This window comes from Psychrobacter sp. Pi2-1 (assembly GCF_904846645.1).
Lineage (GTDB): Bacteria > Pseudomonadota > Gammaproteobacteria > Pseudomonadales > Moraxellaceae > Psychrobacter.
The window spans coordinates 115,343-212,238 of sequence record NZ_CAJHBO010000002.1; the positions used below are offsets into that span (position 1 = coordinate 115,343).

Consider the following 96,896-nt stretch of genomic DNA (forward strand, 5'->3'; position numbering starts at 1 on the left):
CGATGTAGCCAGCCACCATCATCACTCATGAGCAATGCGCCAGTAGTATCGACGTCGAGACGTCCGGCGATACGCAGACTGCCCAATTCTGGTACAGCAATCAGTTCGGTGACGATTGGATATTCTTTAACTTTTAGCGTGCATTCGAAGCCTTCAGGCTTATATAACAAGATATAGCGATTGCCCGCAGCAACCGACAACGGCTCGCCTGCCCACATCACATCATCATTGACGACATCAACATGTAGGCCAGGATCTTTAACCACTTGATCGTTTACGGTGATTTCGCCGGCGTGCATGATCTTCTTTGACTCTTTACGCGACAGCTCAGTGGCTTTACTAATGAATTTATCTAAACGCATACTATTTACTACCATCGGTTTTATTATACCAGCCCTAAATCAGAAACTAACGACGCCAACACTCAGCCGTGAGCGGCTCGTTATCTTCGATGGTTAGAAATGGTACTATAATGAAAAATTAAATGAACACTGTGCTCAATACAAAAGCCAGTGAAAGTCAGACCAGTTTAACATATCCAACCTAAGCCTGATGAAATATGAGCTATCAAACGCTAAAACGTGCCGTTACCACGCGACTCGAAATTAAAAAATCTGAGTTTATCGCTTACGCCTATCCGGTGACCTCTCGCGATCAAGCAATGTTTCACGTGGAACAACTGCGAGAGCAATACCCCGATGCACGGCACTTCTGCTGGGCATACATCATCGGTGATCCAGATAATACCACTAGTGCTGGTTTCGATGATGATGGCGAGCCAAGTGGTACAGCGGGTCGACCGATATTGAATGTGCTACAACATAAGTCAATCGGCAATGTGATTATCATCGTAGTACGTTACTTCGGTGGTATCAAATTGGGTGCTGGCGGTCTTACCCGTGCTTATGCAGGCTCTGCCCAAGCGGCCGTCGACGAGATGATACTAAACCCTTATGTACCAATGACTCAGATTCAGATACTGGCAGAGTTTGCGACTGAAGCACAATGCCGCTATATGATAGAGAGCCTTGGCGGTCATATCGATGATGTCGCCTATAGCAAGCAAGTAACCCTAACCGCCACACTTGCTGAAGCAGATGTCGAAAATTTAAAAGAGCGTTTAGCAATGGATGGTCGAGTATTGGACAAGCCAGAAGAATAAAAATCTGACTAGCTATTCTCGTCGCAAACTTTAGACAGTTCTCTTTTCAATACATTTATTAGCTTTTTACAGAAATTGTTTCTCGATAAATGATTTTTAGCAGCTACTTCTCAGTAGCTAATTTCCAGTAGCTGTTTTCAGTAATCATGCGTTCACTGAAAATTATTGGTTTTCACAGGTACTGACGTTATGATAAAAACCCCTTATCACACTACTCTATTTGTTTTTCCACGATTATTAAATAAGACCAATATATGCCAACTTCAACCAAACCTTTTTCTCCAGCACCTTTTAAGCCACCATTTTGGCTGACCAATCCCCATCTGCAAAGCATCCTGCCCAAGTTTTTTGCGCCAAAGTCACCGACCTACCGCCGCGTGGTCGAAAAAGACTCATTGGACGAGAGTGATATTGCTTATGACTTCTATGATGCGCACCCTGTAGAAGCATCAAAAGATGGCGAACTTGAGCAAACTCCATTGATTGTATTATTCCATGGGATGGAAGGCAGTAGTGACAGTCATTATGCTCGCGCACTAGCATACCAAATGCACGCGCAAGGCTGGCACTTTGTGGTGGCACATTTCCGTAGTTGCGGCGGTATTCCTGCTAGTGGCACAGTATTTTATAATGCAGGCGACACTGACGAGGTGCATCATGCGCTACAGAATTTGCGTGAGCAGTATGCCAATATCTATGCCGTTGGTGTCTCATTAGGAGGCAATGCACTGGCCAAATACATGGGCGAATATGAGGACAAAGTCCTATGTAAAGGTGCCGTTGTTATCTCCGCGCCAGTCGATATGTCTTCAGCTGCTATTACTATGCACAGCTTCTTGAGTCATCGTATTTATACGCCTTATCTGCTTAACCCAATTATCAAAAAAGCATTGGCAAACGACCTCACTCAAGATGAAATCAACTCTATCAAAGCTGCCAATCGTATCAGTGATTTCGATGATATTTTTACTGCGCCGCGTCACGGATATCGCTCCAAAAACGACTATTATCATACTGCATCCGCAATGCCGTACTTGCGCAACGTTACTCACCCTCTGCTATTAATCAGTGCAAAAGACGATCCTTTCATTGGCTTTACTGCTACCCCAAATGATGTTTCTGAGAGTGTCACTATCTTAGATACTGAGCACGGCGGGCACATCGGTTATTTGCGTTATCGCTCAGACAATGGTCATTCCAAAAGCAAATCGTCTGTCACCAATGATAAAGAATCCAAGACTTCAAAGTTCGATATCAACTGGATACCTGAGACGGTCAGCGCTTATTTTAATTGGATTGGTGTGGCTTCTACTAGCGAGTCTTCTCAGGATGTGGGCTCTGACAATAAATAATCACTGTCATCAATGACAAAATAATAACGCCAACGTTTATAACTTTTTGAGAGTGTTTTATGTACCCATTTATCCGTTATGCTAGCACCATTGCTCATGCTGCCCTAAAAGCAAAAAAGGGCGACACACTGACGTTTAAGGACACCAGTGAGATTCAATTTCGCTGCCGCTTATCCGATATAGATAATTTTTTGGAGATGAATAACGGCCGCGTATTTACGCTGTATGATTTGGGTCGTATGGACTTTGCAGTACGGACTGGGCTTGGCAAGCAGTTATTAAAACAACGCTGGGGCCTGGTCATCGCTGGCAGCACTATTCAATACCGTAAGCGTATTCGCGCCTTTCAAAAAGTCACGCTAAAGACCAAAATCGTCGGTATCGACGCGCGCTGGTTGTATATAGAGCAATCAATGTGGGTCAAGGGCCAGCCCTGTTCATCTGGACTACTGCGTACCGGTGTGACCAAAGGTGGTAGAGTGATAGATACGGCACAAGTACTGGCTGCACTAGGCCAATCTGACTGGGATCTACCGCCAACGGGTTACGTAGCTGAGTGGATTAAAAGTGATGCTGATCGTCCGTGGCCGCCTGTCGATACAGCTGACTAACTTAACTTTATAAGCTAGTAATTAATTACTTTTATCTTATTTAACAGATGGTATAAGCAAGCAACCTTATAGCTACTATTTCATAACAACTCATTATATAAATACATATAATAAATGTTAGGATAGTAGTGAGTACATACTCAGACAAAACAAGTATAGTCTTATAAGGAGAATAATATGGCTAATACAACAGATTATGTCGGCACGTTATTTGATAATAGCGAATCAAACCCAAGCAAAATTACTTTAGCATTTACCATGGCAGGCGTGGCACTGAAAAAAGGCCATTCTGCTACTGTGATATTAATGGTGGATGCCGTACATCTGGCAAAACCAAACGCGCTAGACAATGTAGATATCGGCGATCCGTTTGAGCCAGCTGGTGAGTTACTAGAAGCCTTTATTGAAAAAGGTGGCCAAGTGTTGGTCTGCGGCGCTTGTATGAAACACAATGGTGTAGAAGAATCAGATATCGACAAACGCTTTGAAGTGATTAGCGGTGATGATGTTGTTGAGCTGTTGATGAACGCGAAAGGGTCGTTGCAGTTGAATTAAACAGTAAGCAAAATCAGTTAATGAAGTTATAAGAATGGGTCAGTTTTCTTAGTCATCGTTGGGTGGCTTGAAAGCTGACCTATTTTTTACCTTATAGGTGAGCAAACTTTCTTAAAAAGATAAATTTTAATTACCTTTTCTCATTTTATGTGTTTCCAGAAAATATATTGCTAAAGTGGAAGCAGCTCCGACTGCCAGTTTAGCATGTCTAGGTTGCAAGCCTTTAAACTGGCTATCTTTACCATGACCACTACCATATTCATTTCTAACCTCTGCAATGCCTTGGACAACAGCGGACAAACTACCTAAAATCTGTCTTATTGACTTCGCTGCTTTTGCCTTGTTAGATATGTCACGTCGAGTAATTTGAGAGATATTATTCATGATTTGTTTCAACTTTCTTTGGCTAGATATTTAGTAATCTCAAGTATATGTATTAATAAGCTTTAACTACAGTTTTATAGCCAACTATCTTAACTACAACTTCGTAGCCAAAGCTCATCCTCTTATTCAGCAACTAAATAAACACTATCTCACGTACTGTTCGCCCAGCTCTGTTAAAGTAAGTCATGCAAACACCTTAATAAAAGGCTACCCGTCATGACCTTACTTGATACTCTAGACTTAACCTACCCTATCGTCCAAGCACCAATGGCAGGAGCAACCACGCCTGAGCTGGCAGCGACGGTGAGTAAATTTGGTGGACTGGGCTCATTAGGATCTGGCATGACTGCGCCAAATGTTTTGACCAGCCAAATTAATACTATTAAATCGCTCACCGACCGTCCGTTTATGGTCAATCTCATGGTATTGTCTGAGCAAGAATCTACGACCTTTGATACCGAAATTCCCGCTTGGCTAAGTCAATACTATCAAGACAATAATATTGAATTTACACTACCTGAACGCCCCGCGCAGAGCTTCGCAGAGCAGCTACAAGTGCTCTATGACAATCCCGTTCCCGTTGCCAGTTTTACCTTTGGCATTATCAGTGCTGAGCAAGTTCAGCGTCTGCAAAGTTTCGGCACACGCGTCATCGGTACCGCCAATCATCCACTAGAAGCGAAAGCATGGGCAGATATTGGTGCAGATGCGGTGTGCGCGCAAGGAGCAGAAGCTGGCGGTCATCGCGGTGGTTGGTTGCCGCAAAGTGAAAGCGATCCATTGGGATTGTTGACGTTGATTGGTCAGACGCGTGCCTGTACTAATATTCCGTTGATCGCAGCAGGTGGTATTATGACTGGACAAGCCATCAAAGCTATTCAGGCAGCTGGTGCCGAGCTGGCACAAATGGGGACGGCGTTTTTGACCACTGACCAATGCGGTATCAATGATACTTATAAACAAGCCTTACTCGATGCCAGTCACAGCAGGCGCAGCTCAGAAACGCGCTTAACTCGATTGTTTTCAGGTAAGCTCGCTCGTGGTTTATTAAACGATTATCTGCGTGATTTTGCTCAATTTGAAAGCGCTGATGAGCTACCGCCCTACCCACAATTAAATGCCATGTCCAAATCTATGCGAGCTCATGCCTCTAAAAATATGGATGCAGAACATCAATCTTTATGGGCAGGACAAGGGGTAACTTTGGTCAAACAAGAAAGCACGTTTGAACTGCTTGAGCGACTGATAAAAACGTTATAGGCTTAAATATTTTTGTCAGTCCGCACTACTCTAATAAAAAATCTACCGCCGCCGCGGCATGAATAGCTGTGGTATCAAATACAGGTATCGGGCTATCATCCTGTTTAATAAGTAGACCAATCTCTGTGCAGCCCAAGATCACACCCTCTGCCCCTTGCGCTGCCAAATCTTTAATCACTTGACGATAATACTCTCGTGAGCTGTCTTTAAACTCACCGACACACAGCTCTTTTTTGATAATGCGATGTACTTCTGCTCTCGCCTCATCTTCTGGTATCAATACTTGTAAACCCGCATCAATCAGACGCTGCTTATAGAAATCTTGAGTCATCGTAAACTGAGTACCAAGCAGGGCTATTTTGGTGAGATTTTGTTTTTTGATAGCATCAGTAGTCGCATCAGCGATATGAGTCAATGGCAAGTCTGTGGCGGAGCGCACGTCATCGACCAGTTTGTGCATCGTGTTAGAGGCAATCATGATTCCTTGTACGCCAGCTGCTTGTAGACGCTGAGCGCTGCTAGCCATTATCACGCCTAGCTCGTCCCATCTGCCTTGCTCCTGTAACGTATTGATCAATGCAAAATCCACACTATGAATCAACAAATCTGCTGAATGTAGTCCGCCAAGCTGATGCTTGACACCTTCGTTAATCAGACGATAATAGCTCTCGGTACTCTCCCAGCTCATACCACCGATGATTCCTAATGTTTTTTGTTGAGACCCTCGTTGTTCTTGAGCTGCCATACTATACTCCTATTTGTTTTTGGTCTTAGTTATAGTAAGTTATCGTAGCAAAACCGACTGTTGAGAACGCGCTATTTTTAGAGATATTCGTTTTAGAAATAATTTCTTCAAAAAGCTTTAAAATGCTGCCTTAAAGACAATAATCATATTAATAACATATCGCAAACCCTACCATTAATAATAACGATTTTACCTACTCATTTTCGAAGCGTATCATGTGCCCTCGTAGCCAACTATCTTGTCAGTTACGCTTATTTATTACCGCATAATTATATTTGTGCCATACGCCAGCATCATAGGCTGAGCGTCATTAATTGCTATCATCCTGTAGGACACCAAATACTATGACCAACTTCCCCACGATTAGAATACGCATTCGTCGCAAGCTCTATCGCCTTATCTTTACAGGTCTGATGGCGATGATGATGTCGCTTATTATCTCGTCAGCGCTATTATTGGTAAAAGTAGGCTACGTTGATGGCTTTTTTGCAGAATTGATGCACTCTTGGGGATTGGCCTTTATGTTTGCATGGCCAAGTGCGTACATCTGCGCCTATCTAATACAAGAGCATGTACTGAGCAGGATAGAGTTTTATTAAATATTCCTGCGCACTACAGCATATTTCCCAATAATATCGTTGTCTTGAATTTGCCATGATTGTGCAATGTCCTCATCAGTAAGCAACAACGTTACTTAACCAAAAAAGTACTGATAACAATCCGTCAAAGTTGCTACTGTTGTTAGCTGATCGCACGCTTTTTTCGAGTGTCCATCACTGACAGACAATCAAATAACTAGAATACGATTATTAAAAATAAACAAAGGAAATCATCATGCGTAGTGCTATTCATAACAGCTTTGGCAAACCCTCCAACGTATTGAGCGTTGGCGACAGTCCCATGCCGCAGCCTGCTGCCAACGAAGTCCGTATCAAAACCATTCTCTCCCCTATTCATAACCATGACTTGCTAACCGTAAGTGGTCAATACGGCTATAAGCCTGAGATGCCAGCCATCGGTGGTAGTGAAGCGCTAGGTATTATCGATGCCGTGGGCGATGATGTGACAGATCTAAGTGTTGGTCAACGTGTGGCTTGTGCCAGTGTGCACGAGACGTGGGCGGAGTATTTTGTCGCCCCTGCCAGCATGGTATTTAACATGCCTGATAGCATCGAAGACGAGTTGGCTGCTCAGCTAATCGCTATGCCGTTGTCTGCCTTGATGCTATTAGAATTCCTAGAAGTAGATAAAGGTCAATGGATTATTCATAACGCGGCAAACGGCGCGGTGGGTAAAACGCTTGCCATGCTCGCAGCAGCACGCGGCGTGAATACGATTAACCTCGTCCGTAGTAAAGACGCGATAGAAGAGCTGACCTCACTCGGTATCAAAAACAATGTCGTCACCGCTGATGATGACTGGAAAGACCAAGTTCGCGCTATCATTGGTGATGATAAGATCACAGCAGCCGTTGATTCAGTCGGTGGTGAGTCGAGCAACGAGCTACTATCATTACTTGGCAGCAAAGGCACGCTGGTCTCGTTTGGTATCATGTCAGGCAAGCCAATGGCACTAGACGCTGGCAGCTTAATCTTTAAGCAAGCCGTTGTAAAAGGGTTCTGGGGCAGTAAAACCAGTCAAGAAATGGATCTAGAAAACAAACAACGTCTAATCGATGAGCTACTAGAACGCGCTTCGAACGGCGATCTAAAGTTACCAATCGAAGCTATCTATAGTCTAGACGACATCACAACCGCCGTCTCTGGAAAAGTACAATCAAGCAAAAAAGGTAAAGTTATCCTAAAACCTTAAGTGATACTCTAACCTTGCATTGATTGTCATTGAAGGCATCATAAATATGAAAAGTCCATTTGTATTACTCGTTAGATAATACTATGGGCTTTTTTGTTTTAACCGTGCTGTTGCCATGATAATTCTGATGTAAACATATACATATGCAATTACCTATCAACCCCAATAATAATACTTAATAAGGATATAACCATGTCAAACGATACAACATTTAAAGCCTTAGTCGTCGAAGAAACCAGCGATGGCGAATTCAAAAAAAGCATCCAAGAGCGCAAAGTCAGTGACTTACCGGAGAATGACTTACTCATCGAAGTGCATTATTCATCGTTAAATTTTAAAGATGCGATGTCAGCCACGGGCAATAAACGAATCACCAAACAGTACCCGCATACCCCAGGTATCGACGCAGCTGGCGTGGTCGTCAGTGATAAGTCAGGCACGTTTAGCGCAGGACAAGAAGTATTGGTATTCGGCTATGATCTTGGTATGGATACGGATGGCGGTCTGGGTCAGATGATCTCTATACCAGCAGGTTGGGCGCTACCTTGCCCAGAAACGCTGACACTCAAAGAAGCAATGACCTACGGTACAGGCGGCCTAACCGCAGCACTGAGTGTCCAAAAGTTAGAAAAAATGGGTGCAAAACCAAGTGATGGCCCAGTTGCTGTGACTGGCGCAACAGGCGGCGTAGGTACGATCAGTATCGCTATCTTAAAGCAGCTCGGCTATGACGTGATTGCATTCTCAGGTAAGCCAGAACAAAGCGAGCATTTAAAAGAGCTTGGCGCAAGCGAAGTACGTCATCGCGATACCATCAATGAAATCGGTAACAAACCTGTCGGCCGTGAGCTATGGGCAAACGCTATCGATACCATCGGTGGCGATTACCTATCTAACTTACTCAAACAAACCAAAGCGGGCGGTGCGGTGACGAGCTGTGGTCTAGCGGGTGGCGCTGAGTTTTCAATGACGGTCATGCCATTCATCACTAGAGCAGTATCATTATTGGGTATCGATTCGGTCTATATCCCACTGGCTGACAAAGAAGCCATTTGGAATCGTGTCGCAACCGATATGAAACTGCCTAATCTAGAGAGTTATGGTGAAGAGATTACGTTAGAACAAACGCCAGAATACCTAGATCGCTTTATGTCGAGCAAAGTGGTTGGGCGTTATGTGGTGAATGTGAAGGGTTAGGTTTTGGTTTAAGATCGAATTTTATAAATAGTAGCGGTGTTCTTTACTTTGAAGAGCACCGCTATTTTTGGTATATAGACAACGGAAAATTCATTCATGTTGAAACTTAGGATAAAAAGTAGAAAAACACGAATTGACTTTAGCGAACTTAAGTTTACTATAGTATCTTCATAGAATATTAGTAATAAGGAAGTTAAATTGTTTGAGATAGGAGAAATTTATAATAGGCGTGCTGATATACACGGTAGATATAAGGGCCAACAATATGGTGGTATAGCTACTCCTGCCGATCATCCATATATATTTATATTTACAGGTGATTCTGGTAGCGAATATGGATATATTGACGATTTCGATCCTAATGGTACCTTTAAGTACACAGGTGAAGGACAAGAGGGTGACATGAAAATGTCTAAAGGTAATTTAGCTATTCGCGATCATCAAAAAAACAATAAAGAAATCCTACTCTTTGAATCTACATCACGAGGTTATGTACGGCTTTTAGGAACATGCAATTATGTTTTTCATCATATTGAAGAGCGGCCAGATAGAAATGGTAATCTTCGTGAGGCTATCGTTTTCCATCTAGATATAGTTAACAATCGAAATATTGATGCAGCTCACACTCTAACTTCCAAAATAGTTGAATCACCTAAAGCGATGTACATTACTAAGCCTAGCAAAGGCCAGTCATTACAAAAATTAAGAGAGATTGCTTTAAGTTCAACGCCAACCCAAGGAAGTACACAAGAAAAAATTCGGTCTATCCAAAACCGTAGTAGAGCAATTAAACTTTATGCTAAGAAAAGAGCTAATGGCATATGCGAAGGGTGTAACGAGTTAGCTCCATTTGAAACTAAATCTGGACCTTACCTTGAAGTCCATCACTTAACTAGGTTGGCAGACGGTGGGGCAGACTTACCTCAAAACGTTATCGCGTTGTGTCCTACCTGTCATCGAAAAGCTCACTACTCTCTAGATCATTTGGAGTTTAACAGTAAATTAATGGATGCAGTTATTGCTACCGAAGCTCGTCTAAACCAATAAGATACTGGTAACGACCAAAAAAAAGCACCCAACTAAGTTGAGTGCTTCTTTATTACTATCTTGAGCTAATCAGATTTTTAGTTTGATAGCTCTTATTAAAAACTATTCCCACTCAATCGTTGCAGGTGGCTTGCTCGAAACATCATAAGTCACGCGTGATACTTCAGCGATTTCATTCATAATGCGGTTCGATACCGTTTCGATCAAATCATACGGCAGATGCGCAAAGCGAGCCGTCATAAAGTCTACAGTCTCAACCGCACGTAGCGCGATGACCCACGCATAGCGGCGGCCATCGCCGACCACGCCGACAGATTTGATTGGTTGGAATACCGCAAATGCTTGTGCCGTCTTGTCATACCAGCCTGAGCGCTCAAGCTCTTGCATAAAGATTGCATCTGCCAAACGCAGGATATCAGCATATTCTTTTTTGACTTCACCAAGGATACGCACGCCCAGACCTGGACCTGGGAACGGATGACGATAGATCATTTTGGCTGGCAACCCTAGCGTAATACCAAGCTTGCGTACTTCATCTTTGAACAAATCACGTAACGGCTCAATCAGTTTAAATGCCAAGTCATCTGGCAAACCGCCTACGTTATGGTGGCTCTTAATCACGTGTGCTTTGCCTTGATGCGACTTGGCAGACTCGATCACGTCTGGATAAATCGTACCCTGTGCCAAAAACTCAACGACTTTACCATCGCTCTGCTCACTCACTTGACGCGCGCTATCAGCGAATACGTCGATGAAGGTTTTGCCGATGATTTTACGTTTTTTCTCTGGATCAGACTCGCCTGCTAGCGCATCCAAGAACAAATCCTCGGCATCAACACGGATGACTTTTACGCCCATGTTTTCTGCAAAGATTTGCATGACTTGGTCGCCTTCATGCAAACGCAATAGACCGTTATCAACGAACACACAAGTCAGCTGATCGCCGATTGCTTTGTGCAATAGCGCGGCAACGACTGAACTATCAACACCGCCCGATAGACCTAGCAATACTTGCTTGTCACCGATTTGCTCTTTTAACTGTGCGATACGCATATCAGCGATGTTGTCTGGCGTCCACTCACCAGCACACTCGCAGATTTGATGCACGAAACGACCAAGCAGCGCTTGACCTTGTAACGTATGCGTGACTTCTGGGTGGAACTGTAGGCCGTAGTATTGCTTGTCATCATTGGCCATAATCGCGATTGGACAGCTTGGCGTACTAGCGATGATGTCAAAGCCTTCAGGTACTTCGATGACCTTGTCACCATGACTCATCCAAACGTTTAGCTTGGCAGCCGCGCCGTCAGTCTTGCTGTCTTCGATACCTTCAGTCAGCTGTGAGTGACCATTTACTTCGATAGTCGCCGCACCAAACTCATGAATATCACTGGCATGAACTTGCCCGCCGAAACGATCTGCCATTGCTTGCATACCGTAGCAGATACCTAGTACTGGCACGCCTAGATCAAATACCGCATCGTTGATACGTGGGCTGTTTTCTGCGTGGACGCTCTCAGGGCCACCTGACAAAATGACGCCTTTTGCGCCAAAATCGATGATGCGCTGAGTGTCGATATCATAAGGGAACATCTCACAAAACACCCCAGAATCGCGTACACGGCGAGCGATTAACTGGCTATATTGCGAGCCAAAATCGAGGATTAAGATGCGATCTTCTTTGATTGCAGGAGTGGCAGCAGCAGTGGTCATAAATCGATATCCATCAATAGATAAATTGGTGCCCTATTTTAACAAGTTTACGCACTATAAGGGTTACTTCCTCCGCAAAATTTCGTTATTCAATAGATTTTTTATCAGAAACTGCTGAATCAAGCTTATGAATACTCTTAACTAGCCTGATAGGCGCTCATTTTTTACTAGCAACTTTCTACTAATTAAGTAAACAATCTATAAAATTTGCACTAGTCTTCAATTTCAATCGCTTAATTATAGTACAACTTTATCTAGGATAGTTATTAGTGAACAATCATCTAAAAATACTGCAGCTATAAGGCTTTACAGAATCACTTTAATTGTTCTAGTTCATGATATAACTACTTGAATTAACACTTACTCTTCAAGGTTCGTGAAGGACATCTGTTTAATACCATATCATATTGAAACAATAGAAAAATATTAATCGATTTTTATTACGGAGCAGTGTACATTATTAATTAGTTCTTACTAATGAAGATACAAAATACGCATTTAGATACAAAGTCGCATTGTTTTGACGATAGTTAAAAGTGACTTTACCAACTACTATTTGACAAAATTTTGTACGGTCAATTGTTAAGTTATCTGGCAGTAAAGTTATTTTAGACGGACGGATAGTGCAAACACCCCTTTTAATACTCGCTTAACCAACCTAGAGCCTTTAGGGCCTTAAAAAAGGATAAAAATTATGGAAATGGAGTTCTCGAAACGCTCAGCACTTAAGCTTAGCTCACTTGCTTTAGCCATTGTGGCTGCATCTTTAGGCACCTCCACTGTTATGGCAGCTGAATGTCAACTCAATAATGGAACAGGGGGCGCATCTAGCTTTGGAGTAGATGCTTTAGCTTGTGGTCCAAACACTAGTGCTTTTGCCGACAATGCTACTGCTATTGGTCAAAACACATTTGCATCAGCAGATAATGCTGTGGCCGTCGGTAATACCGCTTTTGCCTCTGATGAAAACGCTGTCTCTATTGGAGCTAACTCACAAGCTGATGGCGTAGATGCAGTAGCAGTTGGCGGCGGAGTCTCTGAAGATGGGTCACGTGCTGGTGCTCAGGCTCTAGGCAATTCAACAACAGCCGTTGGCGGCGAGTCATTAGCAAGTGGTCCTGGTGCTACTGCTATCGGCTGGCAAGCGATTACTGCAGGCAATCGATCAACCGCACTAGGTCATCAGACCTCTGCAATCGGTGTTCAGTCAGTTGCTGTCGGTGAAGATGCCACGGCTACAGGTAATGGTGCTATCGCCATTGGTGGTAATAATGACGTCAACAATGACGGTGATTTAGACGAAGATGGTGTTGGCTCAAATGCCAATGGTAATGACGCTGTGGCAATCGGTGCTGGTGCTAGTGCGCAAGGCAACTCTACTACGGCAGTTGGCGGCGAATCAGTAGCCACTGGTCCAGGCGCAACCGCTATTGGTTGGCAGTCAGGCGCAAATGCTGAACGTGCGCAAGCTTTCGGTCACTTGGCTCAAGCGAACGGCGAACGCTCTACGGCAGTGGGTGAGGCAGCAATAGCAGGCGGCAGCAATGATACCGTTGCCGTTGGTAACCAAGCAAATGCTGGTATGAACTCGGCCACCGCAGTCGGCGGTCAAGCAAATGCCGCAGGTTTAGGTTCTACTTCAGTAGGTTGGCAGTCAGCAGCTACTGGTGAACGTGCGCAAGCATTCGGTCACTTAGCTCAAGCGAACGGCGTACGCTCTACCGCCGTAGGTGAAGCTGCGCAAGCACAAGGCGAACGCTCGGTGGCACTAGGTAACGAATCGGTCGCTGGTGGCAGTAACGATACTGTCGCTATTGGTAATCTAGCTAATGCAGGTAATAACTCAGCCACTGCAGTCGGTGGTCAAGCCAACGCTACAGGTTTAGGTTCTACTTCAGTAGGTTGGCAGTCAGCAGCTACTGGCGAACGTGCGCAAGCATTCGGTCATTTGGCTCAAGCAAACGGTGTGCGTTCTACGGCAGTCGGTGAAGCAGCAATGGCAGGCGGTGGTAATGACACTGTAGCTATCGGTAACCAAGCAAATGCTGGTATGAACTCAGCCACTGCTGTCGGTGGTCAAGCAAATGCTGCAGGTTTAGGGTCTACTTCAGTAGGTTGGCAATCAGAAGCAACTGGTGAACGTGCGCAAGCATTTGGTCACTTAGCATCAGCGACTGGTCTACGCTCAACAGCAGTAGGCGAAGCAGCTAGCGCAGAATCAGATAATGCCGTCGCTATTGGTAATAACTCGGTAGCGTCAGGTTTAGATGGTGTAGCGATCGGTGGGGATAGAAGTGGTGTGCGTCAAACCACGGCTTCTGGCACCTCTTCAACTGCTGTTGGTGCTCAAGCTCAAGCAACGCAAGCGGGAGCTAGCGCAATAGGTTGGCAATCAACCGCTAGTGCTGAACGTGCGCAAGCTTTTGGTCATTTAGCTTCTGCAACAGGCGTACGTTCGACCGCTGTTGGTGAAGCCGCAATGGCACAAGGTGCAGGATCTATCGCGCTAGGCAACCAATCAACTGCTAGTGGTTCAAACGGTATTGCTATCGGTAACGGTGCTTCTGCTGCAAATGATGACCAAATTGTCTTGGGCAGTACAGGCCAATTACAGGCGAGCACTGCGTCACAATCTGGGACTACCAGTATCGTGACAGCTGATGCAAACGGTACATTAGGTACCAGTAGTGTAGACTCATTTGCAAGCGCCAGACAGTTCAACGATTTGCGTAGTCAGTACAATCGTCAGGAAGATCGTTTGGATGAAGCAGAAGACGGTATTGCCATGGCATTATCGATGGAGACACCAGTTATTCCTTCAGGTAAGAAATATGCGATGACTATCGGTACGGGCTACTATAACAGTAGTACCGCGATCAGCGCATCGTTTGCTGGACGAGTCAGTGACAGTGTTACCATTTCAACAGGTGCAGGTTTTGGTACTGATACTGGCAAAGTAGGCGCACGTGGCGGCGTTACTTTCGCTTGGTAAGTAACTTATAAGTACTTGCTTAAACCGTTGGTTTATACAGACAAAGTAAAGACCATTAAAACAAGCCAAATAAAAACCCCGCAATTGCGGGGTTTTTATTTGCTCAGATATAGTCAGGCCTATAAGTAGAAAACTAATCTAACTTTCAAACTAGTGCATAAGTGCAAATATCTAACTCACATTTTATATCTGTTTGATGCTCTATTTGAGGCTATCTCCAAAGGCTATACGCATACGATTCAACCCTTCTATCAATATTGCTTTAGGACAGGCCACATTTAGGCGCATCTTTAAATGTCCTTCCTCACCATATTTAATACCAGCGTTTAGCTCAACTTTGGCAGCTCTAAGCGCATCATACAGCGCCTGATCGTCTTGGCTATATGCTGAGCAATCTAGCCAAATTAGGTACGATGCTTCTGGGCGCATGATTTTAATATCAGGCAAATGCTCATTTAAAAATTGCACGGTCAATTCAATATTGGCCTCGATATAACTTAGCGCCTGCTCTAGCCACTCACCGCCGTGCTCATAAGCACTACGCATGGCTGTATACGCAAATAGGTTCAGCTCGTACTCATCATTTAATTGCTGCTGCTGACTGATTTTTTTGATTAGCGCTTTATCTTTAGCAAATATCATCGAGCCTTTGATACCTGCGATGTTGAAGGTTTTGGTCATCGAAGTCAGGCTGACGACATTGTGCTCATAGCCTTCTGCCAGCGTCAGAAATGGCGTAAACGTATGACCAGTCAGGGTTAAATCTTGATGAATTTCATCACTCACAATTGCCACATTATGCTTTCTGCAAATCGCAAGTAGCGCTTCCAGCTCGTCCTTCGTCCATACGCGCCCGCCAGGATTATGCGGATTGCACAGTAGATAAAGCTTAACCTCATGCTCGATGATTTTAGCTTCGATATCAACCAAGTTCAGATGATATTTACCTTCGACTTCCTTCAGTGTAGAAAGTACAAGCTTGCGACCATTTTGCTCAACCTTGCTCATAAAGGGTGTATAGATAGGATCGTTGACCAATACTGCTTCGCCTACCTTGGTAAAGACATTCATCATCAGCGCTAGGCTTGGCACGACACCAGGGGAAAACAAGATATTTTGCTTCTCTAACTGCAAGTCATAACGACTGCCATGCCAGTTAATAATTGAGTCATATAAAGCGTCAGTAGGTTTGGTATAACCCAAGATGCCATGCTGCATGACTTGTTCAACCGTGCTTAGTATCGGTGCGGCAGCCTTAAAATCCATATCTGCTACCCATAGCGCAATCGTGCCATCGCTATAGTGCCACTTGAGTGAGCCGGTATCGCGTCTGTCGATTATTTCATCAAAGTTATATTGCATTGGTACTCTTCTTATTTGGAATAATAATGGTTTGGAACGTAAAAAATACAGCGCAATATATGCATTGTATTATCAATATACGCTACGCTATCTGCTGTAGTAGATTAAGGCGCATTCAATTTTTCACAAAGAATTAAAGTGATTTTAGACCCTAAATATCCATTTATCGGCTTAAATAACCGTCAAAGATATAAAGTAAACTTTATTTCAATAATGACTAAAAATTAATGCTACATTAAGGTTTCGGACTCTATCTATGATAAAGTTATTTATGCCAAAGTGCGCTGATGTTGCCATGATTATAATCTATCAACATCTACCCAAACTATCTAATAAGCCATCAAGGCTAACAAAAAGGAATGAAGAATGAAAATGGACTTTTTACCGAAATCAGTACTAAAGATTAGTGCCCTTACCTTTGCCATTGCCACAACCGCTTCTTGCACTGCTATGGCAACAGGAACTGACCATCAAACTGCAAACGTAACTAGCAGCACTGCTATCACTCTCGGCAATGCTGCCACGACTAGCGGCACCAATGATACCGTTGCCATCGGTAGTCAGGCCAATGCAGGATTAAACTCAGCTACTGCCATTGGCGGTCAAGCTAACGCTGCTGGTCTAGGCTCAACCTCTATCGGTTGGCAATCAAAAGCCACTGCCGAACGTGCGCAAGCTTTTGGTCATCTAGCCAATGCAAGTGGTGTGCGCTCTACCGCTGTCGGTGAAGCAGCTATGGCAGGTGGAAATAACGATACGGTTGCTGTCGGTAATAAAGCCAATGCAGGTCTAAACTCAGCCACTGCCGTTGGCGGTGAAGCTAATGCCGCTGGTCTAGGCTCAACCTCTATCGGTTGGCAGTCAAAAGCTACCGCTGAACGCGCACAAGCATTTGGTCATCTAGCCAATGCAAGCGGTATGCGCTCTACCGCTGTCGGTGAAGCGGCTATGGCACAAGGCGCGACTTCGATCGCAGTCGGTAATAAATCTATGGCAGGCGGCATGAACAGTATCGCTATCGGTAACGAGGCAAAGGCGTCTAAAGACAACCAAGTCGTGTTAGGTAACGCTGGACAAGTGCAGTCGAGTACCGCAGCACAATCAGGTACGGTCAGAATCGTCACGATCGATGACAACGGCACTTTGGGTACTATGATGGTTGACTACTACCAAAAAGCTAAATAATTATAGTTGAGCGGTTAAAACTGACACTAGTATAGTTAGTCATACTAGATAAAACAAAAAACCTCGCGATTGCGAGGTTTTTTTGGGTGGTATGTTCGACTAAATAGGACTTTTACGGAGGTTTAAAAGATAACTCCACATATCGAACTTTTATCTTTTGCGTATGAGAAATCATTCTTAAACTTTATTAATATTAACGCCCCTTAAACTCAGCCTCACGTCTCTCAACCATCGCCATCACGCCTTCTTTGGCATCTTCTGAATGAAACAGCGGCGGGAGATAGCTATGGATATTGGCCAATGCCGTTGCTGCACCATTGCGGCTAGCATCTTGCGCTGAAGACAATGCACCTCTCACACCCAAAGGTGCGGCTTTACAGATCTCTTGGGCTAGCGTTAATGCACGCTCGTATTCAGACCCATTTGCTACCACTTCACTGACCAAATTTAGCCTATCAGCCGTTTGCGCATCGAATGCTTTACCAGTAAGCAGATATGGCATGGCTTTTTGCCAACCTGCTGCTGCGACAAAACGTACCGTCGCCCCGCCAAATGGCATAATGCCGCGCTGTACTTCCATTTGTGCAAAGTTGCAGTTATCACTAGCGATAACCACGTCACTGTTTAGCATCAGCTCGATAGCCACTGTGAAGCAAGTACCTTTGACCGCCACGACCACGGGTTTGGTACGCAGTTTTCCACCGATGCCCCACGGGTCGATTTGATCATCATTAAACTCAAACACGCCATCGCTTAGCTTGTCTTGCAGCTCTACCAAATCCAGCCCAGCGGTAAAATGATCACCATGCGCAAATATCAGCGCACAGCGTAAGTTATCGTCTGCCTCGTAACGGGTCATGGCGTCAGACAGTTGGGCAATCATATGACTATCAAAGGCGTTGTGTTTATTGGCACGATTTAGCCCGACAAGGCAAACATGGCCTTGCGTATTATAGGTGATGCGGTTTTCTGTGGCGTTACTATCCGTAGTCATGGTTCCATCCTTGTTAAAGTAATCATTGGCATGTAATGAGTGGTTATATGATCAAATCTCGATAATTTATCGGTAGAGATTGAGCGATAAGTCACCTTTAATATAGACACCCTCGTTCTATAACACAAGCAATAGAGATGACTCGCATAGTGCAAAAATCGATAAAAGTTGACCTCATTTACGATAAGTGCAACTATGTTGCAGGTCTAAATATAGTTCAGAGTATTTTATGGAATTTTGGCACGGTTTTTTGCTTATCACTAGCGTACATCTATTGGCTGCGGCCTCACCTGGCCCTGATTTTGTCTTAGTCTCGCAGCAGACGTTGGCAAAAGGTCGACGCACAGGTTTGATTTGTAGTCTCGGTATTACCTTGGGTCTTGCCGTCCATATTATCTATTCTGTCTTAGGACTGGCGACTGTCATTGCTCATTCGCAGCCGTTATTGACTACTATTAAATGGTTGGGCGGCGGCTATCTAATTTACTTAGGTTGGCAAGGTATCCAAGCTAAGCCTAAAAAACCAGCAGATTTAGAAACAGCTCATGTTTTAGAAAAAACACATCCTTTGGAAAAAGCAGATTCACAAGTAGGTTCAAGCGCTCACGTTTCGCAAGATTCGCTTGCTAGCCAGACCACACCTACAACCAAAGAAACCTCTATCAAAAAATCGCCTAGTAATGACGAATCGACCTTTGCCACGTTGCGTCGCGGATTCCTTTGTAATGTTTTTAATCCTAAAGCGCCTGTCTATTTTGTAGCCATTTTTACTCTTGTATTGTCGCCTGACATACCGCTTTGGCAATTGGCTATTTATGGTGTATGGATGATGGTGTTACAGATGGCATGGTTTAGTACGGTAGTCATGCTACTCTCTATCCCTGCGGTACATCGACGCTTCCAAAGATTTGAGCATTGGATCGACCGCGTATTGGGTACTGCGATGATCGTATTAGGGCTTAACTTGATATTGCGTCACCGATAAGCGACCGATAAAGCGCGGATAAACAATTAGCAACCTGCGAAATCTGCTACACTGGTTACTTATATCCATATATCGTAGCCTGACATTATGACAAGTAAGCCCATGACCCGTAACCCTGCAAATAGTAAACACAGAAACAGATCTCCTGCGACCGCGAAGAAACTCGGTCAGCTGCACCCACGTAACCCTCACCAAGGTCGTTACGACTTTGCGGTATTGACTCGCGCTTTACCTGAGCTTGCTGACCACACCATTACCAACCCTAAAGGTGAGTCGACGATTAACTTCTCGGATCATCAGGCTGTTCGTGTGCTGAATAAAGCACTGTTGGCAAACTATTACGGGGTTAAATTTTGGGACATTCCTGAAGGTTATCTATGTCCGCCTATTCCTGGACGTGCCGATTATATTCACTATATCGCGGACTTGTTGGCGCAAACCACTCACGTAAACGCCGATAATACACCGCCAACGGGTAAAGAAATTCATGCACTTGATATCGGTACTGGTGCCAGTGCTATCTACCCTATCGTTGGTAGTCAAAGCTATGGCTGGCGCTTTACAGCAAGTGACATTGACCCTATCTCGGTCAATACCGCAGCGCTAATTTGTGAAGCCAATCCAAAACTAAAGAGTGCGGTCAAAGTAAAGCTGCAGCCTGAGCCTAAATTTATCTTTAAAAACATCATTGGTCGTCAAGATTATTTTGATGTCGTGGTTTGCAATCCTCCATTTCATGCGTCATTAGAAGAAGCGATGGAAGCCAATAGCCGAAAGCAACATAACTTGCAGCGCCATCGTGGTAAGAATGAAAGCGAGCAAATCAGCCGTAGCTCAACCAAATCAGGCAACGCTGCGCAAAACCTAAACTTTGGCGGTCAGCACAAAGAGCTATGGAGTGAAGGTGGCGAAATTGCGTTCTTGACCAAAATGGCAAAAGAAAGCCAGAGCTTTGCAGAACATGTTGGTTGGTTCACAACCTTAGTATCAAAATCTGAAAACGTTAAACCATTACAGCTATTGTTAAAGCAACTTGATGTCGCTCAAATGCGTATTATCGAAATGAGCCAAGGTCAGAAAAGCACTCGCGTACTAGCTTGGCGTTTTGATACTGACGAAGAGTAATCACTAAGCAAAATTGTCAATTCGAGTTTCACGTGAAACAAAAAAGCACCGTTTTAATATTCAAAGTGGTGCTTTTGTATAAATACTCAGTAAAAATCTAAATATATTAGCTAAAAAACATCACTTTTAGACCAATCGCAATAAGCACGATACCGCCCAACGCTTCAGCTTTATCTTCTAGCCACGTGCCTGAGCGACGTCCCAAATAGATCCCAAGCCAGCCAAATATAGCGGTTACTATAGCGATAATAAGACAGGCTAACCACGCGTTCAGTGCCAATAAATTCAGCGTAAACCCTGCTGCCATTGCATCAATACTGGTTGCAACCGCTAACGTAAACATGGTGCGGTGATTGATATGTCCATGCTTACTCTTGGCTGTTACTGTGTCACTATCAGTGTTAATAGCATCATCATTGACATCCAGATCATCACTGTCAGTATCTGACTCATCAGCAGTAAACACTTCGTAAAGCATTTTGCCACCTAGAGCAATCAATATAGTACCGCCAATCCAGGGTGCAGCAGCGGCCAACCAACCCAACATTGCCGCACCCAATAAGTATCCGATAAGAGGCATGACACCCTGAGCGATACCAAAGTAAAGCGCAGCATAGATAGCCAAGCGCAGTACATATTGATGACTATATTTTTGAGCCTTAGCACCCAACCCTATTGACACTGCAAACGCATCCATTGCTAAAGCAATAGCGAGTAAAATTACTTCAACCATTTGATTTCCACAGATTATAATTATTAGGTAATAGTAACGCTAACAAATGAGTTTCACGTGAAACAAAAATACCGCCTTGAATATCAAAGCGGTATTTTTATAAATTGTCAGTAACCAATTTCAAATTTAGATATCTAAGTTCGATACTGTTAGCGCATTCTCTTCAATGAAGATACGACGCGGTTCAACATGATCACCCATCAAGCAAGTAAACATATGGTCAGCGGCGATAGCATCTTCGATAGTAACGCGTAGCATACGACGATTTTCAGGGTCCATCGTTGTATCCCATAGCTGGTCGGCGTTCATCTCGCCTAGACCTTTGTAACGCTGGATAGCTAGACCACGACGCGCATCCAGCATCATTTGTTGCCATAGATAATCGAAGTCGCGTACTGGGATATCTTTAGTCGTCCCTGCACTTGCTTCACGGCGGATAAAAGCATCGCTCTCAAGCAACGTATTCCACTCGCTTGATAGACGTAACAACTTGCCATACTCACTAGAGTTGATAAAGCTAGCATCTAACAGATAATGGTGTGCCAGTTGATGCACATATACCGTGACGCGTGGTAGCCACTGTGCCTTGGTAGATAAAGCCTCATTATCTGACGCTTCGCCTTCTACGGTACCTACTACCGGCGTCATACCCAATAGATCTGCTGCGGCTGCATCCATATTTTTTGGCTGCGGCGCATGGATATTAACCAATTCAATTTCAGGGCTTAGATCGCTACCGAAGTGATCAAGCTTAGTCTGCATTGCTGCTTTCCAATCCTGCATGGCAGACTCATCATAAGTCATGTCAGTGCTAAGTTTTGGCGTATGCGTCAACGCGTCCAAAATTACCGCTGGGAAACGAATCTGTAAACGTGCTTTGATCAACTGTGTTTGGTTGTAGTCATTAAGCAGTGTCTCAAGCGCTTGACCAGTAATCGCAGGCGCATCGGCACTGATATGCAGCTTGGTATTATCAATTGTTGAAGACAATAGATACGCTTTAAGCGCTTCATCATCTTTTAGATATAACTCTTGACGACCTTTTTTCACTTTGTATAGCGGCGGCTGAGCAATATATACATAACCACGCTCGATCAATTCAGGCGTTTGACGGAAGAAGAACGTCAATAACAAGGTACGAATATGCGATCCATCAACATCGGCATCGGTCATGATGATGATTTTGTGGTAGCGTACTTTATCAGGATTATACTCATCAGGACCGATACCACAACCTAATGCAGTAATCAGGTTACCCACTTCGGCAGACGATAGCATTTTGTCAAAACGTGCACGTTCGACGTTTAGAATCTTACCTTTTAATGGCAAGATTGCTTGCGTTTTACGGCTACGACCTTGCTTCGCTGAGCCACCTGCAGAGTCACCCTCCACAATGTATAGCTCTGAGAGTACTGGATCTTTTTCTTGGCAATCAGCCAACTTGCCAGGCAGACCTGCAATATCCAAAGTGGTCTTACGACGCGTCATTTCACGCGCTTTGCGAGCCGCATCACGTGCACGTGCTGCTTCCATAATTTTATTAGCAATGGCTTTACCAGCACTTGGATTCTCTAGCAGATAATCATTGAACTTATCATGCATCGCTGATTCGACAGCAGACTTCACTTCGCTCGATACCAGCTTATCTTTGGTCTGACTTGAAAATTTTGGATCTGGTACTTTTACAGAGACAATTGCGGTCAAACCTTCACGAGCGTCATCACCAGTTGCGGCGACTTTCTCTTTTTTGAACAAGTTTTCACGATCCATATAGCTATTTAAGCCACGTGTGAGTGCTGAGCGGAAACCTGATAGATGCGTACCACCGTCTTTTTGCGGAATGTTGTTAGTAAAGCACAATACTTTTTCGTTATACGTATCTGTCCACTGCAGTGCAACTTCCACACTGATACCGTCGTCTTGCTGACTGGTAAAATGGAATACTTCATTGATACCGTCTTTACCAGCATTGATGTAACTAACAAACTCTAGCAAGCCACCTTTGTGCTCAAACTCATGACGCTTATCAATGCGCTCATCAGTCAAAACTATACGCACGCCAGAGTTCAAAAACGACAGCTCACGTAAGCGTTTTGCTAAGATATCGTACTCAAAGATCGTACCAGTAAACACGTCACTGCTAGGATAAAAGCGGATTTGTGTGCCTGTTTGGTCGGTGGCTTCCATCTGTTGGATATCGCTATCAGGTACACCATCAGTATAAGTCTGATGATAATGATAGCCTTCACGCCAGATATTCATCTCAAGCTTTTTAGACAACGCATTAACGACCGATACCCCAACCCCGTGCAGGCCACCTGAAACTTTATAGCTATTGTCATCGAACTTACCGCCCGCATGCAATACAGTCATAATAACCTGAGCCGCTGATACACCCTCTTCTGGATGGATATCAACAGGCACACCGCGGCCATTGTCCATCACACTGACAGACTCATCTTCGTGAATAACGATATCAATCTGATCACAATGACCAGCCAGAGCCTCATCGATAGAGTTATCCACCACCTCAAAGACCATATGATGCAAACCTGTGCCATCATCGGTATCGCCGATATACATACCAGGGCGCACACGTACGGCCTCTAACCCACGCAATACGCGAATATCTTTAGAACTATAATCAGAAGGTAACACCTCTGAAACTACAGTAGACACAGCTGCTTCAGTAGCACTGTCATCTACCAATTGCTCGTAGTCAATAGGTAATGAATCACTCATGTACATTCCTTAATCTAGCCATAATCAGCCATTTATAGTTAGCGCACTTATAAAAAGTCCGCTTCATAATGGCATCTTAAAATCAACGTCTATTATTCATAATCTAGAGTGCATATGAGCAGCTAAACTATTAACTACTGCTAGCCTCAAAAAAGGCTGCACAGAGATAAAATTAGCAAATTATTTATTAGTAATAGTCTTTGTTTCTCTACCTATTGCTAAAACTATTGAAATAAATAAAATACATAATTATCAAATACTTATAGATGATTGAAAAATAGAAACCTTTTCTATGATGCTATCAATTAAACTGCTGAGTACAGAACAAAAATAAAGGGTTATTTTAACATTTTTTTGCTTCTAAGTCACTGTTTACTGAGAGTTTTACCGTCTGTGGAAGGTCGTCTTAACATAGTAACTGACAGAACAAATGGTAGTGGCTGTAATACCAAAGAGTGAAAGATAAAAGTAGATAGATAATAGTCACAATGTGAGTAAAAGATAAATATTAGTCAGTAAATGAAACTTCACCTTGTTTCACGTGAAACGTTTTTGGTTGTGACCACAGTTCATTAACTAAAGGTAAAATATCGTCTGTCAGACTGGTCATAAATACTTGGCAAGGGAGTTGAGCGAGTGTCGATAGCAGTATTTCTATAGCTCTATCATCTAGTTCTGCAGTGATATCATCTAGGAGCACAACAGGTGTCGCTCTCGATGATAAATCATCATTGAGTGAGTTACTACGCTCTTCATCGTTTAGCAACAGTGGTAATTGCGATAGGCGCAGTGCAGTAATAAGCAGTTTCTTTTCACCGCGAGACAACACATTCGCTGCCTGCTCTTTTAAGGTCGGTAATTTGGTTTGAACACTGTGTACTGAAGCTGCTGTTCTTGCATCTGTCGTTTGGTCGCTTATAGGCTCATTAGAACACCAATGCACATGAATATCAGCACGATGATTGCCTATACGAGTATATCCCAATTGCAAATCCTGCTCTAATCGCTCATTAAGCTGCACATCTAGCGCGACACTGGTGTCGTAACCAGCGTTATAGCTGAGGCTCAGTTGCTCAGCATAAGAAGGCAATAGCTGTACGATACTCTTGGCAAAATAAGGCTGCCATTCAGTAAATACCTGTTCACGATAATGATGAATCAAGGCAGCATGGTTACTCAACCCTTTATCCCAAGATTTCAGCTCAGCTAGCTGTACTTGGGTTAAATGACGAGTACTTTTTAGTAAACTATTACGCTGTTTTAAGAGGCGTTGATAAGCCATCCATTGTGGATGAAACCCTTGTTTCATGTGAAACACTAACCAATCTAGCAGCTGTCGACGGCTCGCACTTCCCTGCTCCAACATATCCATTGTCGATGGATCTATCAGTAACGTAGGCAGCTGCTCCGTTAAAATACTTTGGTTGTAAACAGTGTTTTGATTGAGACGTAAGATAGTCGTAGCATCTGCTTGCTTTTGAATAGCTAAAGTACGACTATCACTGAGCTTAGCATGAACAGTTGTATTATTCTGATGATGCTGGATATAACGTTTGGGCTGGTGATGGCGAAAGCTCTTACCTCTTGATAACAAGAATATAGCTTCGAGCAACGAAGTTTTACCGCTACCGTTGGCTCCGATAATGATGTTGCAAGCAGCAGGCTCTACACTAATTTGAGTAAGGTTTCTAAGATGGGATATTTGTAGACGTTCAATCATAGTATCGATAGCCGCCCATTAAAGCCTGCTAACAAAGCAGGCAAAAGTTTGTTAAAAATCAATATTTAGCACTGAGAATAAAACTTTCTGGAACGTATTATTTCTATTCAATTCTATTTGTTTTTAAAGAAAAACACGCTATATACGCATTGGCATAATGACATATTGATGGAACTCATCATTTAGTTGATTGACCAGTACAGAAGCATTTGATTGGCTCATATGCATCTGCAAATCGCCTTGGATGACACCTAATACATCTTGCAGATAAGCAGCATTAAACGACAACTCCATTGGCTCACCTTGATACTTAGCTTGTATCATCTCGACTGCTTCATCCTGCTCAGCATTATTAGCACGTACTTCGACCATGCCATCGCTAGCAAAATTAAAGACCACACCACGAGATTTTTCATTACTCAAGATGGCAACACGACGTAGTACGTCTGTCATTTTTTCCTGATTGAATAAAGCCAGCTTGTCAGTATTGCTCGGCATCACACGGCGATAATCAGGGAACTTACCATCAATCAAACGCGCGGTAAATGTCACCATTAGATCTTGGCTGACCTGTCCTGCACTATCGACATCGCCAAATGGCAAACTTACTTGTAAGAACTCTCGACCGAAGCTCAGAGTAACTACGTTATCCTGATCACCCAACATTTTACCAAGCTCAGAAGCTAAACGCTCAAGCTCAATCACTGCCTTACGTGGCAAGATAGCCTGCATATTGAGATCTGCGCTTACATTGATCACACTACGAGCTAATGCCAATCTATGGCCATCTGTTGCTACCGTTGTCAGTTGCTGCTGTGAAACGTCAAATAACATACCTGTTAAATAATAGCGTACATCTTGAATTGCCATCGCAAACTGTGTTTTATGAATCAAATCTGTTAGACGATTACGGCTAATAGTCAGAGGGGTGATATTTTCAGGGTTACCTAAGCTCGGATAGTCTTCGCTTGGCAATGTTCCCAATGTAAAACGACTCTTACCACTAGTTAATAAGCAACGCTCGTTTGCTTGAGTTGCTAGATTAACTTGCGCTTGGGCAGGTAGCGATTTACAAATATCTTTTAGCTTGGTTGCAGGAAGCGTCGTTGTACCTGCTTCAACACAAGCACCAGCAGGCAATTTCAATGTCGATGTCAGCTCTACCTCTAAATCTGACGCTGTTAAGATAAGCTCAGAATCTGATAGCTGTAGCTTGATATTACCCAATATAACCATATTGTGGCGTTTATCAGCGGCTTTGGCGATCAAGTTGATAGCTTTTAGTAACGATTCTCGATTGATCGATAATTGCATGCTTAATTACTCTTGTTTGAATGATTCTTTTATAAAAATTTATCGTAATGACTCAATAATACCTTGTCTGCTGACGATAATCTACAGAGCATCTGTGCACTTGTATTTTCGATATTATAAACCATCTGTATCTACTAGAATACAACGATATCTGTCGCTTCTATCCTGCCTGTAACATTAAAGCTAGGGTTTTATAATCCTTATCAAATGCAGGGTCTGCTGCTCTTAACTCATTTACTTTATCGCAAGCGTGCATCACCGTCGTATGGTCGCGTCCACCGAACGACTGACCAATTTCAGGGAAGCTATCGCCTGTTAATTCACGCGACAAAGCCATCGCTATTTGACGTGGTCTTGCAATACTACGCGTACGTTTACGCCCCATAATATCTTTGACCGTGACATCATAGTACTCAGCAACTATCTTACGGATGTTATCCATATTCACTGCTTGCACACGCATCGCAACAATATCTTTTAGCGCATATTGCACCATTTCAAGAGTAATCTGAGCCCCTGTCAAATTAGCATTGGCAAATACCTGATTTAAGGCACCTTCTAAACGTCTGACATTAGACACCACATTTTGTGCAATGAATAATGCACATTCCTTTGGCAATACCATACCGTAGGAGGCTGCTTTTTTCTGCAGAATTTGCACTCGAGTATCAATCTCAGGAGGATCAACAGCGACTGTTAACCCCCAAGAAAACCGTGATCTAAATCGTTCATCAAACTCTGTCATTTGGGAGGGATGTCGATCAGAGGCTAAAATAAGTTGTTTATCACCACTAGTAAAATCTGCAAATAATGTTAGAAACTCATTACTACTTTTAGTCTTTCCTGCCAATACATGAATATCATCTACAATTAATAAATCTACTTTTTTTATTTTCTTTTTAAAATCTTCTATTTTATTATTTCTTAATGAATAAACTAATTGATTTATAAATTTTTCAGAAGTGAAATAATAAAAACTTTGATTATTTTTTAAATAGCGATGAGCTACAGAATGCATTAAATGCGTTTTTCCTAATCCAGAAGGACCATATATAAATAAAGGATTGTGACGATTTTTTGATTGGCGCTTACCAAGCTCATAACAAGCCTTATAAGCCAAGTTATTGGACTTGCCTGTAACAAAGGTTTCAAAAGTAAATTCGGGGTTCAGATAGCTTAATGATTTTGTATCAGCAGACTCAACTGCCTCAGTATGACGCATGTTCGCTTCGATATCTGCTTTTGCGTTGTTGTGATGAATAGATTCAAATTTATGTTCGGTTGGGGTAGGGGAGACCTCGTCTTCTACAAACAAAGAACCTGATTGACTGTTATCTTCTGCATTGCGGCCAGCATTATCAACACGTACGACGACCTCTTCAATACTACCTTGACTGTGTTTGGTCACCAACTGCTGAATATCTTGAAGATGATTCTTCTTGATATACGTCACAAAATAATCATTGGGAGCAAGAATAATCAAAGTTTGTGCTTCTTGATGAGCTGACAGAGGTCTCAGCCACATAGTAAACACGTTGTCTTTGACGTTATAACGCAAATCGTTTAGACATTTATCCCAAATATTTGCTGTGTCTATCATGAAAAGTACTGACCTTGTAATCTGAAATAATAGTTATTTTTTAGCAATATAAACTGCTACCTAAGCCTCGATATTACACGAACAACTAACCAAAGAGTTCGTGCAATATCCTATACGAAGGTGTATATCAAGTAGCGCCTAATTTAACACAGATACCCTGTGGATAAAACCTTGTTTTTTGTGGATAAGACTGTGGACAGTTTTGTGCATAACTTTCATAAGCTAGTTATCCATATTTAACCCACAGTTTATCCACAGGCTTACCCATAGCCTAGTAAATTGATAATAAAAAGGAAAATAGACTTAACCACAGATAATCATGGCCCCAATAATAACAATACTATATTTATATTAATTAATTATTATTATAGTGTTTAAACTAACCTGTGGATAACTTTGTAAATTATAGAATATATAACTATAAAATTTGGTTAACTAGAAATAGGTTTTAAGGAAATATCTTTACTAGATTTGTATGAGGTATTTCATATTTGGGGACAAAGCAAATTAGTTTATTGACCAAAACTATACTGAATGGTATAATCCTCCGTTATTACGAATTTAGTCCATTATTTTGATAGGTGAGTTATGAAACGTACATTCCAACCAAGCGTGATCAAGCGTAAACGTACTCACGGTTTCCGTGCTCGTATGGCAACTAAAAAAGGCCGCCAGGTCTTAGCTCGTCGCCGCGCTAAAGGACGTCATCGCCTTACTGTATAATCAGTAGATTGCGATAAGCATGGCTAATAGTGCTTGTTGTGTTCTTATTGTTTATAGATTGCGATAGTCAATCATCACAACTGACACTTAGCCATATATTAAAAGCGCCCACATCGGCGCTTTTTTTGTCTCTATAATTTGTTATTATTTCTCCTATCGTTATTCTACTAGGTTGTACTATGTCCAATATTCTATCAGATACATCTGCAGCTAGTTTCACTAAACAGCAACGCCTGCTTACCCCTGCAGCCTTCCGTGAGGTATTTGACGCACCTGATCGCAAGATTCATCAGAGTCATTTAATGGCTTTTGTACGTGCTAACGAGCATGCACAGCCGCGAGTCGGTATGGCTATTACCAAGCGTAAAGTACCTACTGCTGTCGCTCGTAATCTAATCAAAAGGTATGTGCGTGAAGAGTTCCGTACCAAAGCTTTTAAAATGGAAAATAAAGATATTGTTTTTATTGTAAAAAAATCTATTAAAGATATAGATAATAAAGAACTGAAAAATCAAATAATAAATATATTTAAAAAAATAGAAAAAAAATAAAATGAATATTTTATTAAAAATAAAAAATATAAATAAAATTACTCATAATATATTTTTTAATTTAATTGTTTTTTATCAAAAAATAGTTAGTCCTGTAATACCTGCTCGTTGTCGCTATTATCCGACATGCTCAAATTATGGTAAACAAGCTTTAATATGGTATGGCGCTCGTAAGGGTATTTGGTTGTTGTTAAAACGTCTTAGCAGGTGTCACCCTTTAGGTGGGCATGGCATAGACTTTGTACCTTTACCATTAGCTTCTTATAGCTATCAATACATATCTTTTACTGATGTATCGAATACTGACAATCAGGGTTTGGGTGTCTATCGAGACAATACTAGCTATGTTTCACAGCTTAATTATTTGATGAAATCGACATAAAGTCGTTTTCTCTGGTTTCAAATAGATACTCTGTTTAGTTACCCACAAGTTATCCACACTCTTGGTATCATTTGAGACAGATTTTTAGTAAAATGATGCACATTTTATGTAAATGACTACCGATGCAGTTGCAATGTTACAGGACTGCTGTGTAGGTCAGTCATGACACATGCCCTAATTTTTCATTCCCTAATTTTTTAATCTAGGAAAGGTTTATGCAAAAGATATTTCGGGTGATGATCATCATTGCGATGCTAATTACCGCTTATCTGCTGATTTTGGCATGGCGAGATGATTATGCCGATGCTCCAGCTGTAGATGCGGTGCCAGAAACTACGAATTCGGTAGGTGCTGACATTCCTTCTACTACTGGTGCAGCAGGTGATATTCCGGTACAGACATTACCTGTGGATAACAGTGCTGTGACAGCGACTCCTGCGAAAAACGCTGGTCTAATCACGGTAACAACTGATCGCTATGATATAAAAATCAATCCAGAAGGTGGTGATATTGTTTATGCTGCGCTCAAGCAGTATGACGCAACGCTCGATAGCGATAAGCCTTTCGTATTGTTAGAAAACAACAGTAACCGTGTGTATGTGGCTCAATCTGGACTTATTGGTCAGAACGGTATTGATACAGCAGAAGGTAGAGCGACTTATAACCATACTGCTAACAATTATGTGATGGAAGATGGACAGCAAACGTTGTCAGTGCCGCTTACTTACAAAAAAGACGGTGTAACGATTACCAAGACTTTCACTTTCACTGAAAACAAATATCCAATCGATATTAGCTATCAGATTCAAAACGCGTCTACCAATGCTTGGCAAGGTCAGATGTTTGCGCAATTAAAGCGTGATGATAGTAAAGATCCTGGTATGTCTGATAAAGGCGCGCTGAGCATGGCGACTTATTTAGGCGGCGCTTGGGGTACCCCAGATGATCCTTATAATAAGCTGAAATTTGGTGACTTTAGTGATGGTGAGTTGACGACGACTAGCGATAAAGGCTGGGTTGGTATCGTACAGCATTACTTTGTATCTGCTTGGACGCCTGAAAACTTCACTGGTAAATTCTTTACCCGTGAAACAGGTAGTGATTACTTTATCGGCTTCAATAGCCAACCAGTGAACGTAGCACCAAATAAACAAGTTACCTTGAATGCGACATTATATGCAGGTCCAAAAGTTCAGTCTGAGCTAAAAGACGTTGCGGTAGGTCTTAACCAAACAGTTGATTATGGTCTGCTGTGGCCAATATCGAAGGTCTTGTTTGCTATTTTGGAAGGTGTGCATAAGGTTGTTGGTAACTGGGGTTGGTCAATTATTTTACTGACTATATTAGTAAAAATTGCCTTAATGTGGTTCTCTAATAAGAGCTACTACTCGATGGCTAAAATGCGTGCGATTGCACCAAGACTCAAAGTGCTCAAAGAAGAGCATGGCGATGATCGTATGAAGATGTCGCAAGAAATGATGGCGATATACAAAGAAGAAAAAGTTAATCCGATGGCAGGTTGTCTACCAATCTTGATGCAGATGCCTATTTTCTTAGCCTTGTATTGGGTATTAGTAGAAAGTGTTGAGCTGCGTCATGCACCATGGATTTTGTGGATTCAAGATCTATCAGCGATGGATCCATGGTTTATCTTGCCGTTGCTAATGGGTGCGTCGATGTTTGTACAGCAACAGTTGAACCCACAGCCAGCAGATCCGATGCAGGCAAAAGTCATGAAGTTCTTGCCGATTATCTTTACGGCATTCATGCTGTTCTTCCCAGCAGGTTTGGTTCTATATTGGACAGTCAACAACCTGTTTAGTATGACTCAGCAATATATCGTCAATAAAAAAGTCGATGAAGAGCAGAAGCGTCGTACGGTAAAAGTAGTCGATTAATTAGTTCTTTGTCAGAAACACAAAACCATCGCGCAAGCGGTGGTTTTTTTATAGCTGGTGGATAAGTGGTAAATGTTATCCACAGCTTATCAACATTATCCACAGTTTATCAATATTGAAGCGAATATATGTCTGATACATCTACCTTTCAAAGTTTGCTTTGTCAGTATGAGTCCAGACGTCTATAATGGAGCTTTTAAACATTGAGAGTCATTGTGGATTCCTTAGAGACAGCATTAGCCGTACCTAATTCTTCTGAACAGTCTAATACATCTGGATTGGGCACAATTGCTGCGATTGCAACGCCGCTTGGGCGAGGGGGCGTGGGTGTCATACGTCTATCAGGCAGTCGTGCTTACGATATGGCATGTGCTCTAACAGGTAAGTCTGCTTTTACGCCGCGAATGGCTAGCTTTTGTCGTTTTTATCAGGCTGATGGCACTGTCGTTGATGAGGGATTAGTCTTGTTTTTCAAAGGTCCTCATTCATTCACAGGTGAGGATGTGATTGAGCTGCAAGGGCATGGTGGTGTTATTTTACAAAACCAGTTACTTGCACGGGTTTTTGAGCTAGGTGCCAAGCAAGCGAGTGCAGGAGAGTTCTCTTACCGTGCCTTTGATAATGATAAATTGGATTTAGTGCAGGCAGAAGCGATAGCTGATGCGATTGATGCGACCAGTGCCGCCGCGGCCAGTAGTGCGATCCGCTCTCTAAGCGGTGAGTTTTCACAAAAAATTAACCAGTTGTTAGAACAGTTAATTCACCTTCGTTTACATGTCGAAGCTGCTATTGATTTCCCTGATGAAGAGGATGTGGACTTTTTGTCTGATGGCGTCATACAAAGCAAACTTGAGCAGACGCAAGATAAGATACAACAAGTTCTAGCAACGGCAAAGCAAGGTCAGCTTTTGCGCGACGGTATCCATGTCGTGCTAGCAGGTAGGCCAAACGCAGGTAAATCTAGCTTGCTCAACCGCCTTGCAGGGCAAGAGCGTGCTATCGTGACTGATGTTGCCGGTACTACACGTGATACGCTGCAAGAGACAGTCGTGCTAAATGGTTTGACGCTACATCTGACCGATACGGCAGGCCTACGCGAGACAGAAGACACTGTGGAGCGTATCGGAATTGAGCGTGCCCGTACTGCCATCACGCAAGCCGATATGCTACTGATGGTCTACGATGTGACTCGCGATGTTGAAGAAGAGAGTACACCTTTACAGCTTGCTGAACAGTTATTTGGTGAGTTGCCAGAAGCTAAACGCTTACTCATTATCGCTAATAAGAGCGATTTATTGAGCGATAATAATAGAGAAGAAAGTGCTGCTAAGACTCAAGCTGAAATCAAGAATAGAGGTTATCAGCAAGTTAATGTTTCATGTGAAACAGGTGTTGGTATTGATAATTTGGTTGAAGCACTATGTGAGAAAGTAGGCTTTCATCCACCAGAGAATAGCTTGATCGCTCGTACCAGACATTTAGACGCGCTTAGACGAACTGCTAATTTCTTGGCAGAAGCTCATGAACAATTAACCGTATTCGAAGCGGGTGAGTTAGTTGCTGATAGCTTACGTCAGGCACAGCAGAGTTTGGGTGAAATTACAGGTGAGTTCAGCGCCGATGACTTATTGGGTAAGATATTCGGCAGCTTTTGTATTGGTAAATAACGGGTAAATGGTGTTTTTTATTATTTATCAAAACTATCTGTCTTGAAAACACTGTTCTTATTCTCAATCGTAAAATAAGGAAATGCTATGCACTGTCCGTACTGTAATGCGTCAGAGACCAAGGTTATTGACTCACGTCTTGCTGCGGAAGGTGCACAAGTGCGTCGACGCCGTTCGTGTAACAGTTGCCAAGAACGTTTTACGACTTTTGAGATGGTAGAAGTTGTCATGCCAAGGATTATCAAATCAAGCAATAAGATTGAACCTTATGACAATGAAAAGCTGCGCCGTTCTATTTTATTGCCGTTGCAAAAGCGTCCTATCACTATTGATGAGCAAGAGGCGATGATTAGTCGTATCGAAAAACGTGTTAGGCAAATGGGTGAGCGAGAAATCAGTAGTAAAGTCTTGGGTGAAATTATCATGAGTGAACTCAAAATTTTGGATGATGTCGCCTACGTACGCTTTGCTAGTGTGTATCGCGACTTTCAAGATATCGATGCATTTCATCAAGAAATTGCCAATATTCGTCCAAATGAAAAGTAGGCGAAGTAAGTTTTTAAATAAGCCTTAGTTGATAAGTGATTCCTAATTACTAATCAGAATTATCAATCAGCTTTCAAACCTTACTTTCTTATATAGAACCCTCAATCATTTATTGAGCCTAGCCTTATGTCTATTCAAAGCCATGCCCAAGATGCACAAGACCGCTACTTTATGATGCTTGCTATCGAACAAGCGAAGCGCGGTTTGTATACTACTAGACCGAATCCTGCCGTAGGCTGCGTTATTGTTCAGGCAGAGCAGATTGTTGGTCAAGGGTTTCACCCTAAAGCTGGTGAGCCCCATGCAGAAATATTTGCGTTGAAAGAAGCGGGTACACGAGCAGCAGGAGCAACTGCTTACGTAACATTAGAGCCCTGTAGTCATACAGGACGTACGCCGCCATGTGCGTTGGCGCTGGTTGCTACTAAGGTAAAGCGCGTTGTAATTGCAGGTCTGGATCCAAATCCGCAGGTCGCAGGTCGCGGTGTGAAACTATTAGAACAAGCTGGCATTGAGGTAACAGTCGGTGTCCTGACAGAGCAGGCAGAGGCGCTAAACCGTGGGTTTCTAAAAGCCATGCGCACTAAAATGCCCTATGTACGATTGAAAATAGCGACCAGTTTAGATGGCCGTACAGCGATGGCATCTGGTGAATCAAAGTGGATTACCTCGACAGCTGCCCGCGAAGATGTACAAAAACTACGAGCACAAAGTGGTGCGATTATCACAGGTAGTGAAACCGTAATAACTGATAACCCGCAGCTCAATGTGCGCTCAGAACAATTGGACGTACCACCTGAAAAAATACCTAACCCTAAAATAGTCATACTTGATAGGCGTCAGCGTTTAAAGCACAGTCTACAGTCTGATTATCAGCTGTGTCAGCATCCAGATACTATTTATTGGCATGAAGATGATTTGCCGGCGTTGTTGGCTAAGTTAGTCAGTGAGCATCAATGCTATGACGTGTTAGTGGAGGCAGGTGCTAGCGTTGCAGGTAGTTTTTTGAGTCAACAGTTGGTAGATGAGCTAATCGTGTATCAAGCACCTTGTTTACTTGGTGAGCAAGCTCGTCCCATGGTTGATTTCAATCCTATGTCCCTTGCTCAGCAGTTACGGTTTGATATAGAAAGTCATCAACAGCTTGGTCCAGATCTTAAATTAACCTTATTACCTTTATAAATATTCTTCGTATAAGTAGGTTGTCCACAAATCATAAGAATAAGCTTAGAATGTGGATAAATTTATCATTGATTTACGTGTTTCACATGGAACTGTGTATAACTTTGTTTCACATGAAACGGAAAAGATATATTCATCTTGAGTTTTTTATCGAATGTTATTTAAAATCAATAACTTATTGGTTTTTTACTAGGTAGGTATACTTCATGTGAAATTTGCATTCGTTGTGGATAACTATGTATTTATAGCGGGTTATAGCTATACCTCTATTGATTTATCCCTACTTATCCACAATCTATCCTATTAAAGGTCAAATCTATTGATGTTTCACTGTCAGCTATTTGAACAAATTGTGATGAAGAATTGATAGTTGATTTGATAAACTAAAATATTCGCCTATAACGGCAATACTGTAATGAGATGAGGATAATATGTTTACTGGAATTATAGAAAGCGTTGGAAAAGTTAAATCGATGCAGGCGACAGGCGGTGACATACGTTTGACGGTAGAGTCTGATGACTTGGATTTCAGTGACGTGAAGCTAGGCGATTCTATTGCATCAAATGGTATTTGTTTAACCGTGGTAGAGCTCGGAAGTAACTACTACTCTGTTGATGTCTCACGTGAAACGATTGCTAGAACAGCATTAGAAGGGTTAAAAGCAGGACATACCGTCAATCTAGAAAAGGCTATGCTACCGACGACTCGTTTTGGTGGTCATATTGTCGCTGGTCATGTAGATGGAGTAGGGGTCGTTAGTAAATTACAACAAGATGCTCGTTCTATCTATATTGAGATTGAGATACCGCAAGAGCTAGCGCATTATACAGCGACCAAAGGCTCTATTACAGTAGATGGTATTAGTCTGACGACCAATTTAGTGCGTGACAATATTGTCTCTCTAAATATCATTCCGCATACTGCCCAAGTGACGAATATTGCTAAGCATTGGTTAGTAGGTAACAAAGTTAATATTGAAGTAGATATCGTTGCCCGTTATCTAGAGCGTCTATTAAACAAATCTCAATCTGGCGATATGAACGCATCAAACCCGCAAAGCCAAATCACAGAAGCATTTTTGGCCGATAATGGGTTTATGAAATAACAATTAAGCTTACCGAAATAGCATCCTCGCACCAAGTTTTCGACCCTATCGATATTACTTTGATTAAGTGATATCGATAGGGTGTTTTTTATTTGCACTAGAGATTTATTGTATAAAACTCTGCAAAACGGATTCTAAGTCTTTCTTACTAATGGGTTTGGATAAAAATTCGTCCATACCAACTTGCATACAAGCCTCGCGATCTTCTTCTGTATTATTTGCAGTTAGCGCCACAATCGGTATTTTATCGCCTTGTGAACGAATCACTTGTGTGGCTTGTAAGCCATCCATAACGGGCATCCGGCAGTCCATCAAAATCAGAGAGATCTCTTCACGTTGGCTTTTGAGTTTCTCGAGTGCTTGCTGTCCATCTTCTGCGACAATACTACGATAACCAAGCTTACTTAACATCTTACAGGCTATCTTTTGGTTAGTAGGACTGTCTTCTACGACCAAAATCAGTGGAGACAAGATTTCTTTCTTAGGTGTATCTTCTACAAAAGATAGACTGCTGTCGTATTGATGTTTGACCAGTATGTTTAGCGTTTTCCTTGCAAACAAGGTTAAGCGTAGTAGCTCAGACAGTAGTAAACTTGCGTCCAAGGGTTTGGTCAAAAATCCATCATACTGGCCTAGTAAAGTAGAAGGGATATGCCTTTCAAGTTTCATGCTAAGTAATATCTTCGGTAGTGAAGGCGTCGTGACTAGGTCATTTAATGCTTCTTGCTGCTCGTTATACTTGTTACTCGCATGAACTGATAAGGTGATAGATTCGCTGTATTCATAATCTAATAGCAAGACAGGAATGACGGTTTGCTCATCTTGTTTTAATTTATTTTTTAGCTGCTGTACAGTGGCTCTATCTAAAGTGCTGTAGATAGTTATGGATATCGTTAAGTACTCGCACAAACGTTGTAAATGTTCAGCAACTAGAGGCTGATTGATGACAGCGATAAGGTGAATATGGGGCAGCTGCGAACAACGATGATATACCGATTGATAAGTGGCATGAGGATAAGGAAGGTAGAGGCTAAATATCGTTTCTTTATCCACCGTATTATTTAGTTCGATAAAACCGCCGAGTAACTGAGCAAAGCTATTGGCATCCATTAAGCCAACATTACTGTCTTCAACTAAGTTATGATTGCTTTGATTCAAGATATTGACTAATTGATTTTTTCTCTCAGGAGTAATAGTTGCTCCAGTGTCTTTTACGCTAAACCGAATCCAATAAGATGTCTGCGCAGGCATTGTCGTGTCATTGTTAGGAGTTAAATGCTGATTACTTATTCGCGTTACTTTATCTCCAGGTACACGATCAACAGTGAGCGCGACATAGCCTGATGTTGTAAAACTAATAGCGTTTTTCAACAGGTTTAATAGGATATGGTGCAGTCGAATGTAATCAGTTTCGATGTAACGAGGACAGTCTGGCGCAAAGAAATAGATCAATTCTAACCCTTGTTGTCTTATTTCTTTTGTGACTAAATTGCTAACCTCTTTGCTTACTTTATAAATATCAACCGTTTCGATACTTAGACGTGTTTTTCGGACTTCAACTTCCTCTGTTGCTAGCGTCTCATTGAGCACAGTCAACATGCTTTGACTGGTTGTAATTAATGTATTTAGAGTTTTTTTGCCTTGAGCCGTCAATGTTGAAGGGTCGATGGGTTCCAATGAATCAATTATCTTCTCTAGTGGTAACCTTAACTTACGACCTATAAATGCTTGGGCTTCGTTTGATTCATCAATTTGTAATTGCAGTTGTTGGTTGTGCAGCTGTAGTTGTTCAGATTGATGGAAAATCTCATCAATATTATTAAAAATCACAGTAAAACCGTGAACTTGCCCATGTTCGCCGAACCATGGTGTCACGTGTAGTTGGTAGGCTTGTTTGTTTTCCAAGCCATAAACTATGAGTGTGCGAGTAACGCGTAAACTTGAAACAGTTTTTAACAGTATTTGAGTGGCTTCATCTTTCCCTTCAACGAAATCAGTCAGCTCATAGCTCTGTTCACTCTGGGTAGGAGGGGTAAATACTTGCTCAAAGCGTTGATTATAGAAGCTAATTTGACCATGTCGTATACTCATCAACATCGGTAAGGGTGCCTGATCAACCAAGCGCTCTAAACGATGAGTCAATGTTTTGATACGCCGATAGTCATTATGTAGTTGGTAGCTAACGCGACTTAGCGCATGACCTAACAGCATGAACTCGGTAGTAGATTTCTTTTGTAAAAACGGCGGCGGCGTATAAGATTCTTTTGCGCGGCTACTCAAATTATCCGTATAAACCAGTAACTGTTCCCAGTTAGTACGACGATTGAGCATATAGAGCAATGCCATGAAAAATAGTACGATGGCGACCATCAAAGGAAGCCAGTAACGGTAAGATATCCAGTCGACAACAAAAGGCTCATGGCGTAGTACAATATAAATCTGATGTCCGCTTTTTAGATTAATGATTCCTGTTAGTTCATTGCTATTGACGGTATAAGAGCTATGGTCGCTGCTGCTAGAAGCTGATGTACCGATGGTAGGGAAAGCAACGGTAGGAAAAGCAGATTCATTAGGACGAGTATTATGATGAATATAGGTCTGCCCAGAAGGCATCATCAAAATCAGCTGATAACTCAGTTGATCAAAAGTAGGCTGTTCTAAGATTGTTTTTATTTCACTATCTAGAGGCACTGCATGCTCAATAATGCTGTGCTGTAGGGAATAAAAAGTATCTATGCTATGTTGCTCACTATGTTTTTTCATCCCATCAAACAGTATGACATAGTACAGCAGTAACATAACCGTGAGAGACAAGGTATAAAAAATCAATAAGCGCTGTAAGGACTGGAACTGTTGCATGAAAGCGTGGCCCTATCTCGACACGAAAAATATAGTGAAATTATAATGAATTTTTTATGTACAGTAGCTGAACTACCTAAGGTTATTAATACTTAGCCTCTATTTATAGCAGAATAACGGCTTACTGTTTACAGAGAGTAGTTATTAACGCCAAATTGTTTTGTAAAAATTATAAACAGAGCGTTTGATGTCCTTAAGATTATAAAGGCAAATAATGTCATTGGTTATCACGAAGTGAGGTCATTACAATCATGGCACTGCGCCGTAAACTCACCTATAATGAACAAATAAACCTTATATAATGCATGACTATGACTACAACTGCTCCTACCTTTGATACATCTAACTCGCTTACTGACCATGATAACCCAACTACTAACCGATTAAGGGTAGTATTTGCGGGTACGCCTGAATTTGCTGCTATCAGCCTTGAGTCGTTAATTAATCAGCAAGAAGCGCTGAATATAGAAATAGTCGCTGTTTACACGCAGCCTGATCGTAAAGCAGGTCGTGGTCAAAAATTGTCAGCCTCTGCGGTAAAAGAAGTTGCATTGGCAAATGATATCGCTGTAGAGCAGCCAGTCACTTTTAAAAAGTCTAGCGCAGAAGGGCTAGCTGCTAGGCAAACTCTGCGCACCTATCAGCCTGATGTGATGATTGTCGCCGCTTACGGATTGATTCTACCTATTGGTGTATTAGAGACGCCTACTCATGGTTGTTTGAATATTCATGCTTCACTGTTACCACGCTGGCGCGGTGCTGCACCTATCCATCGTGCACTCTTGGCCGGAGACGATGAGACCGGCATTACCATTATGCAGATGGACAAAGGTCTGGATACGGGTGACATGCTTTATAAAGTTAGCGAAAGTATTGCCTCTGATGATACCGCTGCTAGCCTACATGATAAGATGGCTGCACTTGGTGCGACAGCCATTAGTACGGTATTAAAGGATTTGCCCACTTATCAAGCTCAAGCTATCGCTCAAGATGATAGTCAAGCCAACTACGCTGAAAAACTGGTCAAAACCGAAGGCGAAGTTGACTGGTCGCAGTCTGCTGCCATTATTGAACGCCAAATCCGAGGGCTGACCCCATGGCCGGGCGCTTATACTTTTTTGGCAGGGCAACGTGTCAAAGTGTTGGCTAGCTTACCTGTGAATACATCTCAGCAAACCAATGAGCCCGCAGGAACGGTTATCAGTGTTGGACGCAAAGCGATTTTAGTCGCTTGTGGTAAGGAGAATGATACCAAGTCGTCGGCCACTACTTTAGCCATTACTCATTTACAGTTTGCGGGTGGTAAGCCAATGACTGCTGAACAAGTTTGCCACGGCAACCAATTAAATGACGGCGATCAATTTACGACAGAATCAAAATAACGTTACTTATATTTAACCTACTTGCACAAGACGCTATCGACCATACGTCAAGGAAATGAAATTTAATGAGACAAAACAGTACTGCGCCTAGAAACAATAAGCTCAAACCATCAAGCAACCTTATTATGAATGGTAGCGTACGCGTGCGTGTGATTCGTACCTTACTGGCCATTCAAAATGGTCAGTCGCTCTCAAGCGTCCTTGACCCGTTACTAAATAGTCTACATGATGGTGACAAAGGCTTTGCTCATGCGTTATTGTTGACGACATTACGCCAATGGCACGCCCTTGCGCGATTGCTTGACACGTTAGCAGACAATCCTATTGATGAAGTTGAAGTTCGCACTACGATTCAAGTGGGCTTAGTGCAGTTGCTGTATTTAGAAGTGGCTGATCATGCGGCTATTCATGAGACGGTTGAAGCGGCAAAAGAGATTGAGTTTGCTCATTCGACTGGTTTAGTAAATGCTATTTTGCGTAAAGTTGCTAAGAACCCAAGCAAATTCCGTAAGAAGTGCGATAAAAAGCATAGCCTACCGAATTGGCTCGCTTATCAGCTTAAGCAAGACTGGAGCGAGCAGTATGATGAGCTGACACAAGGCTTGCGCCAACCAGCACCGATGTTTTTACGAGTAAACTCGGCCGTGACTTCGGTAGAGGACTATCAGCATGCGTTGGATGGGGCAGAAATTGATGCAGACATCGTTGAGCTAACGACTGGTTTTAACTTGGCGAATTCGTCAGAGTCTACCACTGCTACAATGCTATCAACCAAAGGTCTTAGACTACATCAAAGCACTGCCGTTAACGCTTTGCCTGATTTCGCCTTAGGAACTGCTAGCGTCCAAGACATGCATGCTCAGTTAGCTGCACCAATCATTAATAAAGCATTGATGGCTAAGCTCATTGCTGAAAATGCGAATACTGATAGCGACAGTGATGAAAGTAATAATGAGCTACACATTTTAGATGCATGTGCGGCACCTGGTGGCAAGCTTGCTCACTGGTTAGAGCTCATAAGCGCTAATGACGAATCATCGTTGTTTCACGTGAAACAAGACAATGCTGAAACGTCGCCTGTGACTGCTGATATCAAAGTAACGGCTATTGATAACGAAGCACCACGTATCGAGCGTATTCGTGAGAATTTACAGCGTCTAAATCTGAGTCAGCATGATTTGCAACAAGCAGATAACAGCATCGCATTGAACATTGTCTGTGCAGATGCGACCAGATGGCAGCATGGCAAGAATAAAAAAGCGGCGACAAATGAGCCGGTATTTGATGCGATATTATTGGATTCTCCTTGTACTGCGACTGGCGTGATTCGTCGTCATCCTGATATCAGTATCCTGCGTACAGAAGAAGACATCGAGCAAACGGCGCTGTTGCAAGCCGATATCTTGCATAACCTATGGCCGCAATTGAAAGCTGGTGGTTATCTGCTGTATGTGACATGTTCTATCTTAAAGCAAGAGAACGTCGAGCAAATGCAGGACTTTATCACTCATCATAATGATGCGGTAGCAATTGAATTTACCGAGGATTGCAACTGGGGTATCGCGCAAACTATCGGTCGCCAGTGCTTACCGATCGATAGTACCAGCGGTGATGGTTTTTATTATGCGTTATTGCACAAGACTGCTGAATAAACCGTTTTTAACTATTGAATAACATTATTGTAGACAGGACAATCTAATGAAATATATCAGTACTCGTGGTCAGACAGCGCCGATGGACTTTAGTGATGTGCTTTTAATGGGTCTTGCGCCAGACGGTGGTTTGATGCTGCCTGAGCATTATCCAAACATTCATAGCGCTGTACTCGACGAGTGGCGTACGCTCAGCTATCCACAGCTTGCGATGGCGATCATGCAACGTTTTGCCACTGATATTCCTGCGGCTGATTTGCAAGATATTATTGAGCGTACTTATACTGCTGATGTATTTGGCTCTGATGACATTGTCCCTGTCCGCAAGCTAGAAGATAACTTATACATTTTAGGATTGTCGAACGGCCCAACACTAGCGTTCAAAGACGTTGCCATGCAATTCTTGGGCAATGCGTTTGAATATGTGCTCAAAAGAAAAGATGCTCGTGTTACCATTATTGGTGCGACCAGTGGTGATACGGGTAGTGCAGCAGAATATGCACTGCGCGGCAAAGAAAATGTCGAAGTCTTTATGCTGTCACCGCATGGCAAAATGAGTGAGTTTCAACGCGCGCAAATGTATAGCTTGACCGATGACAATATCCATAATATCGCTATCGACGGTATGTTTGATGATTGTCAAGATATCGTAAAAGCGCTACAGCAAGATGCTGAATTCAAAGCAGCATATAACTTGGGTACGGTCAACTCTATCAACTGGGGTCGCATACTAGCGCAGATCGTTTATTACTTTAAAGCTTACTTTGCGGTCACGACGAGCAACGATGAAAAAGTCAGCTTTAGCGTACCATCAGGTAACTTTGGTAACATTTGTGCTGGTCACATCGCTCGCGAAATGGGACTGCCAATTGACCGTCTGATTGTCGCAACCAATGAAAACGACGTTTTAAATGACTTCTTCAATCAAGGCGCTTATCAGCCACGTCCGACTGAAAAAACTTATGTCACTTCAAGCCCGTCAATGGATATTTCAAAAGCGTCTAACTTTGAGCGTTTTGTTTATTTACTACTGGAAAAAGACAGCGCACGTGTTCATGAACTATTCGATGGCGTAAAATCAGGCCGAGGGTTTGACTTGTCTGAGTTGATGGAATCAGTTAATACGCGTTATGGCTTTGCTGCTGGTAAATCTACTCACAACGATCGCTTGCAGACTATCAAAGCGCTTTATGAACAGCATGGTGAATTGGTTGATCCACATACTGCAGACGGCATTAAAGTTGCCAAAGAGCGACAGTTAGATGGCGAAATCATCGTTTGTGCAGAAACGGCATTACCCGTTAAGTTCGCTGACACTATTGTTGAAGCAGTAGGTCAAATAGACATTGAGCGTCCAGCGCATACTAAAGGGTTAGAAGATTTACCACAGTACGTAGTGATACTGGATAATAAGGCCGAACTGGTTGCTGAACAAATCCGCCAACATGTCGCACCGAATCCTGCTTAGGTAATTACGGTCTTTAAGCTTATCATCAATAAGAAAAGTATCCGCGTGAAAGTTACACCATTGTAATAAAGTGTTTATGATTGTGTTATGGTAGATATAATTGTAATATTAGAAACGGCGTCAGCAAATCATCATCGTGCTAGGCGCTTTTTTAGGAATTATTCTAGCCAATTACACTGAACAGTTACCCTATAATCGCCATGAGAATTTTACTAATAAGTTACTGATAAATTTGATTTTTTATTAATCCAAGAGATTTTCACAGTAATAAATCAAGTACAGTTCTTTGCGTCGAACACAGTGGTACATATTGTGGATATAACGATGAAGATGAGCTTAAAAAAGATAGCAAAAGCACTGTTAATGACGACGTTTAGTAGTGCCATGTTGATGAGCACGGCTCAAGCTAACAATCCGCCGCCAACTATCAAAGCTGATGCGCCCAATCGTTATATCGTCAAAAAAGGCGATACCTTATGGGATATCTCAGGTCGCTATCTAGATAGCCCATGGCGCTGGAAAGAAATTTGGGCAACCAATAAGCAAATCAAAAATCCAAACCTTATTTACCCTAATGACGTTCTCATTCTTTGTGTAATTCAAGGAAAAACACTGATTGGCGTTGATACTGGTGAAGGTTGTGCTGGCGTTGAAAAGCAGCTTACTGGAAATGTAAGTACGAGCACGGTCGCGATTACTTCGACGGCCAATAGCATCCCTCCTATTCCGTGGTCGGCTATTCAGCATTGGCTTGATAAAACGCTTATCGTTAATCCCCAAGACTTTAATACCACGCCTTATATTTTAGCTTCTAAAAACCGTAACTTAATTACTGCGCGTGGTGATAAGGTCTATGCTAAAGGCGTACCGCTTATCGTAGGCCAACGTTACGGCGTCTACCGTGAGGGTGAGCTATATGTAGACCCCAAAACGCAAGAAGTGATAGGCTTAGAAGTTACGCAGGTAGCGACTGGTCTTGTTACTTCTACAGAAAGTAATGGTGTGACTAGCTTGCAGCTTATCGATAGCTATGGCAAAGAAGTGCGTGAAGGGGATCGCGTCTTTGTAGAGTTAGACAACGCTATTCCTCCTGTCTTTTATCCAACGCCTGCAAGTGTCAGTCGCGGTGGTATGATCGTACGTGTGATGGACTCTATCAGCTCGGCTGCGAAGGGTAGTGTGGTCGCCATTAATTTAGGTAGCTTACAAGGTGCTAAGCCGGGTGATGTGTTGACGGTATATCAAAAAGGGCCTTTGGTACGTGATACTAAAGATAATGATACACCAGTCCGTCTACCAAACGAGCCTAGCGGTATGGTGATGGTTTTCAATACCTTTGATCACATCAGCTATGCTTACGTACTAGACTCTGAGCTACCACTTAATATTGGCGATCAGTTGTTACCACCTCCTTATTTATAAATAGCTATAAGGCTTTATTAAGCAATATATTAAACCAAATACTAATCTAAGCTTGCCTATACGAGACAGATAATAATGACGGCAGTCACCTCTTCTTTATCCGACGATCAGCGCGCTATCTTAGCGCTGTGGTACGAGGTGAATGCGTCGTTATCTGCTTATCACAAATTGATCACTTCTTTTGGTTATCCGCAGCTTGCTTGGCAAGCCAAAGTAGAGGCATGGAAGCAGCTAGGTATTCACCACACCCATCTCAAACGTCATGAACAGCCAGAGCAAACACTCGCCAATATCGATAAGATTCAGCAAGCATTGATAGATGGGCGCTATGGTTTGTTATTTGCTGGTGACGCCGATTATCCTGCCCAACTTTCACAAATCTACGACCCACCGCCATTATTATTCTATCGTGGGAATAGCGTGCGCCTGCATCAAGCACAAATCGCTATAGTAGGTAGCCGCAAACCTACTGCGCATGCGCAAAAAATCACGTTTGATATGGCGCAGTACTTAGCGCAAGCAGGTTATATCGTTACTAGCGGTCTAGCTATGGGTGTAGATAAACGCGCACATTTAGGCGCGCTAGCACAGGCAGACCCTGACTATCAGGGACGGACGGTTGGCGTAATGGGTACAGGGATCGATGTGAACTATCCCAATCATCGAGATCAGTTATTTACTCAAATTATTGAGCAAGGTGGCTGCATTATCAGTGAGCTACTACCGCATACGCAGCCGCATAAACATACTTTTCCGCGTCGCAATCGTTTGGTAGCTGGACTGAGTCTCGCGACCATTGTAACGGAAGCGACCATCAAAAGTGGCTCACTTATAACAGCACGTCTAACGTCTGAACAAGGTAAACAGGTCTTTGCTATTCCCAGTCATATTGATAATAGTAATGCAGAGGGTTGCCATCATCTAATTCGTGAAGGTGCGACCTTGATTTATCATCCTCAGCAAGTACTAGAAGACGTCAATGGTCAGCTTGATTATGATAAAGGCGCTTATAGAACGGCGAACGCTACTACTTTCAATAGTAATCACTCTAATATTACTCAGACTTCCGATGCGTTTGAGATAGAGAAAAACTCAATCAAATCTACTAGCCAGCAATCATCCTCTGAGATAAAGCCTGCGTGCAGCACAGTCGTAGTGCCTGAGCATTTAACTGCAATTTATGAGCAGCTTGACTGGCATGGGCAAGATTTAGATGCGCTTATTAGTGCAACCAAGCTTGCACCGCCGCAGTTGATCGGACAGCTAATGGAGCTTGAGTTAATGGGTCTTATCAGCGAACAAGGTGGACGATATTTACGCGTTTAAAGTATCGTAAATATTCTTTATTAGACACTGGTATAGATAGTGCTTATTTATAGTCTCTCCTAGACAATATCCCTCTTGTGGTATTATTAGAATTTACTTTTACGAACCATTTAAGTCATGAGCCAACCTACACCTCTTATTACTAATTCTGCCATTCAAGCTGCTAAGTGGCTAAAAGAAGGGCAACTGCTCGCGTATCCTACAGAAAGCGTTTGGGGTATTGGTTGCGATCCTTATGACCAAGCAGCTGTTCAGCGTATTTTGGATATCAAACAACGTCCACAAGCCAAAGGCATGATAGTCGTTACTGATAGTGTCTCTCGCTTAGCACCTTTGCTAGCCTCTTTAGATGATGTTCAGCGCCAGCAGGTTATTGATAGTTGGCAGACAGACGATAGCGGAGATAAACAGCAAAATCGCCAAGCACATACTTGGTTATTACCGATTCCTCAGCCGCTTGCAAGCACTGTACCTACTTGGATTACAGGTCTGCATCAGACTATTGCTGTTCGAGTTATATCGCATCCTACAGTTCGTCAGCTTTGCCAACAGATGGTCAGTGAGCAGAACCCATTTGGTCTATTGGTTTCTACAAGCTGTAACCCATCAGGTCAAACGCCTGCTAGCACTTTTGATGCTGCCTATGCTTATTTCGATGAGCAAATTGGTTACTTGCAGGGCGATACGTTGGGTTATACCTTGCCTAGCCAAATTCGTGACGCAACGACAGGTTTCGTCGTTCGATAGCATTGTCTATTAAAACTCTTAAATTTCTCAGAAGCGATTGCTTGCAATGCAAAGTGATAAGTGTCGCTGTGCCTTATTTACGTGAGCGTTTATAGATTGACCATTTGCTAGCTTGCCTATTTTTCTACCTTTCTACCTTCCTTTACCAAAAGCATGTAAAAGTCGTTTTGATAAAAACTACAAAAAAGCAGACGATGGTTGTAACGGTCTGGTTTTCATTGAACGATAAGTAATTCAACGATAAGTCATAGTGGCGATATTTGAGGCATATAGGGAGTAGAGTATGAACGTTTTGATCAGTGGTGGTTCAGGGTTTTTGGGAAGTGCGTTTAGCCGAGATTTAATGGCACGGTCTCGCGCGCAAAATAAAGACGTGACGATTACTTGGCTAACTCGTAATAGCGGTCAACCACATCCCGACGATATCAATATGATGACTTATGACGAGCTTGCGATGTCTGATATGAGCTTTGATGTCATATTGAATTTGGCAGGTGCTGGGATTGCTGACTCTCGTTGGAGCGATGAGCGAAAAGAAGAGTTGATGGCGAGCCGTATCAAACCTACTCAGTCGATATTGGATTTTATCGCACGTGTTAGTACGAAACCAAAGTTACTGGTGAGCGGATCAGCAATCGGTTGGTATGGTACACAAGGCGATAAGCCACTGACTGAAAATAGCGATTATGAGACGGATTTTGCTCATAAATTATGTGATGAATGGGAACAACTAGCGCTTAAAGCGACCGATCATGATGTTCCTGTAGCTATTGTCAGGACAGGTGTGGTCATTCACCCTGAGGGCGGAATGGTGGCTAAATTATTACTACCATTTAAATTTGGTGTCGGTGGTCAGTTGGGTAATGGACAGCAAGTCATGAGCTGGATCAGCCGTGAAGATTGGGTCAATGCGGTCATCTTTATTATCGAGCAGCAGCTTAAATTTACTAACGAATCAGATGTCAATTACCCCAATAGCTTAGCCCAAGATAATACACCTATTAGTGACAGCACTATCAAGACTGCAAACAGTACCGCAAATAATACACATACAGTCGTATATAACCTTACCGCTCCAAATCCTGTGACCAATCATACTTTTACCAAAGCACTTGGTTCGTGGCTACATCGCCCAACATTTTTCACTTTACCAGAGTTTTTGCTTAAGCTGATGTTTGGTGAAATGTCCACGTTACTTATTGATGGTCAAAAGGTGCTGCCACAAGCGCTATTGGATGCAGGTTATTCATTCAAACACTCCACATTGCAGCAGGCGTTAGAAAATCAGAAATAGTTATATAGCAGTTGTTTCATGTGAAACATTACAAACCATCTTCTGATAATCAATTATTGAACCGTGTTATGTCTAAGGGCAGTCCATGCGTTACGCATTCTTCTTCACCATCTTTTTGCTATTACAGTTGTTTAGCTTAGGTACAGTATTGAGCATACAGTGGTGGCTCCAGCCTTGGATAACGCCAACATTACAGACAATGATATGGGCCAGTGTATTCATTATTACTAATGGCCTATTAGTATTGAGCGCAAAAAGAGCATTTGCCAACAGTTATCGTTGGATTAGTGGGTGGATGCTAATCATGCATTTTATGATATTGACGGCATTGGCAGTGAGCCTACTCTACGGAGGGTATCTGCTGGTCATTGCTTTATCAGGCACTACGTTGCACCAATCGAATGAGATGACTATAGGGCTAAGAGTACTAGCACTATTCCTATTTATAGGACTATTTATTTATTCGTTATATAGTGCCTATGCTCCTGTTATACGTAAGCTGTCTATTAAGATAGATAAACCTTTAACCAAGCCACTGCGCATTGCAGTCGCTAGTGACTTGCATATAGGTAGATTATTTGGTGTGAGAGCCATAGATAGATTGCAGCAACTTATGATTCGCTCTGGTGCAGATATGCTGCTGATGCCAGGGGATATTATGGATGATAATACAGAGGCCTTTAATGAATATCATATGGAGCAAAACCTAGCAGAATTGTGCAATAGTCTGCCAGGTGGTGTCTATGCGACATTGGGTAATCATGATTTGTATGGTCATGAACGACCTATTAGCGAAGCGCTGCAAAATGCAGGTATACAACTGTTGAACGATGAGGTGCTCTGTATCGAGCACGAGGGTCAACCAGTATGGTTAGTTGGACGTTTTGATAATCATAAACGTCAACGTGTAGCGACTACCGATCTGCTTGCGCAAGTAAATACGTCGCAGCCAGTGATATTGTTAGACCATAGACCGAGTGATATAGATAATCACAGTCAATTACCTATTGATTTACAAGTCTCGGGACATACCCACAACGGTCAAGTATTTCCCGCTAATTTCATCGTAAATGCTATTAATCGTTTGGGTTATGGCTATGAGCAGATTGGTAAAGGACACTTTATCGTATCCTCTGGCTATGGTTTTTGGGGCATTCCATTTCGATTGGGATCGCGCTCAGAGATTTGGTTGATTACGCTATCTGGCAATACAAATTAATTAGTTATACAAATCAATAATTAGCTAGCAAACGGTCTATGCAGCTAACCGCGATTGTGTACTGATGATCTCACGTACAAAGCTGCTAAACCCATGAATGATATTGTTTGTCTCTTGTCCAAGACCTTGATGAACACTCATAAAGTGAATAAAGCCATGCGGTGCACCAAGCACAGTATAGGTCTCTACAGCAACGCCGTAACCTCTCAGCTGCTTTGCATAAGCAAATGCCTCATCACGTAATACATCGAGCTCAGAAGCTACAATGTAAGTTGGGCAAACTTTACTATTATCACCCAACATAGGTGAGTTCAGTATGTGTAAGCGAGGCAGCGGACTGTTCTCCAAACAAGCAGCATCAAATACTGCTACATCAGCATGATCTAATAGTAGACCCTCACCATATAGCTCCCAACTAGGATAATCTGTTTCAATATCAGTGACTGGGTACAAAGGCATCTGCGCTAGAGGTTCGGGTAGTTTTTCTAATAGATTAAAAATTTTCTGTCCATCTATCCCTAAGTCTGCCCATGCACTTTTACTCGGTGCCGTCAGCTGCTGTGCAATCAAAGTTGATAGACCACCACCTGCGCTATCACCAGCCAAGACGATACGAGAGGGTAACGCGCCTAATACGTGACAGTGCTCAACTAACCAATCATACGCAGTGATACAGTCTTTTAAGGCTGCGGGAGCAGGGCATTCAGGCGCTAAGCGATAATCTACACTAACCACAGACCAGCCAGTCTGCTCACATACCGCATGACAGAACTCATGATGTGTATCGACATCACCAATGCAGAACCCGCCACCATGAAAAAACAGCATGACTGTTTCATCGGGATTGTGGATACGTTTTCTTCTAAAACCAGATTTTTTGCCGCCGGCTTTATAACAACGGACAGTCATGTCGCCATCATCCGCATTGGCAATCGTTTCATCTTTCCAGCTAACGGGTAAATCATTTTTTTTAGTGAAGGGCTTTATATTGCTTAGTATAGTCGTATTGGCTTGCTGCCATACTCTAGGTGACTGCATGGCTACCGCATCAGCAGTAAATCTCTCACGCAACTCCGGCATTGGAGTTAGTTCTAACGGTGTTTTGAGGTAGCTATTTACTGCAAGGATGAGACGCAGGTGAGCGTTTGCATGCAGATATTGTTTTGAATTAGGGCCTTTCAGGTAACCAATTACCCCTTCTAAAATAGGGTCTGGTAAGTAACCGAGACTTTTCATTGCATAGTGCAATGTATGCGGCTGATAGTTTGCCACAGGGTTATAAGCGAGTATTTTTTCTTTAACGCTTAGACGTTTTTCTAATGAGTCATACGTTTGTACATCTTGATTTAGTGGCTCTTTTGACGCTGGATTTTCTTTTGACGCTAAGTGCAATGTCATCAATGCTTTATTAAGCAAAGTATTGATAGATAAATTTTTTGTATTAGACATAACAGCTCTCATAAATGATTTTTAGCGTGCATTTGAGTGTAGGCAATAATATTTATAGCAATGATAAAATAGCTAGCAGGATAATAGGGTATCGTTTGGTAATAGCTTGATTAATAAGCGTAAAGCAATTGGAATAAATAGCGGTTTTTTGTTCTTTTTGTGAGTAAATATTGAGATTTATTGACATAGAACAAAAAAGTTAGATGCATCTCTTTAATCAGACTTCACAAATATTTGTCATAAATGGTAAAAATTCCTTTGCTTTAGGCTTGAAATTTGTCCTCATCACCTTTATCAAGCAGCTATTGAAGCGTATTAAAAAAACAATGAGTTAGAAACATCGAGCATTTAATAATGGCATAGTAGGATCAATAATTGTCTGGTCTACTGTGCCGTCTCTTAATCTTCATTATTGAAATTCCAAGGAGCTATCATGAGCGAGCAAAACCCGAACCACGAAAATCTTGACCAAAATGTGGCACATGAGAATATTGATCACAATGACAGTATCTTAGAAGAAACCATGAAAGAGTTTGATCCACAGAATAATTCAGGTGAAGAAACGACTATCGAAAACGAAATCAACCTTGATACTTTCAAAGCGCGTATTGCTGAGCTAGAAGGCGAAGTAAAGCAAGCCAAAGAAGGTACTGCACGTGCTAATGCTGAGGCTTACAATGCGCAAAAACGCATGGAGCAAGAAGCGGATAAGAGCAAAAAATTCGCACTACAGAAATTTGCTAAAGAATTGTTAGACATCGTTGACAACTTAGAGCGCGCTATCGAAAATGCCGATGCCAATGATCCAGTCGCTGAGGGTGTGCAATTAACGCACAAAGCATTAGTAGCAGTATTGACCAAAAACGGCGTAGAAGTAGTCGATCCACAAGGCGAAAAATTTAACGCTGACTTCCATGAAGCAGTGGGTATTGACCCAGAAGCAGCGGCAGACACAGTTGGTACGGTCTTACAAAAAGGCTATAGCCTAAACGGTCGTCTATTACGTCCGGCCATGGTTCGTGTTGGTCAGTAATATTTTTAGGGCTAAACCCTACTAATATGAAGGTTTTTCACAAAAAATGACATGAAACACAGTTTTTGCGTGATTATCGCCTTGAAAAATACGACGGGTAAACCGATATATAGCAACAAGTGACCGACTACGGTCTGGATAAATAAGTATTTATAGTTAAAAACAAATTAGGAGCAATTGATTATGGGTAAAGTAATTGGTATTGATTTAGGTACTACTAACTCGTGTGTAGCAGTGATGGAAGGTGACAAAGTTAAAGTCATCGAAAATGCTGAAGGTACTCGTACAACACCATCGATCGTCGCTTATAAAGATGACGAAACGCTTGTTGGTCAGTCAGCTAAGCGTCAAGCAGTAACTAATCCAAGCAACACTTTGTTTGCGATCAAGCGTTTGATCGGTCGTCGTTTTGATGACAAAGTCGTGCAAAAAGATATCGGCATGGTTCCTTACAAAATCGCTAAAGCAGACAACGGCGATGCATGGGTAGAAATCAACGGTAAAAAACTTGCGCCACCACAGGTTTCTGCTGAAATCTTGAAAAAAATGAAAAAAACAGCAGAAGATTATCTTGGTGAGAGCGTGACTGAAGCAGTTGTAACTGTACCTGCTTACTTCAATGACTCACAGCGTCAAGCAACTAAAGATGCGGGTAAAATCGCTGGTCTTGATGTAAAACGTATCATCAATGAGCCAACTGCTGCTGCACTTGCTTATGGTATGGACAAGAAGCAAGGCGATAGCACTGTTGCTGTATATGACTTAGGTGGTGGTACTTTCGATATCTCAATCATCGAAATCGCAGACGTAGACGGCGAGCAGCAGTTTGAAGTACTAGCGACTAACGGCGATACTTTCCTAGGTGGTGAAGACTTTGACTCAGCATTGATTGATTTCTTAGTTGCTGAATTCAAAAAAGAACAAGACGTTAACCTAAAAGGTGACTCTCTTGCGATGCAGCGTCTAAAAGAAGCGGCAGAAAAAGCGAAGATTGAGCTATCAAGTGCACAAAGCACTGAAGTAAACTTGCCATATATCACTGCTGATAGCAGTGGTCCTAAGCATTTGGTTGTAACTATCAGTCGCTCTAAACTAGAGAGCCTAACTGAAGAGTTAGTACAACGTACAATGGGTCCTTGTAAGACTGCACTTGAAGATGCTGGCCTAAAAATTGGCGACATCAACGATGTAATCTTGGTCGGTGGTCAGACTCGTATGCCACTAGTACAGCAAAAAGTACAAGACTTCTTCGGTCAAGAGCCACGTAAAGACGTGAACCCTGATGAAGCAGTTGCAGCTGGTGCAGCGATTCAAGGTGCCGTATTGTCTGGTGACAAAACTGACGTATTGCTACTTGATGTAACGCCATTGACTCTAGGTATCGAAACGATGGGCGGTGTCATGACGCCAGTTATCGAGAAAAACACCATGATTCCTACTAAGAAATCACAGGTATTCTCAACGGCTGAAGACAATCAGCCAGCTGTAACGATTCAGGTATATCAAGGTGAGCGTAAAATTGCTAACCAAAACAAAATGCTTGGTCGTTTTGACTTGACGGATATTCCACCAGCACCACGTGGCTTACCACAAATCGAAGTGTCTTTTGACATCAATGCTGATGGTATCATGAATATCTCAGCAACCGATAAAGGTACTGGTAAAGCACAAAGCATCCAGATCAAAGCGGATTCTGGCTTGTCGGACGAAGAAGTCGAACAAATGGTTCGTGATGCAGAAGCTAATGCTGCTGAAGATGAGAAGTTCGCTAACCTAGCGCAAGTTCGTAACGAAGCAGATGGTCGTATCCATGCGGTACAAAAAGCGCTGAAAGAAGCAGAAGATAAAGTGACTGATGAAGAAAAATCAACAGTAGAATCTGCCATCACTGAGCTTGAAGCGGCGGCGAAAGAAGACGATCATGACGAAATCAAAGCTAAGCTTGAAGCATTAGACAATGCATTCTTGCCAATCAGCCAAAAAATCTATGCTGATAGCGGCGCTGGTGCAGAAGGTATGGATCCTAGCCAGTTCCAACAAGGTGCAGACGATGCTGGTAGCAACAAAGCTGATGACGACGTCGTTGATGCTGAGTTCACTGAAGTAGACGAAGACAAAAAATAATACGGCTATTAACTAGTTAAATTAAAAAACGCATCCTTCGGGGTGCGTTTTTTTATGGCTGTTTTTTCTATCGTTTACTATTTCTGCTAGCTATTTTTTTATGAATAAGACGTGTTCTTATAGTTTAAACGCGCTCACTATGAGCACTTCATAGGTTAAATTAACCACGAGCTGTCCTATGTCATTCTTTTTTGAGAATTGCTGCCAATAGTCTGACTCAAATTGCTGTAGACGGGATTTTGTCCATATAAAGGTTTGAGTATCTTCTGATTTAGCTTGCGTTTGATTGGTCGATACACCAGTGAGTTTCATATGCTTTAGGATAGCGTAGGGGGTTGGAAATGGTAAATCAAAGCGCTGAGTTGAGAGTTTGATATTCTCAAAGCCATCACTGTCTAATGCCAATTGCCATTCGTCAATATCTGGGTAGTGAAGTCCTTGGCCAGTAAGAGTTTTAATTTGCAAAAAATTATTGGGCGTAAAAGTACTAAAGACCAGTTGTCCTCCAGGTTGTAGACGCTGCGCGGATTGCATGACGAAACTCAACGGATTATCAAACCATTGCACGGCATTGGCGCTGACTATCAAACTATGATTTTCTGCTAAATCTATCGTTTCAGCATCACCAATCATTACGTCAGCAGTTGGCAGTATTGATTGCAATGTAGCCGTCTGCTCACTACATAACTCATTGATAAGCCAGTGCTGGCTTTGAATATGCTCAGCGAGTAGGCGCGTCATTTGACCTGTGCCTGCACCCACTTCTAGCACACTGCTTTGCTTGGTATGAGCAATACTGTCTAATAAATAATGACAAACGGTCTGCTGGATACTAGCATGCTGGTCATAGTCACTTGCATTGGCAAAGTGGCGAGCTATGGTTTGTTTTCTAACACTGAGGTCATTAGCTGTGTTGAGTGTTGTCATAGGCTTTATTATGTCCAAGTGCGCCAGTTATCTATCAATAGTAGAAATAAAGTTTGTGTCAAACGATAAAATTACAATTGCTGTATCAGTCGCTCGCAGTCTTCGTTAGTCAGTTTGGCATTCATAACTAAACGAATGCGAGCAGTGTTTGCAGGCACAGTAGGTGGCCTGATAGGCAGCGCGTAAAATCCAGCGTCTTGCAACTGTTGTGCTTTGGCAAGGGTACTTGCGTTATCGCCTAATATATAAGGAACGATAGGAGATTCATAGTGTATATCTTCCAAGGCTAGCGATACACGGTGCCGTGGGTCAATGGCTTGGCTAAGCGTGGTAGATAACTGTGCTAGATGCGCACGTTGGTCAGCTAAGGTCGGCATTTTTGCTAAGATAAATCGTGTCCATGCATGGTTTATCGGAGGGAGTGCGGTACTAAAAATCAGCGGACGCATGGCATTGATCAGCCATTGTTTGACGACCTCATCACACATGATATAAGCACCAATTGAAGCAAATGCTTTACCAAAGGTACCCACCAAGTAGTCAATATCCGCCAAGGTATGCGTTTCTTCCGCCAACCCTAAACCTGTATCGCCAAGCACTCCAACAGCATGTGCTTCATCGACATACAGCTCAATACGAGCATCTCTGGATTTTAAATGTACTAGTTGAGCCAAGTCAGCACGGTCACCATCCATACTAAATATACTCTCGGTGACAATAATGATGCGTTCAACCGTCTCATCTGCTTGTTCAATAAACTTGGCCAAATGCTCGTAATCGTTATGACGGTAACGACAATAGGTGACAAGTTTGCTTTGGCTCAAGCGCATCCCATCGATAATGCTGGCATGTACTAGCTTATCAGCCAAAATGAGTGTCTTGACTGGTAAAGTTGTCAATGCTGGCAAGATACCAAGATTGGCATGGTAGCCACTGTTCAATGCCAGCACCGATTTTGAATCGGTTAAACTCTGTTTTTCTATGGCGCTGTGATACCAGTTTTGCAGTTCTTCTTCTAGAGCTTCTAACTGTATATCGTTGCCTGTTAATAGGCGTGAGGAAGTGGCACTCATTTTAGGAGTGTGTGTAGTAGATAACTGTCCAACTTTAGAAAGAAACTCAGCTTGTAGCTCAGTATCGCCGCCTAAACCCAGATAATCATTACTCGCAATATTAAGTAAAGCCTTACCATAGCTAATCACATGTCGCCCGTCATGCTTTAGGTTTGGTAATTGACGATACTGCTGCTTTGCTTTTAAGTCTGCAAGTGCGCTTTGCAAACGCTCAGTGATTGAATTTTGCATTTTTTCTCTCTAATTATTGTTATATCAGCCATGTTTAACCGATTTAGCTAGCAAGAAAACTGTGAAATGAGTACGGATTATTGCATAAACTAGGTGGATGTAACAAAAGGTTTCATATCTAAGCCTTTGTAACCCACACAATGATAAACGCTTTCAATTCTTAACTCTCATACCATTAAACACTGACAGAGTGTCTGAAATAGTTTGTTACTATGTATTCATCGTTAGCAGACAAGGCGATAGGGCCACAAGGCCAATATAAATAAATAACTTGTTTGTCCAAATTTCTTTCAAGGAGCTAATAATGAAAACTCTACAAAAAACAATACTTGCACTAGCAACTGGTTCTTTACTTTCTGTAGGGGCACAAGCTGCTGTTAACTATGGCAACGGCTACACAGGTCAGCCATATGTTGCTGCTAAAGTTGGTCAGTTCGATCTGGATGTTGATGGTGCTGATGACCCAACTGCATATGGTGTAACTGCTGGTTATAACTTTGATCCTAATTTCGGTATCGAAGCAGAATATGTAGGTTCAGATGATGCTGACTATAGAGGCGGCGACATCGATGCTAAGACATACGGCGCTTATGGTACTTACCGTTATGCATTCCCAAACAGCGGCTTATACGCAAAAGGTAAGCTAGGTGTTGCAAAAACTGAAGTAGAAGCTAACAACACTAACTTTGCTGGCGCTTCTGACTTCTCAGACGACGACACTAACATCGCTGGTGGTGTAGGTCTTGGTTACGCAGTAAACTCTGATTTCAGTGTTGAAGCTGAATACGACATGCTAGGTAGCGATGCAGACCTTATGACTGTTGGTGCACAGCTAAAATTCTAATTATTTAGAAAACAAGCTTTTAGCTAAACAGCTATAATAAAGAAACGATCACTTTAAGTGGTCGTTTTTTTTGCTTAAAATTTATGATGAGGCCTTTAAGTTAGTAATTTATAAGTACCTAACTAGTAATATATCATTACTGTTAAAGCGTTGTTATCCTTAAAAATGTGCTACATTAAAAACTGGAATGATAAAGACAGGAATGGTGGCAAGGATGGAGATACTTTGGATGATTGAACCTTGGCATTGGTTAGTATTAGGCTTCTTGTTACTAATCGTTGAGATGTTTGTACCGACGTTTGCCAGTCTGTGGTTTGGTGCCGCTGCCATCATCGTTGCAGCGCTATCATGGCTGCTACCTATTTCTGTCTCTGTTCAGATTATCGTCTGGTTAGTGCTCTCTGCTGTGTTTTTGCTAGCTTGGTTCAAGTTTATCAAACCGTTGTCCGTAGATCGTACCAAAGCTGGGCTGGGCGGTAGTGTCATAGTTGGTGAAGTGGGGATGATTATCGTGTCACCGCAGCTAGATAAAGCTGGCACAGTTAGATTTAGTGTTCCTATCGTTGGTGCGGCTGAATGGATGTGCCGTACGAGAGGGGAGCAAGTGGCAATCGGCGATAGGGTAGTAGTGACTGATATCGTTGGTAACGAGCTGATTGTGAGCAGTACAAAAGCGCAGGCAGCGATGCATAAAAGTATGCAGGTATAATAATAAGGGATGAGTTATGGAAAGCTTTAGTATTGTCATGGTGGTATTGATTGCACTGGTGGTATTCACTGTGTTTAAAGGCGTACGTATTGTACCGCAAGGTTATAAGTGGGTAGTGCAGCGGCTGGGTAAGTATAGCCAAACGCTAGAGCCTGGGCTTAACCTCATCATCCCTTATGTAGATGATGTGGCTTATAAGGTAACAACCAAAGACATCGTACTCGATATTCCGTCACAAGAAGTCATTACTCGTGACAACGTCGTTATCATTGCAAACGCTGTCGCTTATATTAATATCGTGCGTCCTGACAAGGCGGTCTATGGTATTGAAGATTATGAGTACGGTATCCGTAATCTAGTACAGACGTCATTGCGTTCGATCATTGGTGAGATGGATCTTGATAGTGCATTGTCCAGTCGTGACGAGATCAAAACCAAGCTAAAACATGCAATTTCAGAAGATATTGCGGATTGGGGTATTACCCTTAAGACAGTAGAGATTCAAGATATTAATCCTTCGCAGACCATGCAAGCATCCATGGAAGAGCAGGCAGCGGCAGAACGTTTGCGCCGTGCGACCGTGACCCGTGCTGATGGTCAAAAGCAAGCTGCTATCTTAGAAGCGGATGGTCGCTTGGAAGCTTCACGCCGTGATGCTGAAGCGCAGGTGGTACTAGCCAGAGGTTCTGAAGAGTCGATTCGTTTGATTACTAGTGCGATGGGCGAGGAAGAGATGCCGATCGTATACTTGCTGGGTGAACAGTATATCAAAGCGATACGAGAGTTGGCTGAATCTGATAACTCCAAAATGGTGGTATTACCAGCAGATATCTTAAGCACTGTAAAAGGTATGGTCGGTGATAAATTAAAAGTATAAAAAGCTACAGCACTATTAAAAAAAGACCTCGCTTGAGGTCTTTTTTATGTCTAATAATTGGACGAATGGCTCGCTAACTTAAATAACTTTTGAAAAGCGGTTTTGGTGTTTCTTTTCCAAGTATTCATCAAATACCATAGCGACGTTACGGCCAAGTAAGCGACCTCTGGGTAAGACGCGAATACCTGCTGCATCCATATCAATCAATCTATCGTCTTGCATAGCGCCCAACTGCTGAATCTCATTAATAAAATAGGTGATGGCATCGATACCAAATTTTTGATTCACATCTTTAAAATCGAGATAATCGTGGCAGAGCAAGTTCATGATGACGTACTCACGCAAGCGATCTTTGATAGAGGTTTTAATATACTTTACCGCAGGCATGACAGTTGGATTGATTTTCGCCATATCAATCTTGGCTTGATAGCTCTGTAGATCAGTATCGTTTTGCAAAATATAGCGCGTATTAGCATTAGAAATCTGACTGATTGATGAGACACCAAAACCTAATAAGTCACAATCACCCATGATGGTGTAACCCTGAAAATTACGATGCAACTTACCTTCACGCTGGGCGACAGCCAGTTCGTCATCAGGTTTGGCAAAATGATCGATACCGATATATTGATAGCCAGCTTCGGTTAATGTATTGACAGTACTGCCGAGCATCGTCAGTTTGGCAGCTGGGCTGGGCAAGTCTTCGTCTTTTATCTGACGCTGGGCTTTAAATCGCTCAGGCAAATGCGCATAGTTAAAGACCGATAGGCGATCTGGCGACATCTCGATGATACGATTTACGGTTTTGTCCAACGTATCAGGCGTTTGATGCGGCAAACCATAAATCAAATCAATATTGATAGAGCGAAAACCAAGCTCACGTGCTTCTGTTAGCACGCTTTCGATAAGCTCTGCGGAATGCACACGATTAACAGCGATTTGTACCGTTTCATCCAAGTCCTGTACGCCTAAGCTAATACGGTTGAAACCGAGATTACGCAGTATCTTTAGAGTGTTTTCACTCAGCTCACGAGGGTCAATTTCGATAGAGTAGTCACCTTCGTCTTCTGGCAAAAACTCAAACTGAGTCTGTAAAAACTCCCATAATTGCACCATTTCTTCGTCACGCAAAAACGTTGGCGTACCACCGCCCAAATGTAGCTGTTTGACCAATGGTTTATCGCTGCCTTCTGGCGTAGATAACAGGCGGCGCTTATGCGTAATTTCAGTGATTAAATACTGCAAGTAATCACCAGAGTCACTATTTTTTTTGGTAATAATCTTATTACAAGCACAGTAGTAGCAAAGGTGGCGACAGAACGGAATATGAAAATATAGTGATAAAGGAGCGCGCGCTTCACGATTCTGCAGGATTTTCGTCTCAAGGCCAATAGCTTCAAAGCTGTTTGTTTCAAAGCTATCTGGTATTGGCGTGAACTCTAGAGCTGTCGGATAAGAGGTATAACGTGGCCCTGAGCGATTGTACTTATTGATAATTGCCTCATCAAATGCTGGTAGCTGCTTGCTAGTAATGCTGCCGCGTGTACTGGCATAAGGGTTGTCAGGTTGCATAACAGGGCGCACAGTCGTGGGCGGCTCGTCCGCACGGTTGTAGGGCTGTTGAGTGTTCTGTTCTGAATAGTCTGTCATGCGTTATTCCTCGTTTTTACTCTAGATACTGCTGATTTTTATATCATCAAGGTTTTCGGATTTGGTATTTATTTTTCAATTTTATGACTGATTGATAATAAATTTTGAATACGTCATCGGCAGCAGTATGTATCGCTAAATGTATAGTAGATAGTATAACAAATCCTTGTTAGCAGTGGGGTGGTCGGAGAGTATTCTTAAATATTAGAATAGAGCTATCATTTACACATAAAAAACCTCAGAACGACGCTGAGGTTTTGGTGATTCTCTCTACACCAGCAATAAAACACGACGTTTGCGCGTTGATAAATAATACTTTATTATCAATGACACTCTGTATTAGGAAGATGCTGATGTCGTTTGCCCAAGTCTATACTCGTTCGGTGGTTGGTCTGCATGCTCCCAAGGTCATCATTGAGGTGCATCTATCGCAAGGACTGCCTGCATTGACCATCGTTGGGCTACCTGAGGCCGCCGTGCGTGAGAGTAAAGACAGGGTACGCTCTGCCATTCTTAATTCAGGTTTCCAGTTTCCTAACCGCCGCCTCACAATCAATTTAGCTCCTGCTGATTTACCTAAAGATGGGGCGCGTTTAGACTTACCAATTGCTATCGGTATACTAGCGGCAAGCGGACAGCTTGAGCCAGAGGTGCTATCAGGATATGAGTTTATTGGCGAATTAGCGCTCAATGGTCAATTGCGACAAGTAACTGGTAGTTTGGCAGTCGCACGAGCAATCAAAGCTGAGAAGTTGGCATTAGCATTGTCGAAGTTAGTAGCAGCGAGTGACCAAGAGCAAAATAACTCGGATACCTCGCCGCCGATAACACTGCAACTGATCGTACCGATTGATAATGGTCGTGAGGCCAGCCGCGTTGATGGCGTAACGATACTAGCTGCATCAAGCCTAAAAGCAGTTTGTGACCATCTACAGTCGCTCGTTGACCCAAGTGCAAGCTATGAGAGTTTAGCAGTGGTACAGCCTAGTCCTGCACAGCAGCATGTTGGCTATCAAGTGGATTTAGCTGATGTCAAAGGACAACACCATGCTCGGCGCGCGTTAGAGATTGCCGCTGCGGGCGGTCATTCATTGTTATTTACAGGGCCACCAGGTTCTGGCAAGACGCTCATGGCATCACGATTGCCAACGATATTGCCAGACTTGAGTGATGAGGATGCGCTAGAAGTGGCTAGTACGTATTCGGTGGCAGACAGCGACTACGACTATGGGACGCGGCCGTTCAGACAAGTGCATCATACGATATCTGCTGTGGCGTTGGTCGGTGGTGGTTCACGGCCAAAACCGGGTGAAATTACACTAGCTAATAAAGGCGTGTTATTTCTAGATGAGTTACCTGAGTTTGATCGAAGCGTACTGGAAGTATTGCGTCAGCCGCTAGAAGCCAAACAAATCACTATTAGTCGCGCTAACTCTCAAATGACTTTTCCGGCGAATTTCCAACTGGTCGCTGCGATGAACCCTTGCCCATGTGGCTATGACGGCGATACATCAGGACGTTGTCGCTGTCGACCTGAGCAGATTAAACGTTATCAAGACAAATTATCTGGGCCTCTCTTAGATCGCATTGACTTACATATTACCGTGCCTGCGTTACCGATTGCCGATCTGCAGAATAGTCAGGTAGGTGAAACCTCCAAGCAAGTACGGTCTCGCGTAGTAATAGCGCATCAGCATCAAATGCAGCGCCAGCAAAAGGTTAATAATGAGCTTAGCCCTAGCGAAATCGATGAGTATATCCAGCTAGGCGACAATGAAAAGCAGTTATTACAACTTGCTCAGCAGCGTCTAAATCTATCAGCGCGTGGCTACCACCGAGTATTACGAGTAGCACGTACAATCGCGGATTTGGCTAACAGTACCGATATCAACAGCGCCCACGTATCTGAGGCGCTGAGCTATCGCAGCAAAGCATAATCTGTGTTTGGGCAAGTTACATTGTGATGATTTGATAAATTCTTTATAGACTAGACCTTATATTTCATAATCCAAGCAACTAAGTCAGCAAAGTGGTCAAATGCTTCGGTCGGATTTAATTCGCGAATGTCTTGGCCGTAGTTATAACCATAAGATAGGCCGAGCGTGTCCATATTGGCGTTCTGTCCAGCCAACATATCGTTTCTAGAGTCTCCAATCATCACTGCCTGATCAACACTGACATTGAGAGTCTCACAGACGTGTAGTAGGGGCGCGGGGTCTGGTTTTTTGACAGCTAAACTGTCACCGCCCATCACTTCACTAAATAAGTCTTGCCAGCCAAACGACTGCAATATCTTCGGTACAAATCGAATGGGCTTGTTGGTGACTAAAGCAAGCGTATAGCCAGCTGCGTGCAGTTGTTTTAGTCCGTCATCGACATCTGGATAGGCAACGGTTTTGCTACCACTAAGGTTTTTATAAGCCTCAAAAAATATTTGCTCTGCGTGATCGGCTTCCTCGACCGTTAGCTCGCCATCTGCTACTTCCACTTTACCAACCAAAGCGCGCTCTACGAGCAGGCGTGAGCCATTTCCTATCCAGTTACGTATCGTCTCGATAGGGTAGGTGTCTTTGCCTAATGTGGTTAGCATGGTGTTGGTGGCGTCGGCCAAATCGGGTACGCTATCAATGAGCGTTCCATCAAAATCAAAAATTAAAAGCTGCTTATTCATTGTTCCTCACTATTAAAAATCGTTATATTTATTATATTGAGCATACCTTAGCACAGTAGTATTTCGAGACCAGTCACTTTAGTTACCTGTTGTGCTGAATGTCTTGAGTATTAGCAACTATTCGACATCTTTATAGCGTTCACGATGCTCTTTTTTCATTCTTAAATAATCTTCGTTCTCACGGCATTCATCCCATTTCACTTTAAAGATTCGTGCGGACTCCGCCTTGACTGGGTCTTCCTCTTGTCGTGGCAACTCTTCGCGGCCATGGGCGCCGCTTTGACCTTTTTTATCATCAGGTACTGCGCCTTTATATTTTTTACCACCTTTATGATTGGCATAGCGACGAGCACGGGTATAGCCCATTTGGATAAACTTGCGCGCCATATCTGCGCCGACGAAGTCATCATCAGCCAAGTAATCTAAAAACATCTGATAGATAGCTTCACTACTTTCGCGGGCGATGTCGGGAGTCGCAAAACGCCAATGGGGTAAAATCTCAGACTTATAAGGCTCTACCAGTAATACGCCTTGCTCACCGCGACCGACACGGTACAACTCAGGCTGAGCGCGCAAATCCAAACTCTTATAATCCAAGTCGTAATCAAACTCTCTCATATCTATGACCTATTATTTTTATCTATTCGTATATGGTTATTGAGTATACTTAGCCAAGCTGTTTAGAAAAAAGCACAAAAATGTTATGCAACCGTGACAGTAGGTATTTAGCATCAAAAGCGTTAAGTAGAAATGGTTATGGTAAAGTCAGCTGTGAGACGTATGAAAGCTATGAGTGTGATGGATGCAATGCTACGAGAGATGTTATGTTGAGAGATAAGATAAGTGTAAATGAGCTGAGCCGTTTGCGATTGACCAAAAATATACTGGTGGCATGGCTATTGCTAACGACAAGCGTACTGGCCAATACGACTGCCCACAGCGCGTGGTTTGAACGTTTGATTCCGCAAGGTGAAACGTATACGGTACGCGAGATAGATCGCGATTTGGCATTTGTGATAGATGGCTTTATCTATGATGCACGCACATCTTGTTTTTTGGCAGTGGGTGATCGAGTGATATTCTTTGAAGGGCGTCACGGTATTGATTACCGCGCAACTATATACGACTTGGATTCACGTGAGCGCTGCAATTTACTACTGCGTGGTCGGTTGTACGAATAGTGGTCGGCTCTACGAATAAGAGCAACACATGAATAGAATGAAAGCTAAAGAGTACGATAAAATCTAAACATAAAAAAAGCCCTGAACATTGCTGTTCAGGGCTTTTTAGAATTCTATTAACGAATGGTGGCTCGAGGCAGGATCGAACTGCCGACACACGGATTTTCAATCCGTTGCTCTACCTACTGAGCTATCGAGCCGTCTTCGTTGAGGTCGCTATTAAACTAAATATACGCGCTTCTGTCAAGCTGTTTTTGCATTATATCTGATAAAAGACGATAAATAATTAGATATTGGCAAAATTAACCGTTTTAGCGCTCAGTTTAGTCTTTTACACGTAATAGTTCGTACTCGCTCATGATACGGTGAATATCGGCGTCAGCAGGGACAAATTCACGTACGCCTTTTCTAACTTCGCAATCATAGACCAGTTTAATAAACTTGGCATCGATAGCACGTTTACGATTCTCTGGATGCACAGTGAGGTACTGCAGGCGCTTAGCATTGGTCTGCCCGTCATCAAAGCAGGCGACAGCGGCGATAGGCTTATCATTGAACATCCCGACATAGAGGTACTGTCCACGTTTAAACCCTTGCTTAATGATATTTAATACCTCGAGACCGTCAGGCTGTGCATCATCACTATCGTACAACGCTTGCAAGCGCTCTGCTAGCTCGTTGTCGCGAGCAGGTTTTTTGATAAGTGGCGCATCCAAACTATTAATGGCGATCGCTTCTAAAGGCATAGCAGTTCCTATAAATAGAGGGTTTCTATAGTATAAATAAGCAGTATGAGACAGCACGATGTCATAGCGTGTAGTGCCGTAAGTAAGGGTCTTCAAAGTCAGCGCGAGTCATGATTGATAATACTGAACACACTATTTTAGCAGAATGACGTGATTTTGTGCGTGGTTTACCGCTTGGTCGTGGCAGTAAATGTTAGGGTTTGCTATGATGAGGCTATATAATATTTAGTATATATAAACCCTAATATATTGATATCTTTTGTATATATCATTTTCTGCTAAGGTCTGACCCAGACACTAGTAAAATATTTTGGGCAGGTTTTTGCCTTATTTATTGACCGCTTTTCACTGATAAAAACTGATAGAGAGTAGCCATGACAGCCAATGCAACGACGACTGCTGCCACACCTGAGCAAACTGAGTCAAAAAACATAAATCTATATGGTCGCCCTGAACGTATCGCGACCGTTGAGCGTATCACTGCCGAAACGCAAATCACTTGTACCGTTAATCTGGATGGTACGGGTAAAGGTACGGTAGACACTGGTGTGCCATTTTTGGATCATATGATTGATCAAATCAAGCGTCACGGTTTGTTTGACTTAGACATCAAATGTACCGGTGATACGTTTATTGATGACCATCATAGCGTCGAAGACACGGGCATTACCCTTGGCCAAGCATTTAACAAAGCATTGGGTGACAAAAAAGGCATTCGTCGTTATGGGCACTTTTATGCGCCGCTAGATGAGTCATTGACCCGTGCTGTCGTCGATCTGTCAGGACGTCCTGGTCTACACATGGATATCCCATTTACACGCTCGCACGTCGGCCGTTTCGATGTTGATTTGTTCAGTGAGTTCTTTTACGGGTTCGTCAATCACTCATGGATGACTGTGCATTTGGACAATCTAAAAGGCAAAAACAGCCATCATCAGATCGAATCAACCTTTAAAGCCTTTGCTCGTGCGTTACGTATGGCCTGTGAGTACGATGAGCGTGCATTGAACACCTTGCCATCGACTAAAGAAGCTTTCTAAGGCGCATTTAAGGCTATTCTACAAGATTACTCAAAAGGGCCAGTCAAGCTTGGCGTACTATTTGTACAGCCTGCGCTTGACTTCCTTGTAGCAAAACCTTATCTACACCTTAGTAATAGCCAATAATATAAATAGTACAGTAGTCAAAATATTTAAAAATGAGAACCAATCGATGACTAAAGTAGCACTACTAGATTATGGTATGGGTAATTTGCATTCCGCCAGTAAAGCGTTGTCAGTGGTCGGGGCAGAAGTCTCTATCACCAATGACCCCAAAGTCGTTGCTGCGGCAGACAAGATCGTTTTCCCTGGTGTGGGTGCGATGCGTGACTGTATCGCTGGTATGCACGAGGCGGGCATTGATGAAGTGATACGCCATGCAGTGTTTAACAAGCCCGTTATGGCCATCTGTGTGGGCATGCAGGCGTTGTTTGAGCAGTCAGCTGAAAATGGTGGCACGGACTGTTTGGGCATCTTAAACGGCACTGTAGAAGCGTTTGACCCTACGTGGAAAGATAAGCAGGGCGCGACGATAAAAGTACCGCATATGGGCTGGAATACCATTAGCGGTATGGATTTTGACCATCCGCTTTGGCACGGTATCGAAGACAATGCGCACTTTTACTTTGTGCATAGCTATTACTGTGAACCTGCCGATAGCTCACAAGTGGCGGCGGTATGTGACTATGGTCAACCGTTCTGTGCCAGTGTGATCCAAGACAATCTATTTGCCACCCAGTTCCATCCAGAAAAGAGCCATACTGCTGGCTTGCAACTGCTCAAGAACTTTGTAGAGTGGAATGTGTAAGTAGTTGATAAACGTGAAGTGAATATTTAATTTAGTAGAAGGTAGATTATCAATTGTATAATCTGCCTTTTTTATGCTCAGCCATCACTTTGTAGCTGCTATTCTTTAGCTATTATAGTTTAGCCATCATGGTTTAGTGATACGCTCAGTTATTTTCTACTCGCTTATACTTGGAATATCTCAGTGGATTTTACTGCCTTTAAAATGAATGTTGTGGAAACAACTGGCCTTGCCAAAGATGCCTTACATATCTATGTCGGTGTTGGTGTTTATCTGCTGTGTCTGGTTGCGCTGCGTCCTATTATCAAAAGCCAAGGTATTCGGTCATTTATTGCTCTGATCGTCGTGACTTGCATTGCGCTGTTGGGTGAGTATTTGGACAATCGAGATACGATTGAATCACTTGGCTTGGTAGGCTTGAGCCGTGATCAAATACTCGCAAGTATCCGTGATTTGATTAATACCTGTATGCTGCCGTACGTGCTCTTTGCGCTGAATAAGTGGACGACTATATTTCGACCAACCAATAAATCGACTTCATTGACCAAACGCCATAAAAAAACGGACTATTAGTAAGTCCGTTTTTTGTTGTACCTCAAAAAATATTTAGTTTGTTGCTTGAGGAGAGGAACAAAGCTAATACCACAGCAATTATCGGCAACACCAAAAATTTACTCCATCCAAACGGCAAAGCATAAGCCAGCTTCGGGTAAAAAGGGCAGACATAGACAGCTATTCTGTCTTCTGAAGTTATCGAATTCGCTACTGCCTTTCTAACTCCTTTTTCACCAAAACTACGCACCCCTCCAAAAGCATTCAGTAATGTGCTGGTATAGATGACACCTTCGAACTCATATTGATACTTAATAAAAAGCTCATGCACATCATCCAGATAAGAGAATTTGGCAGAAGTAATCACTACTCTTTTGCTTAAAACCTTTGAATCTACTTTTGGAAAACATAAAAATATAAAGTCAGTTATGATCGCTATTAAGATCCACACCAAAAAAATAGCTGAAAATATAAATATGCCATAGAGTAAAAATATTGGGTACATAGCCATCAGACTCTAGGTTTATATGTTAGCTATATTTATTAGCTATTAGCTTCATCATACATTTCACGCACCACTTCACCAATGGCTTTGATACCATCAGTGAGCGTCTGCTCGTCAGCCGCGATACTCATACGAATACACTCATGCGCATGCTGATAATCGCTAACATCGACACCAGGAAAGAAGTACTCACTTGGCACAATAAGCGTGCCTTTTTCTTTTAGACGCTCGTATAGATACAGCGTACTAATCGGCAAGTCTTTAAACCACAACCATAAGAAAATCGCGCCTTCAGGCTTATGAATGACCAGAGGATAATCGCCCAAGGCTTCTTTTAATAGCTTCACAGCAAGGGTCGCCTGCTTTTGATAAAACGGCTTGATGTCGTTATCAGATAATTGCTTGATACGGTCGTTTTCTACCAATGGCGTGGCAATCGCTGCACCAAAGCGTGTCGGCGCTAGATTGACCACGGCATTCATCGCGCTAACCGCTTCGATTACTTTGGCGTCGGCCACAATAATACCCGTACGCATACCAGGCAGACCAATCTTCGACAGGCTAAAGCATAGAATCGTATTGTTATCCCAGTTCAGGTGCGCGTCAGAGTAGATGATATTCGGGAAGGGCATACCATAGGCATTATCAATGATGAGAGGTATGTCATAGCGCTTGGCAATCTCAGCCAAATGCGCCATTTCGTCATCGGTGAGCACGTTGCCAGTCGGGTTGGTCGGGCGTGAGCAGCAAATCGCGCCGATACGACCTTCCCTTAACGCTGGCAAGTTCTCTAACGCGTCAAAATCCACACGATATTTAAAGAAGCCTTCCTCACCATCATGCGTCACTTCATCGATATGTGGTAATACGGCGGTGAAATGCTGACCTTCCACATGCACATCGCTATAGCCAATATACTCAGGGGTCAATGGCAGAAGAATGGACTTGTCGACAGACTCATTCTTCTCATCTGTGAACGCACCGCCAAATAAGTTAAATAGATAGAAAAATGCATTCTGTGAGCCATTGGTCAGGGCGATATTTTCTGAAGTGAGATTCCAATCATAATGACGGTTAAAGAAGCCAACCAACGCATCGATAAAGCCAGCATCCCCTTGCGGATTAGAGTAGTTCGCCATACTGATAATCGCGCTACTATTGGGTACGCCTGTATCATTATCAACACCTAGCGTCTTATATGTCTCCAAGAATAATTCATTAACGGCATCAATTTTGGCAGGATTACCACCGCCCAGCATGTTGACTGGCTGATCGCTTTTTAGCGCATCGCCTAGATCGTCCATCAATTGTGAGATGCCAGTGGGCTGAGTAAATTTTTGACCGAACTTTGAGAATTTCATAAGGCTACCATGCTATTTGGGAAGGTGTTAATGAGGTATAGGCACGCATACCCCTAATGATAATATGGGCGTTAGTATAGCAAATAGTCAGTTTTAAACGAGTTGGAATCGTAAAATAAACTATTGCTAAATCATCGCCCGTACCCTAGCCATAATCCCGCGTCCAATCACCAATCTCACATAAATAATGGCAATGGCAAACAGCAACACGACTAATGCCACACCGCCAATAGCCAGACTCGTCCATGGCACACTAAACTGTAGATTAAACCACTGCGTGATGGCAGCCCATGCGCCAACGCTGGCGATGACCACGGCAAAGGTCGCCGCGCTAATACCAAGCACGCCCAGCTCTAGGATATTGAGCATATACAGGTCGCGCTTTTGCATACCGAGCAATCTAAACGATGCGCTGTCTTTCATACGGTCTTGTGAGGTAGATAGTAGCGAGCTGATCAGCACCATGACGCCAGTGAGTAGAGCAAGCAAGGTGAACACATAGACCAAGCGGCTCATTTGTACCACCAGCTCTTGGATTTGCTTCGCGATAGCCGTGCCATCGATCGTGGTGACCGCAGGGAACTCGCGTACCAGTTTGCCTTGTAGCTCTGGAATGGCATCTTCTGACACGTGCGCAGTAGCAAATTGAATCTGCGGGGCAGCGGACAGCACCGACGGCTCAAACAAGAAGTAAAAATACGGACTTGGGCCACGCTCATAGCGAGTGCGAATACTGGTAATCTGCCCGACGATTTCGATACCTTGAATGTTAAAGCGTACCTGATCGCCCATACCGACATTGAGCATACTGGCGGCAGTGTCCAAGATAGATAAGGGTTTGACTTGCTGATCGGCATCATCGATAGGCGTATACAGCGCGTCATCTGTGAGCGAGTCAACGATATACTCGGTATCCATCACCGTATTTGCGTAGCTTAAGTTAAACACCCGCGTAGGGTCATCAAACCCATCTTCAGGCTCGATATCTTTTGCCGGTACATCATTGGCCGTCTCTACACGCGCGCGAATGACTGGATAATAATTGACAGGCGCCTCAATGATCGCATCAATATCGTCATGTTGATCGCTCTGCACATCGAGCAAAAACAGATTGGGTGCGTCTTCAGGATAGGCATTGATAAACTGCGCATTGATACTGTGATTGAGTGTGGTGATAAGCGTCAGCACTGCTACCGATAACGATAAGGTGACAAAGAACAAAGCCGATTGATTGCCTTTACGCGCCAGATTATGAATGGCGATACGCTGCATCCAACTGACCTTGGTATTACTTGCCAATTTGTTGAGCAGCCAGAGCCACCCACGCGCCAATAACCAAAATATCGCCACAAAGCCAATCAAGCCGCCCAATAGCTGTGCGCCTAATGACAGTGAGCCAACTTCATAAGCAAAGAAGGCATACAGCCCTGCCAGCACCAAGCCATACCAAAGTAGCGGCACGCGTCGATACCAAGACAAGTTTTGTGTTTGCGTGCTTGCTCCTTGATTGAGTAGGGTAGCGGGTTTGGTCGTGTTAAGTGCGCTTAGACCACGCTGTGCAATCAGTAACGTCAGCGCTAAAGCAATCACAATGGTTTTAATCGCACTGATTGGATTGATGGCTAGACCAACATCGGCAGGTAAGATAGCCACCAGATACGGTTGGCCTATTTTGAGCAAGCCCAGACTAAGGGCAACTGCTGCGATACAAGCAATGACAGTCGTGACAATAAGCAGCTGATAATAGCTACGTTTGAGTGAGCCAAGCGGTTCGCCGAGCGCCAATCGAATAGCGTTATTGGACTGCTGCTTACTGACGAACGCACTAATGACGCCGTACATGGCGACCGCAGATAGTAGTAACACCGCGATGACTAGCAGTTTTAAAAACATCAGCACATTGTCAGAGATACGCGAGACCGAAGTATCTGCGGACTCTGCGTCAGAGAGCTCGATATCAGGATAATTAGTCAGGATATCTGTAAGCTGTTCACGCTGCGTGGTTATCAGCTCTGGATCGCCTGACATCTCAATACGATAGTTTATTCGGCTGCGTTGTCCCAATAGGTTGGTTGACGGAAGTGCATCTTGTTTCATTAACACACGCCCACCAAAACCAAAGGTGGTCAGCGGACGGTCAGGCTCTTTGGTCAGTACATCACTGATCGTGAACTGAGCATCGCCAATGGTGAGACGGTCGCCGACATCGGCCTGTAGACTACTGAGCACTTCTGGCGCGACGATCACACTGTCAGATGTTAGCTGATCCCACAGCGGCTGTCCTGAAGCAAGCTCCGCTGTGCCGTATAAGGGATACGACGGAGAGACAGCTTTGACGCTGGCAAGCAAGGTTTGCTCATCATTGACTAGCATGGCGCTAAACTGATAGTCATACACCGTCTGTGTATTAGGGATAGTTTCTACTTGCGTTAGTACTTCGCTTGGCCAGTCTTGCTTACTGTTTAGGATTAGATCCCCACCAACGAGCGCGCGCTGATTGTCATTGATGTAGCTATCGACAGACTGCTGCACAGAGTCGAGGGTCAGGTAGGTTGCAAGTGATAGGGTCAAGGTCAGTAGAAACAACACAGGATATACCCAACGCTGCCACCAGCTACGGCTGAGTGCTTGCGAGCCTAGGGTTTGAAAACCTAGAGTACGGGTAAATAGTTGACTAAGGATGCCGCTAGGATAACTGGACTTTTGATGCATACTGTTATGAGTCTTTTTTGTATCAGTCGATTTGTTGTCTGTGGGCTTACTATTCATTAAGATACAATCCAGTTATTCATGTAGGTACAATGCGGCCGTCATGCATGGTGATGACGCGATCTGCCATCTCGGCAAGTGCAGGGTCATGAGTCACGACCACCAGTGCCGAGCCAACCTGTTGACGTAAATCCAATAGCAGCTGCATGACTTGATCGGCATTTTGCTCATCTAAGTTGCCCGTTGGCTCATCCGCAAACACAATTTTTGGGTTCGATACCAGTGCTCGCGCCACTGCTGTACGCTGCTGCTCACCACCTGACAACTGATTGGGTAAGCTGTTACGTCTATGACCTAAGTCGACCGCGTCAATCAGCTCGTCTACCCGTAATGGGTTTGGACGTCTGGCAATATCAAGTGGAAAAGCGATATTTTCAGCGACGGTCAGTGTGGGCAGTAGATGAAATGACTGAAAGACAAAGCCCATATCCTGTTGACGTATCACCGCCAGAGCATCCTCGTCCAGACTACTGAGCATTTGACCTGCCAGCGACACCGTACCACTATCGGGATAGTCTAATGCTGCGAGTAAACCTAACAAAGTAGATTTACCTGATCCTGATTTGCCCATGATGACCACAAACTCGCCAGCATTAACATAGATATCCACGTCTTTGATGATGGACAACTTTTGCTCACCGACTTGCACGGTTTTATTTAATTGTGAGGCGGTCAGTAGTGCTTGTGTCTTAGCGTCTGCTTGTGGCGTTGCTGTGGCAGTCGAAGGTGATAATGTCATTACATGGTCTCGTTAAATAGTCTCGTTTGTCGTATTTTTTGTCGTATTGTCTTGAGCAGTCGTAGCTGTGTTATCGGTATTAGCTGTTTTTAACTCTTTTAGCTCTTCTAGTTCATTTAATTTCGGCTCTAGAATAGGCAGGATGTTGTTATTAACGATAATCTCGTAGCCTTCTTTAGTCGGATGAATCGCATCTGCTTGGTTAAGCTCTCGGTCACCACCAACGCCCTCTAAGAAGAACGGAATGAGCGTTAGATTCATATCTTTCGCAATACGAGGATAAATATCTGAGAATGCCGCCACGTATTCACTGCCTAGATTGTCATAGATCGACATACCGCCCAAGATGACGACACTGCCATTGTCTTGCAGGTGCTTAACCGCAGTACGAATATTGGCTTCAATTGTCGCTACATCGATACCACGTATGGCGTCGTTAGCACCAATAGTCAATATGGTGATGTCAGGTTTGGTTTGCGACACCCAGTCCAGTCGATTGACCAACCCAGTACTGGTTTCACCGCTCAAGCCTGAGTTAATAACCTTGGCATTAGCGTAGCCCATCTCTTGCAGACGATCTTCTAACTGAGCAGGATAGTTGTCGTCTTTGTCCACTCCCAGACCTTCTGTCAGTGAGTCACCAAGCGCTAAAATAGTAAGTGATGAGGATTTGACCTGTTGATCAGTTGTTGCTGCGGTTTCAGTGGCTACTGGAGCAGTGCTGGTTTGACTGTTAGTCGCTTCAGTACTGGTACTCTGCGTGTCAGTAGCAGATGTCGTTTCAGCTTCTTTTTGACAGCCACTGATAGCCATTACAGCCGCGAGCATGGCGATAGCAGGCAAGCTCTGAGCAAAACGAGAGGGAAATTTCATCATGGGTGTTATGTCCTATATGCAATCAAACCAGCGTCTAGTCAAATCCTATCTAAACCAGATACAGTATCAGTCGGATGAATCATCAGGCGCGCTCAGTCTACTATTGGTAGTACTTTTACTCGCCTTACTTTTATCCGGATTATATTGAGTATCCAGCTTATATTAAGTATCTAAGTTATATTGAACTGACTATAGCAAAATAAGACAGCGACCTATATTGCCCTAAGGTTAATTTAAGACCGATTTATTGCGCGTTAGCAATCATAGCCTTGTAGACCACAAGAACTGATAGAAATGAAAGCTGATAGCAATCAAATATATTTGCCATCGACCATGACTGGACGACTAACAAGCCAAGCAATCACGACGTTGACAATCATCAGTATCAGCATAATAAAAAGCGGCATACTCCAGCTCCCAGTCATCTCGTGCAACCAACCTGTACCCAATGGTCCAAAAAACGCAATGACATAACCAACTGCTTGAGCCATACCAGACAGCTCACTTGCCTGATTGGTCGTATAAGTACGCATAGAGAACAGCATCATGCTCAAGGTAAAGATCGCCGAACAGCCCATGCCCATCATGCCTGACCATAGCCATGCCAAATCAGTAGATAGATAACTGACGCCCAATATGCCAACGACATTTAGCACAGCAGCAAATACCGCTAGCGCTTGAATAGGGCGGCCGCGATTGACTAGCCAAGTTAGGCTTAAGATAGAGACTGGCGCCATAAATTGAAATACAGAACCCATCTGTCCAGCACTGACGGCAGATAGTCCTTTACTAACCCAAATCGATGGTAAAAAACTGGCGACGGTATAAAACAATAATGACTGCAAACCCATAAAAATCGCAATCTGCCACGCAAAAGTGGTTCGCCACATAGAGATGTCAGAAGAACCTAAGGCCGCAGGGATGACCGCTTGATGGTTAGATGAACCCAAACGCACACGTAAGAACAGCCAGATAACAAATGCAAAAACACCTAAAATCGTCCAACCGCCTAATGCCCACTGCCAACCAACCTGCTCCGATAGCGGTAATACGACGCCTGCGACGATACCTGCTGCTGTGGTCATCGTCAGACTAAACAACCCTGTAATCAGCGGAATATGTTGTGGGGTACGCTGCTTAATAACAGGTGCTGCTAAAGTATTAGCGAAGCCGATAGCGAGGGTAAGCAACAAAGTACCAATTAAAAACCCACTCCACGTCGGGATAACGGTACGGATAATCATCCCTACCGTCAATAGCCCAATCATGGCAATCAGTGTGTTTTCTAGTCCGAACCGCTTGCCAATGGTTGGGGAAATCAGCGCACCAACGGCAAAGCTAAGCATAGGCACTGCCCCTAGCCAACCTATCTGAAACTCAGAGATATCAAGCGCGTCCTTTACCACTGGAGCGATAGAACCTAGCGCGACGATAGGTGCACGCATATTGGTGGCTAGCAGAATCATGGCACACAGCACCAACCAAAAGGTAAAGCGTGAGGAGGGCAGGCTAGATGAAGCAGATAGATTGGACGAGGTAGACATAGCAGCACAACGATGACAGCGAAAAAGAACACGTTATTAAACAGCGCCAAGAAATCGCCGCTTATAAAATAACACCAGAGAGCGTTTACCCAGACACGTACCTAAACGGTAAGCGATATCTTAAATGAGACCGAAAAATATATGTAGCGCGTAAGACATACAATTTGCTTAACTGACTTTGCTAAATTGGCAGGCAGGTTAGTCAAAATGTATGGGTGGTTACTTCGAGTTACGGCTATAGAACAGTGATAATAAGAGATGGCGATGATAAATAATCTTAAATAAGCAGTCTTATCGCACAATAAAAATAGCGCCAAGTCACTTTTGAATGACTTGACGCTATTATAAGAACATATGTCAGGTAAATGCTACCAGCGTATGGTAACCAATAGGCTATTAAACCGATTTACCCAATTGAGCAGCTCTTAATGCATTCTCTTGTTGTTCAGCGATTAGTGAATCGCACTTATTGGGATCATTACCACAAAACGAGCAATTTTCATCGCCCATCAATTTGGCAACACCGCCACAAGATCCTCTAAGCGGCTTTTTTTTGACCATATAACCGACACCCATAAAAATGAAGAATAGGACAAATACGGTGAAAGTAATGGCAAGCATAGGAAGCAGTTGGCTAAGCATAGAGGAAACCTCATTTTAAAAATGGACAGTTGCACTCAGGATTTATTAAGTATCTTTGGTCACAACCATGGTCATAGTATAGCAAATTTTTACATCATTCGTTGTGTGTTCTCGTACACATGGGTATGAATACTAGGGTTTTTTATCGGCGCGTAGTGCTTTCATCGCTGGTGTCTGTATCACCTGCCAGTCATCAATATTGTCGTCAGTAGCTTCGTTAGACATATCGTCAGAACCCTTTGCTTTTATATCATCAGCTAGTACCACGAACATGGCTGCTAGATTCTGTGTTTTAGCGAGGTCTAGTGCTTTGTGATAAGGCATCGCGGTAAGGGCAGTTGCCCACGCATCCGCCAACGCGACAGAATCAGCTGCGACAGTGACTGAAGGTGCGCCGCCTGCAATAGGGGTACCCGTTGTCGGGTCGATAGTATGGCTATAGCGTTTGCCATCGAATATAACAGAGTTGCGATAGTTACCAGAGGTAGCTAGATGCATTTGGCTAGCCGTATTCTTTGGTTGGCGAATAGCAGATATGGTTTGGCGTTCGCTGACAGTACTGCCTTCAATAGGGGCATCAATCGCAATTTGCCATGGCTGCTGCTGATTGTTGACACCAGAAGTGGCAATTTCACCGCCGATCTCAACCATATAGTTACGAATTTGGTAATCCTCTCTCAGCACATCAGCGATGACATCGACGCCATAACCTTTGGCAACAGCAGAAAAATCTAAACCAACGCCGTCTTTGGTCTTATAGATGGTGTCATCTTTCTTTATGATGCTCTCAAAATCGACCAATGCTTTTGCTTGCGCAATCTCAACGGCGGTCGGAGGGCTTTGTAGGCGCTCGACCGTCATGGTGCTCCCAAAGCCCCATGTATTTACGAGTGGCATAACGGTAGGGTCAAAAGCACCGCCAGACTGCTGATAGACAATTTGTGATACGTCTAGCACACGACTAAAATCAGCATCGATAGTGATAGGTTTGTCTTTGCCCAAACGATTGAATGTAGATATAGTCGAGTCGTTTTGATAAGTAGACATGCTATCGTTAATTTGTTTTAGGCGCTCGTCTACCGCAGCTTGTATGGCAGCTTCGTCCGCATCATCAGGCAACTGATAGCTAATATGATAGCTCGTCCCCATCGTCTCACCGATCAGATAGTTATAGTCTGGGGTTTGCTGGCAAGCACTGAGACCTAAAGTACTAGCAAGGCCAACGACGCCTACTAAGGTAAGGTGCAGAGGTTTTTTGGAAGATAAGCTGGATATAGTGTTTTTCATAATATTTTCGGTATGGCGTAGAAATGAGTAGGGTGTAAAACAAGCCACGCTTATTTTACACCCCTTGAACCCAAAAATACTAATGAAGGCACCATTCAGCGACAATTCGTTCGGTTGAGCGGATTATTTTACTTGTGACTCACGTATGAGCTTATAGAGTTTTGGCGGAGAGACGCGGTTGACTCGTGTGGCCAGTTTTTCTTTACGACCAGCGACGATGATATATTCCTCTCCCTTGGTGAGCGCTTTCAAAACTTGTCTAGCAAACTCAGTCGCAGTCAGACCGTTATTGGTTGCCTCATCCATCGTACCTTGTGCACTACCGTCGCCAGTCAACGCATTGATAGAGATATTAGTCTGGATAAACCCGGGGAATATCGTGGCTACTTCGATACCTTGATCATGTAGCTCAGCTCGCAAACTGTTTGCCCACATATGCAGCGCTGCCTTGGCTGCCCCATAAGCACCTCGATATTGTGTACCCAATAGACCTGCCACACTCGAGACCATTACCACTTTGCCGCCGCCTTGAGCGATCATATCAGGCAACGCAAGTCTAGTAAGACGCGTCTGAGCAAAATAATCTATTTCCATGATTTGACGCTCAACTTCTTCAGCCGTGTCCATGATGAGCGAACGCTGACTGATACCAGCATTATTGATGAGCCAGTCGATTTTCCCAGCCTGAGCTTTAGCAGTATCATAAGCTTCTTTGGTTTGATTGGCATCACTGATATCAAAAGGAACAATAATATGTTTGTTAGCGCGTTTGCAGCTGTTTTTGACCGCCTCTAACTTATCACTGTCACGTCCACTTAGAATAATCCTAGCGCCGCGCTTGGCGAAGGCAACGGCTAATGCTTGCCCAATACCACTAGAAGCACCGGTAATCCAAATAGTCAAATCTTTGTATTTCGTTTTCATAAGAGTCCTTTCTTAGTTAAATAAATTCTTACCTACCTTCCGATAATAGTAGTAATCGGTAAGAATGTCGTTCTAATTAGAACTATGAGCTAAAATCCCTCATTCAGTCAATCTAAATTCAACAAAAAAGGCACCTTAAAAGGCACCTTGATTTTTAAAGTTATCTTGTAGAAACTTCTATTGCAGATATGTATTTTCATTTAAATTTTTATTTGTATAGCGATAGCCTTTAGATTCTATACATGCTTTAAGTAAAGTGTTTTCTTTTTCAGGGCTAACATTTGCCATCCCAATATCGTAACGACATTTCTGTAAAGCGCTATTTACATCATGTTGTGCCACACCTGCTTTCTGCCATGTAGGTTGTGCCATTTGCGTTGAGCGATACATTGTGGGGTCGGTTGTACATCCAGTAATAGCAACTACAGAAATAGCAAGAATCTTGAACATACTACGTTTCATATTTTGACCTTAGTTTAAAAATGTTAGCTAAAAATTCTTTATCTTTTATCAAATGTTAACAAGAAAAACCAATAATTGTAAGTTTTTGGAAACAAAAAAAGAGCCTCAATTGAGACTCTTTTTTATTCTTAGATTTGTGCTGTCAGATTAAGTATCTAACTTAACCACCGAAATCATCAAGCATGATGTTTTCATCTTCCACGCCCATGCTGTGTAGCATGTCGATTACAGCAGCGTTCATCATCGGTGGCCCACACATGTAGTATTCACAGTCTTCTGGGTTTGGATGATCTTTCAGATAGTTTTCGAGCAATACATTATGGATAAAGCCTGTTGGACCTTCCCAGTTATCTTCTGGTAATGGGTCAGACAGTGCAACATGCCACTCAAAGTTATCGAACTCTTCTTCTAGCTGATCATAGTCTTCAACGTAGAACATCTCACGAATAGAACGAGCACCATACCAGAAGCTAATCTTACGATCAGTGTTCAAACGTTTAAGCTGATCAAAGATATGTGAGCGCATTGGAGCCATACCAGCACCACCACCAACAAAGATCATTTCAGCTTCGGTCTTCTTGGCAAAGAACTCACCATAAGGACCTGAAACTGTCACTTTGTCACCAGGTACTAAGCTAAATACCCATGAAGACATTTTGCCTGGTGGAATACCGTCAGGACCACGTGGCGGTGGACTTGCGATACGAATATTAAACTTGATGAGGCCTTTTTCTTCAGGATAGTTGGCCATTGAGTAAGCACGGATAACTGGCTCATCAACTTTCGAGACATAGTTGAAGATACCGAATTTTTCCCAGTCTTCTCTATACTCTTCATCAATCACAAAGTCTTTGTAGTGCACTTCATGCGGTGGCGCTTCAAGCTGCACATAACCACCAGCGCGGAAGTTTACTTCTTCGCCTTCTGGAATTTTTAGTACCAGCTCTTTAATGAAAGTGGCAACGTTATCGTTAGAGATAACTTCACATTCCCATTTCTGTACATCAAAGAACTCAGGATCAATCTCAATTTTCATGTCTTGCTTAACAGCTACCTGACAAGCTAAGCGCATGTGATTGCGGATTTCACCTTGAGTAAAATAGCCTTCTTCGGTGGGCAAAATAGAACCACCACCTTCAATAACGCGGCAACGACACTGCGCACAAGTACCACCACCACCACAAGCTGAAGATAAAAATATACCTTCGCCCGCTAGCGTTTGTAGTAGTTTGCCGCCAGCTGGTGTCACCACATCATTATCGGGATTATCATTAATATGGATAGTGACATCGCCTGAACTGACCAGTCTTGAGCGCGCCGCCAAAATAATAGCGACGAGGCCCATGATGATCAAGGTAAACATAGCAACGCCACCAATCGCCGTAGCGTAATCCATGGTAGGTATCCTTAATCTATGGGGTAGGGGTGTGGGGGCATAATCTATGCTGTACCCAAACCTCTACCGAATAAATGAATTAAATAAGTCAAATAGCTAATGAAAGCTTTGAGCTTAGCGGTTTAGATGGACATACCACCGAACGACATAAAGCCGAGCGACATAAGACCAACCGTGATAAAAGTAATACCAAGACCACGCAGCGGTGCTGGAATGTCTGAGTATTTTAGCTTTTCACGGATACCCGCCAATGCTGTAATAGCAAGTGCCCAACCGAAGCCTGCACCCACACCATAGACAACAGATTCACCAAAGTTATAGTCACGCTCAACCATAAATAATACACCACCCAAGATGGCACAGTTTACGGTGATGAGTGGTAAGAATACCCCAAGTGCGTTATATAGACTTGGTACAAACTTGTCCAAGAACATCTCTAGGATCTGTACGGTGGCTGCAATCAAACCGATATAACTTAGCAATCCTAAGAAGCTCAAGTCGATATCAGGGAAACCTGCCCATGCCAGCGCACCATCTTTTAGGATAAACTGGAATAGTAAATTGTTTAGTGGAACGGTAATTGCCATAACGACAATAACCGCAACACCTAGACCAATCGCTGTAGAGACTTTTTTGGATACGGCCAAAAAAGTACACATGCCTAAGAAGTAGGCAAGCGCCATGTTCTCGATAAAGACTGAGGTTATAAATAAACTAACATAATGTCCCATTAGTGACCGCCTCCATGTGCCATGCCTTTAGACTGCGGCTTCATTACAAACTCAGCTTCTTCAACTTGTTCTGGTTTCCAGATACGGACAACAGCGATGAACAAACCAATGATAAAGAACGCTGATGGTGGCAATAGTAATAGACCGTTTGGTATATACCAACCGCCATCAGTGACTGGCTGTAGAATCGTAACACCGAACCAAGTACCAGCACCCAATAGCTCACGGATAGTTGCGACGAATAGCAATACTGCTGAGTAACCAAGACCGTTACCGATACCGTCTAAAAAGCTTGGGATTGGTGGGTTGCTCATAGCAAATGCTTCAGCACGACCCATAACGATACAGTTAGTGATAATCAGACCAACGAAAACTGACAAACCTTTACTAACGTCATAAGCCACCGCTTTTAGCACCTGATCAACCAAGATAACCAACGAAGCAATAATCGTCATCTGTACGATGATACGAATGCTCGATGGAATCTGTTTACGGATGATCGAGATAAAGAAGCTTGAAAATGCCGTTACCAAAGTCAATGCCACACACATGACCATAGCGTTAGCCATGCTGGTAGTGACAGCCAATGCCGAACAGATACCAAGGATCTGTAGGGCAATAGGGTTATTATCAAAGATAGGCGTGGTTAAAATGCTTTTAGTGTCAGCCATGTTATGCCTCCTTGCCGTTTGCTACTGGTAGCTTGGCTGCCAATTCGGTTTTAGGTTGAGCTGCCAGCTTTGATTGATTTGCTTGTGTCTTTGCATTATCAATTGTTTGACCGCTCTGTTCACGTAGCTTATCTAGATAAGGCTTATAACCTTGCTCGCCCAACCAAAATTGGATCATGTTACTGACACCGCGACTGGTCAAAGTTGCACCACTGATGCCATCAACCCAATTGTCTTTTGGCGTACCAGCTTTGGTCACACCAGTTGCCACGTTACCATTTTCATCATAAGACTGGATACCGGTCCACTGTGCGCGCCATTCTGGCTCTTCAATACGTGCACCAAGACCTGGAGTTTCTTTATGCTCATAAAAACTGATGCCTTTGATGGTATTCATATCACTCTCAAGTGTTAAGAAACCATAAATCGTACCCCATAGGCCATAGCCTTGAACAGGCAATACGACCGTTTCTGGCTGACCTGCGTCATCATTTTTGACATAGACCTTGGCGTATTTTGGCTTACGCCCAATACCAGCAGGATCGTTATCACCCAAGTCTTCACTTAGGGCTTGGTTCTTTGTTGCTTGACTGGCGTCATAAGCGTTACGATCAGGGATGCCAGCAGTTTTTAGCGCATCGTCATCGAGATAAGTACCTTCGTTTAGATCAATGATTTTTACTTCAAAGTCTTTAAAACGTTCGGCAACATCATCTGCTGTATCAGACTCAGCATCAAACAAGTCAGCCGCAACTAAGATATTTTTGTTACGGTCTAAACGTGCGTTTTCAACTTGTGCAGGTTTTAGACCAACAGCCACTGCTGAGACCAACACTGAACACACCAAGCATAGCGTCAAGGCCACACTGATGGTTTTCGCGTTATTACTTTTGGGCTTGGACATAGCGAACCCTCCGAGCGGTTTGGCGTTTGATATTTGCTTGAGTCACAAAGTAATCAAACAATGGAGCAAATAAGTTGGCGAATAGAATGGCCAGCATGATGCCTTCTGGGAAAGCAGGGTTGATGACGCGAATCAATACGGTCATAAAACCAATCAAGATACCGTAAGCCCAGCGGCCTTTGTTTGTATGCGCAGCTGATACTGGATCGGTTGCCATAAATACAGCACCGAAAGCAAAGCCACCGATAACTAAGTGCCAGTAGAACGGCAAGCTCATCATCATGTTGTCTTCAGAGCCAATCATGTTGAACACAAGAGACGTCGCAATCAGACCGACCACACAACCTGCCATAATGCGCCAAGAGGCAATACGCGTCCATAGCAACACTGCCGCACCCATTAGGATGGCTAGCGTCGATACTTCACCGATACTACCTTGCATATTACCTAAGAATGCATCACTCCACGTGATGGCATTACCATAAACGTCGACGAAGTCCTGAGGAACCACACCAAGGGCTGCAAGGCCAAGAGGGGTTGCACCTGAGAAACCATCTACTGCCGTCCATACTGAGTCACCAGACATATAGGCTGGATAAGCAAAGTATAGGAATGCACGACCCGATAGGGCAGGGTTAAGGAAGTTTTTACCAGTACCACCGAACACTTCTTTTGCGACGACTACACCAAAGATAATACCTAGGGCAACTTGCCATAAAGGAATATCAGGTGGTAGACATAATGCAAATAGAACTGAAGTCACAAAGAAACCTTCGTTGACTTCGTGTCCACGGACGACAGCAAAGATAATCTCACAGAGAATACCTACCGCAAACGTCACGATGTAAATAGGCAAAAACTGCATTGCACCATAGACGAAGCTTGCCCAAATACTGTCTGGGTTATAGCCTGCCATGCTAGTGATCACAGTACGCCAGCCTTCAGGCTGTAAGCCAAGCTGAGCGATGGCGGTTAGTGCTTGATGACCAATGTTGTACATACCCCAAAACATCGCTGGGAAGGTACATAGCCATACGGTAATCATAATACGCTTTAGGTCAATGCCGTCACGTACATGCGATGATGCATAAGTGGTTGAGCTTGGTTGACGTAAGAACGTATCAAACATCTCAAAAATAGCGTAGTACTTTTCGTGTTTGCCGCCTTTGGTGAAAGATGGCTCCATACGATCGAACATATTGTGTAAAAATTTCATCGTGGTTAGCCCTCCAGCTCAATGCGCGTTAAGTTATCACGCAAAATATCACCGAATTCATATTTGCCAGGAGATACAAAGGTGCATAGTGCCAAATCTTCTTCGTCCAGTTCAAGCACACCCAGGTCTACGGCACTAATGATGTCTTCGACAATCAATGCACGTAGTAATTGAGTTGGTAGGTAATCTTGTGGCATGACTTCTTCATAGACACCGATTGGTACCATTGCTCGTGGTGAGCCGTTACTTGTGGTAGTAAAGTCGTATTTTTTGCCACCAAAGAACTGCGAAATATAGATAGGCAGTTTTGAGAAGCGGTTTTTACCTGGAGTAAAGAAATGGAACGCAGGACGCTCACGGCCTTCAGTCAATACGCTGATCTGATTGTGAAAACGACCTAGATAGGCGATGTTTTCAAACACTTTGCGACCAGACAATACTGAACCTGAAATGATACGGTTCTCGCCAGCAGCCAGTTTACCTTTGGTCAATGCAGTGATATCAGCACCACGTTCAGTCATAACCAAATGCGGGTTAGTGACAGCAGGACCTGCTAAGCTCACCATGCGGCGCGTATATAGACGACCTGTCGTGAACAATTTACCGATGGCAATCACGTCTTGATAACCAATCGTCCATACGGTTACACCGCGGCTGATAGGGTGCAAGAAATGAATGTGCGTACCAGCAAGACCAGCTGGATGCTTACCAGCAAAACCATGATACTCAGTGACGTTATTCGCTGCAGTTTTTGCAACTGGCGTCAGTTGGGCATCGCCGTGATGGCAGACAAAGGTCTTTGGACTAAGCGTAGATAATACAGCAAGTCCATCATTGAACGCTTGTAGCTGCTCATTGATCACAAGCATCGGGTCAAAGGCAAGTGGATTAGTATCCATTGCTGTGACAAAGATGGCATGTGGACGAGCACCGATTTCGGGTGCGCGGCTATAAGGACGCGTACGGAACGCCGTCCATTCGCCAGAGGCAATCAGTTGGGTTTCAACGACTTCAGAGTCTAGGTCAGCAAGCTGCTGTGAGTCATAGCGCTCAAAGTCTACTTCTTCACCATTTGGGTCGACCGCAATCACAAGACTCTCAAACACTCGACGTTCGCCACGTTTAACAGCGACGACCTTACCGGCAGCAGGGGCAGTGTAGATCACGCCAACACGTTTTTTGTCTTCATAAACGGGCTGACCTTTGGCTACAATGTCACCTTCTTTGACATTCATAGTGGGCTTCATGCCCACATAATCATAGCCAACAAGTGCTACATGTGTCGGTTGGTGCTCAGATATCTCGCGGGAGGGTTCACCAGTGATGGGCAAATCCAAACCTTTTTTGATGGTAATCATAAGCGAAAACTTAGTCCATAGTCTAAAACGATACCAGACGTCCTGTTTGGTATATCGGTAGCATGAACATTTGTATCACTCAATAAAGCCTTCAATCGTCTATTTCCTTTATAGTGAAATAGGGATGAAAGCTCTGTGAAGACAATACATGATCATAACTACTAGTAAGAGTATTAACGCTGACCTTAGACTCCTTAACAACACGTTAATGTCTTATTCGAATTACCAAAGTGGCGACTGGCTACCAAGGTGTATGCTAAAACCGCTTCATCGAAATCAATTACTACAGCACATGGCTAAAATAGACTGGTTTAAATGCAAATGGCTTTATCACACGTTTCATTGAAATTTAAAACTTGTAACACCAGTATGTTTGACCATCTCTCGTTCACTAATACCGTTTACAGATATTCGATAGAATAAGAGTGTGGCCAAATAACGATCTATTAAGGTAGATGATATACTGGTTAAAAGACAAACTAGCTAAGCAACTGATAAGCAAACTTCACTTATTATAAGCTGCTATAGTTTTAATCGTAACGGTTTTAATATAGTTAGCTAGTGATAGGGACTTGCAAGACATCTAATTGAGGTTAAATACCGCAGAATCGATGGTTTAGAGACTATTGGTTGAGATTTTTTCAGATAGTCCTTTTTAGCAATTTCTTGGCCAATATTTTATTGGCGTATTGAACGATTGCTCGATCCATCCTGATCACCATGCTGTATTAGTGAGTTGTAACAACTCAACAAAAAGCGTAACACATGGTTACTATCACATAGAAACAAATAAAAATTTACCTAGGATTATACGCTAAATTGACCTAAAATTGCCAGTCAGTAATAGAATTTAACGATTGTTGGTAGTGATTCTACGTATTAAAACTTATGGTTATGATTGTCTAGTTTCTGTTTTTCTTATTTGTATTCAAACAGATTGCTAACTTAGCGATGTCTTGGTTTTCGATCTGTCCATAATTTATGCTACTTTTAAGCAGCGTTTTCTCTCGTTATTTGATGCTTCGATTTATTTGATGCTTCGATAACGTTTCATTCTCAAAATTTTAATTTACTAAATTTATTGCCAATCTTGTGCTTTATAAGGAATGCTATATGTGTGCTGTGCCTGTCATTATCCCGGCTATTGATTTAAAAGATGGTAAGTGTGTACGTTTAAAACAAGGCCGTATGGAAGATGATACGGTATTCTCTGATGATCCAGTTGCCATGGCAGCACGTTGGGTAGATGAAGGTGCGCGTCGCCTGCATTTGGTCGATTTGAATGGTGCTTTTGATGGCGTGCCAGTACATAGACAAGTGGTCAATGATATCACCAAAGCCTATCCGAACCTGCCTATTCAATTGGGTGGCGGTGTACGTAACATGAACACTATCGAGCAGTATATTACCGCAGGTTTGACGTATATCATTATTGGTACAAAAGCCGTTGAAGATCCTGATTTTGTCGCGGAAGCTTGCCGCGAATTTGCAGGGCATATCATTGTCGGTATCGATGCCAAAGACGGTATGGTGGCGACACATGGCTGGGCAAATGTTACCGATACCAAGGCAACTGAGCTTGCCAAGCGTTTTGCTGATGTGGGTGTCTCGTCTATTGTGTATACTGATATTGCCCGTGATGGCATGATGCAAGGGGTCAACGTAGAGCAAACCGTCAATTTGGCACGTGAAGGCGGATTACCAGTGATTGCATCAGGTGGCGTTACTGATATGAAAGACATTGAGCTATTGAAGCCTTATGGCGACTGTATAGAAGGTATTATCACTGGCCGTGCTATCTACGAAGGCACATTGAACTTGAGTGAGGCGCAGCGCTATCTAGACAGCTAACGCTCAAAGTTAGTAAAAACGTAATGGTACAAACTCTATAACAGCAAAGGATGCTTATGGACACTTATCTTGACCGCCTAAGGATACGTCATCTTCTAAGAGCGTGGGGTCAAATGGTGTTGCTACTAAGCATCTTTTGTACGTTGCCAGCCTATGCTGCTGGTGAAGAGGTTTCTGGTATTGCAGCGGCATTGGGTGTAGAGGAAGCAATACCTGATAATACAACGACAGCAGATGACGACACGTCAGAAACTAACATTTCCACACCGACTCCTGCCCCGCCACCCGCAATCAATGGCGAAAGTACCAATAATGGTCAAATTGAAACCACACCCACCCTCCAAAAAGACAACGACATCCGTCAGCGAATCAATGGTATCTTTTCTGAAATAGAAGGATTACAAGCTGTCACTGTCAGTGTTACTCAAGGTGTTGTCACCTTGGCGGGAGAGACTGCCAACGAAAAAAAGGCGCAGCAAGCCATCAATCTGACCAACCGTTTGACAGACGTCGTAACGGTTGATGACAATATCAACCGTACACTAGATGTTCAAGAAAACGTATCGACAGTTTATCAGGGTCTAAAAGCGCAGGTGACTAATCTAGTGAAGGCGCTACCGCTACTATTGGTCGGCATTGTTATATTTGCCTTGGTGGCATGGTTTGGTAGTTGGTTATCTAGACGCAAAAAAATGTGGCAGCGCCTCACGCCCAATCCTTTTGTCGCTGAGCTCTTGTCGCAGACCATTAAAGTTATCTTTATTATTTTTGGTCTGATTCTAGGACTAAGTCTAATAGGTGCAGAGACTATTTTAGGCACATTGCTTGGTGGGGCAGGTGTCATTGGTATTGCGGTTGGTTTCGCAGTCAAAGATACCATTGAAAATTATATCGCTTCACTAATGCTGAGCATTCGCCAACCTTTTCGTGCCCGTGATCATATCGTGATTAATGGACAAGAGGGCATCGTGGTTCGCTTGACCTCACGTGCGACAATACTGATGACACTGGATGGTAATCAGCTGCGCATTCCAAATGCTGAAGTGTTTAAAGGTACGATTCTAAACTATACCAAAAATCCTGAGCGTCGCTTCACCTTTGAGCTGGGCGTTGATGCCAATGATGATCCATTAGCAGCAATCAAAGTCGGATTGGATGCGATACATACACTGGCGTTTGTCTTGGATGAGCCTAAGGCAATTGCGGTCATTACCAATGTCGGCGATTCTAATATTGTTTTGGAATTTCAGGTTTGGGTAGATCAATCAGAGACTGACTTTGCCAAAGCACGCAGTATCGCCATTCGTGAGACCAAGCATGCACTAGAAGATAAAGGCTTTAGCTTACCTGAGCCTATATATCGTCTGCGTTTTAATAATAAGTTAGAAAAAGCCTTTGAACACATGCAAAGCAGTGTCAGCAATGCTAATAATATTCAATCTGATATAACGATTACTCCGACTATCCCTAAACCTGCTGAAGCAAATCAGGTCAGCGAGAGTCATACGGATGACCAAGATAAAAAACAAGCCAAGGCTCGAGCCAAAACCATTTTGCAAGGTCGCAGTGCTAATGAGGTTTTCGATGCCCGTCCTGACGATAAGCTGATGGAAAAGGTTGAGCAAGAGATTGCTCAAAGCTCAGATGAGACTGACTTATTGAATAATAATAGCCCTCAAGAATAGATGTTAAACGTTAAATAAAGTTTAGGCATAGAAAGTGCAACAGAATCTATATTTGGTGGTTATTCAAATACGGGGCTTTTTATGGAAATGAAACACGTTATTATCTTTGCAATAATTGGTATTGTGGCATTGCTTGGCTTTAACATTATCAATGGCAATAGTCGCGAACAAAATAGAGAGATTGCAACCAGTAGTGTAGAGGCTGAACAGCCTGATTCTACAGTAGCTACCTCTGACACAGATATTACTAGCCAGCCACTTAGTCAACAGCCGAAAGCTATCGTAGATAGTGCGACCAGTAAAATTGACCAAGCGCAGCAAGCCGAACAAGACCGTGTAGATCAATTAGACGATGCGCAATAGGCACAATAAATAGCTATGCTATCTATAACTTAAAAATACAACGCATAAAAAAGGCTAACGATTACGTTAGCCTTTTTTATTGTATTACAACATCAGTACCTAAGCATCAGTCTAAGCTTAGCTTTTTTTGGCAGCGCCTCTGCGGTTGCTGCTTCTTTTCGCTGGAGTTTTCTTAGGCTGCTCTTTCTTCGGTTGACCTTTTTTACTTTGGTTCATGGCACTAGATTGCAATTTAGCCTTCAAATCAAAATCAATTTGTAGCAGGTCCATGTTGACACCCGCAACCTTCACTTTAACCGAATCGCCAAGTCCAAATAGCGTGCCTTTATCTTTACCGATAAGCTGCTGTTGCTGCTCATCGTAGACAAAGAAGTCATCGCCAACGTTTGAAATATGAACCAAACCATCGATATATAAGTCAGTCAATGTGACGAATAAACCAAAGCTAGTAACCGTAGTCACAACGCCTTCGAACTCTTCACCGACATGATCGGTCATATAATGACACTTGAGCCAAGACTCTACATAACGTGATGCTTTTTCTGCACGGCGTTCTGTATCTGATGTTTGTGTACCAGCACCTTCAAGAGAAAAGTCCATAATAGGTTGTTGGCTGTTGGTGACTTTTGCCTTAATCGCGCGATGCAGCATCAAATCTGGATAACGGCGAATCGGCGAGGTAAAGTGGCTATATTCGTCATATGCTAAGCCAAAGTGACCAATATTGTCAGGTGCATAGTTTGCTTGCATCATTGAACGCAGCAGCATGCTATGAATACTGATGGCATCTGGTCTATCTTTAGTCGCTTCGATAATGCGTTGATAATCCGCTTGCGTTGGATTCTCTTCTGGGAATGGTAAGCCAAAGTTTTTCGCATATTCATGAATACGCATCGACTTTTCATTATCAGGCTTATCATGGTTACGATATAAAACTGGTAACTCATGTTTAAGCGCGAAGTTTGCAGCACAAGTATTTGCAAGCAACATACATTCTTCGATTAGCTTCTGAGAGTCGCCACGAGTGCGTGGTAAAATCGCTTCGATTCCGCCTTTCTCATTGAACTTGATATACGTTTCAACCGTTTCAAATTCCATTGCATGACGTTCTTCACGCTTTTTAAGTAGTAGCTCATACAGCTGATGTAACGTATCAACAGATTTTTTAACGTCTTTATTACCTGTTAGTGATTTAGGTAATCTCTTATCATTTGGGTTCACAAGATAATCGTTTACTTGATTATAAGTTAGACGGGCTTGTGAGTGCATCACTGATGGATAGAACTCATATCCAGTCACTTTACCGGCGCGCGATATCTTGATATCAGCAACCATACATAAGCGATCTAGATTAGGGTTCAATGAGCATAGACCGTTAGATAACACTTCAGGCAACATCGGAATCACGCGATGCGGGAAGTATACTGAAGTACCACGCTCATAGGCATCTTGGTCAAGTGGTGAATTCGGTGTCACATAATAGCTGACATCCGCAATCGCAACCACAACACGGTAGTTACCACCAGAGCGCTTTTCAGCAAATACAGCATCATCAAAGTCACGAGCATCTTCGCCATCGATAGTGACAAGCGGTAGATGACGTATGTCTGTGCGACCTTTTATATCTTTTTCGGTTGGCTCTTGATAATCATCAGCTTGCTTAAGTGCAGCTTCACTAAAATCTGATGGAATATCATAGTTGAGCAGGGTAGTCTCAATAATCAATTCACGATCATTGTCATCAGACAGCACTTCAGTGATTTTTCCAGTGGCAAATTCATGCTGGTTTGGCCAGTCAATGATATCGACTTTGACAGGAGCGCCTTGCTTAATATTTAGCGCCTGAACATTGTCATCAGTAACCGTAATCGGTTGATGATTGTTTGGGCTACCAAGCTCAACACAATAGCCGTCTTCATCACGAGCAAGTGTACCGATAAAGTTGTTTTGACGACGTTCGACAACATCAACGATACGCCCTTCGGTACGTCCGCGATTGTCTGTCGAGGTGCCGACGGCTGCTACTGTATCGCCATTGAATACCCAGCGCATTTGTTTTTCATGTAAAAACAAATCTGGCATATCACTTAGTACCACAAAACCAAAACCTTTTGGATGTGCAGACACTGTACCTGAGACGATATCTTGCTTAGTCACCGTACGATAGCGATAAGGACGACCATCACGATTCACTTGGCCGTCACGCGCCATTGCTTTTAGGCGATTGCCCAAAGCATCAAACTGATCAGGATCATCAATGTTAAAGGCTTTTGCCAACTGTTGATGCGTGACTTCCCCATGCTCATTAATCGTGCTGAGTATCAGCTCACGACTAGGAATCGGGTTATCATATTTTTTTGCCTCACTTGAGGCGTTTGGATCATTCCAACTCATAAATTACCGTATCTATTTTTAAAATTATTAATAGTGGCTATCTTAACACGAACGACGTCGCAATATCTTGCGTCAATTGTCTTATGTGTATTCGGTAGCAGGAAGCGGTCAGTTTTCTGGCACCGCTATAGGGATAAATCAGATATCGATATCGACACTACTTGATTGGTTAGTGATCTTTTTATTATCCAACTCTTTTGAGACTTCTAATACCGTAGTCTGATTTGATTTATCCAAGTATTTTTGTGCTTTATCTACTTCAGTGGTCAGTGTATTGACCGTTTGCTTCATATTCTCTAGCGCTTCAATTTTGTAATTGCTAATCATATCCATCGTGTCATAGACATTATTGAAGGCATTTTGCAGTTTATCAAGCTCAATGCTACTGCTGGTCGCCTGCTCGTGAATCTCACCTGACTGACGTTTGAGCATCGCTGAAGTTGATTCAATCAAACTACTGGTCGTTTTATTCAAGGCAGTGATTTGATCCAATACCAATTTTTGATTGGTCATTGCTTGAGCAACGACAACAGCCGTGCGTAATGCAGACACAGTAGTCGTGGTTGCACGATCGACACCTTTAATCAGTTCTAAGTTATTACGGCGAATGGTATCAAGCGCCAAATAGCCTTGTACATTCACTGCTAACTGAGTTAAAAAGTCAGTGTTTTTTTGACGGACATAAAACAACATCTCTTCTTTAATAATGCGAGCTTTTTCTGGATCTGTTGCTTCTATCGCATAAACTTTTTGTTCTAGCTGTTCATCAATCTTTTTGCCAACATAGACATACTGGCGAATAGACTGCATCAGCTCCCACATATTGACTTTTTCTTGCTCAATCATCGCATTGTCTTTGAGCAATTCATCTTTACCATTATAGAGACTGGTAACGACCGCATTGATATGTGATTGTGCTGATTCATATTGGCGGAAATAATCTTGTACTTTGTTGCCGAATGGAATGAGACCGAACAGCTTGCGTGAGCTGGTCAGCTCTTTTTTGCTCGGATCCAAATCTTCAACAATCCCGCGTAGTTCCGTCAATGATTTGGCAATAGGAGAGTTGTCGAATAAACTGTCATTGAGACTTTTTGCGGGCAAATCTAACATTCGATTAGATACTTGTGCAGATTCACGAATCTCTTTGGTACCTAGATTATGAATAGACTGCACGTTCTGTCTAAACTCATCGCTATGCACAGAGTTGGTCAGCACATGATCAACAAAAGCATCAACCTTGGCATCGAGCTCAGGAATTTGGCTTTCATCCAATTTGACCATCTGATCTGCTTCACTTTTCTGTATTTCTTTGACAGGTTCAGGTGCTGTTAGAGAAATACTGGGAGTTGTAGCGTTTTCTGGTGGTGTCAATTCTTGCATGAAATATCCTCTAATATCGGAGAAGGGAAGTGTTTTTTGTCAACGACTCTGACAGTCGTGGTATACATTGTTTTTATTTATACACTTAGCTTTTATATACTTATAAGTTATCTGTAGCTCATACTAATTTCTATCACATGATCATTAGTTACTGCTAAGTACTGACTAGTAAATATCACTAGACCTTTAGATTACCGTGTAATCAGAAAGTTGAGAAGGTAGATTTTGTAAAATAGCGTCAGTCAATGATGCTAGGCTATTTATGTTCAATATAGCTATGTCTATTACTGCGGTTTTTGAGTCCACATAATAAAAAACCATCAATATCCCGCAGCATATTGATGGTTAGAGTTATAAATAGCTATATAGACTAACAGCCACCACTCAAAGCAATCCAATAGACAGATTACTTTTTCTTAGTGGGTCCAAGCAGCATACCCATCTGACGACCTTCCATCTTAGGGTACTGTTCGACGTTTGAGATATCAGCAGTATCTTCAATGATACGATCAAGTTGTTTGCGACCGATGTCTTGGTGCGCCATTTCACGTCCGCGGAAACGGATGCTAATTTTAACTTTGTCTTGATCTTCCAAGAAGCTCACGATTTTTCTCAGTTTAACCTGATAATCGGCCTCTTCGGTACTAGGACGTAGCTTCATCTCTTTAAGCTGAGTCTGCTTTTGGTTTTTCTTAGCTTCTTTAGCCTTTTGCTTTTGATCATAGAGGAAATGCTTATAATCCATGATCTTACATACTGGCGGTTTAGCTTCAGGAACTAATTCAACCAAATCTAGATTTTCATCACGTGCCGCTTTCATCGCGGTTGCGATATCAACCACGCCCATTTGCTCGCCATCTTCTTTAACGAGACGGACTTCTTTGACATTGATATCTTCGTTGATGTTCAAACGGTTGGACTGTTTAATAGGTATTACTCCTCATCTGTTTTTGGGGTCTGTCGGCCTTTTTTACTGACAGCGGTCTGTACTAATGTAATAAATTCAGAAACACTCATCACGCCAAGGTTCTCACCTTCGCGAGTTCGGACGTTGACACTGCCCGATTCGACTTCTTTATCCCCTAATACTAGCATATAGGGAATACGTTCTAATGTTTTCTCTCGTATCTTAAATCCAATCTTTTCGTTACGCAAGTCGCTAATAGCGCGCAAACCTGCATTTTTGAGCTCGCTAACTACGTTTTCACATGCATCAGCTTGTTTATCAGTGATGTTCATGACCACAACTTGCTGCGGTGCTAGCCACACTGGCATCCAACCAGCATAGTTTTCGATCAAAATACCGATGAAACGCTCGAACGAACCTAAGATTGCACGGTGCAACATAATAGGTACTTCACGATCGTTCTGCTCATTGACGAATTCTGCATCGAGACGCTCAGGCATGTTTGGATCAACCTGAATAGTACCGCACTGCCAAATACGTCCTAATGAATCCTTTAGACTAAACTCAATCTTTGGACCATAGAATGCACCTTCACCAGGTAAGTAATCCCAGTCTAGCCCTGAACTATCAAGCGCATCTGCTAGCGCTTTTTCTGCAAAATCCCAAGACTCATCACTACCAACGCGTTTTTCAGGGCGAGTAGAAAGCTTCATAATAATATTGTCAAAGCCAAAATCTTCATAGACAGCAAGAGTCAGCTTAATAAAGTCAGCAACTTCTTGTTGAATCTGTGCCTGCGTACAGAAGATATGGGCGTCATCTTGAGTAAAACCACGTACACGCATCAAACCATGCAATGAACCTGATGGCTCATTACGATGACAAGAACCAAACTCAGCCATACGCAGTGGCAAGTCACGGTAAGATTTTAGACCTTGATTAAACACTTGCACGTGACAAGGGCAGTTCATTGGTTTTACCGCATAATCACGGTTTTCACTAGAAGTCGTGAACATATTGGTTGCATAGTTGCCCCAATGTCCTGAGCGCTCCCACAAACTGCGATCAACGATTTGAGGAGTTTTAATCTCCTCGTAGCCATTATCGTATTGTACTTTACGCATATATTGCTCAAGTACTTGATAAATCGTCCAACCATTAGCATGCCAGAACACCATACCTGGTGCTTGCTCTTGCATATGAAATAGGTTCAGCGCTTTACCAATTTTACGATGGTCACGTTTTTCTGCTTCTTCAATACGCTGGATATACGCTTTTAACTGTTTCTTATCAGCCCACGCAGTACCATAGATACGCTGCAACTGCTCGTTTTTGGCATCGCCACGCCAGTAAGCACCTGACATTTTGGTCAGTTTAAATACTTTCAAAAAGCGCGTGTTTGGCACATGCGGGCCACGGCACATATCGACGTATTCTTGGTGATGATACAAGCCAAAGGCTTCTTCACCTGGCATATCATTGATAAGCTTTAACTTATAGTCTTCATTACGTGATTCAAATATCTCAATCGCTTCGGCACGTGGCGTCATTTTTTTAATAACGTCATAATCTTGCTTGATCAGCTCCATCATGCGTTTTTCAATCGCTTCCATATGCTCAGGCGTAAATGGCGTTTCACTAAAGATATCGTAATAAAAACCATCATCAATAACAGGACCAATTACCATTTTTACATCAGGGTAGAGCTGCTTAACAGCATGACCTAATAGGTGGGCGCATGAGTGACGAATAATATCGACACCGTCGTCGTCTTTTGGCGTTACGATTTCAACATTGGCATCAGCGACGATAGGATCATATGCATCTACCAGATGACCATTTACACGTCCAGCAACCGTCGCTTTAGCGAGTCCTGTCCCAATACTTTGTGCCACTTCCATGACTGTTGTATGACCTTCAAAGTCTTTTACACTACCATCGGGTAAAGTAATCGCTACCATAATCTATTCGCCTATTATTGGGTCCGTTGGCAGTGATGATTGCAACCATCAATCATATAACCGTGAGACCACATCAATTATATCTAATCATCGTGATATGTTGTGAAAGGGATGCATTACCTAGAGTCTTACTATGACTATATATGCTAGAGCTGATATAAGGCTCTAAGCCAGTTAATCAGTAGCATTGCAGCAAAACGCATTTCGCTATAGAAGTAATATAACAGCCAACATATATAAGTAATGCAGCAAAATACCTATTATAGCAAAAACCGTCTCTCAACACTAGATATCAAGGGATTGCGCGACGACTAATATAACAGCCATATCTTACGATAAAGGTAGTATCAGATACTGCACTATATAGGACAATATATTGAAAGCGTCATATAACCCCGAATAACTTAGCTTCTATATAGTGCTAATCATGTGAATATCAACATTCAAAAATGTAATAGATAATTTGTTTAAGGAAAATACTCAAAAATGACAGGGTAAATAAGTCGAGTTATGAAGATCAAACAAGCTTATCTTTATTGAAAATTGGTGAATTAAATCGCATTGCGCACTAGTATTAAAGAAAGTAGAGAACCTCAATTTTATAACCCATTGAAAAAAATACAGATTTATTCATCTACTAAAATAAGATTAAAAACATTAATAAAACAGGTTGACACAAAAATTAAACCCTCTATAATACGCCCTCATCAGACGGACTAGCGGCAACTGATATGTAAATTACATATTAATAACGCGGTTAACCTGGCGAAACGAAATTATAAAAAAGCTTGACAATTCAAATCATTATGATAAGATAGTCGGCTCGCTAGATAGCTTAACCGGCAACGGGAAAAGGCGAATAGCGTAAGTAATACCCTATATATCGATGACTGGACGACAGTGATTGAGACTATTTAAAAGCATAACTAAAGAACAACTTGTGTGGATTTTTGCTGATTCAGAATGCTAAAAAATAAAGTTGACTATCTTTTCTTTTCGGAAAGATTATTAACTATAAAAATTATCATTTAAGACAGC

At 42.9% G+C, this 96,896-nt stretch carries 81 protein-coding genes and 1 tRNA gene (1 of these 82 cut by a window edge); 42 read left to right on the forward strand and 40 right to left on the reverse strand.

From position 1 onward, the window contains the following. A protein-coding gene (locus JMX91_RS02535; protein WP_201547527.1) for a pseudouridine synthase crosses the window boundary here: on the reverse strand, positions 1-362 show its 5' portion. 343 nt of this gene lie to the left of the window's left edge; only the first 362 of its 705 coding nucleotides appear in the window; its start codon is at positions 360-362; its stop codon lies beyond the left edge, outside the window. Between the two features lie 197 nt (positions 363-559). Between JMX91_RS02535 and JMX91_RS02540 the strand changes: the two genes are divergently transcribed. The 4 genes from JMX91_RS02540 to JMX91_RS02555 all read left to right on the forward strand — a co-directional run bounded on the left by JMX91_RS02540 (position 560) and on the right by JMX91_RS02555 (position 3,680). Further along, entirely contained in the window at positions 560-1,162 is a 603-nt protein-coding gene (locus JMX91_RS02540; RefSeq protein WP_201547528.1) for a YigZ family protein, read from the forward strand. A gap of 254 nt (positions 1,163-1,416) precedes the next feature. Next, positions 1,417-2,514, forward strand: coding sequence for a YheT family hydrolase (locus JMX91_RS02545; RefSeq protein WP_201547529.1), 1,098 nt, complete (start codon positions 1,417-1,419; stop codon positions 2,512-2,514). A gap of 59 nt (positions 2,515-2,573) precedes the next feature. After that, positions 2,574-3,125, forward strand: coding sequence for an acyl-CoA thioesterase (locus JMX91_RS02550; RefSeq protein ID WP_057757622.1), 552 nt, complete (start codon positions 2,574-2,576; stop codon positions 3,123-3,125). Between the two features lie 177 nt (positions 3,126-3,302). Beyond that, a complete protein-coding gene (locus tag JMX91_RS02555; RefSeq protein ID WP_102078217.1) occupies positions 3,303-3,680 on the forward strand; it encodes a DsrE family protein in 378 nt (125 codons plus the stop codon). Positions 3,681-3,806: 126 nt separating this feature from the next. On the opposite strand, the gene JMX91_RS02560 is transcribed toward JMX91_RS02555, so the two are convergent. Further along, positions 3,807-4,064: an abortive infection family protein gene (locus tag JMX91_RS02560; protein ID WP_201547530.1), complete on the reverse strand. Its 258-nt coding sequence runs from the start codon at positions 4,062-4,064 to the stop codon at positions 3,807-3,809. A gap of 216 nt (positions 4,065-4,280) precedes the next feature. On the opposite strand from JMX91_RS02560, the gene JMX91_RS02565 reads away from it, so the two are divergent. Further along, positions 4,281-5,324: an NAD(P)H-dependent flavin oxidoreductase gene (locus tag JMX91_RS02565; RefSeq protein ID WP_201547531.1), complete on the forward strand. Its 1,044-nt coding sequence runs from the start codon at positions 4,281-4,283 to the stop codon at positions 5,322-5,324. A gap of 25 nt (positions 5,325-5,349) precedes the next feature. Here JMX91_RS02565 and JMX91_RS02570 read toward each other — a convergent pair whose 3' ends face one another. Continuing rightward, on the reverse strand, positions 5,350-6,069 hold the full coding sequence (locus JMX91_RS02570) for an aspartate/glutamate racemase family protein (protein ID WP_201547532.1): 720 nt from the start codon (positions 6,067-6,069) through the stop codon (positions 5,350-5,352). Positions 6,070-6,413: 344 nt separating this feature from the next. Here JMX91_RS02570 and JMX91_RS02575 point away from each other — a divergent pair, with 344 nt between their 5' ends. From JMX91_RS02575 to JMX91_RS02590, 4 genes are all read left to right on the forward strand, one after another. Next, entirely contained in the window at positions 6,414-6,668 is a 255-nt protein-coding gene (locus JMX91_RS02575) for a DUF2798 domain-containing protein (RefSeq protein WP_179798547.1), read from the forward strand. A gap of 235 nt (positions 6,669-6,903) precedes the next feature. Next, complete coding sequence (locus JMX91_RS02580) at positions 6,904-7,881, forward strand: zinc-binding dehydrogenase (RefSeq protein ID WP_201547533.1); 978 nt, start codon at positions 6,904-6,906, stop codon at positions 7,879-7,881. Between the two features lie 192 nt (positions 7,882-8,073). Then, positions 8,074-9,078, forward strand: a complete 1,005-nt coding sequence (locus JMX91_RS02585) for a YhdH/YhfP family quinone oxidoreductase (RefSeq protein WP_201547534.1) — start codon at positions 8,074-8,076, stop codon at positions 9,076-9,078. Between the two features lie 198 nt (positions 9,079-9,276). Further along, entirely contained in the window at positions 9,277-10,125 is an 849-nt protein-coding gene (locus tag JMX91_RS02590; RefSeq protein WP_201547535.1) for an HNH endonuclease signature motif containing protein, read from the forward strand. Between the two features lie 102 nt (positions 10,126-10,227). Here the strand turns inward: JMX91_RS02590 and guaA are convergent, their stop codons facing one another. Next, complete coding sequence (gene guaA, locus JMX91_RS02595; RefSeq protein ID WP_201547536.1) at positions 10,228-11,838, reverse strand: glutamine-hydrolyzing GMP synthase; 1,611 nt, start codon at positions 11,836-11,838, stop codon at positions 10,228-10,230. Between the two features lie 694 nt (positions 11,839-12,532). Between guaA and JMX91_RS02600 the strand changes: the two genes are divergently transcribed. Beyond that, positions 12,533-14,830, forward strand: coding sequence for a YadA-like family protein (locus tag JMX91_RS02600; protein WP_201547537.1), 2,298 nt, complete (start codon positions 12,533-12,535; stop codon positions 14,828-14,830). Between the two features lie 201 nt (positions 14,831-15,031). Here JMX91_RS02600 and JMX91_RS02605 read toward each other — a convergent pair whose 3' ends face one another. Further along, a complete protein-coding gene (locus JMX91_RS02605) occupies positions 15,032-16,192 on the reverse strand; it encodes a MalY/PatB family protein (protein WP_201547538.1) in 1,161 nt (386 codons plus the stop codon). A gap of 366 nt (positions 16,193-16,558) precedes the next feature. Between JMX91_RS02605 and JMX91_RS02610 the strand changes: the two genes are divergently transcribed. After that, complete coding sequence (locus tag JMX91_RS02610; RefSeq protein ID WP_201547539.1) at positions 16,559-17,377, forward strand: hypothetical protein; 819 nt, start codon at positions 16,559-16,561, stop codon at positions 17,375-17,377. Positions 17,378-17,570: 193 nt separating this feature from the next. Here JMX91_RS02610 and JMX91_RS02615 read toward each other — a convergent pair whose 3' ends face one another. Further along, complete coding sequence (locus JMX91_RS02615) at positions 17,571-18,371, reverse strand: crotonase/enoyl-CoA hydratase family protein (protein ID WP_201547540.1); 801 nt, start codon at positions 18,369-18,371, stop codon at positions 17,571-17,573. 229 nt (positions 18,372-18,600) lie between these two features. On the opposite strand from JMX91_RS02615, the gene JMX91_RS02620 reads away from it, so the two are divergent. Together JMX91_RS02620 and rlmF are read left to right on the forward strand one after the other, a co-directional pair. After that, the gene (locus JMX91_RS02620; protein ID WP_201547541.1) at positions 18,601-19,356 is read left to right on the forward strand and encodes a LysE family translocator; all 756 of its coding nucleotides are present in this window, start codon (positions 18,601-18,603) and stop codon (positions 19,354-19,356) included. 87 nt (positions 19,357-19,443) lie between these two features. Then, positions 19,444-20,481, forward strand: a complete 1,038-nt coding sequence (gene rlmF, locus JMX91_RS02625) for a 23S rRNA (adenine(1618)-N(6))-methyltransferase RlmF (RefSeq protein WP_201547542.1) — start codon at positions 19,444-19,446, stop codon at positions 20,479-20,481. 106 nt (positions 20,482-20,587) lie between these two features. Here the strand turns inward: rlmF and JMX91_RS02630 are convergent, their stop codons facing one another. The 5 genes from JMX91_RS02630 to dnaA form a co-directional block, all read right to left on the reverse strand. Continuing rightward, complete coding sequence (locus JMX91_RS02630) at positions 20,588-21,214, reverse strand: manganese efflux pump MntP family protein (RefSeq protein WP_201547543.1); 627 nt, start codon at positions 21,212-21,214, stop codon at positions 20,588-20,590. Between the two features lie 126 nt (positions 21,215-21,340). Continuing rightward, the gene (gene gyrB / locus JMX91_RS02635) at positions 21,341-23,956 is read right to left on the reverse strand and encodes a DNA topoisomerase (ATP-hydrolyzing) subunit B (protein ID WP_227679237.1); all 2,616 of its coding nucleotides are present in this window, start codon (positions 23,954-23,956) and stop codon (positions 21,341-21,343) included. A 508-nt stretch (positions 23,957-24,464) separates the two neighbouring features. Further along, a complete protein-coding gene (recF, locus tag JMX91_RS02640) occupies positions 24,465-25,676 on the reverse strand; it encodes a DNA replication/repair protein RecF (RefSeq protein WP_201547544.1) in 1,212 nt (403 codons plus the stop codon). Between the two features lie 138 nt (positions 25,677-25,814). After that, the gene (gene dnaN / locus JMX91_RS02645) at positions 25,815-26,990 is read right to left on the reverse strand and encodes a DNA polymerase III subunit beta (RefSeq protein WP_201547545.1); all 1,176 of its coding nucleotides are present in this window, start codon (positions 26,988-26,990) and stop codon (positions 25,815-25,817) included. Positions 26,991-27,150: 160 nt separating this feature from the next. Then, entirely contained in the window at positions 27,151-28,590 is a 1,440-nt protein-coding gene (dnaA, locus tag JMX91_RS02650; RefSeq protein WP_201547546.1) for a chromosomal replication initiator protein DnaA, read from the reverse strand. Positions 28,591-29,178: 588 nt separating this feature from the next. Between dnaA and rpmH the strand changes: the two genes are divergently transcribed. The 8 genes from rpmH to JMX91_RS02690 all read left to right on the forward strand — a co-directional run bounded on the left by rpmH (position 29,179) and on the right by JMX91_RS02690 (position 36,645). After that, positions 29,179-29,313, forward strand: coding sequence for a 50S ribosomal protein L34 (rpmH, locus tag JMX91_RS02655; protein WP_007394757.1), 135 nt, complete (start codon positions 29,179-29,181; stop codon positions 29,311-29,313). Positions 29,314-29,492: 179 nt separating this feature from the next. Then, on the forward strand, positions 29,493-29,864 hold the full coding sequence (rnpA, locus tag JMX91_RS02660; RefSeq protein ID WP_201547547.1) for a ribonuclease P protein component: 372 nt from the start codon (positions 29,493-29,495) through the stop codon (positions 29,862-29,864). Position 29,865: 1 nt separating this feature from the next. Beyond that, the gene (yidD, locus tag JMX91_RS02665) at positions 29,866-30,246 is read left to right on the forward strand and encodes a membrane protein insertion efficiency factor YidD (RefSeq protein WP_201547548.1); all 381 of its coding nucleotides are present in this window, start codon (positions 29,866-29,868) and stop codon (positions 30,244-30,246) included. 215 nt (positions 30,247-30,461) lie between these two features. Beyond that, on the forward strand, positions 30,462-32,144 hold the full coding sequence (gene yidC, locus JMX91_RS02670; RefSeq protein ID WP_201547549.1) for a membrane protein insertase YidC: 1,683 nt from the start codon (positions 30,462-30,464) through the stop codon (positions 32,142-32,144). A gap of 278 nt (positions 32,145-32,422) precedes the next feature. After that, positions 32,423-33,811, forward strand: coding sequence for a tRNA uridine-5-carboxymethylaminomethyl(34) synthesis GTPase MnmE (gene mnmE, locus JMX91_RS02675; protein ID WP_201547599.1), 1,389 nt, complete (start codon positions 32,423-32,425; stop codon positions 33,809-33,811). 87 nt (positions 33,812-33,898) lie between these two features. After that, complete coding sequence (nrdR, locus tag JMX91_RS02680; RefSeq protein ID WP_201547550.1) at positions 33,899-34,357, forward strand: transcriptional regulator NrdR; 459 nt, start codon at positions 33,899-33,901, stop codon at positions 34,355-34,357. A 126-nt stretch (positions 34,358-34,483) separates the two neighbouring features. Beyond that, positions 34,484-35,539 (forward strand): bifunctional diaminohydroxyphosphoribosylaminopyrimidine deaminase/5-amino-6-(5-phosphoribosylamino)uracil reductase RibD, encoded by a 1,056-nt coding sequence (gene ribD, locus JMX91_RS02685; RefSeq protein WP_201547551.1) that lies wholly within the window; start codon positions 34,484-34,486, stop codon positions 35,537-35,539. Positions 35,540-35,970: 431 nt separating this feature from the next. Continuing rightward, complete coding sequence (locus tag JMX91_RS02690) at positions 35,971-36,645, forward strand: riboflavin synthase (protein ID WP_201547552.1); 675 nt, start codon at positions 35,971-35,973, stop codon at positions 36,643-36,645. A gap of 105 nt (positions 36,646-36,750) precedes the next feature. Here JMX91_RS02690 and JMX91_RS02695 read toward each other — a convergent pair whose 3' ends face one another. Next, the gene (locus tag JMX91_RS02695) at positions 36,751-39,504 is read right to left on the reverse strand and encodes a hybrid sensor histidine kinase/response regulator (protein WP_201547553.1); all 2,754 of its coding nucleotides are present in this window, start codon (positions 39,502-39,504) and stop codon (positions 36,751-36,753) included. Positions 39,505-39,815: 311 nt separating this feature from the next. Here JMX91_RS02695 and fmt point away from each other — a divergent pair, with 311 nt between their 5' ends. The 8 genes from fmt to JMX91_RS02735 all read left to right on the forward strand — a co-directional run bounded on the left by fmt (position 39,816) and on the right by JMX91_RS02735 (position 50,014). Next, positions 39,816-40,886 (forward strand): methionyl-tRNA formyltransferase, encoded by a 1,071-nt coding sequence (gene fmt / locus JMX91_RS02700; RefSeq protein ID WP_201547554.1) that lies wholly within the window; start codon positions 39,816-39,818, stop codon positions 40,884-40,886. Positions 40,887-40,951: 65 nt separating this feature from the next. Further along, positions 40,952-42,538, forward strand: a complete 1,587-nt coding sequence (locus tag JMX91_RS02705) for a transcription antitermination factor NusB (RefSeq protein ID WP_201547555.1) — start codon at positions 40,952-40,954, stop codon at positions 42,536-42,538. A gap of 46 nt (positions 42,539-42,584) precedes the next feature. Next, positions 42,585-44,006 (forward strand): threonine synthase, encoded by a 1,422-nt coding sequence (gene thrC / locus JMX91_RS02710; RefSeq protein WP_201547556.1) that lies wholly within the window; start codon positions 42,585-42,587, stop codon positions 44,004-44,006. Positions 44,007-44,330: 324 nt separating this feature from the next. Continuing rightward, a complete protein-coding gene (locus tag JMX91_RS02715; RefSeq protein ID WP_201547557.1) occupies positions 44,331-45,428 on the forward strand; it encodes a LysM peptidoglycan-binding domain-containing protein in 1,098 nt (365 codons plus the stop codon). Positions 45,429-45,503: 75 nt separating this feature from the next. Then, on the forward strand, positions 45,504-46,754 hold the full coding sequence (dprA, locus tag JMX91_RS02720) for a DNA-processing protein DprA (protein ID WP_201547558.1): 1,251 nt from the start codon (positions 45,504-45,506) through the stop codon (positions 46,752-46,754). Between the two features lie 117 nt (positions 46,755-46,871). After that, entirely contained in the window at positions 46,872-47,501 is a 630-nt protein-coding gene (locus JMX91_RS02725; RefSeq protein ID WP_201547559.1) for an L-threonylcarbamoyladenylate synthase, read from the forward strand. Between the two features lie 283 nt (positions 47,502-47,784). After that, positions 47,785-48,795: a TIGR01777 family oxidoreductase gene (locus tag JMX91_RS02730; protein WP_201547560.1), complete on the forward strand. Its 1,011-nt coding sequence runs from the start codon at positions 47,785-47,787 to the stop codon at positions 48,793-48,795. Positions 48,796-48,880: 85 nt separating this feature from the next. Continuing rightward, positions 48,881-50,014, forward strand: coding sequence for a metallophosphoesterase (locus JMX91_RS02735; RefSeq protein WP_201547561.1), 1,134 nt, complete (start codon positions 48,881-48,883; stop codon positions 50,012-50,014). Between the two features lie 36 nt (positions 50,015-50,050). Here JMX91_RS02735 and JMX91_RS02740 read toward each other — a convergent pair whose 3' ends face one another. Next, positions 50,051-51,463 (reverse strand): alpha/beta hydrolase, encoded by a 1,413-nt coding sequence (locus JMX91_RS02740; RefSeq protein ID WP_201547562.1) that lies wholly within the window; start codon positions 51,461-51,463, stop codon positions 50,051-50,053. Between the two features lie 433 nt (positions 51,464-51,896). Here JMX91_RS02740 and grpE point away from each other — a divergent pair, with 433 nt between their 5' ends. After that, positions 51,897-52,496, forward strand: a complete 600-nt coding sequence (gene grpE / locus JMX91_RS02745) for a nucleotide exchange factor GrpE (RefSeq protein ID WP_057762215.1) — start codon at positions 51,897-51,899, stop codon at positions 52,494-52,496. A gap of 183 nt (positions 52,497-52,679) precedes the next feature. After that, positions 52,680-54,620, forward strand: coding sequence for a molecular chaperone DnaK (gene dnaK, locus JMX91_RS02750; RefSeq protein WP_057762214.1), 1,941 nt, complete (start codon positions 52,680-52,682; stop codon positions 54,618-54,620). 117 nt (positions 54,621-54,737) lie between these two features. On the opposite strand, the gene JMX91_RS02755 is transcribed toward dnaK, so the two are convergent. After that, on the reverse strand, positions 54,738-55,547 hold the full coding sequence (locus JMX91_RS02755; RefSeq protein WP_201547563.1) for a methyltransferase domain-containing protein: 810 nt from the start codon (positions 55,545-55,547) through the stop codon (positions 54,738-54,740). A 71-nt stretch (positions 55,548-55,618) separates the two neighbouring features. Continuing rightward, entirely contained in the window at positions 55,619-56,851 is a 1,233-nt protein-coding gene (locus tag JMX91_RS02760; RefSeq protein ID WP_201547564.1) for an 8-amino-7-oxononanoate synthase, read from the reverse strand. A gap of 304 nt (positions 56,852-57,155) precedes the next feature. On the opposite strand from JMX91_RS02760, the gene JMX91_RS02765 reads away from it, so the two are divergent. From JMX91_RS02765 to JMX91_RS02775, 3 genes are all read left to right on the forward strand, one after another. Continuing rightward, positions 57,156-57,695, forward strand: a complete 540-nt coding sequence (locus JMX91_RS02765; protein WP_201547565.1) for a porin family protein — start codon at positions 57,156-57,158, stop codon at positions 57,693-57,695. Positions 57,696-57,924: 229 nt separating this feature from the next. Then, positions 57,925-58,404: an NfeD family protein gene (locus tag JMX91_RS02770; RefSeq protein ID WP_057762204.1), complete on the forward strand. Its 480-nt coding sequence runs from the start codon at positions 57,925-57,927 to the stop codon at positions 58,402-58,404. A 16-nt stretch (positions 58,405-58,420) separates the two neighbouring features. Then, positions 58,421-59,281 carry an SPFH domain-containing protein gene (locus JMX91_RS02775; protein WP_057762202.1) on the forward strand — a complete coding sequence of 287 codons (861 nt, stop codon included), beginning with the start codon at positions 58,421-58,423 and terminating at the stop codon, positions 59,279-59,281. Positions 59,282-59,359: 78 nt separating this feature from the next. On the opposite strand, the gene hemN is transcribed toward JMX91_RS02775, so the two are convergent. After that, positions 59,360-60,853 carry an oxygen-independent coproporphyrinogen III oxidase gene (hemN, locus tag JMX91_RS02780; RefSeq protein WP_413786765.1) on the reverse strand — a complete coding sequence of 498 codons (1,494 nt, stop codon included), beginning with the start codon at positions 60,851-60,853 and terminating at the stop codon, positions 59,360-59,362. A 431-nt stretch (positions 60,854-61,284) separates the two neighbouring features. Between hemN and JMX91_RS02785 the strand changes: the two genes are divergently transcribed. Beyond that, positions 61,285-62,868 (forward strand): YifB family Mg chelatase-like AAA ATPase, encoded by a 1,584-nt coding sequence (locus JMX91_RS02785; RefSeq protein WP_201547567.1) that lies wholly within the window; start codon positions 61,285-61,287, stop codon positions 62,866-62,868. 50 nt (positions 62,869-62,918) lie between these two features. Here JMX91_RS02785 and JMX91_RS02790 read toward each other — a convergent pair whose 3' ends face one another. Together JMX91_RS02790 and JMX91_RS02795 are read right to left on the reverse strand one after the other, a co-directional pair. Then, complete coding sequence (locus tag JMX91_RS02790; protein ID WP_201547568.1) at positions 62,919-63,602, reverse strand: phosphoglycolate phosphatase; 684 nt, start codon at positions 63,600-63,602, stop codon at positions 62,919-62,921. A 117-nt stretch (positions 63,603-63,719) separates the two neighbouring features. Continuing rightward, positions 63,720-64,220 carry a DUF4385 domain-containing protein gene (locus tag JMX91_RS02795; protein ID WP_165597783.1) on the reverse strand — a complete coding sequence of 167 codons (501 nt, stop codon included), beginning with the start codon at positions 64,218-64,220 and terminating at the stop codon, positions 63,720-63,722. A gap of 206 nt (positions 64,221-64,426) precedes the next feature. On the opposite strand from JMX91_RS02795, the gene JMX91_RS02800 reads away from it, so the two are divergent. Further along, complete coding sequence (locus JMX91_RS02800) at positions 64,427-64,783, forward strand: hypothetical protein (RefSeq protein ID WP_201547569.1); 357 nt, start codon at positions 64,427-64,429, stop codon at positions 64,781-64,783. A 124-nt stretch (positions 64,784-64,907) separates the two neighbouring features. Here JMX91_RS02800 and JMX91_RS02805 read toward each other — a convergent pair. Then, positions 64,908-64,983, reverse strand: a tRNA-Phe gene (locus JMX91_RS02805). Between the two features lie 123 nt (positions 64,984-65,106). Then, entirely contained in the window at positions 65,107-65,529 is a 423-nt protein-coding gene (locus tag JMX91_RS02810) for a hypothetical protein (protein WP_102094866.1), read from the reverse strand. Positions 65,530-65,903: 374 nt separating this feature from the next. Here JMX91_RS02810 and hisB point away from each other — a divergent pair, with 374 nt between their 5' ends. The 3 genes from hisB (at position 65,904) to JMX91_RS02825 (ending at position 67,950) form a co-directional block, all read left to right on the forward strand. Beyond that, on the forward strand, positions 65,904-66,569 hold the full coding sequence (gene hisB / locus JMX91_RS02815; RefSeq protein ID WP_227679240.1) for an imidazoleglycerol-phosphate dehydratase HisB: 666 nt from the start codon (positions 65,904-65,906) through the stop codon (positions 66,567-66,569). A gap of 172 nt (positions 66,570-66,741) precedes the next feature. After that, complete coding sequence (gene hisH, locus JMX91_RS02820) at positions 66,742-67,377, forward strand: imidazole glycerol phosphate synthase subunit HisH (RefSeq protein WP_057762687.1); 636 nt, start codon at positions 66,742-66,744, stop codon at positions 67,375-67,377. A gap of 204 nt (positions 67,378-67,581) precedes the next feature. Further along, positions 67,582-67,950, forward strand: coding sequence for a hypothetical protein (locus JMX91_RS02825; protein ID WP_227679242.1), 369 nt, complete (start codon positions 67,582-67,584; stop codon positions 67,948-67,950). 22 nt (positions 67,951-67,972) lie between these two features. On the opposite strand, the gene JMX91_RS02830 is transcribed toward JMX91_RS02825, so the two are convergent. The 16 genes from JMX91_RS02830 to JMX91_RS02905 form a co-directional block, all read right to left on the reverse strand. After that, the gene (locus JMX91_RS02830) at positions 67,973-68,440 is read right to left on the reverse strand and encodes a hypothetical protein (protein WP_201547571.1); all 468 of its coding nucleotides are present in this window, start codon (positions 68,438-68,440) and stop codon (positions 67,973-67,975) included. Between the two features lie 32 nt (positions 68,441-68,472). Next, a complete protein-coding gene (locus tag JMX91_RS02835; protein ID WP_201547572.1) occupies positions 68,473-69,795 on the reverse strand; it encodes a valine--pyruvate transaminase in 1,323 nt (440 codons plus the stop codon). Between the two features lie 126 nt (positions 69,796-69,921). Beyond that, positions 69,922-72,564 carry an ABC transporter permease gene (locus JMX91_RS02840; protein ID WP_201547573.1) on the reverse strand — a complete coding sequence of 881 codons (2,643 nt, stop codon included), beginning with the start codon at positions 72,562-72,564 and terminating at the stop codon, positions 69,922-69,924. 19 nt (positions 72,565-72,583) lie between these two features. Beyond that, positions 72,584-73,303 (reverse strand): ABC transporter ATP-binding protein, encoded by a 720-nt coding sequence (locus JMX91_RS02845; RefSeq protein ID WP_201547574.1) that lies wholly within the window; start codon positions 73,301-73,303, stop codon positions 72,584-72,586. 12 nt (positions 73,304-73,315) lie between these two features. Continuing rightward, positions 73,316-74,179: an arylesterase gene (locus tag JMX91_RS02850; protein ID WP_201547575.1), complete on the reverse strand. Its 864-nt coding sequence runs from the start codon at positions 74,177-74,179 to the stop codon at positions 73,316-73,318. A 311-nt stretch (positions 74,180-74,490) separates the two neighbouring features. Further along, on the reverse strand, positions 74,491-75,723 hold the full coding sequence (locus JMX91_RS02855; protein ID WP_201547576.1) for a CynX/NimT family MFS transporter: 1,233 nt from the start codon (positions 75,721-75,723) through the stop codon (positions 74,491-74,493). A 396-nt stretch (positions 75,724-76,119) separates the two neighbouring features. Continuing rightward, the gene (gene nqrM / locus JMX91_RS02860; RefSeq protein ID WP_057762175.1) at positions 76,120-76,365 is read right to left on the reverse strand and encodes a (Na+)-NQR maturation NqrM; all 246 of its coding nucleotides are present in this window, start codon (positions 76,363-76,365) and stop codon (positions 76,120-76,122) included. 132 nt (positions 76,366-76,497) lie between these two features. Next, positions 76,498-77,652, reverse strand: coding sequence for an FAD:protein FMN transferase (locus JMX91_RS02865; protein ID WP_201547577.1), 1,155 nt, complete (start codon positions 77,650-77,652; stop codon positions 76,498-76,500). Positions 77,653-77,775: 123 nt separating this feature from the next. Beyond that, entirely contained in the window at positions 77,776-78,576 is an 801-nt protein-coding gene (locus JMX91_RS02870) for an SDR family oxidoreductase (RefSeq protein WP_201547578.1), read from the reverse strand. Between the two features lie 177 nt (positions 78,577-78,753). Beyond that, the gene (locus tag JMX91_RS02875) at positions 78,754-79,038 is read right to left on the reverse strand and encodes a hypothetical protein (protein WP_201547579.1); all 285 of its coding nucleotides are present in this window, start codon (positions 79,036-79,038) and stop codon (positions 78,754-78,756) included. A 160-nt stretch (positions 79,039-79,198) separates the two neighbouring features. Then, entirely contained in the window at positions 79,199-80,434 is a 1,236-nt protein-coding gene (gene nqrF / locus JMX91_RS02880; protein ID WP_057762171.1) for an NADH:ubiquinone reductase (Na(+)-transporting) subunit F, read from the reverse strand. 122 nt (positions 80,435-80,556) lie between these two features. Beyond that, a complete protein-coding gene (nqrE, locus tag JMX91_RS02885; protein WP_057762170.1) occupies positions 80,557-81,165 on the reverse strand; it encodes an NADH:ubiquinone reductase (Na(+)-transporting) subunit E in 609 nt (202 codons plus the stop codon). After that, positions 81,165-81,836, reverse strand: a complete 672-nt coding sequence (locus JMX91_RS02890) for an NADH:ubiquinone reductase (Na(+)-transporting) subunit D (protein WP_201547580.1) — start codon at positions 81,834-81,836, stop codon at positions 81,165-81,167. Before JMX91_RS02890 ends, nqrE begins: the two co-directional genes overlap by 1 nt. Position 81,837: 1 nt before the next feature. Continuing rightward, positions 81,838-82,740: a Na(+)-translocating NADH-quinone reductase subunit C gene (locus tag JMX91_RS02895; RefSeq protein ID WP_201547581.1), complete on the reverse strand. Its 903-nt coding sequence runs from the start codon at positions 82,738-82,740 to the stop codon at positions 81,838-81,840. Then, entirely contained in the window at positions 82,721-83,956 is a 1,236-nt protein-coding gene (locus JMX91_RS02900) for an NADH:ubiquinone reductase (Na(+)-transporting) subunit B (RefSeq protein WP_057762164.1), read from the reverse strand. The genes JMX91_RS02895 and JMX91_RS02900 overlap by 20 nt, the downstream gene beginning before the upstream one ends. A 5-nt stretch (positions 83,957-83,961) precedes the next feature. Next, entirely contained in the window at positions 83,962-85,314 is a 1,353-nt protein-coding gene (locus tag JMX91_RS02905) for a Na(+)-translocating NADH-quinone reductase subunit A (RefSeq protein WP_201547582.1), read from the reverse strand. Positions 85,315-86,427: 1,113 nt separating this feature from the next. Here JMX91_RS02905 and hisA point away from each other — a divergent pair. The 3 genes from hisA to JMX91_RS02920 all read left to right on the forward strand — a co-directional run bounded on the left by hisA (position 86,428) and on the right by JMX91_RS02920 (position 89,213). Next, positions 86,428-87,165 (forward strand): 1-(5-phosphoribosyl)-5-[(5-phosphoribosylamino)methylideneamino]imidazole-4-carboxamide isomerase, encoded by a 738-nt coding sequence (gene hisA, locus JMX91_RS02910; RefSeq protein ID WP_201547583.1) that lies wholly within the window; start codon positions 86,428-86,430, stop codon positions 87,163-87,165. Between the two features lie 56 nt (positions 87,166-87,221). Continuing rightward, complete coding sequence (locus JMX91_RS02915) at positions 87,222-88,850, forward strand: mechanosensitive ion channel family protein (RefSeq protein WP_201547584.1); 1,629 nt, start codon at positions 87,222-87,224, stop codon at positions 88,848-88,850. An 81-nt stretch (positions 88,851-88,931) separates the two neighbouring features. Beyond that, positions 88,932-89,213, forward strand: a complete 282-nt coding sequence (locus tag JMX91_RS02920; RefSeq protein ID WP_201547585.1) for a hypothetical protein — start codon at positions 88,932-88,934, stop codon at positions 89,211-89,213. A 117-nt stretch (positions 89,214-89,330) separates the two neighbouring features. Here the strand turns inward: JMX91_RS02920 and rnr are convergent, their stop codons facing one another. From rnr to thrS, 4 genes are all read right to left on the reverse strand, one after another. Further along, complete coding sequence (gene rnr, locus JMX91_RS02925; protein WP_201547586.1) at positions 89,331-91,607, reverse strand: ribonuclease R; 2,277 nt, start codon at positions 91,605-91,607, stop codon at positions 89,331-89,333. Positions 91,608-91,745: 138 nt separating this feature from the next. Then, positions 91,746-92,990: a toxic anion resistance protein gene (locus tag JMX91_RS02930; RefSeq protein ID WP_201547587.1), complete on the reverse strand. Its 1,245-nt coding sequence runs from the start codon at positions 92,988-92,990 to the stop codon at positions 91,746-91,748. Between the two features lie 406 nt (positions 92,991-93,396). Further along, positions 93,397-93,900, reverse strand: coding sequence for a translation initiation factor IF-3 (gene infC, locus JMX91_RS02935; protein WP_057762155.1), 504 nt, complete (start codon positions 93,898-93,900; stop codon positions 93,397-93,399). Between the two features lie 23 nt (positions 93,901-93,923). Next, a complete protein-coding gene (gene thrS, locus JMX91_RS02940; protein WP_201547588.1) occupies positions 93,924-95,858 on the reverse strand; it encodes a threonine--tRNA ligase in 1,935 nt (644 codons plus the stop codon). Positions 95,859-96,896: the final 1,038 nt, after the last annotated feature.

What these genes read in the sequence shown, in the direction of transcription:
- dnaK (WP_057762214.1), top strand. Translation starts at nt 52,680, where the DNA reads ATGGGTAAAGTAATTGGTATTGATTTAGGTACTACTAACTCGTGTGTA.
- JMX91_RS02565 (WP_201547531.1), top strand. Translation starts at nt 4,281, where the DNA reads ATGACCTTACTTGATACTCTAGACTTAACCTACCCTATCGTCCAAGCA.
- ribD (WP_201547551.1), top strand. Translation starts at nt 34,484, where the DNA reads ATGTCTATTCAAAGCCATGCCCAAGATGCACAAGACCGCTACTTTATG.
- dnaN (WP_201547545.1), bottom strand. Translation starts at nt 26,990, where the DNA reads ATGCAATTATCGATCAATCGAGAATCGTTACTAAAAGCTATCAACTTG.
- JMX91_RS02835 (WP_201547572.1), bottom strand. Translation starts at nt 69,795, where the DNA reads ATGAAATTCTCAAAGTTCGGTCAAAAATTTACTCAGCCCACTGGCATC.
- JMX91_RS02540 (WP_201547528.1), top strand. Translation starts at nt 560, where the DNA reads ATGAGCTATCAAACGCTAAAACGTGCCGTTACCACGCGACTCGAAATT.
- JMX91_RS02765 (WP_201547565.1), top strand. Translation starts at nt 57,156, where the DNA reads ATGAAAACTCTACAAAAAACAATACTTGCACTAGCAACTGGTTCTTTA.
- JMX91_RS02600 (WP_201547537.1), top strand. Translation starts at nt 12,533, where the DNA reads ATGGAAATGGAGTTCTCGAAACGCTCAGCACTTAAGCTTAGCTCACTT.
- JMX91_RS02560 (WP_201547530.1), bottom strand. Translation starts at nt 4,064, where the DNA reads ATGAATAATATCTCTCAAATTACTCGACGTGACATATCTAACAAGGCA.
- JMX91_RS02550 (WP_057757622.1), top strand. Translation starts at nt 2,574, where the DNA reads ATGTACCCATTTATCCGTTATGCTAGCACCATTGCTCATGCTGCCCTA.
- JMX91_RS02915 (WP_201547584.1), top strand. Translation starts at nt 87,222, where the DNA reads ATGGACACTTATCTTGACCGCCTAAGGATACGTCATCTTCTAAGAGCG.
- JMX91_RS02585 (WP_201547534.1), top strand. Translation starts at nt 8,074, where the DNA reads ATGTCAAACGATACAACATTTAAAGCCTTAGTCGTCGAAGAAACCAGC.
- JMX91_RS02845 (WP_201547574.1), bottom strand. Translation starts at nt 73,303, where the DNA reads ATGACATTATCACCTTCGACTGCCACAGCAACGCCACAAGCAGACGCT.
- JMX91_RS02830 (WP_201547571.1), bottom strand. Translation starts at nt 68,440, where the DNA reads ATGGCTATGTACCCAATATTTTTACTCTATGGCATATTTATATTTTCA.
- JMX91_RS02570 (WP_201547532.1), bottom strand. Translation starts at nt 6,069, where the DNA reads ATGGCAGCTCAAGAACAACGAGGGTCTCAACAAAAAACATTAGGAATC.
- yidD (WP_201547548.1), top strand. Translation starts at nt 29,866, where the DNA reads ATGAATATTTTATTAAAAATAAAAAATATAAATAAAATTACTCATAAT.
- JMX91_RS02555 (WP_102078217.1), top strand. Translation starts at nt 3,303, where the DNA reads ATGGCTAATACAACAGATTATGTCGGCACGTTATTTGATAATAGCGAA.
- JMX91_RS02895 (WP_201547581.1), bottom strand. Translation starts at nt 82,740, where the DNA reads ATGTCCAAGCCCAAAAGTAATAACGCGAAAACCATCAGTGTGGCCTTG.
- JMX91_RS02810 (WP_102094866.1), bottom strand. Translation starts at nt 65,529, where the DNA reads ATGCCTTTAGAAGCGATCGCCATTAATAGTTTGGATGCGCCACTTATC.
- JMX91_RS02695 (WP_201547553.1), bottom strand. Translation starts at nt 39,504, where the DNA reads ATGCAACAGTTCCAGTCCTTACAGCGCTTATTGATTTTTTATACCTTG.
- JMX91_RS02760 (WP_201547564.1), bottom strand. Translation starts at nt 56,851, where the DNA reads ATGCAAAATTCAATCACTGAGCGTTTGCAAAGCGCACTTGCAGACTTA.
- JMX91_RS02610 (WP_201547539.1), top strand. Translation starts at nt 16,559, where the DNA reads ATGAAAATGGACTTTTTACCGAAATCAGTACTAAAGATTAGTGCCCTT.
- recF (WP_201547544.1), bottom strand. Translation starts at nt 25,676, where the DNA reads ATGATTGAACGTCTACAAATATCCCATCTTAGAAACCTTACTCAAATT.
- JMX91_RS02755 (WP_201547563.1), bottom strand. Translation starts at nt 55,547, where the DNA reads ATGACAACACTCAACACAGCTAATGACCTCAGTGTTAGAAAACAAACC.
- JMX91_RS02725 (WP_201547559.1), top strand. Translation starts at nt 46,872, where the DNA reads ATGAGCCAACCTACACCTCTTATTACTAATTCTGCCATTCAAGCTGCT.
- JMX91_RS02545 (WP_201547529.1), top strand. Translation starts at nt 1,417, where the DNA reads ATGCCAACTTCAACCAAACCTTTTTCTCCAGCACCTTTTAAGCCACCA.
- JMX91_RS02850 (WP_201547575.1), bottom strand. Translation starts at nt 74,179, where the DNA reads ATGATGAAATTTCCCTCTCGTTTTGCTCAGAGCTTGCCTGCTATCGCC.
- JMX91_RS02770 (WP_057762204.1), top strand. Translation starts at nt 57,925, where the DNA reads ATGATTGAACCTTGGCATTGGTTAGTATTAGGCTTCTTGTTACTAATC.
- JMX91_RS02800 (WP_201547569.1), top strand. Translation starts at nt 64,427, where the DNA reads ATGTTGAGAGATAAGATAAGTGTAAATGAGCTGAGCCGTTTGCGATTG.
- JMX91_RS02920 (WP_201547585.1), top strand. Translation starts at nt 88,932, where the DNA reads ATGGAAATGAAACACGTTATTATCTTTGCAATAATTGGTATTGTGGCA.
- JMX91_RS02735 (WP_201547561.1), top strand. Translation starts at nt 48,881, where the DNA reads ATGCGTTACGCATTCTTCTTCACCATCTTTTTGCTATTACAGTTGTTT.
- JMX91_RS02615 (WP_201547540.1), bottom strand. Translation starts at nt 18,371, where the DNA reads ATGACTACGGATAGTAACGCCACAGAAAACCGCATCACCTATAATACG.
- dprA (WP_201547558.1), top strand. Translation starts at nt 45,504, where the DNA reads ATGACGGCAGTCACCTCTTCTTTATCCGACGATCAGCGCGCTATCTTA.
- JMX91_RS02840 (WP_201547573.1), bottom strand. Translation starts at nt 72,564, where the DNA reads ATGAATAGTAAGCCCACAGACAACAAATCGACTGATACAAAAAAGACT.
- thrS (WP_201547588.1), bottom strand. Translation starts at nt 95,858, where the DNA reads ATGGTAGCGATTACTTTACCCGATGGTAGTGTAAAAGACTTTGAAGGT.
- JMX91_RS02740 (WP_201547562.1), bottom strand. Translation starts at nt 51,463, where the DNA reads ATGTCTAATACAAAAAATTTATCTATCAATACTTTGCTTAATAAAGCA.
- nqrE (WP_057762170.1), bottom strand. Translation starts at nt 81,165, where the DNA reads ATGGGACATTATGTTAGTTTATTTATAACCTCAGTCTTTATCGAGAAC.
- JMX91_RS02900 (WP_057762164.1), bottom strand. Translation starts at nt 83,956, where the DNA reads ATGAAATTTTTACACAATATGTTCGATCGTATGGAGCCATCTTTCACC.
- gyrB (WP_227679237.1), bottom strand. Translation starts at nt 23,956, where the DNA reads ATGAGTGATTCATTACCTATTGACTACGAGCAATTGGTAGATGACAGT.
- nqrF (WP_057762171.1), bottom strand. Translation starts at nt 80,434, where the DNA reads ATGGATTACGCTACGGCGATTGGTGGCGTTGCTATGTTTACCTTGATC.
- hisB (WP_227679240.1), top strand. Translation starts at nt 65,904, where the DNA reads ATGACAGCCAATGCAACGACGACTGCTGCCACACCTGAGCAAACTGAG.
- guaA (WP_201547536.1), bottom strand. Translation starts at nt 11,838, where the DNA reads ATGACCACTGCTGCTGCCACTCCTGCAATCAAAGAAGATCGCATCTTA.
- JMX91_RS02580 (WP_201547533.1), top strand. Translation starts at nt 6,904, where the DNA reads ATGCGTAGTGCTATTCATAACAGCTTTGGCAAACCCTCCAACGTATTG.
- thrC (WP_201547556.1), top strand. Translation starts at nt 42,585, where the DNA reads ATGAAATATATCAGTACTCGTGGTCAGACAGCGCCGATGGACTTTAGT.
- fmt (WP_201547554.1), top strand. Translation starts at nt 39,816, where the DNA reads ATGACTACAACTGCTCCTACCTTTGATACATCTAACTCGCTTACTGAC.
- JMX91_RS02790 (WP_201547568.1), bottom strand. Translation starts at nt 63,602, where the DNA reads ATGAATAAGCAGCTTTTAATTTTTGATTTTGATGGAACGCTCATTGAT.
- JMX91_RS02890 (WP_201547580.1), bottom strand. Translation starts at nt 81,836, where the DNA reads ATGGCTGACACTAAAAGCATTTTAACCACGCCTATCTTTGATAATAAC.
- JMX91_RS02730 (WP_201547560.1), top strand. Translation starts at nt 47,785, where the DNA reads ATGAACGTTTTGATCAGTGGTGGTTCAGGGTTTTTGGGAAGTGCGTTT.
- hemN (WP_413786765.1), bottom strand. Translation starts at nt 60,853, where the DNA reads ATGCAACCTGACAACCCTTATGCCAGTACACGCGGCAGCATTACTAGC.
- rnr (WP_201547586.1), bottom strand. Translation starts at nt 91,607, where the DNA reads ATGAGTTGGAATGATCCAAACGCCTCAAGTGAGGCAAAAAAATATGAT.
- JMX91_RS02870 (WP_201547578.1), bottom strand. Translation starts at nt 78,576, where the DNA reads ATGAAAACGAAATACAAAGATTTGACTATTTGGATTACCGGTGCTTCT.
- JMX91_RS02930 (WP_201547587.1), bottom strand. Translation starts at nt 92,990, where the DNA reads ATGCAAGAATTGACACCACCAGAAAACGCTACAACTCCCAGTATTTCT.
- JMX91_RS02715 (WP_201547557.1), top strand. Translation starts at nt 44,331, where the DNA reads ATGAAGATGAGCTTAAAAAAGATAGCAAAAGCACTGTTAATGACGACG.
- hisH (WP_057762687.1), top strand. Translation starts at nt 66,742, where the DNA reads ATGACTAAAGTAGCACTACTAGATTATGGTATGGGTAATTTGCATTCC.
- JMX91_RS02905 (WP_201547582.1), bottom strand. Translation starts at nt 85,314, where the DNA reads ATGATTACCATCAAAAAAGGTTTGGATTTGCCCATCACTGGTGAACCC.
- grpE (WP_057762215.1), top strand. Translation starts at nt 51,897, where the DNA reads ATGAGCGAGCAAAACCCGAACCACGAAAATCTTGACCAAAATGTGGCA.
- JMX91_RS02855 (WP_201547576.1), bottom strand. Translation starts at nt 75,723, where the DNA reads ATGTCTACCTCGTCCAATCTATCTGCTTCATCTAGCCTGCCCTCCTCA.
- rnpA (WP_201547547.1), top strand. Translation starts at nt 29,493, where the DNA reads ATGTCCAATATTCTATCAGATACATCTGCAGCTAGTTTCACTAAACAG.
- rlmF (WP_201547542.1), top strand. Translation starts at nt 19,444, where the DNA reads ATGACAAGTAAGCCCATGACCCGTAACCCTGCAAATAGTAAACACAGA.
- JMX91_RS02705 (WP_201547555.1), top strand. Translation starts at nt 40,952, where the DNA reads ATGAGACAAAACAGTACTGCGCCTAGAAACAATAAGCTCAAACCATCA.
- rpmH (WP_007394757.1), top strand. Translation starts at nt 29,179, where the DNA reads ATGAAACGTACATTCCAACCAAGCGTGATCAAGCGTAAACGTACTCAC.
- dnaA (WP_201547546.1), bottom strand. Translation starts at nt 28,590, where the DNA reads ATGATAGACACAGCAAATATTTGGGATAAATGTCTAAACGATTTGCGT.
- JMX91_RS02865 (WP_201547577.1), bottom strand. Translation starts at nt 77,652, where the DNA reads ATGAAAAACACTATATCCAGCTTATCTTCCAAAAAACCTCTGCACCTT.
- JMX91_RS02795 (WP_165597783.1), bottom strand. Translation starts at nt 64,220, where the DNA reads ATGAGAGAGTTTGATTACGACTTGGATTATAAGAGTTTGGATTTGCGC.
- JMX91_RS02825 (WP_227679242.1), top strand. Translation starts at nt 67,582, where the DNA reads ATGAATGTTGTGGAAACAACTGGCCTTGCCAAAGATGCCTTACATATC.
- JMX91_RS02605 (WP_201547538.1), bottom strand. Translation starts at nt 16,192, where the DNA reads ATGCAATATAACTTTGATGAAATAATCGACAGACGCGATACCGGCTCA.
- yidC (WP_201547549.1), top strand. Translation starts at nt 30,462, where the DNA reads ATGCAAAAGATATTTCGGGTGATGATCATCATTGCGATGCTAATTACC.
- nqrM (WP_057762175.1), bottom strand. Translation starts at nt 76,365, where the DNA reads ATGCTTAGCCAACTGCTTCCTATGCTTGCCATTACTTTCACCGTATTT.
- JMX91_RS02620 (WP_201547541.1), top strand. Translation starts at nt 18,601, where the DNA reads ATGGAATTTTGGCACGGTTTTTTGCTTATCACTAGCGTACATCTATTG.
- nrdR (WP_201547550.1), top strand. Translation starts at nt 33,899, where the DNA reads ATGCACTGTCCGTACTGTAATGCGTCAGAGACCAAGGTTATTGACTCA.
- JMX91_RS02875 (WP_201547579.1), bottom strand. Translation starts at nt 79,038, where the DNA reads ATGAAACGTAGTATGTTCAAGATTCTTGCTATTTCTGTAGTTGCTATT.
- JMX91_RS02630 (WP_201547543.1), bottom strand. Translation starts at nt 21,214, where the DNA reads ATGGTTGAAGTAATTTTACTCGCTATTGCTTTAGCAATGGATGCGTTT.
- JMX91_RS02690 (WP_201547552.1), top strand. Translation starts at nt 35,971, where the DNA reads ATGTTTACTGGAATTATAGAAAGCGTTGGAAAAGTTAAATCGATGCAG.
- JMX91_RS02775 (WP_057762202.1), top strand. Translation starts at nt 58,421, where the DNA reads ATGGAAAGCTTTAGTATTGTCATGGTGGTATTGATTGCACTGGTGGTA.
- JMX91_RS02575 (WP_179798547.1), top strand. Translation starts at nt 6,414, where the DNA reads ATGACCAACTTCCCCACGATTAGAATACGCATTCGTCGCAAGCTCTAT.
- hisA (WP_201547583.1), top strand. Translation starts at nt 86,428, where the DNA reads ATGTGTGCTGTGCCTGTCATTATCCCGGCTATTGATTTAAAAGATGGT.
- JMX91_RS02785 (WP_201547567.1), top strand. Translation starts at nt 61,285, where the DNA reads ATGTCGTTTGCCCAAGTCTATACTCGTTCGGTGGTTGGTCTGCATGCT.